The 115,343-nt window shown below is 56.2% G+C and carries 94 protein-coding genes, 1 tRNA gene and 1 pseudogene (1 of these 96 running past the window's edge); 69 read left to right on the top strand and 27 right to left on the bottom strand.

The window, feature by feature from the left end:
- Nucleotides 1-1,108, top strand: the 3' portion of a protein-coding gene (gene gltA, locus ERD84_RS13260; RefSeq protein ID WP_130040150.1) for a citrate synthase. It extends 197 nt beyond the left edge of the window; the window shows 1,108 of its 1,305 coding nt (coding positions 198-1,305); its start codon lies off the left edge, out of view; it ends in the stop codon at nucleotides 1,106-1,108.
- 92 nt (nucleotides 1,109-1,200) lie between these two features.
- On the opposite strand, the gene ERD84_RS13255 is transcribed toward gltA, so the two are convergent.
- On the bottom strand, nucleotides 1,201-2,088 hold the full coding sequence (locus ERD84_RS13255) for a LysR family transcriptional regulator (RefSeq protein WP_130040149.1): 888 nt from the start codon (nucleotides 2,086-2,088) through the stop codon (nucleotides 1,201-1,203).
- A gap of 147 nt (nucleotides 2,089-2,235) precedes the next feature.
- Here ERD84_RS13255 and ERD84_RS13250 point away from each other — a divergent pair, with 147 nt between their 5' ends.
- The gene (locus ERD84_RS13250; RefSeq protein ID WP_130040148.1) at nucleotides 2,236-3,003 is read left to right on the top strand and encodes a sulfite exporter TauE/SafE family protein; all 768 of its coding nucleotides are present in this window, start codon (nucleotides 2,236-2,238) and stop codon (nucleotides 3,001-3,003) included.
- Between the two features lie 116 nt (nucleotides 3,004-3,119).
- Here ERD84_RS13250 and ERD84_RS13245 read toward each other — a convergent pair whose 3' ends face one another.
- Entirely contained in the window at nucleotides 3,120-5,417 is a 2,298-nt protein-coding gene (locus ERD84_RS13245; RefSeq protein ID WP_130040147.1) for an NADP-dependent malic enzyme, read from the bottom strand.
- A 316-nt stretch (nucleotides 5,418-5,733) separates the two neighbouring features.
- On the opposite strand from ERD84_RS13245, the gene ERD84_RS13240 reads away from it, so the two are divergent.
- The 5 genes from ERD84_RS13240 to ERD84_RS13220 all read left to right on the top strand — a co-directional run bounded on the left by ERD84_RS13240 (nucleotide 5,734) and on the right by ERD84_RS13220 (nucleotide 14,067).
- Nucleotides 5,734-8,604: a 2-oxoglutarate dehydrogenase E1 component gene (locus ERD84_RS13240; protein ID WP_130040146.1), complete on the top strand. Its 2,871-nt coding sequence runs from the start codon at nucleotides 5,734-5,736 to the stop codon at nucleotides 8,602-8,604.
- Nucleotides 8,605-8,633: 29 nt separating this feature from the next.
- Nucleotides 8,634-9,830: a 2-oxoglutarate dehydrogenase complex dihydrolipoyllysine-residue succinyltransferase gene (gene odhB / locus ERD84_RS13235; RefSeq protein ID WP_130040145.1), complete on the top strand. Its 1,197-nt coding sequence runs from the start codon at nucleotides 8,634-8,636 to the stop codon at nucleotides 9,828-9,830.
- 183 nt (nucleotides 9,831-10,013) lie between these two features.
- Nucleotides 10,014-11,441, top strand: coding sequence for a dihydrolipoyl dehydrogenase (gene lpdA / locus ERD84_RS13230; RefSeq protein ID WP_130040144.1), 1,428 nt, complete (start codon nucleotides 10,014-10,016; stop codon nucleotides 11,439-11,441).
- 167 nt (nucleotides 11,442-11,608) lie between these two features.
- Nucleotides 11,609-12,700 carry a cell division protein ZapE gene (gene zapE, locus ERD84_RS13225; protein ID WP_130040143.1) on the top strand — a complete coding sequence of 364 codons (1,092 nt, stop codon included), beginning with the start codon at nucleotides 11,609-11,611 and terminating at the stop codon, nucleotides 12,698-12,700.
- A gap of 26 nt (nucleotides 12,701-12,726) precedes the next feature.
- Nucleotides 12,727-14,067: a tryptophan--tRNA ligase gene (locus ERD84_RS13220; protein WP_130040142.1), complete on the top strand. Its 1,341-nt coding sequence runs from the start codon at nucleotides 12,727-12,729 to the stop codon at nucleotides 14,065-14,067.
- 9 nt (nucleotides 14,068-14,076) lie between these two features.
- Here ERD84_RS13220 and ERD84_RS13215 read toward each other — a convergent pair whose 3' ends face one another.
- Entirely contained in the window at nucleotides 14,077-14,598 is a 522-nt protein-coding gene (locus ERD84_RS13215) for a hypothetical protein (protein WP_130040141.1), read from the bottom strand.
- Between the two features lie 6 nt (nucleotides 14,599-14,604).
- On the bottom strand, nucleotides 14,605-16,995 hold the full coding sequence (locus ERD84_RS13210; RefSeq protein ID WP_130040140.1) for a Tex family protein: 2,391 nt from the start codon (nucleotides 16,993-16,995) through the stop codon (nucleotides 14,605-14,607).
- 167 nt (nucleotides 16,996-17,162) lie between these two features.
- On the opposite strand from ERD84_RS13210, the gene yoaA reads away from it, so the two are divergent.
- Complete coding sequence (gene yoaA / locus ERD84_RS13205) at nucleotides 17,163-19,193, top strand: DNA repair helicase YoaA (RefSeq protein ID WP_130040139.1); 2,031 nt, start codon at nucleotides 17,163-17,165, stop codon at nucleotides 19,191-19,193.
- A 118-nt stretch (nucleotides 19,194-19,311) separates the two neighbouring features.
- On the opposite strand, the gene ERD84_RS13200 is transcribed toward yoaA, so the two are convergent.
- Entirely contained in the window at nucleotides 19,312-20,160 is an 849-nt protein-coding gene (locus ERD84_RS13200) for an outer membrane protein assembly factor BamD (protein ID WP_245150700.1), read from the bottom strand.
- Between the two features lie 49 nt (nucleotides 20,161-20,209).
- Between ERD84_RS13200 and ERD84_RS13195 the strand changes: the two genes are divergently transcribed.
- The 5 genes from ERD84_RS13195 to phaR all read left to right on the top strand — a co-directional run bounded on the left by ERD84_RS13195 (nucleotide 20,210) and on the right by phaR (nucleotide 25,042).
- On the top strand, nucleotides 20,210-21,169 hold the full coding sequence (locus ERD84_RS13195) for an RluA family pseudouridine synthase (RefSeq protein ID WP_130040138.1): 960 nt from the start codon (nucleotides 20,210-20,212) through the stop codon (nucleotides 21,167-21,169).
- The gene (gene pgeF, locus ERD84_RS13190; RefSeq protein ID WP_130040137.1) at nucleotides 21,157-21,927 is read left to right on the top strand and encodes a peptidoglycan editing factor PgeF; all 771 of its coding nucleotides are present in this window, start codon (nucleotides 21,157-21,159) and stop codon (nucleotides 21,925-21,927) included. The genes ERD84_RS13195 and pgeF overlap by 13 nt, the downstream gene beginning before the upstream one ends.
- Nucleotides 21,928-22,028: 101 nt before the next feature.
- Nucleotides 22,029-23,663 (top strand): PHA/PHB synthase family protein, encoded by a 1,635-nt coding sequence (locus ERD84_RS13185; protein WP_130040136.1) that lies wholly within the window; start codon nucleotides 22,029-22,031, stop codon nucleotides 23,661-23,663.
- A 22-nt stretch (nucleotides 23,664-23,685) separates the two neighbouring features.
- On the top strand, nucleotides 23,686-24,423 hold the full coding sequence (locus tag ERD84_RS13180) for a 3-ketoacyl-ACP reductase (RefSeq protein ID WP_130040135.1): 738 nt from the start codon (nucleotides 23,686-23,688) through the stop codon (nucleotides 24,421-24,423).
- 55 nt (nucleotides 24,424-24,478) lie between these two features.
- The gene (gene phaR, locus ERD84_RS13175) at nucleotides 24,479-25,042 is read left to right on the top strand and encodes a polyhydroxyalkanoate synthesis repressor PhaR (RefSeq protein ID WP_130040134.1); all 564 of its coding nucleotides are present in this window, start codon (nucleotides 24,479-24,481) and stop codon (nucleotides 25,040-25,042) included.
- 5 nt (nucleotides 25,043-25,047) lie between these two features.
- On the opposite strand, the gene ERD84_RS13170 is transcribed toward phaR, so the two are convergent.
- A complete protein-coding gene (locus ERD84_RS13170) occupies nucleotides 25,048-26,172 on the bottom strand; it encodes a GNAT family N-acetyltransferase (protein ID WP_371743181.1) in 1,125 nt (374 codons plus the stop codon).
- 36 nt (nucleotides 26,173-26,208) lie between these two features.
- Between ERD84_RS13170 and ERD84_RS13165 the strand changes: the two genes are divergently transcribed.
- Complete coding sequence (locus ERD84_RS13165) at nucleotides 26,209-27,321, top strand: CobW family GTP-binding protein (RefSeq protein ID WP_130040132.1); 1,113 nt, start codon at nucleotides 26,209-26,211, stop codon at nucleotides 27,319-27,321.
- A 562-nt stretch (nucleotides 27,322-27,883) separates the two neighbouring features.
- Here ERD84_RS13165 and ERD84_RS13160 read toward each other — a convergent pair.
- Nucleotides 27,884-27,960 (bottom strand) — tRNA-Met (locus ERD84_RS13160).
- A 67-nt stretch (nucleotides 27,961-28,027) separates the two neighbouring features.
- On the opposite strand from ERD84_RS13160, the pseudogene scpB reads away from it, so the two are divergent.
- The 8 genes and pseudogenes from scpB to typA all read left to right on the top strand — a co-directional run.
- Nucleotides 28,028-28,750: pseudogene (gene scpB, locus ERD84_RS13155) on the top strand (SMC-Scp complex subunit ScpB); the annotation flags it as partial.
- A gap of 34 nt (nucleotides 28,751-28,784) precedes the next feature.
- Nucleotides 28,785-30,593: a pseudouridine synthase gene (locus ERD84_RS13150; RefSeq protein ID WP_130040130.1), complete on the top strand. Its 1,809-nt coding sequence runs from the start codon at nucleotides 28,785-28,787 to the stop codon at nucleotides 30,591-30,593.
- A gap of 381 nt (nucleotides 30,594-30,974) precedes the next feature.
- Nucleotides 30,975-31,469 (top strand): ribosome maturation factor RimP, encoded by a 495-nt coding sequence (gene rimP, locus ERD84_RS13145; protein ID WP_130040129.1) that lies wholly within the window; start codon nucleotides 30,975-30,977, stop codon nucleotides 31,467-31,469.
- Nucleotides 31,466-32,950: a transcription termination factor NusA gene (nusA, locus tag ERD84_RS13140; protein ID WP_130040128.1), complete on the top strand. Its 1,485-nt coding sequence runs from the start codon at nucleotides 31,466-31,468 to the stop codon at nucleotides 32,948-32,950. Before rimP ends, nusA begins: the two co-directional genes overlap by 4 nt.
- 65 nt (nucleotides 32,951-33,015) lie before the next feature.
- On the top strand, nucleotides 33,016-36,003 hold the full coding sequence (infB, locus tag ERD84_RS13135) for a translation initiation factor IF-2 (RefSeq protein ID WP_130040127.1): 2,988 nt from the start codon (nucleotides 33,016-33,018) through the stop codon (nucleotides 36,001-36,003).
- Between the two features lie 5 nt (nucleotides 36,004-36,008).
- Nucleotides 36,009-36,419, top strand: a complete 411-nt coding sequence (gene rbfA / locus ERD84_RS13130) for a 30S ribosome-binding factor RbfA (RefSeq protein WP_130040126.1) — start codon at nucleotides 36,009-36,011, stop codon at nucleotides 36,417-36,419.
- Between the two features lie 31 nt (nucleotides 36,420-36,450).
- Entirely contained in the window at nucleotides 36,451-37,206 is a 756-nt protein-coding gene (gene truB / locus ERD84_RS13125; protein ID WP_130040125.1) for a tRNA pseudouridine(55) synthase TruB, read from the top strand.
- Nucleotides 37,203-39,023, top strand: coding sequence for a translational GTPase TypA (gene typA / locus ERD84_RS13120; RefSeq protein ID WP_130040124.1), 1,821 nt, complete (start codon nucleotides 37,203-37,205; stop codon nucleotides 39,021-39,023). The genes truB and typA overlap by 4 nt, the downstream gene beginning before the upstream one ends.
- An 8-nt stretch (nucleotides 39,024-39,031) precedes the next feature.
- Here typA and ERD84_RS13115 read toward each other — a convergent pair whose 3' ends face one another.
- Nucleotides 39,032-39,994, bottom strand: coding sequence for a LysR family transcriptional regulator (locus ERD84_RS13115; protein ID WP_130040123.1), 963 nt, complete (start codon nucleotides 39,992-39,994; stop codon nucleotides 39,032-39,034).
- A gap of 164 nt (nucleotides 39,995-40,158) precedes the next feature.
- On the opposite strand from ERD84_RS13115, the gene ERD84_RS13110 reads away from it, so the two are divergent.
- A complete protein-coding gene (locus ERD84_RS13110; protein ID WP_130040432.1) occupies nucleotides 40,159-41,115 on the top strand; it encodes a Bug family tripartite tricarboxylate transporter substrate binding protein in 957 nt (318 codons plus the stop codon).
- Between the two features lie 19 nt (nucleotides 41,116-41,134).
- Nucleotides 41,135-42,766, top strand: coding sequence for a gamma-glutamyltransferase (gene ggt / locus ERD84_RS13105; protein WP_130040122.1), 1,632 nt, complete (start codon nucleotides 41,135-41,137; stop codon nucleotides 42,764-42,766).
- A gap of 88 nt (nucleotides 42,767-42,854) precedes the next feature.
- Here the strand turns inward: ggt and ERD84_RS13100 are convergent, their stop codons facing one another.
- Both ERD84_RS13100 and ERD84_RS13095 read right to left on the bottom strand, forming a co-directional pair.
- A complete protein-coding gene (locus ERD84_RS13100; RefSeq protein ID WP_130040121.1) occupies nucleotides 42,855-44,336 on the bottom strand; it encodes an NAD-dependent succinate-semialdehyde dehydrogenase in 1,482 nt (493 codons plus the stop codon).
- 71 nt (nucleotides 44,337-44,407) lie between these two features.
- Nucleotides 44,408-45,088, bottom strand: coding sequence for an LOG family protein (locus tag ERD84_RS13095; protein ID WP_130040120.1), 681 nt, complete (start codon nucleotides 45,086-45,088; stop codon nucleotides 44,408-44,410).
- Here ERD84_RS13095 and polA point away from each other — a divergent pair.
- Both polA and ERD84_RS13085 read left to right on the top strand, forming a co-directional pair.
- Nucleotides 45,087-47,804, top strand: coding sequence for a DNA polymerase I (gene polA, locus ERD84_RS13090; protein WP_130040119.1), 2,718 nt, complete (start codon nucleotides 45,087-45,089; stop codon nucleotides 47,802-47,804). The two genes, ERD84_RS13095 and polA, sit on opposite strands and share 2 nt — an antisense overlap.
- Nucleotides 47,805-47,829: 25 nt before the next feature.
- Nucleotides 47,830-48,627, top strand: coding sequence for a dienelactone hydrolase family protein (locus ERD84_RS13085; RefSeq protein WP_130040118.1), 798 nt, complete (start codon nucleotides 47,830-47,832; stop codon nucleotides 48,625-48,627).
- 77 nt (nucleotides 48,628-48,704) lie between these two features.
- Here ERD84_RS13085 and htpX read toward each other — a convergent pair whose 3' ends face one another.
- Nucleotides 48,705-49,586, bottom strand: a complete 882-nt coding sequence (gene htpX / locus ERD84_RS13080) for a protease HtpX (protein WP_130040117.1) — start codon at nucleotides 49,584-49,586, stop codon at nucleotides 48,705-48,707.
- Between the two features lie 209 nt (nucleotides 49,587-49,795).
- Here htpX and ERD84_RS13075 point away from each other — a divergent pair, with 209 nt between their 5' ends.
- Together ERD84_RS13075 and ERD84_RS13070 are read left to right on the top strand one after the other, a co-directional pair.
- Nucleotides 49,796-50,719 (top strand): DMT family transporter, encoded by a 924-nt coding sequence (locus tag ERD84_RS13075; RefSeq protein ID WP_130040116.1) that lies wholly within the window; start codon nucleotides 49,796-49,798, stop codon nucleotides 50,717-50,719.
- On the top strand, nucleotides 50,712-51,581 hold the full coding sequence (locus tag ERD84_RS13070) for a sulfurtransferase (RefSeq protein WP_130040115.1): 870 nt from the start codon (nucleotides 50,712-50,714) through the stop codon (nucleotides 51,579-51,581). Before ERD84_RS13075 ends, ERD84_RS13070 begins: the two co-directional genes overlap by 8 nt.
- 42 nt (nucleotides 51,582-51,623) lie before the next feature.
- On the opposite strand, the gene ERD84_RS13065 is transcribed toward ERD84_RS13070, so the two are convergent.
- Entirely contained in the window at nucleotides 51,624-52,775 is a 1,152-nt protein-coding gene (locus ERD84_RS13065) for an aromatic ring-hydroxylating oxygenase subunit alpha (RefSeq protein WP_130040431.1), read from the bottom strand.
- 225 nt (nucleotides 52,776-53,000) lie between these two features.
- Here ERD84_RS13065 and ERD84_RS13060 point away from each other — a divergent pair, with 225 nt between their 5' ends.
- The 9 genes from ERD84_RS13060 to ERD84_RS13020 all read left to right on the top strand — a co-directional run bounded on the left by ERD84_RS13060 (nucleotide 53,001) and on the right by ERD84_RS13020 (nucleotide 60,318).
- Nucleotides 53,001-53,288, top strand: coding sequence for an exodeoxyribonuclease VII small subunit (locus ERD84_RS13060; RefSeq protein WP_130040114.1), 288 nt, complete (start codon nucleotides 53,001-53,003; stop codon nucleotides 53,286-53,288).
- 2 nt (nucleotides 53,289-53,290) lie between these two features.
- A complete protein-coding gene (locus ERD84_RS13055) occupies nucleotides 53,291-54,205 on the top strand; it encodes a polyprenyl synthetase family protein (protein ID WP_130040113.1) in 915 nt (304 codons plus the stop codon).
- Between the two features lie 118 nt (nucleotides 54,206-54,323).
- Nucleotides 54,324-56,195, top strand: a complete 1,872-nt coding sequence (dxs, locus tag ERD84_RS13050) for a 1-deoxy-D-xylulose-5-phosphate synthase (protein ID WP_130040112.1) — start codon at nucleotides 54,324-54,326, stop codon at nucleotides 56,193-56,195.
- An 84-nt stretch (nucleotides 56,196-56,279) separates the two neighbouring features.
- Nucleotides 56,280-57,101, top strand: a complete 822-nt coding sequence (gene folE2, locus ERD84_RS13045; protein ID WP_130040111.1) for a GTP cyclohydrolase FolE2 — start codon at nucleotides 56,280-56,282, stop codon at nucleotides 57,099-57,101.
- A 157-nt stretch (nucleotides 57,102-57,258) separates the two neighbouring features.
- On the top strand, nucleotides 57,259-57,639 hold the full coding sequence (gene rpsF / locus ERD84_RS13040; RefSeq protein ID WP_130040110.1) for a 30S ribosomal protein S6: 381 nt from the start codon (nucleotides 57,259-57,261) through the stop codon (nucleotides 57,637-57,639).
- A gap of 25 nt (nucleotides 57,640-57,664) precedes the next feature.
- Nucleotides 57,665-57,982, top strand: coding sequence for a primosomal replication protein N (priB, locus tag ERD84_RS13035; protein WP_130040109.1), 318 nt, complete (start codon nucleotides 57,665-57,667; stop codon nucleotides 57,980-57,982).
- A 92-nt stretch (nucleotides 57,983-58,074) separates the two neighbouring features.
- Nucleotides 58,075-58,347 carry a 30S ribosomal protein S18 gene (rpsR, locus tag ERD84_RS13030; RefSeq protein ID WP_013741556.1) on the top strand — a complete coding sequence of 91 codons (273 nt, stop codon included), beginning with the start codon at nucleotides 58,075-58,077 and terminating at the stop codon, nucleotides 58,345-58,347.
- 16 nt (nucleotides 58,348-58,363) lie between these two features.
- The gene (gene rplI / locus ERD84_RS13025) at nucleotides 58,364-58,819 is read left to right on the top strand and encodes a 50S ribosomal protein L9 (protein ID WP_130040108.1); all 456 of its coding nucleotides are present in this window, start codon (nucleotides 58,364-58,366) and stop codon (nucleotides 58,817-58,819) included.
- A gap of 116 nt (nucleotides 58,820-58,935) precedes the next feature.
- Complete coding sequence (locus ERD84_RS13020) at nucleotides 58,936-60,318, top strand: replicative DNA helicase (protein ID WP_245150699.1); 1,383 nt, start codon at nucleotides 58,936-58,938, stop codon at nucleotides 60,316-60,318.
- 121 nt (nucleotides 60,319-60,439) lie between these two features.
- On the opposite strand, the gene ERD84_RS13015 is transcribed toward ERD84_RS13020, so the two are convergent.
- The 5 genes from ERD84_RS13015 to ERD84_RS12995 are packed head-to-tail and all read right to left on the bottom strand — an operon-like array spanning nucleotide 60,440 to nucleotide 65,090.
- Nucleotides 60,440-61,435 (bottom strand): bile acid:sodium symporter family protein, encoded by a 996-nt coding sequence (locus tag ERD84_RS13015; RefSeq protein ID WP_130040106.1) that lies wholly within the window; start codon nucleotides 61,433-61,435, stop codon nucleotides 60,440-60,442.
- A gap of 29 nt (nucleotides 61,436-61,464) precedes the next feature.
- A complete protein-coding gene (gene pdxA, locus ERD84_RS13010) occupies nucleotides 61,465-62,454 on the bottom strand; it encodes a 4-hydroxythreonine-4-phosphate dehydrogenase PdxA (protein WP_130040105.1) in 990 nt (329 codons plus the stop codon).
- Nucleotides 62,455-62,487: 33 nt separating this feature from the next.
- On the bottom strand, nucleotides 62,488-64,122 hold the full coding sequence (locus ERD84_RS13005) for a PhoH family protein (protein ID WP_130040104.1): 1,635 nt from the start codon (nucleotides 64,120-64,122) through the stop codon (nucleotides 62,488-62,490).
- Between the two features lie 54 nt (nucleotides 64,123-64,176).
- Nucleotides 64,177-64,644, bottom strand: coding sequence for a peroxiredoxin (locus tag ERD84_RS13000; RefSeq protein ID WP_130040103.1), 468 nt, complete (start codon nucleotides 64,642-64,644; stop codon nucleotides 64,177-64,179).
- Nucleotides 64,641-65,090: an Mth938-like domain-containing protein gene (locus tag ERD84_RS12995; RefSeq protein WP_130040102.1), complete on the bottom strand. Its 450-nt coding sequence runs from the start codon at nucleotides 65,088-65,090 to the stop codon at nucleotides 64,641-64,643. Before ERD84_RS12995 ends, ERD84_RS13000 begins: the two co-directional genes overlap by 4 nt.
- 178 nt (nucleotides 65,091-65,268) lie before the next feature.
- On the opposite strand from ERD84_RS12995, the gene alaC reads away from it, so the two are divergent.
- Genes alaC through thrC form a run of 3 tightly spaced genes read left to right on the top strand, consistent with a single transcriptional unit; the run spans nucleotide 65,269 to nucleotide 69,163 of the window.
- Complete coding sequence (gene alaC, locus ERD84_RS12990) at nucleotides 65,269-66,456, top strand: alanine transaminase (protein WP_130040101.1); 1,188 nt, start codon at nucleotides 65,269-65,271, stop codon at nucleotides 66,454-66,456.
- On the top strand, nucleotides 66,453-67,757 hold the full coding sequence (locus ERD84_RS12985) for a homoserine dehydrogenase (protein ID WP_130040100.1): 1,305 nt from the start codon (nucleotides 66,453-66,455) through the stop codon (nucleotides 67,755-67,757). The genes alaC and ERD84_RS12985 overlap by 4 nt, the downstream gene beginning before the upstream one ends.
- On the top strand, nucleotides 67,754-69,163 hold the full coding sequence (thrC, locus tag ERD84_RS12980; RefSeq protein WP_130040099.1) for a threonine synthase: 1,410 nt from the start codon (nucleotides 67,754-67,756) through the stop codon (nucleotides 69,161-69,163). The genes ERD84_RS12985 and thrC overlap by 4 nt, the downstream gene beginning before the upstream one ends.
- 8 nt (nucleotides 69,164-69,171) lie before the next feature.
- Here the strand turns inward: thrC and hpnE are convergent, their stop codons facing one another.
- Genes hpnE through hpnC form a run of 3 tightly spaced genes read right to left on the bottom strand, consistent with a single transcriptional unit; the run spans nucleotide 69,172 to nucleotide 72,325 of the window.
- Nucleotides 69,172-70,548 carry a hydroxysqualene dehydroxylase HpnE gene (gene hpnE / locus ERD84_RS12975; protein WP_130040098.1) on the bottom strand — a complete coding sequence of 459 codons (1,377 nt, stop codon included), beginning with the start codon at nucleotides 70,546-70,548 and terminating at the stop codon, nucleotides 69,172-69,174.
- Entirely contained in the window at nucleotides 70,545-71,408 is an 864-nt protein-coding gene (gene hpnD / locus ERD84_RS12970; RefSeq protein WP_130040097.1) for a presqualene diphosphate synthase HpnD, read from the bottom strand. The genes hpnE and hpnD overlap by 4 nt, the downstream gene beginning before the upstream one ends.
- A 44-nt stretch (nucleotides 71,409-71,452) precedes the next feature.
- Nucleotides 71,453-72,325 carry a squalene synthase HpnC gene (hpnC, locus tag ERD84_RS12965; protein ID WP_130040096.1) on the bottom strand — a complete coding sequence of 291 codons (873 nt, stop codon included), beginning with the start codon at nucleotides 72,323-72,325 and terminating at the stop codon, nucleotides 71,453-71,455.
- An 88-nt stretch (nucleotides 72,326-72,413) separates the two neighbouring features.
- Between hpnC and alr the strand changes: the two genes are divergently transcribed.
- The 13 genes from alr to phoU all read left to right on the top strand — a co-directional run bounded on the left by alr (nucleotide 72,414) and on the right by phoU (nucleotide 85,824).
- Complete coding sequence (gene alr / locus ERD84_RS12960) at nucleotides 72,414-73,544, top strand: alanine racemase (protein WP_130040095.1); 1,131 nt, start codon at nucleotides 72,414-72,416, stop codon at nucleotides 73,542-73,544.
- A gap of 100 nt (nucleotides 73,545-73,644) precedes the next feature.
- Nucleotides 73,645-74,361 (top strand): SDR family oxidoreductase, encoded by a 717-nt coding sequence (locus ERD84_RS12955; RefSeq protein WP_130040094.1) that lies wholly within the window; start codon nucleotides 73,645-73,647, stop codon nucleotides 74,359-74,361.
- 26 nt (nucleotides 74,362-74,387) lie between these two features.
- The gene (gene radA, locus ERD84_RS12950) at nucleotides 74,388-75,749 is read left to right on the top strand and encodes a DNA repair protein RadA (RefSeq protein WP_130040093.1); all 1,362 of its coding nucleotides are present in this window, start codon (nucleotides 74,388-74,390) and stop codon (nucleotides 75,747-75,749) included.
- Nucleotides 75,750-75,755: 6 nt separating this feature from the next.
- Complete coding sequence (locus ERD84_RS12945; RefSeq protein ID WP_167667470.1) at nucleotides 75,756-76,535, top strand: sulfite exporter TauE/SafE family protein; 780 nt, start codon at nucleotides 75,756-75,758, stop codon at nucleotides 76,533-76,535.
- 5 nt (nucleotides 76,536-76,540) lie between these two features.
- Complete coding sequence (locus tag ERD84_RS12940) at nucleotides 76,541-79,042, top strand: ABC transporter permease (RefSeq protein ID WP_130040092.1); 2,502 nt, start codon at nucleotides 76,541-76,543, stop codon at nucleotides 79,040-79,042.
- Entirely contained in the window at nucleotides 79,039-79,758 is a 720-nt protein-coding gene (locus ERD84_RS12935; protein WP_130040091.1) for a 3-deoxy-D-manno-octulosonic acid kinase, read from the top strand. Before ERD84_RS12940 ends, ERD84_RS12935 begins: the two co-directional genes overlap by 4 nt.
- Before the next feature lie 109 nt (nucleotides 79,759-79,867).
- A complete protein-coding gene (locus tag ERD84_RS12930; RefSeq protein WP_130040090.1) occupies nucleotides 79,868-80,968 on the top strand; it encodes a polyamine ABC transporter substrate-binding protein in 1,101 nt (366 codons plus the stop codon).
- A gap of 44 nt (nucleotides 80,969-81,012) precedes the next feature.
- Nucleotides 81,013-82,143: an ABC transporter ATP-binding protein gene (locus ERD84_RS12925; RefSeq protein WP_130040089.1), complete on the top strand. Its 1,131-nt coding sequence runs from the start codon at nucleotides 81,013-81,015 to the stop codon at nucleotides 82,141-82,143.
- On the top strand, nucleotides 82,140-83,057 hold the full coding sequence (locus tag ERD84_RS12920) for an ABC transporter permease subunit (RefSeq protein ID WP_130040088.1): 918 nt from the start codon (nucleotides 82,140-82,142) through the stop codon (nucleotides 83,055-83,057). Before ERD84_RS12925 ends, ERD84_RS12920 begins: the two co-directional genes overlap by 4 nt.
- Entirely contained in the window at nucleotides 83,054-83,857 is an 804-nt protein-coding gene (locus ERD84_RS12915; RefSeq protein WP_130040087.1) for an ABC transporter permease subunit, read from the top strand. Before ERD84_RS12920 ends, ERD84_RS12915 begins: the two co-directional genes overlap by 4 nt.
- A gap of 12 nt (nucleotides 83,858-83,869) precedes the next feature.
- Nucleotides 83,870-84,226: a Spx/MgsR family RNA polymerase-binding regulatory protein gene (locus ERD84_RS12910; protein WP_130040086.1), complete on the top strand. Its 357-nt coding sequence runs from the start codon at nucleotides 83,870-83,872 to the stop codon at nucleotides 84,224-84,226.
- Between the two features lie 17 nt (nucleotides 84,227-84,243).
- Nucleotides 84,244-84,924: a ribose-5-phosphate isomerase RpiA gene (rpiA, locus tag ERD84_RS12905; RefSeq protein ID WP_130040085.1), complete on the top strand. Its 681-nt coding sequence runs from the start codon at nucleotides 84,244-84,246 to the stop codon at nucleotides 84,922-84,924.
- Nucleotides 84,925-85,047: 123 nt separating this feature from the next.
- Nucleotides 85,048-85,824: a phosphate signaling complex protein PhoU gene (gene phoU, locus ERD84_RS12900; protein WP_130040084.1), complete on the top strand. Its 777-nt coding sequence runs from the start codon at nucleotides 85,048-85,050 to the stop codon at nucleotides 85,822-85,824.
- Between the two features lie 89 nt (nucleotides 85,825-85,913).
- Here phoU and ERD84_RS12895 read toward each other — a convergent pair whose 3' ends face one another.
- Together ERD84_RS12895 and ERD84_RS12890 are read right to left on the bottom strand one after the other, a co-directional pair.
- Nucleotides 85,914-86,186 (bottom strand): oxidative damage protection protein, encoded by a 273-nt coding sequence (locus tag ERD84_RS12895; protein WP_130040083.1) that lies wholly within the window; start codon nucleotides 86,184-86,186, stop codon nucleotides 85,914-85,916.
- 88 nt (nucleotides 86,187-86,274) lie between these two features.
- Nucleotides 86,275-86,886, bottom strand: coding sequence for a LuxR C-terminal-related transcriptional regulator (locus tag ERD84_RS12890; RefSeq protein ID WP_130040082.1), 612 nt, complete (start codon nucleotides 86,884-86,886; stop codon nucleotides 86,275-86,277).
- A gap of 95 nt (nucleotides 86,887-86,981) precedes the next feature.
- Between ERD84_RS12890 and ERD84_RS12885 the strand changes: the two genes are divergently transcribed.
- The 6 genes from ERD84_RS12885 (at nucleotide 86,982) to ERD84_RS12860 (ending at nucleotide 93,759) form a co-directional block, all read left to right on the top strand.
- Nucleotides 86,982-88,160: an acetyl-CoA acetyltransferase gene (locus tag ERD84_RS12885; protein WP_130040081.1), complete on the top strand. Its 1,179-nt coding sequence runs from the start codon at nucleotides 86,982-86,984 to the stop codon at nucleotides 88,158-88,160.
- A gap of 1 nt (nucleotide 88,161) precedes the next feature.
- Nucleotides 88,162-89,712 carry a class I adenylate-forming enzyme family protein gene (locus ERD84_RS12880; protein ID WP_130040080.1) on the top strand — a complete coding sequence of 517 codons (1,551 nt, stop codon included), beginning with the start codon at nucleotides 88,162-88,164 and terminating at the stop codon, nucleotides 89,710-89,712.
- Between the two features lie 47 nt (nucleotides 89,713-89,759).
- On the top strand, nucleotides 89,760-90,851 hold the full coding sequence (dctP, locus tag ERD84_RS12875; RefSeq protein WP_130040079.1) for a TRAP transporter substrate-binding protein DctP: 1,092 nt from the start codon (nucleotides 89,760-89,762) through the stop codon (nucleotides 90,849-90,851).
- Between the two features lie 90 nt (nucleotides 90,852-90,941).
- Nucleotides 90,942-91,475 (top strand): TRAP transporter small permease, encoded by a 534-nt coding sequence (locus tag ERD84_RS12870; RefSeq protein WP_130040078.1) that lies wholly within the window; start codon nucleotides 90,942-90,944, stop codon nucleotides 91,473-91,475.
- A 79-nt stretch (nucleotides 91,476-91,554) separates the two neighbouring features.
- Nucleotides 91,555-92,871, top strand: a complete 1,317-nt coding sequence (locus ERD84_RS12865; RefSeq protein ID WP_130040077.1) for a TRAP transporter large permease — start codon at nucleotides 91,555-91,557, stop codon at nucleotides 92,869-92,871.
- Nucleotides 92,872-92,952: 81 nt separating this feature from the next.
- Nucleotides 92,953-93,759: an SDR family NAD(P)-dependent oxidoreductase gene (locus ERD84_RS12860; RefSeq protein WP_130040076.1), complete on the top strand. Its 807-nt coding sequence runs from the start codon at nucleotides 92,953-92,955 to the stop codon at nucleotides 93,757-93,759.
- 38 nt (nucleotides 93,760-93,797) lie between these two features.
- Here the strand turns inward: ERD84_RS12860 and argA are convergent, their stop codons facing one another.
- Nucleotides 93,798-95,156 (bottom strand): amino-acid N-acetyltransferase, encoded by a 1,359-nt coding sequence (gene argA, locus ERD84_RS12855; protein WP_130040075.1) that lies wholly within the window; start codon nucleotides 95,154-95,156, stop codon nucleotides 93,798-93,800.
- A gap of 81 nt (nucleotides 95,157-95,237) precedes the next feature.
- Between argA and hrpA the strand changes: the two genes are divergently transcribed.
- From hrpA to ERD84_RS12815, 8 genes are read left to right on the top strand one after another with little or no spacing between them, the layout of a single operon-like run.
- Nucleotides 95,238-99,110, top strand: a complete 3,873-nt coding sequence (gene hrpA, locus ERD84_RS12850; protein WP_130040074.1) for an ATP-dependent RNA helicase HrpA — start codon at nucleotides 95,238-95,240, stop codon at nucleotides 99,108-99,110.
- 55 nt (nucleotides 99,111-99,165) lie between these two features.
- Entirely contained in the window at nucleotides 99,166-102,657 is a 3,492-nt protein-coding gene (gene dnaE / locus ERD84_RS12845; protein ID WP_130040073.1) for a DNA polymerase III subunit alpha, read from the top strand.
- Nucleotides 102,654-103,754, top strand: coding sequence for a glycosyltransferase family 4 protein (locus ERD84_RS12840; RefSeq protein ID WP_130040072.1), 1,101 nt, complete (start codon nucleotides 102,654-102,656; stop codon nucleotides 103,752-103,754). The genes dnaE and ERD84_RS12840 overlap by 4 nt, the downstream gene beginning before the upstream one ends.
- Nucleotides 103,751-104,590 carry a polysaccharide deacetylase family protein gene (locus ERD84_RS12835; RefSeq protein WP_130040071.1) on the top strand — a complete coding sequence of 280 codons (840 nt, stop codon included), beginning with the start codon at nucleotides 103,751-103,753 and terminating at the stop codon, nucleotides 104,588-104,590. The genes ERD84_RS12840 and ERD84_RS12835 overlap by 4 nt, the downstream gene beginning before the upstream one ends.
- Nucleotides 104,587-105,336, top strand: a complete 750-nt coding sequence (locus ERD84_RS12830) for a glycosyltransferase family 2 protein (protein WP_130040070.1) — start codon at nucleotides 104,587-104,589, stop codon at nucleotides 105,334-105,336. Before ERD84_RS12835 ends, ERD84_RS12830 begins: the two co-directional genes overlap by 4 nt.
- Nucleotides 105,337-105,386: 50 nt before the next feature.
- Nucleotides 105,387-106,523, top strand: a complete 1,137-nt coding sequence (locus tag ERD84_RS12825) for a glycosyltransferase (RefSeq protein WP_130040069.1) — start codon at nucleotides 105,387-105,389, stop codon at nucleotides 106,521-106,523.
- Between the two features lie 23 nt (nucleotides 106,524-106,546).
- Nucleotides 106,547-107,254, top strand: coding sequence for a polysaccharide deacetylase family protein (locus ERD84_RS12820; RefSeq protein ID WP_130040068.1), 708 nt, complete (start codon nucleotides 106,547-106,549; stop codon nucleotides 107,252-107,254).
- Between the two features lie 8 nt (nucleotides 107,255-107,262).
- The gene (locus tag ERD84_RS12815; protein WP_130040067.1) at nucleotides 107,263-108,417 is read left to right on the top strand and encodes a glycosyltransferase family 4 protein; all 1,155 of its coding nucleotides are present in this window, start codon (nucleotides 107,263-107,265) and stop codon (nucleotides 108,415-108,417) included.
- 43 nt (nucleotides 108,418-108,460) lie between these two features.
- On the opposite strand, the gene ERD84_RS12810 is transcribed toward ERD84_RS12815, so the two are convergent.
- From ERD84_RS12810 to ERD84_RS12800, 3 genes are all read right to left on the bottom strand, one after another.
- Nucleotides 108,461-109,180: a tellurite resistance TerB family protein gene (locus ERD84_RS12810; protein WP_130040066.1), complete on the bottom strand. Its 720-nt coding sequence runs from the start codon at nucleotides 109,178-109,180 to the stop codon at nucleotides 108,461-108,463.
- Between the two features lie 100 nt (nucleotides 109,181-109,280).
- A complete protein-coding gene (locus ERD84_RS12805; RefSeq protein WP_130040065.1) occupies nucleotides 109,281-110,045 on the bottom strand; it encodes a YdcF family protein in 765 nt (254 codons plus the stop codon).
- Entirely contained in the window at nucleotides 110,042-111,022 is a 981-nt protein-coding gene (locus tag ERD84_RS12800) for a glycosyltransferase family 9 protein (protein WP_130040064.1), read from the bottom strand. The genes ERD84_RS12805 and ERD84_RS12800 overlap by 4 nt, the downstream gene beginning before the upstream one ends.
- A gap of 105 nt (nucleotides 111,023-111,127) precedes the next feature.
- Between ERD84_RS12800 and msbA the strand changes: the two genes are divergently transcribed.
- Both msbA and ERD84_RS12790 read left to right on the top strand, forming a co-directional pair.
- Nucleotides 111,128-112,903: a lipid A export permease/ATP-binding protein MsbA gene (msbA, locus tag ERD84_RS12795; RefSeq protein ID WP_130040063.1), complete on the top strand. Its 1,776-nt coding sequence runs from the start codon at nucleotides 111,128-111,130 to the stop codon at nucleotides 112,901-112,903.
- Between the two features lie 23 nt (nucleotides 112,904-112,926).
- Complete coding sequence (locus tag ERD84_RS12790) at nucleotides 112,927-113,421, top strand: hypothetical protein (RefSeq protein ID WP_130040062.1); 495 nt, start codon at nucleotides 112,927-112,929, stop codon at nucleotides 113,419-113,421.
- Between the two features lie 64 nt (nucleotides 113,422-113,485).
- Here ERD84_RS12790 and rng read toward each other — a convergent pair whose 3' ends face one another.
- Complete coding sequence (gene rng / locus ERD84_RS12785; protein WP_130040061.1) at nucleotides 113,486-114,949, bottom strand: ribonuclease G; 1,464 nt, start codon at nucleotides 114,947-114,949, stop codon at nucleotides 113,486-113,488.
- Nucleotides 114,950-115,343: the final 394 nt, after the last annotated feature.

Here is a 115,343-nt window from a genome sequence, read left to right as displayed (position 1 = left end):
TGACAAGGGCCAGCTGCTTTATCGCGGCTACCCTATCGATCAGCTGGCGCAGAATTGCGATTTTCTGGATATTTGTTATTTGATCCTGAACGGCGACTTGCCCGATGGTGCCCAGAAAACAGAGTTTGATTCTCTGGTCACCAACCATACGATGGTGCACGAGCAGATGCGCATCTTCATGCAAGGCTTTCGCCGCGATGCGCATCCCATGGCTGTATTGACGGGCCTGGTGGGCGCGCTGTCTGCTTTCTATCACGACTCTACCGACATCACCAATCCGCATCATCGCCATGTATCGGCTATTCGCCTCATTGCCAAGATGCCGACCCTGGTGGCCATGGCATACAAGCACTCTTTGGGCCAGCCTTACATCTATCCAAAGAACGACCTGTCGTACACCGGCAATTTCCTGCACATGATGTTCGCCACGCCTTGCGAAGACTATAAAGTCAACGAAGTCGTGGAACGCGCGCTTGATCGTATATTCATTCTGCACGCCGATCACGAACAAAATGCATCCACTTCTACCGTGCGTCTGTGCGGCTCGTCGGGCACCAATCCGTTTGCAGCTATTGCCGCAGGCGTAGGTTGCTTGTGGGGCCCGGCCCATGGCGGCGCCAACGAAGCTTGCCTGCAGATGCTCGAAGAGTTACAGGCCAATGGCGGTGTTGCCAAAGTCGGCGAGTTCATGGAAAAGGTCAAAGACAAAACTTCCGGCGTACGCCTGATGGGTTTTGGTCATCGCGTCTACAAGAACTATGACCCACGCGCCAAGCTCATGCAGGAAACCTGCAAAGAAGTGCTGTCGGCACTGGGTCTCGAGAATGATCCTTTGTTCAAGCTGGCCATGGAACTCGAACGCATCGCTCTCGAAGATCCGTATTTCGTCGAACGCAAACTGTATCCGAACGTTGACTTCTATTCGGGTATTGTTCAGCGTGCCATTGGCATCCCGACCTCATTGTTTACTGCCATCTTTGCCTTGGCGCGTACGGTGGGCTGGATCGCTCAATGGAGCGAAATGCTGTCCGACCCCGATTACAAGATCGGCCGTCCGCGTCAGCTATACACCGGCTCGCAGGTTCGCGACGTACCCACTCAGCGCTAATTCAGCCTGAGCAGGACAAGGGCGGGGCGCTTACAGGGCGCTCCGCCTTTTTTTATCTGAGAGGCCGGTTGGCAACGTAAAGCAGATCAGATTTAGTGTGCGCTCAGAATGAAGTTCATCATTTGGCGGACATAAACCGGCAGCTCATTGGCGGGGCGCACGCATAGCACTAGATCCCGGCGGGCCCAAGTATCGGCCAGGGGTATTTGTTTAATTCGTGCCGTTCTGGCCAGGCGTGTGGCGGTGGCCTTGGGGACTATGCCTATGCCGATACCCTGACCCACCATCCGGCACGTTGCATCCAGGCTACGCAGACGAATCCGATAGCCCAGATGCTTGCCAGCCTTGCGGGCATGATGCGCAATATGCTCTTGCAGTGCGCTGCCCTCGGTCAAGCCAATAAAGTCATGGTGGATCACTTCGGCAAAGCTGACAGATTTACGCTGCGCGAGCTCGTGATTCATGGGGACAATCAGTGTCAGGGGATCGGAAAGAAAAGTGTGGGTTTCCAGTCCTTGCAAATCGACCGAATCAGCCACAATACCAATGTCGGCAATGCCGCTGCGTATGGCATCGGCAATGTCGTAACTCATCCTTTCTTCCAGGTCGACTGAGATCTGTGGGTACTGGGCCAGAAAGCCGCCAAGAATGTCGGGTAAGTATTCGCTTAGTGCAGCGGTATTGCACAGCAGGCGCACATGCCCCTTCAGTCCCTGGCCGTACAGGTCGAGTTCACCCCGCATGCGGTCTACCTGTTGCAATACGGAACGAGCATGATGCAGTAGTGTCCGGCCGGCCGGCGTAAGTTGCACACCCCGGCGGCCGCGTAGCAGTAGCGCTACCCCTATAGCTTCTTCCATGCCTTTGACCCGCTCACTGGCAGAAGCCAGTGTTATGTGGGACCGCTGGGCGCCATCGGTAATGGTTCCCGCCTCGTGGATGTTCAAGAACAGGCGTAGGTCGGTGACGTCGAAGCGCATAAAAAAATCATAGCATGCAGCTCAAGAACAGGCTCAGGTTGATCCTGAGTCTGGCTTAGATAATGCCGTATTTTCCTTAGTCTGGTCAGGCGTCAGAATAGTCATAGTCCTTTTCCTATTGCCGCACAACCTCGTTTGGAGTTATGGATGCCGTTGATCGAAATGTTCGATGACTACACTTTGTGGTCGTTCTTGCTGGTGACTGCCGTGTTTGTCCTGGCAGGCCTGGTTAAAGGGATTGTGGGGCTCGGGCTTCCGACAATTTCGATGGCCTTACTGTCCATCTTCATGATCCCCGCCCAAGCTGCCGCCTTGCTGGTGATTCCCTCTTTGGTCACCAATGTGTGGCAAACCCGGCCATTTCATACGCTTGCTCATATGCTACGTCGTATAGGCGGCATGCAATGGGGCGTAGCCGCAGGCACGCTGGCTGGAGCGGTGTTATTGGGTGCGCCCGCCGGAGCATGGGCGGCGGTGTCGCTGGGTGTGGCCCTGATCGTCTATTCGGCGTGGGCGCTGTTTGGTAAGCCTTTTACCACTCCAGCACGCATCGAAAAATGGCTGGGCCCGCTCGTGGGTATTCTGACCGGTTTTATTACGGCGGCAACTGGGGTGTTTGTCGTGCCAGCCGTACCTTATCTGCAATCCTTGGGTCTGACTCGCGATGAGCTGATCCAGGCCATGGGGGTCTCGTTCACTGTGTCCACGGTGGCTCTGGCTACGGGCTTATGGTTGAACGATAGCTATTCGCTAGGTGCGGTGGGCACGTCGTTGGTCATGCTGGTGCCGGCGCTGATAGGCATGGGGGCCGGGCAACGGCTGCGTCAATCGCTGGCTCCGGCCGTCTTCCGGCGCTGTTTCCTGGTCAGCCTGGTTATTGTAGGGGTGTACCTAGCGCTTAAAGGGCTGTTATAGGGCAGGGGGGCATCAGCACCAATACCATTACCTCCCCTGCATTTCATTGGGCTGATGCAGGTGTCTGCCCAGGGCAGACACCTGCATCGGGCAAGAAACCCGTAAACGACAGCCGTTTACAGCTGAACCTGCCCAGCCTCCTGCTGTGCGTCCACCACCGCAAGCGCCGTCATGTTCACAATCCGGCGCACCGTGGAGCTGGTTGTCAGGATGTGTACAGGCCGCGCTGCGCCCAGCAATACCGGCCCCATCGCCACCCCATTGCTGCCTGTCATCTTCAGCATGTTGTAGGTGATATTGCCTGTATCCAGGTTAGGTGTAATCAGCAAATTCGCCGGTCCCTTCAAGGTTGAATCAGGAAACGCCTTAAGACGGGTTTTTTCTGACAGCGCCGAGTCGGCATGCATCTCGCCATCGACCTCAAGCTCGGGCGCGCGCTCGGCAATAATCCGGCGTGCCTCGGCCATCTTGCGAGACGAGGCCGTTGAGCGGCTGCCGAAGTTCGAGTGCGACAACAGCGCTACCTTGGGTACCACGCCAAAACGGTGTACCTCTTGAGCCGCTTGTATCGTCATGTCGGCGATCTGTTCGGCTGTCGGGTCTTCATTGACATGAGTATCGCAAATGAACAGTGTCTGGGTGGGCAGCATCAGTACATTCATGGCGGCATAGGTTTTAACGCCTTCTTTCAGGCCTATGACCTCATCTACATATCGTAGCTGGTTGTCGAAGCGGCTGGTGACCCCGCAAATCATGGCATCGGCATCGCCGCGCTGCAGCAGCATGACGCCAATCAGCGAGTTGTGCTTGCGTACCATTGCCTTGGCAATATCGGGAGTGACGCCATCACGCCCCTTCATCTTGTAGTAGGCCGACCAGGTTTCGTTGAAACGCGCGTCGTCTTCAGGGTCGACAACTTCAAAATCCGTCCCGGCGCTAAGGCGCAGGCCGAATTTTTTGATACGCATCTCGATGACTGAAGGACGGCCCACCAGGATGGGGTGGGCGAACTGTTCATCCACGACGGTCTGGGCTGCGCGCAATACGCGTTCGTCCTCGCCGTCGGCGTATATGACCCGCTTCGGAGCGCTCTTGGCTTGCATGAACAGGGGGCGCATCAGTTGCCCCGTGTGGTAGACCAGGCTCATCAACTTCTGGCGATAGGCTTCCAGGTCGGCAATGGGACGCCTGGCTACGCCGGATGCTGCGGCAGCTTCGGCCACAGCGGGGGCGATCTTGATGATCAGGCGTGGGTCGAATGGCTTGGGAATAATGTAGTCGGGGCCGAAGCTGAGCTCTTCACCGGCATAGGCTATGGCTACCTCGTCGTTTTGCTCGGCCTCGGCCAGTTCGGCTATGGCTTTTACGCAAGCCAGCTTCATTTCCTCGTTGATGACCGTGGCGCCCGCATCCATGGCGCCGCGGAAAATAAAAGGAAAACACAAAACGTTGTTGACCTGATTGGGGTAATCGGAGCGGCCGGTGGCAATCACACAGTCGGGCCGGGCCGCCTTGGCTACTTCGGGGCGAATTTCGGGTTCGGGATTGGCCAGCGCCAGAATGAGCGGGCTGGGCGCCATGCTTTTGACCATATCGGCCGACATGACGCCGGGCGCTGAACAACCCAGGAACACGTCGGCATCCTTGCACACATCAGCCAGTGTCCGCGCGGTGGTTTCCTGGGCATAGCGCGCTTTGTTCGCCTCCATGCCTTCGTCACGCCCTTTACTGATCACGCCGCGTGAGTCGACAACGTAGATGTTTTCGCGTTTTACCCCCAGGTGAACCAACAGATCAAGGCAAGCGATGGCGGCTGCGCCGGCACCGGAGCAGACAAGCTTCACTTCGTTGATATTCTTTCCGACCACTTTCAGGCCGTTCAGAATAGCGGCTGAAGAGATAATCGCAGTGCCATGCTGGTCGTCATGGAAAACGGGAATCTTCATGCGCTCGCGCAGTTTTTTCTCTATATAGAAGCATTCCGGTGCCTTGATGTCTTCAAGGTTGATGCCGCCCAGAGTAGGCTCCAGTGCGGCGATGATCTCGACCAGTTTCTCGGGGTCGGTTTCGGCCAGCTCGATATCGAAGACGTCGATACCGGCAAACTTTTTGAACAGGCAACCCTTGCCCTCCATGACCGGTTTGGCCGCCAGCGGGCCGATGTTTCCGAGTCCCAGCACTGCTGTTCCGTTGGTAATGACCCCCACAAGGTTGGAGCGCGAGGTATACATGGAAGCTGCGTCTTCGCCATTTTTATGGATATCCATGCATGCGAATGCAACACCGGGAGAATAAGCCAGTGACAGGTCATCCTGGTTGGCGAGGGGTTTGGTCGGCATGACCGATATTTTTCCGGGGACCGGATTGGCGTGGTAGTCGAGGGCCAGTTTGGCGAGGTCGGCGTTGGCGTCCATGGTGGCGTGCTCCTGCTAAAAATATACAAATAATCCAGGCAAAAAGTTAACTGCATAATGCGCGTCTGTGTGAAGAATATCCCGATTCATGAAAACGTGTTTGTTAATGCCAACGCTTTCCGTGAATTGTTCGTCATTTCCAGCCTTCAGGTTTATCCTTTGTAACTTCACAGGTATACTAATGCGAATACGGCTTATCAAGGCGTCGTACGTTGCCTTCTGCCCCCGCTATCCGCTAAACGGTCTGGCCGTGTCGCGGAAGGTTGTTCCCTGCATCAATAACGAGTGAAGCACTCGAATTAGGTGAAGCGCATATATGTCATCGGAAATAGAACTTTTATCCAATTCTTACCTGTTTGGTAGCAACGCCCCTTATGTCGAGGAACTCTACGAGTCCTACCTCGATAATCCCGGCTCCGTGCCCGACCAGTGGCGCGACTATTTCGATCAATTGCAACACCTGCCTGCCACTGATGGCAGCGAAGTTACGCGCGATCAAGCCCATGCACCGGTCGTCGAGTCTTTTGCCCAACGCGCCAAGGCCAATGCCTTTGTTTCTCATGTCAAGGCGCCCGACCTCACAGTTGCAGGCAAGCAGGTCTATGTCCAGTCCATCATCGCTGCCTATCGCTCGCTGGGTGCTCGCATTGCGGCACTAGATCCGCTCAAGCGCCAGGACCGCCCCAGCATACCCGAGCTCGACCCCGGTTTCTACGGTCTGGCCGAGGCCGACCTGGACCAGGTCTATTCGGCCACCAATACCTACTTTACCAAAGCCGACACCATGACCATGCGCGACATGCTCAAGGCTTTGCGCGACACATACTGTCGCAATGTGGGTGCCGAATTCATGCATATTTCCGATCCGGCTGCCAAGCGCTGGATCCAGGAACGCCTGGAGTCTACCGTTGGCGTGCCGTCTTTCTCGGCTGAGCAAAAGCGCCATATACTGCAGCAAGTTACTGAAGCAGAAGGCCTCGAGCGTTTTCTGCACACCAAGTATGTAGGTCAGAAGCGATTCTCCCTCGAAGGCGGCGAAAGCTTCATCGCCGCCATGGACGAGGTCGTCGGACATGCCGGCGAGAACGGCGTCCAGGAAATTGTAGTGGGCATGGCCCACCGTGGTCGTCTGAACATGTTGGTCAACATCATGGGCAAGATGCCCGGCGACCTGTTTGCCGAATTCGAAGGCAAGCACGCCGAAGGCCTGACCGACGGCGACGTCAAATATCACAATGGTTTCTCCAGCGATCTGTCCACGCGTGGTGGTCCTGTGCACTTGTCGCTCGCGTTCAACCCTTCACACCTTGAAATCGTCAATCCTGTGGTCGAAGGCAGCGTGCGTGCCCGCCAGGATCGTCGTGGCGACGAAGAAGGCTCACAGGTGCTGCCGGTTCTGGTGCACGGAGATGCCGCCTTTGCCGGGCAGGGCGTTGTTATGGAAACGCTCAACCTGGCGCAAACTCGTGGTTATGGCACAGGTGGCACGCTGCACATTGTCATCAATAACCAAATCGGCTTTACCACCTCTGATCCTCGCGACACGCGCTCTACGCTGTATTGCACAGACGTCGTAAAAATGATCGAGGCTCCGGTATTCCACGTCAATGGTGATGATCCTGAAGCAGTGGTATATGTTACGCAGCTGGCCCTTGACTACCGCATGCGATTCCACCACGACGTCGTAGTCGATATCGTCTGTTTCCGCAAATTGGGCCATAACGAGCAAGATACTCCCTCTCTGACGCAACCCTTGATGTACAAGAGCATAGGCAAGCACCCCGGTACGCGTAAAGTGTATGCCGACAAGCTTGTTGCTCAAGGCATCCTGGCCGAAGGCGAACCCGATCAGCTGGTTAAAGATTATCGGCAGCTCATGGAAGACGGCCAGCGCACCATCGAACCGGTCCTTACCGACTACAAGAACAAGTACTCTACCGACTGGTCTTCGTTTCTGGGCGCCAAATGGACCGATCAAGCCGATACCGGGGTTCCGGTAGCCGAGCTCACGCGCATAGGCGAAAAGCTCACCACCGTTCCGGCTGACTTTACCGTCCATTCTCTGGTCAACAAGCTGCTCAACGACCGTCGCAATATGGCTCGCGGCGAACAAAACCTCGATTGGGGCATGGGTGAGCATCTTGCCTTTGCAACCCTGGTGGCTTCGGGCTATGCCATTCGCATTACCGGGCAAGACTCCGGTCGCGGTACGTTTACACACCGCCATGCAGTGTTGCATGATCAAAAGCGCGAGCGCTGGAACGACGGTACCTATATTCCGCTGCAAAACGTTTCCGACAATCAAGCTCCGTTTACGGTCATCGACTCGGTCCTCTCGGAAGAAGCCGTGTTGGCCTTTGAGTATGGCTACGCTTCGGCCGAACCTAATACTCTCACCATCTGGGAAGCGCAATTCGGTGACTTCGTCAATGGCGCGCAGGTCGTCATCGATCAGTTCATTACCTCGGGTGAAGCAAAATGGGGTCGTCAGTGCGGCCTGACCATGATGCTGCCGCACGGCTACGAAGGGCAAGGCCCCGAGCACTCGTCGGCGCGTATCGAACGCTTCCTGCAACTGTGTGCCGACAACAACATACAAGTTGTGCAGCCTACCAACGGTGCCCAGATCTTCCACGTGTTGCGTCGTCAAATGATCCGGCCGTTCCGCAAGCCGCTGGTCATCCTGACCCCCAAATCCTTGCTGCGTAATAAAGATGCCACTTCGCCGCTGGCCGACCTGGCCAACAGTCAGTTTCTGCCTGTCATCGGCGAGCAAGACGAAAGCATTGTCCCAGCAGATGTCAAGCGAGTGCTGGTATGTTCGGGCAAGGTCTACTACGACATCGTCCACGCGCGCAAGGATGCCGGTCGCTCAGATGTCGCGATACTGCGTGTCGAACAGCTCTATCCCTTCGCGCACAAGGCTTTCCAGGCAGAGCTGCAAAAATATACCAACGCCAAGGAAATTGTCTGGGTCCAAGACGAGCCTCAAAACCAGGGTCCCTGGTTTTATGTTCAGCATCATCTATATGAAAACATTGCTGATGGTCAGCGTTTGGGTTATGCGGGCCGCTCTGCATCGGCTTCGCCTGCAGTTGGCTATTTGGCCAAACACCAAGAGCAGCAGCGTAATTTGCTCGAGCAGGCCCTGGCGCCCAAATTCAAAAGCTTTATGCTGACGAAATAACAAATACCTCACATAACGGAATACATACTATGGCTATTACTGACGTTCTCGTACCCCAGCTTTCCGAGTCGATCACCGAGGCTACTCTGCTCAACTGGAAGAAACAACCGGGGGAAGCGGTCGAAGCCGACGAGATACTGATCGAGGTAGAAACGGACAAGGTTGTTCTAGAAGTCCCCGCTCCTTCGTCAGGCGTCTTGAAGGAAATCGTCAAAGGTGACGGTAGCACGGTCGCAGCAGGTGAAGTCCTGGCCCGTATCGACTCTGAAGGCAAGGCTGCAGCGCCCGCCGCCGAAGAGCCCGCACCCGCCGCCGCTCCTGCGGCAGCAACTGCCGCGCCGAGTGCCGCAGCCATCGCATCACCCGCTGCTGGCAAGATTCTGGCTGAAAAAGGCGTTGATCCGGCCTCGGTCGAGGGTTCTGGCCGCGGTGGTCGTGTCACCAAGGGCGACGCTCTTCAGGCCGGCAGCGCGCCAGCTAAGAAAGCAGCTGCTCCGGCAGCGCCTGCTTCACTTTCGCTCGATGGTCGTCCCGAACAGCGCGTACCCATGAGCCGCCTGCGTGCCCGCGTGGCCGAGCGTCTGCTGCAATCGCAATCAGACAATGCCATTCTTACGACTTTCAACGAAGTCAACATGCAGGGTATTCTCGATCTGCGTAAAAAATACAAAGATCAGTTCGAAAAAGAGCACGGCGTCAAGCTGGGCTTCACCTCTTTCTTCGTAAAGGCCGCAGTAGCTGCCCTGAAGAAATACCCTGTCGTCAATGCATCGGTCGATGGCAAAGACATCATCTATCATGGCTACTTCGACATCGGTATCGCAGTGGGCAGCCCACGCGGACTGGTTGTACCCATCCTGCGTAATGCCGATCAGCTGTCCATTGCTGAAATCGAAAAGCAAATTGCCGATTTCGGTGCACGGGCACGCGATGGCAAGCTGGGCCTCGAAGAGTTGACTGGCGGTACGTTCTCCATCTCCAATGGCGGAGTGTTCGGCTCCATGCTGTCCACGCCCATCATCAATCCCCCACAGTCGGCAATTCTCGGCATTCATGCCACCAAAGAGCGCCCTGTGGTCGAAAACGGCCAGATCGTCATTCGACCCATCAACTTCCTTGCCTTGTCATACGATCACCGCATCATTGACGGCCGAGAGGCGGTGTTGGCCCTGGTCGCCATGAAAGAAGCCCTTGAAGACCCACAACGCCTGTTGCTGGATGTCTAAGTATGCTGGTTAAGGTGTAGAACAACCCCGGGCAAGCCTGTCCGCCAGTGGACCAAGGGCTTGCCCGGGGTTTTTTGATCGTCTTTTCTGTTGTCGCGGAAGCGTGTTGCAGGCTTTGCCGCTTCCTTCCGGGGCGCAGGCTCACAAGGCTTGCGTCAACACACTATTCAATCGAGAAAGAATATGGCTAAACAATTTGACGTGGTTGTTATTGGCGCCGGCCCTGGTGGCTACATTGCCGCCATCCGTGCGGCGCAGCTTGGCAAGAGCGTGGCATGTATTGATGCCTGGAGCACTGCCGATGGTAAACCAGCGCCTGGTGGCACTTGCACTAACGTGGGATGCATTCCGTCCAAGGCCTTGCTGCAGTCGTCCGAACATTTTGAGCAGGCCAACCACCATTTTGCCGAGCATGGCATAGAAGTCAAGGGCGTGAGCCTGAAGCTCGACACGCTGGTAGGTCGCAAAGACACCGTGGTGAAGCAAAACAACGACGGTATCCTGTATCTGTTCAAAAAGAACAAAGTAACGTTCTTTCACGGTACGGGTTCTTTTGTTTCTCAAAGTGATGGTGGCTGGACCATCAAGGTTTCAGGTAAGGCCGAAGACGAGCTTGTTGCCAAGCACGTCATTATCGCCACGGGCTCATCGCCACGCGAGCTGCCTGGCTTGCCTTTCGACGAGACACAAATTCTTTCCAACGATGGTGCTTTGCGTATCCCGGCAGTTCCCAAGAAATTGGGCGTGATCGGGGCCGGTGTCATCGGCCTCGAACTGGGTAGTGTATGGCGTCGCCTGGGTGCCGAGGTCACCATCCTGGAGGCAATGCCTGATTTCCTGGCTGTTGCCGACCAACAGGTTGCCAAAGAAGCACAGAAAGCGCTTGCCAAGCAAGGCCTCGTCATCCAGACCGGCGTCAAGATTGGCGAAGTGAAATCCACAGCAAAATCGGTCACGGTGCCTTACACCGATGCCGGCGGTGCCGAGCAGAAACTGGTGGTCGACAAGCTCATTGTTTCTATCGGCCGCGTGCCTAATGTCGACGGCCTCGGTCTCGATACCGTTGGACTCAAACGCGACGAGCGCGGTTTCATTGCTGTCGATGATGATTGCAAGACCAACCTGCCCAATGTCTGGGCAGTAGGTGATGTGGTGCGTGGCCCTATGCTGGCCCACAAGGCTGAAGAAGAAGGTGTGGCTGTTGCGGAGCGCATTGCCGGACAGCATGGCCATGTTAATTTCGCCACAATTCCTTCGGTCATTTATACCTCGCCCGAAATTGCGTGGGTCGGCAAGAATGAGCAGCAGCTCAAGACCGAAGGGCGTGATTACAAGGCAGGCAGCTTCCCCTTTATGGCAAATGGCCGGGCCAGGGCATTGGGCGATACCACCGGTTTCGTCAAAGTGCTGGCTGATGCCAAGTCGGATGAAGTCCTTGGGGTCCATATCATCGGGCCGATGGCTTCGGAACTGATCGCCGAAGCGGTCACCATCATGGAATTCCGTGGCGCAGCGGAAGACATTGCCCGTATTTGCCATGCACACCCGACTTTGTCGGAAGCCATGAAAGAAGCCGCGTTGGCTGTCGATAAACGCACGCTGAATTTCTAAAGCTTGCTTTTCTCATGAACCATCAAGACGGGCGGCAGAACGCCGCCCGTTCTTTTTTCCTGTTGATTGCCACCCGGAGAACCTTTCTTCCTCTGAAGGCAGCAAACAGGGCTGGGCCTGCGCAGCATGGGGGCAGGTATTTCTTTTAAGCCTCCCAAGAAAACATCATGAATGTTCAAGAGTATTATCAACATGCCCTGCAAGAGCGCGGCTATCAAGCCGACCAGGCACAGAAGGCGGCTATCGAGCGCCTGCAAGTGTATTTCGATGACTGGGTGAGCTTCAAGCAAGACCGTTCTTCCGCTTTGAGGAAAATCTTCAAACGTCCCGATGTGCCGCGTGGTGTGTACTTGTGGGGTGGCGTAGGCCGGGGTAAAAGCTTTCTGATGGATGCGTTTTACCTGACGGTGCCTGTAAAGCGCAAGACGCGCGTGCATTTTCATGAGTTCATGCGCGGCGTGCATCGCGAACTCGATGCGGTGCGTGGCCAGCAAGACCCGCTGGATGAGGTGGCGCGCCGCATTGCCAAGCGTTATCGCCTGATCTGCTTCGACGAATTCCATGTGTCGGATGTTGCCGATGCCATGATTCTGTATAGACTATTGCTTAAGCTGTTCGAGCATGGCACTTCTTTCATCATGACATCAAACTACGAGCCCAGCACCCTGTATCCCGATGGATTGCATCGGGATCGCATCCTGCCCGCCATCAAGTTGATCCAGGAGCGCATGGATATCATGAACGTGGATGTGGGCACTGACTATCGTCTACGCAGCATGGAGCAGGTTCGTTTGTATCTGACGCCGATCACGGACGGAACGAATAAAGAGTTGCAGGCCTATTTCGACAGGCTGCTCGACACGGCGCCGCTGAAGCCGGTCCTGATCGTTGAAAACCGCGAGCTGAGAGCCATTGCGCTGGGCGGCAGCATTGTCTGGTTTGATTTTGCCACCTTATGTGGCGGCCCACGTTCGCAGAACGACTACCTGGACTTGGCCAGCCGCTTCCAGACCGTGATATTGTCGGATGTGCCCCGCATGGAGGCTCGTCAGGCGTCGGAAGCGCGCCGCTTTACCTGGTTGATTGATGTATTTTACGATCACAAGATAAAACTCATCATGTCGGCTGAATGCGAACCCGATGAGCTCTACACCCAGGGGCCGATGTCCAACGAGTTTCATCGCACGGTATCACGCATCATGGAAATGCAGTCCCGTGAATACCTTGATTCCGAGCGACGTGCAGCCGTTACGCTCTAGACACCCTTACTGATACTGAAGCATATATGAACACCCGAGTACTGACCGGCATCACCACTTCAGGAACACCCCATCTGGGCAATTATGCCGGGGCTATTCGCCCTTCCATAGAGGCCAGCAAACTATCGAGTGTTGATGCCTTCTACTTCATGGCGGATTATCACGCACTGATCAAATGCGATGATCCACAACGTATCGCCCGCTCGCGCCTCGAGATCGCGGCAACCTGGATAGCTGCAGGGCTCGACCCTGATGTCGTCACCTTCTATCGCCAATCCGATATCCCGGAAATTCCCGAGTTGTCCTGGATGCTGACCTGCGTCACGGCCAAAGGCCTGATGAATCGCGCGCATGCCTATAAGGCAGCAGTAGACCAGAATGTAGCCAGACAGCAAGAGGCCGATGATGGCATTACCATGGGTTTGTTCTCGTACCCAGTGCTGATGGCGGCCGACATTCTGTTGTTCAATGCGAATAAAGTGCCGGTAGGCCGGGACCAAATCCAGCATCTTGAAATGGCTCGCGACATTGCCCAGCGTTTCAATCATCTGTATGGCCAGGGTGAAGACTTGTTCGTGCTGCCAGAGGTTCAGATTGACGACGAGGTGGCAACGCTCCCCGGGCTCGACGGGCGCAAGATGTCCAAAAGTTACGACAACACCATACCCTTGTTCGAGGGTGGAGCAAAAGGCTTGCGCGCGGCAGTCATGCGTATTGTGACCGACTCCCGCCAGCCTGGTGAGCCCAAAGACGCTGAAAGCTCGCATCTTTATACCCTGTACCGGGCGTTTGCCACGCCCAAGGCGTCTGCTCAGTTCCGCAAGGAGCTGGAAGAGGGTATGGGATGGGGTGAAGCAAAAGAGCAGCTATGCACCACCATAGAGGCCGAACTTGCACCCATGCGCGAACGTTATGCCGAGCTTATTTCGCGCCCCGACCGTATTGAAGACATTCTTCAGGCGGGTGCCATCAAGGCCCGTCGTCTGTCACAGCCCTTGATGGAGCGTTTGCGTGCAGCGGTTGGCTTGCGCTCCATGTCTGTTCCGGTATCCTCCGACAAGCAGCCCGCAGACAAGAAAGGCAAAGGGAAGTCCGCGCGTTTCGTCAGTTTCCGTGATGATGAGGGGCGCTTCCGTTTCCGTCTGCTCGGGTCTGATGGGCGGGAACTATTGTTGTCCGAAAGCTTTGCTGATCCGAAAGCGGCTGGGCAGGCCATGGGCAAGCTCAAGAGTCAGCCCCTGGATACCCTGTCCGGCGACGAACAGGGCCTGGTCAGTATCCGGATCGACGGGGTGCTGGTCAGCCAGTTTGATGCCGGTTTGTTGCCGCAGTTGCGTGATGCCTTCGCTCAGATGGCTCAGAACTGACGCAGTATCTTATTCACACAGCTCGGCCTGCAGGCCGAGCGTTTGGCACAATGAAAGCAGCTCTTCCGCCTGCTCGCGATACACCAGTATGAGCTGGAAGTCGTTGGTATAGCTTTCTCCGAAACTGACGAGCCGATATTTGTCGTGATGAGCCAGCAATTGGCTGTCCACCCATTGGTAAAAATCCGAGACAGTCTGGAAGCTGTTGTTATCGTATGGGTACTCAGGCAGGGCAGGCTGTTCAAATGCATCGACGATTTGCTCGTATAGCTCATCGACGGTATCGGCAACAGCAAAGTAATCTTCCAGTTCGATGAACAAAATAAACGCTATCACGCCCTGAGGGTCGTACTGTGCCACCTTGGCGGCATCGGCGCCGTAATGCGTGCGCAGGGTTTTCTCGGGCTCGGTCAGCGATTGCAGGCAAACACCCACTATACGGCTGCTTTCGTGCTCGTCCAGATCGTTGCAGGACAGCAGCCTGATCAGCTGTACAAGCTGTTCCTGAGTGGGTGTGTTTTCTGTGTTCATGAGGTTCTATTTTTTGAGTTTTGCAAAGGCAGCGGCCATGGCGCCCATGCCGTCGCCCTGGCTGGGACGTTGGCCGGGGCGTGCATCGTTGCGGCGCTGGTTGTCGCGGCGCTGGCTGCTATTTGGTGTCGAGGATTCGTTGCCACGGCGAGCAGGCGGTGCATCGTCATTCAAACGCATGGTCAATCCAATTCGCTTGCGGGCCGCATCGACCTCCTGGACCTTGACCTTGACCATTTGCCCTACGCGTACGACATCGCGGGGATCTTTGACAAATGTATCGGACAGAGCCGAAATATGCACCAGACCGTCCTGATGCACGCCTACATCGACGAATGCGCCGAAATTGGCCACGTTGGTGACCACACCCTCAAGTACCATGCCTGTGTGAAGATCGTTGATGGTGTTGACGCCTTCCTTGAATTGGGCTGTCTTGAACTCAGGACGGGGATCGCGGCCAGGTTTTTCCAGCTCCAGGAATATATCCTTGACGGTTGGCAGCCCGAAGCGTTCGTCGGTGAACTCAGTGGGGGAGACGCCTTTCAGTGCGCCGGATTGCCCCATGATTTGCCGTGCATCGGCATTGATCTTCTTGAGTATGCGTTCCACGACCGGGTAGGCTTCCGGGTGTACTGACGAAGCGTCCAGTGGGTTGTTGCCGTTGGGTATGCGTAAAAATCCCGCCGCCTGCTCGAAAGACTTGTCGCCAAAACGCGGTACTTTCATCAAGGCTTTGCGATTGGGGAATGCGCCGTTGTCGTCGCGCCAGGCCACTATGTTTTTGGCCAGTGTTGCGTTCAGACCCGAGACGCGGGTCAACAATGGGGCCGAAGCCGTGTTGACATCGACACCAACAGCGTTAACGCAATCTTCGATGACAGTATTGAGCGAGTGGGCCAGTTCACGCTGATTGACGTCGTGCTGGTACTGCCCCACGCCTATGGCCTTTGGCTCAATCTTGACCAGTTCGGCCAAAGGATCTTGCAGGCGTCTGGCAATGGAAACTGCCCCGCGCAGGCTCACGTCCATATCCGGAAATTCATGCGCGGCGAGCTCCGATGCCGAGTACACCGAGGCGCCAGCTTCGGACACCACCACGCGGGTAAGCTTCAACTCAGGGAATTTTTCCTGCGTGTCGGTCACGAGTTTTTCAGTTTCCCGCGAGGCAGTGCCGTTGCCTATGGCGACCAGTTCAATCTTGTGTTTGGCAATCAGTGCTGCCAGCGTGTTGATGCTTCCCTCACGGTCACGGCGTGGCTCAAAGGGATAGACAGTACTGGTAGCAAGCACCTTGCCGGTGGCATCTATGGCAGCAACCTTGACACCTGTGCGTATGCCTGGGTCCAGTCCCAATACTGCTTTGGGGCCGGCCGGCGCAGCCAGCAGCAGGTCTTTCAGGTTGGCGGCAAAGACCCGTATGGCTTCCTGTTCGGCTGTATCGCGCAGGCGTCCAATGAGCTCTGACTCAAAGGCCGTCAAAAGCTTGACACGCCAGGTCCAGCGGCATACCTCACCCAGCCAGCGAGCTCTTGGGCTAGCGTCGAGCGAAAAGTCGGCACCTATGCGCAGGAAGTCCGCGATGCGGCTGACGCAAGGATGAGGTGATTGTGCTTCAAGCTCGGGGTCCAGCCCCAGGCGGATATCCAGCACGCCTTGCTGGCGACCTCGCAACAAGGCCAGAATACGATGCGATGGCAGAGAACGCAAAGCTTCGCTGAAATCAAACCAATCGCGGAAATTGTCGCCATCGTTTTCCTTGCCTTCGATGACTTTGGAATACAGCAAACCGGTATTCCAGAGGTGTTCGCGCAGATTGGCCAGCAGATCGGCGTTCTCGGCATAACGTTCTGCCAGGATATCGCGGGCACCATCCAGTGCGCTCTTGGCATCGTTGATGGAGGCCTCGGGATTCAAGTAAGCCTGGGCCAGAATGGCTGGATCGACGGCAGCGTCATCCAGAATGGCATCGGCCAAGGGTTCCAGGCCCGCTTCGCGGGCAATCTGTGCCCGTGTGCGGCGTTTGGGCTTGTAGGGCGCATACAAATCTTCCAGACGCTGTTTGGTGTCTGCGCTGGTGATTTCCTGCTGCAGTTCGGCAGTTAGCTTCCCCTGCTGGCCAATGGACTCAAGAATGGTGATACGGCGACCTTCAAGTTCGCGAACGTACACCAGTCGCAGTTCCAGCGTCCGCAGCACGGTATCGTCCAGGCCTCCTGTGGCTTCTTTGCGGTAACGGGCAATAAAGGGCACCGTGGCACCGCCATCCAGCAGTTCGACCGTGGCTGCAACTTGCGTGGGTCGTACTCCAAGTTCGCTGGCCAGCAGCGTTACGATACGAGCGGGATCCACACTTGTCGTGGAGGGGCCTGGTAGTGAGGAAGCAGAAGTTGTAGTCATGGACACATCAAAAAAACTGGAAATACGCGGCGCATTTTGCCACATCGACCCCTAGTCCGAAAAATTGCCGGGTATTATCTTATCTGGATGCTTTCAGGGGAACGGCATACTTTACCCCGTTTGGCTGGCCGTTCAGGCGGCATGGCCTGCTTTCTTTTCTATTTTTAATGCTTTTGCAAGAACTTTCCGATATTTTTGCCCCCGATGGGCCTTTGGCGCAAGCTGTGCCGGGTTATCGCTCCAGAAAGGCACAGCTGGAGCTTGCCCAGGCGATCGAAGACACCTTGCGCAATCATTCCACGCTTATCGCCGAGGCTGGCACGGGTACCGGCAAGACGTGGGCATACCTTGTTCCCGCTTTTTTATGCGGTGGCAAGGTACTGGTTTCAACGGGTACCCGTACCCTGCAAGATCAGTTGTTCCAGCGCGATCTGCCACGTTTGCGCAATGCGCTGGCCCTGCCTGTTTCGATTGCCTTGCTGAAAGGGCGCGGCAACTATGTCTGTCATTACCACCTGGAGCGCCTGTCGGGCGATGAGCGCGCTCTCAAGTCCCGCTCCGAAATAGGCCAGTTGCGCCAAATACAGGTATTTGCCCAGCAGTCCAGGACGGGTGATCGCAGCGACTTGTCTGATGTTCCGGAAGACGCCGATATCTGGGGCCGGGTAACCTCCACGCGTGAAAACTGCCTGGGCCAGGAGTGTCCCCATGTGCGGGATTGCTTTGTACTCAAGGCGCGGCGCCAGGCCCAAGATGCTGATCTGGTGGTGGTGAACCATGCTTTGTTCATGGCTGATCTGGCCTTGCGCGAAGAGGGGATTACCGATTTGTTGCCCACGGTCGACATGGTGGTCTTCGACGAGGCGCATCAACTGCCCGATATCGCTACACGTTTTCTCGGCAGCAGCGTTTCATCACATCAGTTGCTCGATCTGGCTCGCGCAACCGAAGCCGCAGGCTTGGCCCATGCGCGCGAGTCCACCAACTGGACTGAAGCAGGCAAGCGTATTGAACATGCTGCGCGAGCATTACGCCTGGCCGCCGCTCCGATCGAAAAAATGCCGGGGCGCAAAGCCACGTTTCAGGCCATTCCCAATCCGGAAGAGTTTGATACCGCACTGGATGAGTTGCTAGGTGTGCTGGATCACAGCATCAAGCTCTTGGGTGTGGTCAGTGAGAAGCATCCAGATCTGGCAGCAGCGGCTAAAACCTGCCTGGATGTCCGGGCCAGGCTTTATCAATGGACCCAGCCCGACCGCCAGGGCCACAATGCGCTCAAGCCGGTACAAACTGATCCCGGCACGGGTCAGCAAGAGGGCCGGGGCAACGAGGATGGCGCGGCGGTACGTTGGGTAGAACACAGCCTCCATCACATGCGCTTGCATAGCGCGCCTTTGTCGGTAGCACAGATTTTTTCGCGCTATCGTAGTAAAGACCAGGCCTGGGTGCTGACCTCGGCCACGCTGTCGGTGAAGGGCGATTTTGGTCATTTCCTCAGGCAGCTGGGTTTGTGGGATGCACAAACGCTCAGCTGGGAGTCGCCATTCGACTATGCTGCGCAAGGCGTGTTGTATGCGCCAAAAATGTTGCCGCTACCCAGCGATAGAAACTTCAATGAACGGTTTGTCGATGCTTTGATGCCTTTGATCAAAGTATCCAAGGGTGGTGTGCTTGTGCTGTGCACGACCCTGCGGGCGGTCGACAGAATTACCGAAATTCTCGAGCAACGCTTCGAAGACGAAGACATAGAGCGTTTGCTGCTGCGCCAGGGTGAAAGTTCACGCAGGGCGCTGCTCGAACGTTTTCGCGCCGGCAGCAATGCGGTGCTGGTTGGCAGCGCCAGTTTCTGGGAAGGCATAGATGTACCTGGCGACGCACTGACTCTGGTGGCTATCGATAAATTGCCTTTTGCGCCGCCCGATGATCCCGTGCTTGAAGCGCGCCTGAATCTGTGTCGCAGCCAGGGGGGTAACCCCTTTATGGAATATCAGTTGCCTGAGGCGGCCATCGCGTTAAAGCAGGGTGCGGGACGGCTGATCAGATCGGAACAGGACTGGGGAGTATTGATGGTGGGCGACACGCGCATGATAGACAAGCCTTACGGTCGTCTGCTGTGGCGTGGCCTGCCACCGTTCGCGCGCACACGCGAGCCAGGGCAGGCAGTGGAGTTTTTGCTCAGGAAACAAGATGCAGACTGACTGCTCTTGGTAACCCCTTTTTTCAATCAAGCGCCTGGGCGATGCGTAGAAATTACTGACGCAAGGTAAGCGGCGCCGATAAGATACGTATCTGATTCAGCCTTTCATGCGAAAGAAGCTAGAACCAGTTGATTGGATTCCATGCGCTGCCACTCGGCTCTTCCAGGCCTTGCTCGTAGTACTTGCTGTTGGGGAAGTTTTGATCAAGCACTCGTTTGGCATCGTCGCGCAGATCAGGAAGCTGGAGCTTGTCGTAGGCCAAAACCATAATGTAGAGCGCCTTTTCGGATGCTGGCACACCCTGGAAATCGGTAATAACAGTCTGTGCGCGATTGACTGCTGCCACATAAGCGCCACGCTCATAGTAATAGGTGGCTACATGCACTTCGTTCTGGGCAATCGTATTCACTAGCCAGGCGACGCGTTTTTTTGCATCGGCAGTATAGCGGCTGTCGGGATAGCGGGCGATAAGTTCGTTGAATGAATCATACGATTCGCGTAAGCCTTTTGGGTCGCGCTCGCTCGGGTCTTGGCGGGTGATGTTCATGAACGAGGCGCTGGGCGGTGTGAAAGTGACCAGGCCCTTCAGGTAAAGCATGTAGTCTGTACCCGGATGGTTCGGGTATTGTTGCTGGAAGCGATCGATGGCAGCCAGCGCCTGTTCGGGTTCGCTGTCTTTCCAGTTGACATAAGCCTGGTCGATGAGCGCCTGCTGAGCGTACCCGCCAAACGGGTAGCGAGCTTCAATGGCCTCCAGGCGGGTGCGAGCGTCGCTCCAGTTTCCGGCACTGATTTCAGTGCGCGCATCCTCGTATAGGCGCTCGGCGCTCCAGCCGGTAGTGGGGTCTACCTCAACCTTGGTTGAGCTGCATCCGGCAATGAGGATGACGGCTATGAGGGCGACCGCGGTATGCCCCAGCCGGGTGAGGCTGGAAAATCGGGATTGATTCAGCTTGGTACGAGTCACAAAAGCGTCCTTGGTGTTAGCATGCAGGCTGATTATATGATTTGTCGCCATGACTGACACAGATATCAACAAAGAAAGTTTGGCGGCACCTGATCCGCTGGAGTTCCTGGTGCCGTACACGGCTATGCCCGAGCGGCTCGATAAGGTTATTGCGCGGCTGATTCCCGAGCATTCCCGCAGCAGGTTACAGGGCTGGATAGAAGGCGGGCATGTGCTGGTCAATGGCCAGCCAGGCCGTGTCAAGCAAATGGCCAATCCGGGCGACAGGCTGGTCGTCTGGGAGCAAAGTCCCCCCGAGGCGCTGGCATTTACTCCCGAAGACGTCGATTTTGAAGTGGTAGACCAAAGTGCCGACTGGATTGTCGTGAACAAGCCGGCAGGACTGGTCACCCACCCAGGCGCCGGAAACTGGCATGGCACCTTGCTAAATGGCCTGCTTTATCGCTTTCCCGAGCTCGCCACGGTTGCTCGCGCAGGTATTGTGCATCGGCTCGACAAAGACACCTCGGGCTTGCTGGTGGTGGCGCGTCACGAAAAAGCCCAGACGCATCTCATCCGTCAGCTGCAGGCCCACAGCGTAAATCGTGAATATATTGCTCTGGTGCATGGCCTGCTGACCCGGCCGGGTAGTGTCAGGCTGGCCATAGGTCGTGATACCCGGGTGCCTGTCCGGATGGCCGTGGAGCCCGCTATTGCGCCTAAAGCAGCCATAACGCATTACCATCCGGGGCGTACGGGAAATATCGATGATGCCAATGTCACAGAAGTAGTCTGCAAACTCGAGACCGGTCGTACACATCAGATACGTGTGCACATGATGAGCTTGCACCACCCCCTGGTGGCCGACACATTGTACGGAGGCAAGCCATTGGGGAGCGCCTCGCGGCAGTTGCTGCATGCCAGGGCGCTGAGCTTCGATGATTACGGCAGCGACCGGCGGGTCTCGTTTGCGGCGGCCTTGGCCGCTGACTTTCAGCACGTTCTGGATGGCGTCGCATGGAACACCTGATACCAGCCCTACCCACAGTAAGCGGCCAACCGTGGCCGGGCATCAACTATTTCTGCACTACCCGGCAGGGCGGGTCAAGCACCGGGCCCTGGGCATCATTCAATCTGGGGGCGCATGCGGGTGACGCCGCCGATACCGTCGATAATAACCGTCAGCGTTTACGTGCCATATTGCCTGGCAATCCGGTCTGGTTGAAGCAGGTGCACGGGGCACAGGTCTTCGATGCCGATGCCGTCGATGAGGGGGGGCAGGGGGGCGGAATACCGGTGGCCGATGCCGCCATCACCTTGCAAGCCAATCGTGTGCTGGCGATCATGACGGCCGATTGCTTGCCCGTCGTGCTGGCCAGCGTCGACGGCCAGGCTTTGGGGGTTGCACATGCGGGCTGGCGCGGGCTGGCAGCGGGGGTGCTCGAGAACACGCTGGACGCCTTGCGCAGTCGCCTGCCAGGTAATACGGCGTGGCGGGCCTGGATAGGGCCGGCCATAAGCCAGTCTTGTTTTGAAGTGGGGGCTGATGTGTACGACGCATTTGTCGGCGCCGATCCCGGTAGTGCCGTGTACTTTATTCCTCACAATACGGATGGCAAATGGTTGGCTGATTTGCCAGGCCTGGCGCGGCACCGCCTGCTCAAGGCAAATGTCAGTACGATAGAACTGAGTGATCAGTGCACTTTTAATCAGGCCGACATGTATTACTCGTACCGCCGCGATGCCGCGACGGGGCGCATGGCTACGCTGGCATGGAGAACCGGCTAGCGTGGCCTTGAGTCGCGATAGCGACTTACCCTGATTGACAGGTTTTCAAATGCCATCCACCATTCAAAGCAAGTGTGAGGATTTTGTAAGGTGCATGTATCGTGAGTAATCCGTCTCGTCCAGAATGGCCAGTTCCGGTAAGCATAGCGCCTGACATACTCGCAGAAATCCAGGCTGAATTTGCACGCGAATGGCTGCTCATGACCGAAAGTCTGCAGCAAGGCAACCTCGCTCCTCCGGCCGACCGACGCTTTGGGTCCAAAGCCTGGGCAGCCAGCCCGGCCTCGCTGCTTGCCGCCCATACCTATCTGTTGTCAGCCAAAGCCATGAGTCAAATGGTCGACGCCCTGCAGGTTAGCGAGCCCGTGCGTAATCGCTTGAGATTTTCCACCATGCAATGGATAGAAGCCGTTGCGCCGTCCAATTTCATGGCAAGCAACCCCGATGTCCAGCAGGCGTTGCTCGAAAGCGAGGGGCAGTCTTTGCGCAAAGGCCTGGACAATCTGTTTAAAGACCTGCAAAAAGGGCGGTTGAGTCAAACAGACGAGTCCAAGTTCGAACTCGGGAAAAACGTCGCCACGACGGCTGGCTCGGTGGTGTATCAAAACCAAGTCATGCAGCTTATCCAGTACGCGCCTGTTACCGACAAAGTACACAAGATTCCCTTGCTGCTTGTTCCGCCCAGCATCAACAAATACTACATTCTCGACCTTCAGCCTGAAAACTCGTTTGTCCGGCATGCGGTCGAGCAAGGCTTTACCGTATTTCTGGTTTCGTGGCGTAACCCGCTGGCTTCCGATATCGATGGCATTGACCAGGCAACCTGGGCTGACTACCTGCAACATGGCGTATTACAGGCTATCGATGCCGTTTGCTCTATTTCCCGACAAAAGCAGATCAATGCACTGGGGTTTTGCGTTGGTGGAACTTTGCTCGCTTCGGCACTTTCACTGGCACATGCTCAGGGTAAAGACCCTGTGTGTTCGCTCACATTGCTCACTACCTTGCTCGATTTCGAAGAAACCGGGGTGCTTGACGTTTTCGTAGACGAGTATCAGGTACAGGCGCGCGAGCATCAGCTTGGCACGGGCGGCCTGATGTCGGCCCGCGAATTGGCCACCACGTTTTCCTTCTTGCGTCCCAACGAACTGGTCTGGAATTATGTTGTCGCCAACTATCTTAAAGGCGAATCTCCGCCGGCTTTCGACCTTTTGCACTGGAATGCTGACGGCACCAATCTTCCCGGGCCGTTTTTCGCCTGGTATTTCCGAAATACCTATCTTGAGAATAATCTGAAAGTGCCAGGTCGCGTGCAGGTCGATGGCTATCAGCTCGACCTTAGCACGCTATCCATGCCTGCCTATATTTATAGCTCACGCGAAGACCATATCGTTCCCTGGCATTCAGCCTACGCCAGCAACAATATTTTGCGTGGACCCATACGCTTCATTCTGGGTGCTTCTGGCCATATAGCCGGCGTCATCAATCCACCGGCGAAAAAGCGTCGTTGCTATTGGGCGCAAGAGGCCTCTGCTGGGCATGACGAAATGCCGGGCAATCCCGAAAGCTGGCTAGCCAATGCCGATGAGCATGCCGGAAGCTGGTGGCCCGATTGGTGCAACTGGCTGGTTGCGCATTCCGGGTCTCTGGTTCGTGCTCCGGCCAAGCCTGGTAATGCGCGTTATACCCCTATCGAAGATGCGCCTGGAAGTTATGTAAAACAGCGGGCGCAATGAGTAAATTACCAAGGAGAACAAAATGAGCAAAAAACTGGCTTACGTGACCGGGGGTATGGGGGGCATAGGAACATCCATATGTCAAAGACTGGCCAAAGAAGGCTACATCGTAGTAGCCGGATGCGGGCCTAGCCGGAATTTCAAGCAGTGGATTGATGAGCAGGCCGCCTTGGGCTATAAGTTTCATGCCTCAGTGGGCAATGTGTCCGACTGGGACTCCACGGCAGCTGCATTTGCAAAGGTATCTGATGAGCTGGGGCCGGTTGATGTGCTGGTCAATAATGCAGGTATTACTCGCGACGGCCTGTTTCGAAAAATGAGCCAGGAAGACTGGCGTGCCGTCATCGACACCAATCTGAACAGTCTATTCAATGTAACCAAGCAGGTCATCGAAGGCATGGTAGATCGTCAGTGGGGGCGCATCATCAATATCAGTTCGGTAAATGGCCAGAAGGGGCAGTTTGGTCAAACCAACTACTCTACGGCCAAGGCAGGCATACATGGTTTTACCATGGCGCTTGCCCAAGAAGTCGCCAGCAAGGGGGTTACCGTCAACACTATTTCCCCGGGTTATATTGGTACTGACATGGTGCGTGCCATACGTCCCGATGTGCTCGAAAAAATTGTGGCCACTATTCCCGTCAAGCGCTTGGGTGCTCCCGAAGAAATCGGCTCCATCGTGGCATGGTTGGCGTCAGACGAATCGGGCTTTGCTACTGGGGCCGACTTTTCCCTGAATGGGGGCTTGCACATGGGATAACTGCATCTGGCTGTTCTCTCTCTTGTTTTCACCACTTGGTATCCGGCCTTAATTCATGACGCAATCTCAAGCTAACACTACAACCCGCCTGATTAAAAAATATCCAAACAGGCGCCTTTACGATACGCATACCAGCGCTTACGTGACCTTAGCCGACGTCAAGCAGTTAGTGCTTGATTGCGAGGAGTTCAAGGTTGTTGATGCCAAGTCGGGTGAAGACCTCACGCGCAGTATTTTGCTGCAGATCATTCTTGAAGAAGAAAGCGGTGGGGTCCCCATGTTCTCGCCCACCATGTTGTCGCAAATCATCCGTTTCTATGGCCATGCCATGCAGGGGGTCATGGGCTCCTATCTTGAAAAAAATATTCAGGCTTTCATGGATATCCAGGACCGCATGACCGAGCAGTCCAAGGGAATGTACGGGAACCAGTTTGGCCCCGAAGCGTGGGCTCAGTTCATGAGCGTGCAGTCGCCCATGTTGCAAAACATGATGAATAACTACGTTGATCAAAGTAAAAATCTCTTCGTGCAGATGCAAGATCAGATGCAGGATCAAACACGCAATATGTTCTCGGCGTTTCCGTTCAACCCGGTACCGCCCAAAGACAAAAAAGAATAAGTTCTTTACTTGTAGGGGCTATGCGCCTGCAGTTCATCCAGATAGGAATCGACTGCAGGGGTTTCATGGCTCAGGTAGTTATCCACGGCTTGCGTAAAGCGTTCATCCGCTAACCAGTGGGCCGAGCAGGTCCTGACCGGCAGCAGGCCGCGCGAGAGTTTATGTTCGCCTTGCGCTCCGCCTTCAAATACCGACAGGCCGTGCGCGATGCAAAATGCTATGCCTTGCATATAACAGGTCTCGAAATGCAGACCCGAAATAAAGCGCAAGCTGCCCCAGTAGCGGCCATAGAGCGTTTTTCCATCACGGATGTTTAGCGCGGCGGCGATGGCCTGTCCGTTCTGCTCAGCCACGATGATCACCATGCTATCGACCATGCTGGCGTGCAGTGTCTGAAAAAAGCTCAGGTTCAGATAAGGGGCGTTACCGTGTTCCAGATAGGTCTGGCTGTAGCATTGGTAGAAGAAGGCTAGCGTGGCGTCATCTATCTGCTTGCCTTGCAGCCATTTGAAGCGCACTCCCGCCTCGGCCGATTTTTTTCGGTCTTGCTTGAGTTTTTTCCTTTTTTGCTGGTTCAGGCTGTGCAGGAAAGCGTCCATGTCAGCATAGCCCTGATTATTCCAGTGAAACTGGACGTTATATCGAAACAGGAAGCCAGCCTCGGCCAGGGCGGCCTGCTCCACTTCCGTCGGGAACAGCACGTGTAGCGACGAGAATCCGTTTTGTTTACAGAGCCTGATGGCCTCTTTGGCCAGCAGTATGCGATCGTGATGTGTAGCCGCCAGCAGCCGAGGGCCGGATACTGGCGTAAATGGAATGGCTGCCAACAGTTTTGGATAATAGGCCAGGCCATGCTGTTCATAAGCATGGGCCCAGGCGTGATCAAAAACATATTCGCCGCGCGAATGCGATTTCAGATACAGCGGTAGCGCACCGGCCAGCACATCGTTACGATGCATCAGCAAATAGTGGGGAGCCCAGCCAGTTGCAGGTGTCGCACATCCGGTCTGGTCCAGAGCACGCAGGAAAGCATGCTGCACGAATGGCTGCGGGCCTGCGAGGCTGTCCCAGTGTTCGGGGTTAATATCCTCAAGGCGCTGGGCTAGGCTGAAGGTAACTGACAAGGCTATGGTCTGGATTGATTGATGTCATGGGGAGTGTAGTGCATGGCTGGGAAAATACCCGTAATGGTTGTGTCCGGTTTTCTGGGAAGTGGTAAAACGACCTTGCTGAATCACTTGCTTGCCCAGTCCCGGGAGGCCGGCGATGCATCCATTCATGGGCACACGGTGGTGCTGGTCAATGAACTGGGAGCGATCAGCCTGGATCATGATCGTTTTTTGCCGCTTGACGACCATATCGTGTTGCTGGAGTCCGGCTGTATTTGCTGTGGGGTTCGCGGAAACCTGGTGAATGCGTTGCGTCAATTGTTTCTGGATGCCTTGCACCGGAAAATCCCCCTGTTTTCAACCGTACTCATAGAAACCACGGGTATCGCCGATCCGGCACCGGTCATGTATACCCTGCAATATGAGCGCTTTCTGGCTGATCGCTATATATACGCCGGCTGCCTGACGCTGGTCGACGGTGAGCATGGTGTGCAGCAGTTACAGAGGCATCCTGAGGCGGTGCAGCAAGTTGCCCTGGCTGATTTGCTCGCCATCAGCAAGTCCGACAGGGTTGGGTCTGACCATATACTGGGTTTGCGGCAGGCATTGCAGCGGCTGAATCCGGTGGCCCCTGTGTTGTTGACCCAGGAGCTGCCTGGCTTGAAATTGTTGCTTAACAAGGTGGCTGAGCTGGGCAGGAACAGTTTGCCTCGTGATAAGGCTTCAATGTGGGCTGGTCAGGCTATGGTCAATCAGGCATCTGCGCATGCGGGAGTGGGTGTGCTGATGATGAAATGGGATCAACCCTGGAAACGCTCCGAAAGCATGCGGGCTCTACCTGAATTGCTTGCCTGTATGGATGAAGGCCTGTTGCGCCTGAAAGGCAGGATCCGTTTTCAGGGCGACGCTTATGCGAGTGCAGTGCATGCCGTGCATCAGCATTTGTATCCGATAGAGCCTATTGTGGAATCCCAACAAGAGGTGCCTGAAGCAGGTACAAGCAAAGCTGGATCTGTCCGGGGAAGTGAGAACCCGGAAATAGACAGTAGCGCTTCCGTGTTGCTATTCATCTATCGGAATCTGGACGAGACCCACCTGCTTGGGCGGGTGCACGCATTATTTCCGGGTGGGCAACAGGTATTGTCGCCTGAAGGCAACTTTATCCAGTGAATTGTTGCATTGCCTGCCTGCAGGTGGTGTAATGGCACCATTATCGCCGCTAGGCTGCTTGCAGTATAGACAACTGCAATGCCCATTGTATGTCCAGATCTGTTTAACAAGATCAGGTATCCAAATCGCCTGCCGGCCAGGCCCGCGATGATTCCGCTCTCTCCGGCCGCCGCACTATAAATTGAATAATCTTTAGGCTAGCGTCTTTTGCGTATGCCAGGTTGCCATTCTCCGAATGGCGGCTAGGCAAGCTGAAGCTGCTTGAATCATATATTTCACTGCTGTTTGCCGCATGTTTACGATCCGGCTTCGGGTCTTTTTGCAATAGTAGGCATCAGCCAGTTTCCTGAAATAGGAACAATGGTTTATATCTTGTATCCATCCTGTATGGACCAATCACGCGAAGTATCTCAATATTCGACGCAGCGTCGCAATGCGCGCCTTGTGCGCGGTACAGGCTTGCCTGCCGTGCGCAAACTGATCCGCATGCATGCTAATGAACAGGTAGTGAACCAAACAAAAATGGGTCAATTGCCTGTAGCAATTGACCCATTTGTAAATCTGGTTGCGGGGACAGGATTTGAACCTGTGACCTTCGGGTTATGAGCCCGACGAGCTGCCAGACTGCTCCACCCCGCGTCTGAAGAAAATGATAGTAACCCACATATATGTTTTATGCAAATTTTAAGACAAGTACACGACACTGATGACTGAAGCCGAGATCATCCGAGTGCTGGAAACCGCACTATTGTGCGCCGACCAGCCCATGCCATTGGGCGAGCTGCGTAAGCTCTTTGTAGTAGATGAGCTTTCATTGGACGATTTACGCCGGCACCTTGAGTTGCTGCAGCAGCAGTGGCACGACAGAGGTCTTGAGTTGCTTGCTTTGGCCAGCGGCTGGAGGTTTCAGAGCCGCCCTGAAATGCAGCGTTATCTCGCCAGGCTGAATCCCGAACGGCCGCCAAAATACTCAAGAGCGGTGCTTGAAACCCTGGCTATCATCGCCTGGAGGCAGCCGGTCACCCGGGGCGATATCGAGGACATACGTGGCGTGACGGTGTCTTCACAAATCATACGTACGCTCGAGGATCGTGGCTGGATAGAAGTCCTGGGCTATCGCGATGCGCCGGGCAGGCCGGCCTTGCTGGGTACGACGCGCCAGTTCCTGGACGACCTGGGACTGAAGGCCCTGGATGAATTACCCGAGCTTGAGTCGCAAGAGGCCGTAGTGGCTTTGGCCGGACTTGAGTTCGAAGAGATTCCCGCTGATGAGTCCGGGGCGGCCGATGCGCCGCCTGAGCATGCAGCACATGAATTAACCGAGTTGCCATTAACTGACGCAGAACGGCTTGGGCTGCAAGATACCGGACGGGAAGACAGCGAGTCTGAGCCCGTCCAGGATGACATCGATGTGCCTGAGCCGTTGGAAATAGAAAAGATTGAAACGGAGTACCTGAAAGAAAATGACTGAAATAAATAAAGATACAGGCTCGAATGTGAGCGATGCCGAGGCTGGTGCCGGCACTGAGCAGACCCATGGCGAGGGGAAAGCGACCGCGCCGCGTGGTCGCGGCCGCAAATTGCGCACACCATTCCGGCGGCGTCGCGGGGATGCGCAAGCCGATGCGCCGTCTGATGCCGTTCAGTCTGAAGGGCAGGCTGGGCCGGTAATGCAGGGGCAGGCGGCTGTGCCGGGTGATGCGCCAAAGCCGGCGCGTAGTCCGCGCCGCCGCAAGACATCAGCCGCCGCTGCGCCGACGGCTGACACGCCTGATGCTGGTCAGCAAGAAGCGGGCCGTTCACACACACGCAGCGCCCGCCGTACGGAAAGCCCCGAAGCCGAGAAAGAGGCAGAGCAGGCGCTGGCCTATCTGGACAGCGCGGCGAAGATCTCGCAGCGTCTGGACAAATACCTGAATAGTGATGCCCTGACACCCAAGCTGCACAAGGTTTTGGCTGATGCTGGGGTGGGTTCTCGCCGTGAAATGGAAGAGCTGATCGTTGCCGGTCGTGTTTCGGTCAATGGAGAGCCGGCTCACATAGGGCAGCGTGTTGGCGCCAATGATCAGGTGCGCGTGAACGGGCGTCCTATCGTTCGCCCAAATGCCAAAAAGCCGCCGCGTATTATTCTGTACCACAAGCCGGCAGGCGAAATCGTCAGCCACGATGACCCGGAAGGCCGCGCAACGGTGTTTGCGCGTTTGCCCAAAATCCGTGTGGGGAAATGGCTGTCGGTTGGGCGACTGGACCTTAATACCGAAGGTTTGCTTATCCTGACCACCTCCGGTGACCTGGCTAATCGACTGATGCATCCGCGCTATGGCGCCGAGCGCGAATATGCGGTCAGGGTGCTGGGTGAGCTGGGCGAAGCGCAGCAGGACGCGCTGCTTAAGGGCGTTCAGCTGGAAGACGGCCTGGCACAGTTTGGCTCTTTGGAATATCTTGGTGGCGAAGGTAGCAACCGCTGGTATCGCGTGACATTGAAAGAAGGCCGAAACCGAGAAGTGCGTCGCATGTTTGAGGCGGCCGGCGTCACGGTCAGCCGGCTGATCCGGACGCGGTTTGGTGAAGTCGTGTTGCCACGCAATCTGCGCCGGGGGCGCTGGGAAGAGCTCGACGGTTCGCTGGTGACTGCGCTGATGCTGCAGCTGGGCTTGTTGCGCGAGGACGATGCCGAAGGGCGTGGCGCAGGCTTCGGCCGAGGCGAACGTCAACCCGCGTCTCACGACAGCGCCTTGCCCCCTGGGTTCGGTACGATGGAGCGCAACGGTATGAATGGCGCCAAAGTCAGTCGGCGTGGCAAGTTGTCGGGCGGACGTCCGCAGCGCGCGGCTACAACAGAGGCCTATCCTTCTGACCCTTACGGTACTGGGCTTATGTTCAGCGGTGGCCTGCCCAACGGTCATCCGACGGCGGGTCGCGGCCGGCCTGGTGCCGGTAAGGCGAGTGGAAGCAAGACGAACGGAAACAAGGCGGGTGGACGCGGTAAAGCAGGTGGACGCAACCAGAAGCCCACTGGGCAAGCAAGGGGCGAGGGCGAAGCCAGGACGGCGGGGCCCGCTGGCGATGCCCGGCGTCGGGGAGCCGGCCCGCGGCCTGCCAAGGCAGCGGGCGCCAAGCCCGCCGCCCGTGCATCGCGTGGCGAAAACAAGGCAAAGTCAGCAGGATCCCGGGCCCGATCCGCAGCAACCCATGGCGACGATTGGCAGCCTCGTAGCGCCTCGGCCCATGAGTCCCATTTAGGCAAGTTGGGTGGCCGCCGCGGTCATTAAATGAGCTGGGCCTGACGCAGAATGGCCTCGGGTGTTGCTTTTTTTGTGTAAGGCCTAGACATCACAGGAATTTTTCTGATTTTCTGTTAGAATGTAGGGCTTTACAGCTATATTGTTTTTGCTACGCAGGCCGATATTTTTTGTGTGTTGGCAGCTGGCCGCCGGTTCTTTTATGTTCTGGCCCGTGTTGCCGATGGGCAGCAATAAGGCACAACCAGTTTGTGGTTGTGTTCAGGTTAACAATAGTAGCGGCACATTTTCGAATGCGCCTTGGGTTGGCAGGTGTGGCAAATTCCACATGGCGTGCGTAGTGGCCTGCACGGTTGCTTGCCGCAGGTGTGATTGCAGTGGGCTGGTTACAGCCCATTTTTTTTGGATTTTATGGCAGATATATTCGCATTGACACAAGAAGCTGTTGCAGGCATGGGTATTGAGCTTGTCGACGTTGAGCGTGCGCCGCTTGGGCTTCTGCGCGTCACCATCGATCGCCCCGACGGAGTGCAGATCGAGGACTGCGAACAGGTTTCAAAGCATTTGTCCCGCGTATTCGAAGTCGAGAATATCGACTATCAGCGTCTTGAAGTAGGTTCGCCAGGCATCGATCGTCCTTTGAAGCGGGTTGCCGACTTCATTCGATTTGCTAACGAGCGGATCGAAATCAAGTTGCGCGAGGCCATTGATAACCGCAAGGTTTATGCAGGCATACTGCGCGTGTCCGAAAATGTAGCTTCCGATCCGTCCGCGAATCCTGTGTTTGGCCTTGAGCTCGAGCCTGCTTCGCGTAAAGAGTCGGCGCAGGTGCTTGAGTTTGCTTTCGACGACGTTGATCGTGCAAAACTGGATCCCATTCTCGATTTCAAGGGTAAAAAGCGATGAGTCGCGAAATTCTTTTATTGGTTGACGCCTTAGCGCGTGAAAAAAACGTTGGCCGCGAGGTCGTTTTCGGTGCGCTTGAAAACGCTCTGGCATCCGCCATGAAAAAACGTTTCAAGGAAGACGCCGATATCCGTGTGACCATCGACCGTTTGTCTGGCGAGCACGAGGGTTATCGTCGCTGGCTGGTGGTGCCCGACGATGCAGGCCTGCAAGAGCCCGATCAGCAAGAGCTGTTTTCCGATGCGCAGGAAATCGTACCCGGCATTGAGGTGGGCGAATACATCGAAGAGCAACTCGAGCCAGAAGAGTTTGGCCGTATCGGTGCTCAGGCGGCCAAGCAGGCCATATTGCAAAAAATTCGCGACGCCGAGCGTGAGCAGGTGCTCAATGACTTCCTGGAGCGCGGCGAAAACATCATATCCGGCACGGTCAAGCGCATGGATAAGGGCGATGCCATCATCGAAACCGGCAAGATCGAAGCGCGTCTGCCGCGTTCTGAAACCATCCCCAAAGAGAATATCCGGGTAGGCGATCGCATACGCGCCTGGGTGCTCAAGGTTGACCATACGGCACGAGGACAGCAAGTCATTCTGTCGCGCACAGCCCCCGATTTCATTCGTCAACTGTTTGAAAACGAAGTCCCTGAAATCGAGCAAGGCCTGCTCGAAATCAAGGCGGCTGCCCGCGACCCCGGCGTACGGGCCAAAATTGCTGTCATTGCCTACGATAAACGCATTGATCCCATCGGAACATGCGTAGGTATGCGTGGATCACGCGTGACGGCAGTCCGCAACGAACTGGGCGGCGAGCAGGTCGATATCGTTCTGTGGGCCGAAGATCCTGCTGAATTCGTCATTGGTGCTTTGGCGCCTGCTCATGTCGAATCCATCGTGGTCGACGAAGACAAGCACGCCATGGATGTCGTGGTCGATGCCGAGAACTTGCCCAAGGCGATTGGCGCGCGTGGCCAGAACGTTCGCCTGGCGTCTGAACTCACCGGTTGGCAGATCAACATCATGACACCCGAAGAAAGTCAGAACCGTCAGGAAGAAGAGCGCACCGAGCTGCGCCAGGCCTTCATCACCAAGCTCGACGTTGATGAGGAAGTCGCCGATATCCTTATCGACGAGGGCTTTACAGGCCTCGAGGAAATCGCTTACGTTCCGTTGCAGGAACTGCTGGAAATCGAAGCCTTCGACGAAGACACGATCAACGAGTTGCGCACACGGGCACGTAATGCCTTGCTGACTGAAGCCATAGCCCAGGAAGAACGGGTTCAAACCGTTGCGCAGGATTTGCTCGAGATTGAAGGCATGAATTCCGAGTTGGTGGCCAAACTGGCCGAGAATGAGGTGCTTACCCTTGATGATCTGGCCGAGCTGGCCACTGACGAACTGGCGGAAATTTCCGGCCTGTCCGAAGACGAAGCCAGCCAAATGATCATGCGTGCCCGGGCTCATTGGTTCGATGAAGAGTCATGACAAACATGCCGGATCCGCTGAGTATGTTTATTGAAAAATAGTAGTAGCAAGCAAGAGAGAGTCGAATGCCGAGTAACACCGTCGCCCAGTTCGCTGTTGAACTGAAAATGCCTGCGAACGTACTGCTGGAGCAGTTGCGTTCCGCTGGCGTTGAACTCAAGTCGGTTGACGATGCCGTCACCGACGCGGATAAGGCGAAGCTCCTTGAGTCGTTGCGTCGTGCCCATGGTGGGAACGAGGGCAAGAAAATTACCCTGACTCGTCGCCAAACCTCCGAAATACGGCAGGCCGACGGCTCCGGACGCTCGCGCACAATTCAAGTAGAGGTGAGAAAGAAGCGCGTGTTCGTCAAGCGTGATCCCGCCGAGCTCATCAATGAGGCCGCGCAAGCCGAAGCGCTGGAAGTGGCCGAGGCTGCCGAGCAAGCAGTGGCCACTGATGCGCCCGAGACAACACCAGTCATCGAGCCAGCTGCTCAGCCAGCATCCGTTGTCGAGCCGCAAACACCCGTCACCGAGCCCGAGGCTGTCGTAGCTGAAGAAGCCGAGCCCGTGCCGGCACCGGTCGAGCCGGAGCCAAGTGCTGTGGCTCCTGCCGAAGACGCTCCAGCCGAAACGCCAAAATCCAATGCCGGGCAACCCGTAGCCGAGCCCGCCCAAGAGCCGGCTCAGGCTGCAGAGCCCGCAGCGGAGGCAGAAGAGCCCAAGGTGCAAGAGCCTGTGGTTCAAGAGCCCGCTAAAGAAGAAGCTCCGGCACAAGCCGAGCTTGCTGCGGAACAAGATGCCGGCGACAAGCCAAAAGCCAAGACTCCGGAAGCTGAAAGTCAGCCCAAGGCAGCCGCCAAGTCGGCGACTCGTCCTGGTAAAACCGCCGCCCGCCGTGCCCCTGCAGCTCAACCCGTGGTCGACGAAGATCGCGAGCGCGCCCGCCGTGCGGCCGAAGCAGAAGCCGCCGCCTTGCGTGAAATGCTCAGTCGTCCACGCAAAGTACTTAAAGCGCCCGAGCCCGATGCCGGCAACTTGTCCGGTACTTTGCATAAGCCTGCAGGTACCAAAGGCGCCAAGAAAGATGGCAAGGCAGGCGACGTCAAGAAGGTCATCAAGACTGCCGAGGTCTCTTCATCCTGGGCCGACGACAGTGGGCGCAAAAAACCTGCAGCCAAGGCCGATGCACCTCCCGCCAGTCCCAGCCGTGACGGTTGGCGCGCTGGTGGCAAGGCAGGCAAGGGCGGCAAGGGTAATGCCCGTGGCCGTGGCCGTAATGCGCAACCAGAACGCAAAGAAATACAGCCGGTCGAATTCATCGCCCGTGAAGTCCATGTGCCTGAAACCATTTCGGTGGCCGATCTGGCCCACAAGATGTCGATCAAGGCCGCTGAAGTCATCAAGCACCTGATGAAGCTTGGCCAAATGGTCACCATCAACCAGGTGCTTGATCAGGAAACGGCCATGATTGTGGTCGAAGAGCTCGGCCATACCGCCATAGCTGCCAAGCTTGACGACCCCGAGGCCTTCCTCGAGCTGGCTGAGGGCGTTGAGGCTGAACAAATGCCTCGCGCCCCGGTCGTGACCGTCATGGGTCACGTCGACCACGGCAAAACCTCGTTGCTCGACTATATCCGTCGCAGCAAAGTGGCATCAGGCGAAGCCGGTGGCATCACGCAGCACATTGGGGCCTACAACGTCAAAACCGAACGTGGCATGGTTACCTTCCTTGACACGCCCGGACACGAGGCGTTTACCGCCATGCGTGCACGAGGCGCTCAGGCCACCGACATCGTCATTCTCGTGGTGGCTTCCGACGACGGCGTAATGCCGCAAACCAAAGAAGCCATTCACCATGCCAAGGCGGCTGGTGTGCCCCTGGTGGTAGCCATAACCAAAATAGACAAACCCGACGGCAATCCTGAGCGGGTCAAGCAGGAATTGGTCGCCGAAGAAGTGGTGCCGGAAGAATACGGTGGCGACGTTCCCTTTGTGGGCGTGTCGGCAAAAACAGGCGAGGGCATTGACTCCCTGCTTGAAAACGTATTGCTTCAGGCCGAAATCCTTGAGCTGACAGCCGCTGTCGAGGCTCCGGCCAAGGGTATTGTGGTCGAAGCGCGCCTCGACAAGGGTCGTGGTCCGGTCGCAACCATACTGGTGCAAAGCGGTACGCTGAATCGCGGCGACGCGGTATTGGCCGGTGCGAGCTTTGGCCGTGTACGGGCCATGCTGAACGAAAATGGCAAGCCTGTGACCAGTGCCGGTCCTTCCATGCCGGTTGAAATTCAGGGCCTTACCGAGGTTCCGGCCGCCGGCGACGAAGTCATCGCGATGGCCGACGAGCGCAAGGCACGCGAAATCGCCTTGTTCCGCCAGGGCAAGTTCCGCGACGTCAAGCTGGCGCGCCAACAGGCTGCCAAGCTCGAGTCCATGTTCGACAACATCGGCGAAGGCGTTCAGACGCTTGCGCTGATCATCAAGACCGATGTGCAAGGTTCGCAAGAAGCCTTGGTGCAGTCTCTGGTCAAGCTGTCGACCGACGAAGTCCGGGTACAGGTTGTGCATGCGGCTGTAGGCGGTATCTCTGAAAGCGACGTCAACCTGGCCATTGCTTCGCACGCAGTAGTCATCGGATTTAACGTCCGGGCCGAGCAAAGTGCCAAGAAACTGGCCGAGCACAATGATATCGATTTGCGCTACTACAACATCATCTACGACGCCGTCGACGATGTACGTAACGCCTTGTCGGGCATGCTGGCCCCCGAGAAACGGGAAGAGATCATAGGCATGGTCGAGATCCGCGAGGTCTACAACGTTTCTCGCATTGGCAATATTGCAGGTTGTATGGTCACCGACGGTGTTGTACGCCGAGATTCCCAAGTACGCTTGCTGCGCAATCATGTGGTGCACTGGGCCGGCTGGATCGACTCCCTGCGTCGCTTCAAGGATGACGTCAAGGAAGTCAAGTCCGGCTTCGATTGCGGTATTACCCTCAAAGGCAATAACGATATCGAAGTCGGCGACCAGCTTGAAATCTTCGAAATCAAAGAAATTGCCCGGACGCTCTAATCACCATGGGTCGACACAAGTCCAAACCTAATCCGGGGCGTAATACCCGGCTTGCCGACCAGATCCAAAAGGATCTGGCCGGCTTGATTCAGCGCGAGCTCGATGTATCGCGCGCCGGACTAATCACCCTGACGTCAGTCGAGCTGTCGGCTGACTACGCGCATGCCAAGGTGTATTTCACCGTCATGGGCGCCGAGCCTGAGGCGGCCAGCGCCGCCCTGGCCGAGAAAGCCGGCTGGCTGCATTCGCTGCTGTTCAAGCTTTTGCATATTCATACCGTACCCACTTTGCGTTTTATTCACGACGATCAATTGGCGCGCGGTATCGAGCTATCACAACTGATTGACCGGGCGAACCGCCCGCAGGTTGAACCTTTCAAACCCTCGGAACCCGAGGACCCCGACGAACAGCCCTAGAGGCTGTCGTTTTTTCATGGATTTATAAACGATGGCTTCCCGACGCGGGCAGATGCTCGATGGTGTCCTGTTGCTGGACAAACCGGAAGGTTTGTCGAGTAATCACGCCTTGCAACGCGCCAAAAGAGCCCTGGATGCCCGCAAGGCCGGGCACACAGGCACACTGGATCCTTTTGCTACCGGCCTGCTGGTTTGCTGTCTGGGCCGTGCCACCAAGATTTCGGGGAAAATGCTGGAGGCCGACAAGGGCTATGTAGCTACCTTGCGCCTGGGCGAGGAAACCGACTCGGGTGACCTGACAGGTAATATCGTGGCGCAAGCGCCATCCGAATTCAAAGGCGTGACGCAGTCGGAGTTTGAAAAAGTCTTGCCACAATTTCGTGGTGAAATAGAACAGATCCCGCCCATGTACTCGGCGCTGAAGCGCGACGGCAAGCCCTTGTACGAGTATGCGCGTCAGGGTATTGAGCTTGAGCGCCCGGCGCGCAAGGTAACCATCCATGCGCTGGAACTTCTGCAGTTCAACGGTCTCGAAGCCGAGATCCTGGTTGAGTGCAGCAAGGGTACTTATATACGCACTCTGGCCCAGGACATTGGCCGACAGCTGGGTTGCGGTGGACACCTGAAGGCCTTGCGGCGCATCCGTGTAGGCCCTTTCAAGCTTGACGATGCCGTTGGGCTCGAAGCGCTGCAATCCATGGCGGCGCCTCAAACTACTTTAATTGCTCTCGATGCCTTGCCTGCCGGCCTGTCGCCATCAAGCACCTTACAAAAGGACGAACTATGAATCGCGCACTGCGCAATGTGGCTATTATTGCCCACGTGGACCACGGCAAAACGACGCTCGTCGATCAATTGCTGCGCCAATCCGGCACATTTCGCGATAACCAGCAGGTTTCCGAACGTGTCATGGATTCCGGTGATATCGAGAAAGAGCGCGGCATCACTATCCTGGCCAAGAACTGTGCCGTTCAGTACGAAGGTACGCACATCAATATTATCGACACTCCGGGACACGCTGACTTTGGCGGCGAGGTGGAGCGCGTGCTGTCCATGGTGGACGGCGTGGTGTTGTTGGTTGACGCTGTTGAAGGCCCAATGCCGCAAACCCGTTTCGTCACACGCAAGGCGTTGGCCCTGGGCCTGAAGCCCATTGTTGTGGTGAACAAGATCGACCGTCCGGGTGCACGCCCTGATTTTGTCATCAATGCCACTTTTGATTTGTTCGACAAGCTGGGCGCCACTGAAGAGCAGCTGGACTTTCCCATTATCTACGCTTCCGGCCTGTCCGGATACGCGGGTCTGACTGAAGAGGTACGCGAAGGTGATATGCGTCCGCTGTTCGATGCCATACTCAAGTATGTGCCTCAGCGCGAAGACGATCCCGATGCGCCTCTGCAGATGCAGGTCATTTCGCTGGACTACAGCACTTATGTCGGCAAGATCGGCGTAGGCCGTATCAACCGCGGACGCTTGCGCGCAGCGCAAGATGTCGTGGTCAAGTTCGGTCCCGAAGGCCAGCCCATCAAGGGCCGTGTCAATCAGGTGCTGAAATTCAAGGGTCTGGAGCGCGAGCAAGTTGAAGAAGCCCAGGCTGGCGATATTGTGCTGATCAACGGGATTGAAGAGATAGGCATAGGCTGCACCATTATGGATCCGGCCACGCCCGAAGCCTTGCCCATGCTGCGCATCGACGAGCCCACCCTGACCATGAACTTTATGGTCAATACTTCGCCGTTGGCAGGTCGTGAAGGTAAGTTTGTGACCAGCCGCCAACTGCGTGACCGCCTGGATCGCGAGCTGAAGTCCAATGTGGCCTTGCGTGTGAACGATACCGACGATGATACGGTTTTCGAGGTTTGCGGCCGTGGTGAGCTGCATCTGACTATTTTGCTGGAAAACATGCGTCGTGAAGGCTACGAGTTGGCGGTCTCTCGTCCGCGCGTCATGTTCAAGGAAGAGAACGGCGTCAAGCTGGAGCCTTATGAGCTGCTGACAGTGGACGTCGAAGACGGCCATCAGGGCGGCGTCATGGAAGAACTGGGCCGACGCAAGGGTGACTTGCAGGATATGCAGGCCGATGGTCGCGGCCGTACTCGCCTTGAGTACCGTATTCCCGCACGTGGTCTGATCGGATTCCAGAGCGAATTCATGACGCTGACTCGCGGCACGGGCCTGATGAGCCATATTTTCGATGACTATGCGCCCATGCGCGAAGGTGGCGTGGGCGAGCGCCGCAATGGTGTCCTGATCAGTCAGGACGAGGGTGGCGCCGTTGCCTACGCCTTATGGAAGCTGCAGGATCGTGGCCGCATGTTTGTGTCGCCCCAGGATCCACTTTACGAAGGTATGATTATTGGCATACATAGTCGTGATAACGATCTGGTGGTCAACCCCATTAAAGAGAAGAAGCTGACCAACGTGCGCTCGTCAGGCAAGGATGAGCATATTGATCTGGTGCCTCCGGTACAGTTGACGCTTGAATATGCTGTCGAGTTCATCAGCGATGACGAGCTGGTGGAAGTCACGCCAAAGTCGATACGTTTGCGTAAGCGCTATCTGCAGGAGCACGAACGCCGCCGTGCGTCGCGCGAAACCAGCTAAGAGACTGCTTATATCTCCTGGCCTGGAACGCTAAGATGTAAAGTGGACGCGCCATGCTCAAGACAGCCCACAAAATCCATCAATGTGGGTGTGGCGTGCTCGTCGTTCCACATCACAGTGATTGGACCAAAACGGATGTTTGAGTCACTGCTGATCTTGCGGAACAGGCCCAGTGAGGCCATGTAGGCGGCCATCGAATCTGAGCATACGCCTACATAGTCCCCCTTTTGCAGCAAAGTCTGCATCATAGCCAGCGAGGCGGTTTCGACGCGGGGGCGTAGCCAGGAGGCGCCTTGTTCGATCAGGAAGGCATCCATTTGGATACGGGTTAGTGTGCCGCTGGGCGGCATGATCCATTGCTCATGCAGCAAATTGCCAAAGGATGGAGTGCTGGAGTGCTGCCAGTACTTGCTGCCTTGTCCCATAACGATTGCTACGCGGTCTTCGAACAGTACGCGGTGCGCCAGTCCCGGGCGATGTGCACGGGCGTCAAGCACACCCACTACGGCATCCATGGCCCGGGTTTCCAGGCCTTTGAGCAGGTTATCGAACGGTCCGTCATGGATGGCAACGGCCACATCAGGATACTGCTGCTGGAACAAGCTGACCGCCTCGGGCAGACCACCGGCTATGCCGGCCCAGACACTGCCCACATTGAGCCGTGGTACACGGCCTGCAGCCACTGCGTGCATTTCGTGGCCTGCGCGAGCGATATCACCCAGAACGCCAAGTGCCAGGTGTTTTAGCAGTTGCCCAGCCGGCGTCAGTTGCAGGCGTCGACCGCGTATCACTAGGGTGGTGCCTGCTATGTTCTCCAGCTCCGCCAGCCAATGCGACATGGCCGATTGCGTCATATGCAGCTGCTCGGCTGCTCGAGTGAGGGTGCCGGCTTCTTCAAGTACGAGAAAGGATTCGAGGTGCCGCACCTTCAGGCGCCGCGCCCAGGTGAAACCGCCTAGGTGTTGAATCATGAGAAATCCTTCATGTGTCCATTGTACATTTTCACTAGACACATGCAGACATCCTCATGACAATGGTCTGACATTACAAAAAGCCACTGTCTTCGAGGAGTCCGTCCGTGTCCCAGTTTTTACTATCTCCATCCAAATTCGTTGGCGGGTTCGCAACTGCCGCCATGACCGTCGTTATGACTGCAGCCACTGTCGCTTTCTCTACTGCCCAGGCCCAAGGCGTCTATCCTAGCCGGCCAATCAAGCTGGTGGTCTCGCAGGCGCCGGGCGGTAGCTCTGATACCATTGCACGACTGTGGGCCGAGCATGCAGGCAAAGCCTTGGGCACCACTATAGTTGTAGAGAACAAACCAGGTGGCGGCGGTATTATTGCTGCACGGAGCGTAATCAATGCGCCTGCTGATGGCTATACGTTGTTGTATGGGAGCGTCTCACTGATGGTGCTCAACCAGTTCACCTACAAGCCCTTGCCCTATGATCCAGAAAAGGACTTTACCGGGGTGGCCATGCTCAGCACCAATTCGTTTGCTTTGGTGACCAACCCGGCTACCGGCATTGAGACGCTCAAGCAGTTGACCGACAAGGCCAAGGCTGCGCCAGGTAAGCTGAATTTTGCTTCTGCCGGTCTGGGCAATTCGACACATCTTGCCGTTGAACTGGTAGCCGATGCATTGGGCATTAGTATGATGCACATTCCCTATAGAGGCGAGGCCGATGGTGTTATTGCCACCGTGAGTGGTCAGACTGAGGTGATGGCTCCCGTGTACGGCACCGCACTACCACACATCAAGGCCAAGAGGCTCAATGCTCTGGCGGTACTTTCGCCTCGTCGCATGCCCGAACTGCCCGATGTCCCTACGCTCAGCGAGCTTGGGGTCAAGGGGTTCGACACTATGGGCTGGAGCGCAGTGGTGGCTCGTGCAGGCACGCCGCCCGAGATCGTAGAGAAGCTCAACAAGGCTACCGAAGCCTTTCACGAAAACCCGGATGTGCTGGCCAAGCTTGCCGCATTCGGTGTGATCCCGGTCGCAGGGCCAGCCTCCCTGGTTATGGAAACCACCGTACGCGATGCCGAGGCCTGGGGGCCAATGCTTAAGAAGCTCAACCTCAGTGTCAAGTGATGTGTAGGGCGTGACAAATATGAAAAAGCAAGCAATGGTCGTGTGTCCGCAGCCCGAGGCTGCTGAATCCGGCATCGAGATCCTGCGCGCCGGAGGTAATGCAGTTGATGCGGCAGTGGCCACCGCATTGGCACAAACCGTGGTCGACCCAATCATGTGCGGCATTGCTGGCTTTGGCACAGGCGCAGTCTATCTGCCCCACCAAGGCGTGCATGAGTATTTCGATTTTCATTCACCTGCGCCACTGGCTGCCCGCGAAGACATGTGGGAGCATTTGCTTGAAGGCGAAACCAAAGACGGCTTTGGCTTCATCCTGACCGGCAGAGTCAATGACATCGGCCCGCAGTCCATCGGTACTCCCGCCACGCTTAAAGGCCTGGAAGCCATGCACAAGGCGTATGGCCGCTTGCCGTGGAAAGAGGTGGTGGCACCGGCGATAGCCTGGGCTGATGACGGTTTTTTTGTGCGCCCGGGCATGCATGCCTTCTGGATAGATGAGCCTGCCATGGGCCGCGCGGGCAACCTCGAGCGCTTGCAGTACTGCGAAGAAAGCCGCCACTTGTATTGCCGTCCGGATGGCCGTCCCAAAGCGATTGGTACACCACTGCGTAACGAGGGCATGGCTACAGTACTCGGACAAGTGGCCGAGGAAGGCGCGGATCCGTTCTATTACGGAGACCTGGCGCATAAGATGGTGAATCACCTGCAGTCTATCGGCGCATTGATTACGCTCGAGGATTTGGCGCAGTATCAGGTCACTCGCAACAAGCCGCTGGTGGGCAGCTACCGGGACCGCAGCATCACTACCAATCAGCCTCCGGGCGGCGGCGCTATGTTGCTAGAGATGCTCAATATTTTGGAGAACTTCGACCTGCGCGATATGGAGCACAACAGCCCTGAGTACGTCCAGCTAGTGTGCGAGGTGATGAAGAAAGCCACTGCCGACAAGGATTGCTATATTGGCGATCCCAAGTTCTTTGATGTTCCTTTAGAGAAACTCCTCTCCAAGGACGTAGCGCGTGACATCGCCGACAGGATTCGCACCGGCGAGCGTTTTGGGGTAGAGCGGGTGAACCCCGGAGCTCCAGTACCGCGCGACACCACGCACCTGAGCGTGGTTGATGCCGAAGGTAATGCAGTATCGATGACGCACTCGCTAGCCATGCCATCGGGCATTATCACGCCAGGCATGGGCTTTCAGTACAACGGCTGCATGGGGGTGTTTGACCCGCGCCCGGGGCGTGCCGGTAGCATCAAACCAGGAAAAAGCCGCTTTACCGCTTCTTGCCCTACGATGACGTTCAAGGATGGCCAGCTCGATGTGGTGTTGGGTGCTCCAGGGGGGACTCAGATCGTCATGGGGGTATTGCATGTGCTGCTAAACGTGATCGATCATCAGATGGAAATGCAGGCTGCTGTTTCAGCACCACGGTTCTCGTCGACCAGCAACACTATTGATGTGTGCAACCGCATCCCGCGCTACACCACTCGTGCGTTGGAAGAGCAGGGTTATGTCATTGGTCGTAATCCCTATAACTACACCATCGCCTGGGTGCATGGCATACAGGTGCAGTCTGACGGCCTGCATGGTGGTGCAGATCCAGGTCGTGATGGTGTGGCTTACAGACTGGTCGCGCCAGAATCTTGCTGAAATGCAAACAAAATGGGCTCTCGATTGAGAGCCCATTTTGTTTTAACGGGTCAAGCCCCCTTGTCGTGGGGGATGCTCAATATAGGGCTTACATGCCGCCCAGGCAGACATATTTCATTTCCATGAAATCGTCCATACCGTAGACCGAGCCTTCCCGGCCCAGGCCTGACTGCTTGACTCCACCGAAGGGCGCGACCTCGTTGGATATCAACCCTGTATTGACGCCGACCATACCGTACTCCAAGGCCTCGGCCACGCGAAAAATGCGTGCAACATCGCGGCTGTAGAAATAGGCGGCCAAGCCGTACTCGGTGTTGTTGGCGAGCTCAATGACGTGGTCTTCGTTGCTGAACTTGACGACGGGAGCCAGCGGGCCAAAGGTTTCTTCACGCATGCAAAGCATGTCTTCGCTGATGTTGGAGATAACCGTAGGCTGGAAGAAGCGTCCACCCAACTGATGGGCCTGACCACCTGCATTGACCTTTGCACCCTTGCCCAGGGCGTCTTCGACGTGCTCGCGTACTTTTTGGATGGCAGCGTCGTCAATAAGAGGGCCCTGTGTGACCTTGTCAGTGAAGCCATCGCCGATTTGCAGGCTGTTGACCTTGGCAGAAAACTTTTCGATAAAGGCATCGTAGATGGCTTCATGTACATAAATACGGTTGGTGCATACGCAAGTCTGGCCTGCGTTACGGTACTTGGCCACCATAGCGCCTTCGACAGCGGCGTCGAGGTCGGCGTCGTCAAAGACAATGAAAGGTGCGTGACCCCCTAGCTCAAGAGACATTTTCTTGATGGTTGGCGCGCTCTGTTGCATGAGGATGCGTCCGACGGCGGTAGAGCCGGTAAACGTGACTTTTTTGACTACAGGGCTGTCGCACAGGACTTTGCCAATCGCAATGGAGCGGTCGCTGTCGGCGGCGATGATATTGAGTACGCCGGCCGGAATGCCGGCGCGTTCGGCCAGCTCGGCCAACGCCAGGGCTGACAAAGGAGTTTGTTCGGCGGGCTTGAGCACCACTGTACAACCGGCAGCCAGGGCTGGTGCCACTTTGCGGGTGATCATGGCGTTAGGGAAGTTCCAGGGCGTGATGGCAGCGCATACACCAATAGGCTCGCGCATGACCAGCATGCGGTTGGCCTTGTTGGGCGATGCCATGATGTCGCCGCTCACCCGCTTGGCCTGTTCTGCAAACCACTCGACGAATGAGCCGCCGTAGCCGATCTCACCACGGGCCTCGGCAAGTGGCTTGCCTTGCTCGAGCGTCATGAGTTTGGCCAGGTCTTCGGTGTTGGCGATGATCAGGTCGAACCATTTGCGCAGAATGCCGGCGCGTTCTTTGCCAGTGAGTGTGCGCCAGCTTTTGAAAGCCTTGTCAGCTGCCTTGATGGCTGCCTGGGCCTGATCGGCGTCCAGGTTGGATACTTGGGCAATGGTCTGGCCGTTGGCCGGGTTGTCGACCGGGAATGTGCTTTTGTCGGTGGCTTGGACCCATTTACCGTCTATATAAGAATCGGTTTTGAACAAAGAGGGATCGTCTAGCTGTATGGGTAGTTGCTGGAGTGTCATGTTCTGGGTGCTATGAAAATTGGTTGGACGAAAAGACCATTGTATGCCTGTTGCCGCGTCGTTGCTCGCCGCTATTCAGGCAAGGCGGGCGCTGCCTGGCGTTCGTCGATGAATTCGGCGCAGAAGGTTTCGATATTCTTCATCACCAGGTCCAGGTCGTCGGTCAGGGTCAGCAAGTTGATATCTTGCGGAGCGATAAGATGATTGGCGAGGGGGCCTTTTTTTACCCAGTCGATCAGGCCCGTCCAGAACTCGGTGCCGATCAGAATAATAGGCGCGGGCGGAACTTTACGAGTTTGCACCAGCGTCATGACCTCGAAGAGCTCATCCAGGGTGCCATAGCCACCAGGTAAGGCGATATAGGCCGCGCTATGCATGAAAAAAGTAGCTTTGCGTGAATAAAAGTAATCGAAAGTCAGGCTGTGCGTTTGATAGCGGTTGTTCTTGGCTTCGTGCGGCAGCTTGATATTAAGACCTATGCTGTTGCCGCCAGCCTCGAAGGCGCCTTTGTTCGCGGCCTCCATAATGCCGGGGCCTCCACCAGCAATGACGGTAAGGCCGGCTTTGGCCAGGCGTGAGCCCAGTGCTTCGGCCAAGGCATAATAGGGTGAGTCTGGCTGGATGCGTGCGCTTCCGAATACACTGACGCCCCAGTCAATTTCTTTTAGTGTCTCGGCGGCAGCCTGCAACTCTGCCATAATTCCAGGAATCTGATGCGCCGCAGGCGTACGAACTATCTTATTGTTTGACATGAAAAAAACCTTGTTGCTTGTTGATGGGTCCAGCTATTTGTATCGCGCGTATCACGCCATGCCCGACCTGCGAAACGCCAAAGGAGAGCCTACAGGCGCTCTTTATGGCGTCATCTCCATGTTAAGGAGACTGGTACAGGATTACAAGGCAGATTACGCCGCCTGTGTTTTTGATGCGCGCGGTAAAACTTTTCGCGATGACATTTACCCCTTGTACAAGGGGAACCGGCCATCCATGCCCGAAGAGCTGGCGACTCAGATCGAGCCCATACACAGGGCGGTAGTCGCCCTGGGCTGGCCGGTGCTGGCAGTGCCGGGAGTAGAGGCCGATGACATCATTGGTACTTTGGCGCTTCGCGCAGCACAAGAGGGCGTGCACACCGTGGTGTCGACCGGCGATAAAGACATGGCTCAGCTGGTAAATGAGCATGTGGAGTTGGTCAACACCATGAGCGGTGAGCGTCAGGATATTGATGGCGTCATCAAAAAATTTGGCGTGACACCAGACCAGATTGTAGACTTTTTGATGCTCACTGGCGACACCGCAGATAATATCCCGGGTGTCGAAAAGGTAGGTCCCAAAACCGCTGCCAAATGGCTGGCGCAATACAAGTCTCTGGACGCCCTGGTCGAAAACGCGGAGAGCGTGAAGGGCGTAGCCGGTAATAATTTGCGGGCTGCCATCCCCAATTTCGCCATGACGCGCCAGTTGGTGACCATCAAAACCGATTGCGATATTCCGGAGCTGGCCTCGGGCTTGTCGGCCTTGGCCCCCACGCCACTCGATCGCGACACCCTGATCAGCCTGTACAACGAGTACGGCTTCCGCAGCTGGCTGCGCGAGCTTACAGGCGATGCCGACCTGGTACCCGAGCAAGATAGCCGCCAGCCGCAGGAAACACCTCAGGCACCCGAGCAACTCGATTATCAAACCGTCAATAACTGGGCCGATTTTGATCGTTGGTTGAAAGCGATAGAATCCGCCGAGCTGGTGGCATTCGATACTGAAACCACCTCGCTTGATCCCATGCAGGCTCGGCTGGTTGGCTTGTCCATGTCGGTGCAGGCGGGGATTGCCTGTTATATACCGGTAGCTCATCGTGGTCCTGATCACACGCCGCAGCTGCCCAAGCAGGAAGTCCTTGAGCGCTTGCGCCCGTGGCTCGAGAATCCCAAAGCACACAAGCTCTTGCACAATGCCAAGTACGATACGCATGTGCTCATGAATGAAGGCGTTACGCTGGCGGGAGTCACCGAAGACACCATGTTGCAGGCTTATGTGCTGGAGTCGCACAAGCGCGTGAATATGCAGGAGTTGGCTGAACGCTGGTTGGGGCGGGTCGGTACCACTTATGAGGATTTGTGCGGCAAGGGCGCCAAACAGATAGGTTTTGACGAGATCGATGTCGATCAGGCTTCGCATTATGCCAGCGAAGATGCTGATTTCACCCTGCAATTGCATCAGGTATTGCGCCCGCAGGTGAAGGCCGATCCAGGCCTTGAACATATTTATCAGCTCGAGGTCCGGGCCTCGGCAACTTTGGCCATTATCGAGCGCAATGGGGTTGCCATCGACGGCAAGCTGCTGGCTGCGCAAAGCCATGAGCTGGGGCAGAAGCTTTTGGCGTTCGAGGCCCAGGCTTACGAGCTGGCGGGGCAGCCGTTCAATTTGAACTCGCCCAAGCAACTGGGTGAGATCCTGTTCCAGCGCATGCAGTTGCCGATTGTACGAAAGACGCCCAGTGGCGCGCCGTCTACCGATGAAGATGTGCTGACGAAGCTTGCACAAGACTATCCCTTGCCGGCCTTGTTGCTCGAGTATCGCGGCCTGGCCAAGCTCAAGTCCACATACACCGACAAACTACCGAAAATGATCGACCCGAATACCGGGCGTGTCCATACCCGTTATGCGCAAGCGGCAGTCATTACCGGCCGCTTGGCCTCGTCCGATCCCAACCTGCAAAACATTCCTGTGCGTACGGCTGAAGGGCGCAGGGTCAGGGCAGCATTTGTGGCCAGCGGCGGTCAAATCGTGTCCGCCGATTACTCTCAAATTGAACTGCGTGTCATGGCACATGTGTCAGACGATGAAAACCTCAAGCAAGCTTTTGAGCAGGGCGACGACATCCACCGGGCCACAGCCGCCGAGGTATTCGGCGTTACGCAGGCCGAGGTCTCGGCCGAGCAGCGCCGCGCGGCCAAGGCCATCAACTTTGGTTTGATTTACGGCATGGGAGAGTTCGGTCTGGCATCCAACCTGGGCATTACGCGTGATGCGGCCAGGGCGTATATCGATCGTTATTTTGCGCGCTACCCTGGCGTGGCTGCTTATATGGAACAAACCAAGCGCATGGCCAATGAGCTGGGCTATGTGGAAACGGTGTTTGGCCGGCGTTTGTGGCTGCCGGACTTGCGTGGTGCCAAGGGTCCGCGTCGTGCCGCCGCCGAACGTGCCGCCATCAATGCTCCCATGCAAGGCACTGCAGCCGATCTGATCAAAATGGCCATGGTTGCGGTACAAGACTGGATCGAGGCCGAGGGTTTGAAAACCCTGATGGTGATGCAGGTGCACGATGAGCTGGTGTTCGATGTGCCAGCCAGCGAAGTTGATCTCATCAAACAGAATTTGCCTGGTTTGATGTGCAATGTGGCCAAACTAAGCGTTCCACTGGTGGCCGAAGTAGGCGTGGGACCAAATTGGGAGCAGGCCCATTAAGGCCTGGAGCATTAAAGGAACTGATATGTCGTTTTCATCTATCACCGGAATGGAACCTACCGCAGTGCATACCGGCGCCGACGGCTTGCGCCATGGTCTGGTCGATATCCCCACGTTCGATGGCACTATTGCCGCCTACTACGCAGCCCCCGCCGATCAAGATCAGCCGCCGCTGATTCTGGTCATTCAGGAAATCTTTGGTGTGCACGAGCACATCAAAGATGTATGCAGACGTCTGGCACAGCAAGGCTATATGGCAGTGGCGGTCGAGCTGTATCAGCGTCAGGGCGATGCGGCCCAATATACCGATATGCAAGAGCTTATCAAGGATATCGTGGCCAAAGTCCCTGACGAGCAGGTACTGGCTGATCTGGATGCCAGTCTTGAATGGGCGGTTGCTCAGGGAGCAGATGCCACACGCCTGGGCGTTACGGGTTTTTGCTGGGGTGGACGCCTGACTTGGTTGTATGCGGCGCATCAGCCTCGCTGTAAAGCCGCTGCAGCCTGGTATGGCAGGCTCACAAGAGGGCATGGCCCTTTGCAGATACGTAATCCGGTTGATGTTGCCGCTGAGCTTCACGCGCCCGTACTGGGTTTGTATGGGGCGCAAGATGCCAGCATTCCATTGGAAGATGTGACGCGTATGGAAACGGCGTTGGCGCAAGGCAGCCTGGCTGCCCAGGCATCCCGATTTGTGGTCTATCAGGATTCTGGCCATGCTTTCTATGCCGATTACCGGCCCAGTTACAACGCTGCCGATGCCCAGGATGCCTGGGGCAAGATGTTGGACTGGTTTGGTCAGCATATGGACCAGGGCCTGTAATCAGGCCCTGGTAATGCCTTCCGCTTTTGTTCGCGCTCAGAAGGTTCGTAAATGGAGCTGAGCTGCGCAGCTGCTGCTTACAGCTGTTGTGCTGCTTGAAGGGCGTGGATGCGGGCTGCAATGGGCGGATGCGACGAGAACATGGCGCTGATTGCCTTGCCTCCGGAAATGCCGGAGGCCTGGAAGTTCTTGGGCAGTTCGCCAGCTTCGACACCACCCAGGCGGGCCAGGGCGCGTATCATGGGTTCACGCGAGCCCAGCAGGCTGGCTGACCCTGCATCGGCACGATATTCACGCTGACGCGAGAACCAGGCCACGATAATCGAGGCCAGCACGCCAAACACCAGCTCGCAAACCAGAACCGTAATGTAGTAACCCATGCCGACGCCACGTTCGTTCTTGAATACGACCTGATCGATAAAGTAGCCGGCGACGCGCGCCAGGAAAATCACGAATGTATTGACGACACCCTGTATCAGGGTCAGCGTGACCATGTCGCCGTTGGCGACGTGGGCCACTTCGTGGCCCAGGACGGCAGCGACTTCTTCTTCCGACATGCTTTCAAGCAGGCCGGTCGAGACGGCAACCAGGGAGTTGTTTTTGGAGGCGCCGGTGGCAAAGGCGTTGGGAGCACCTTGGTAGATGGCAACTTCGGGGCGGCCTATGCCGGCCCGATCGGCCAACTGGTGCACCGTGTCAAGCAACCAGGCTTCGCGAGGGTTGCCGGGGGCTTGGGGGTCGATCACCCGTGCTCCGGTCGACCGCTTGGCCATCCATTTGCTGATCAGCAGCGAGATGATGGAGCCAGTAAAACCGATGATGGCTGAAAAAATCAGCAGTTGGGTGAGGTCCAGGCCATTGGCAGTGAGGTAGCGGCCTACGCCCAGGATATTCATGGACGCACTGAGGACAATCATGACCGCCACGTTGGTCATGAGGAACAGGAAAATTCGCTTCATATTTTGATTATTCCAGTCAAGGCGAGCGTTGGAAAATGGTTGGTTTGTGGAGTTGGACTGTGTATATGGGGGTCAGTTCCCGGCAATCAAGGAGGTGCTGAACGACGCGAGGTGTTATCTGCTGTTTCATTCAGGCATCGTACCGATCTTTTCCCAGTACAAGAGTATAGTATCGGCTTCGTGTTTTGTTCTGAATTGCGGTCGGGTACATGCAGTCTCTGTGGATGTTACTGGCGAGTATGATGTTTGCTGGCATGGGGGCCTGTGTAAAGGTTGCCGCCGACTATGGGGCGTCTTTGCCTCATGTGGTCCTGTTTCGCGGCATTCCGTCTGTCTTGCTCTTGTTTGTGTGGACGCGGCTTACACATCGTAGTCTGGTCCCCAATAGCTGGAAACTGCATATTTGGCGCAACCTTTCGGGCGTCAGCTCCATGTGGCTGGGTTTCTTTGCCATCTCCCACCTCCCTTTGCCTACTGCCATTAGCCTGAATTACACGGCGCCCTTGTTTATTGCCTGCTGGATGCTGGGCTGGGGCGGTACGCAGCGTGATCCGGTGCGTATTGCAACCGTTGCATTGGGTTTTCTTGGGGTGCTGGCCGTATTGCGACCCAGTATCGGGCATGAGCATCTGCTGGCTGCCGGCCTGGGTCTGGGAGCGGGGGCTTTGTCGGCGATTGCCATGATGCAGATACGCAGCCTGGGGCGCTTGGGTGAGCCCGAGTGGCGGACGGTATTCATTTTTTCATGCTTCGTTTGCTTCACGGGCATTATCGGGCTGCTTGTCGATGGGTGGCGTGATATGAGTTTGCCGGCCTGGCTGGCACTGACCGGGGTAGGGGTGCTAGGTCTAGTGGGGCAATTGGCGATGACACGGGCCTTTGGCCTGGGTTCGGCACTGCTGACCGCAGCCTTGCAATACACCACCATTATCTTTGCGGCCCTGTTGGGCATTATCTTCTGGGGCGACGTGCCTGATCCCATCGCTTGGGCGGGAATGGGGCTTATCATAGTCTCTGGCTTGTTGTCGATCTGGCGTACCTATACCGAAGACCGCATTATGCGCGGGCAAACGGTCGTGCAAATGGAGGCAACATCCGTTGATACGGCAATAGAGGAGACCCGACGTGTTTAAGTTACTGATCAGTGCAGAAGAACTGCAAAAAAATATCTCCGCGCGCAACTGGCTTGTGTTCGACGTCAGGCACAATCTGGCGGACCATCAGGCCGGCCGGAAAGCCTACGAGCAGGGGCATATTCCCGGAGCACTCTATCTTGATCACGAAGAGCAGCTTTCTGCGCCAAAAACAGGCAGTAATGGCCGCCACCCCTTGCCCGATCGTAGTGATTTTGCGGCATTGATGCGTAGCCAGGGTTTGACGCAGCAGTCGCAAGTGGTGGTATACGACGGGGGCAACAGCATGTTTGCCGCGCATCTTTGGTGGATGTTGCGCTGGATTGGACATGAGCGGGTAGCAGTCCTCGATGGCGGCTGGCAGGCCTGGGAGGCAGCCGGTGGGGCCATGGAGACCGGCTCGAATTCGGCCAGACTGACTGAAGCTCAGGCCTTGCAAAGCCTGAATGCGCCAGCGAAAGCGGCCATGCCGACAGTGGATGCTCAGGTGGTACTCGAGAACCTGTCGAATCCAGTATTTATGGTGCTCGATGCCAGAGCTGCCGACCGCTATTCGGGCAAGTCCGAACCCATGGATCCGGTCGCTGGCCATATTCCACAGGCCCTGAATCGGCCTAATGCTCTGAATCTTCAGGAAAATGGTCTTTTCAAACCGGTCGAGGCGTTGCGGCAAGACTTTCAAACTCTGCTTCAGGGGCGAGCCCCACAGCAAATCGTCCATCAATGCGGATCGGGCATCACTGCTTGCCACAATCTGTTTGCCATGGAATTGGCAGGTCTGGAAGGGTCCGCCTTGTATCCGGGCTCCTGGAGCGAATGGTGCAGCGATCCCAGCCGGCCTGTCGCGCGTGCTGGTGAGTGATCGGCACCACTGATTGAATCTGGGCCAAGAGGGCAGCTGTTGTCAGCTGCCTGTGCGCTCCATCATGCGTCGATACCACTCATGAAAGTGCCGCATGCCATCCTCCATGGGTGACTGGTAGGGGCCTGATTCGCTGATGCCGCGTTTCATGAGCGCCCGGCGCCCGGCATCCATTCTTTCGGCAATTTCGTCGTCTTCAATGGCTGTTTCCATGTAGGCGGCTCGTTGGGCTTCGACGAACTCACGCTCGAAGGCAGCAATATCTTCGGGGTAATAGAACTCGACGATATTGATGGTTTCTTGCGGGCTGACCGGATGCAGTGTCGATAGCACCACGACGTGCGGATAAAGCTCGATCATGTGCGTGGGAAAATAAGTAACCCACACGGCGCCAAAATCAGGCGTAGTGCCGGTTCGGTAGTCAAGCAGGCGCTCGTGCCATTGCTGATATACCTCTGTGCCGGGTTGCGTCAGCGACTGGTGTACGCCTACGCGTTGCGAGCTGTACCACGCTGAAAATTCCCAGCTCAGGTCGTCGCAGGTCACGAACTTGCCCAGCCCCGGATGAAAAGGACCTACATGGTAGTCTTCGAGATAGACTTCGATAAAGGTTTTCCAGTTGTAGTTGCAGCGATGGACTTCGACATGATCCAGTACATAGTCTGAGAAATCGAACTCGGGCCGTTCAAATAAGGCAGCCATATCGTGCGCTGGATTGCGTGGACCCTCAAACAACAGGCCATGACAGTTTTTCAGTGCATAGCGTTGCAGGTTCAGGCAGGGCGTTTCAGGAAATTGCGGCGCGCCCAGCAGTTGCCCCTGCTTGCTGTAGGTCCAGCGATGCACCGGACAGACGATATTGCCGCCGGTATCGCGTAAATTGCCGTGCGAAGCCTGGGCGCTAGTCACATCGCCTGCCTGGCCGCCCAGCATAATGGCTTGTCGATGCCGGCACACATTCGAAAGTAGCTCAACGCCCTGAGGGTGACGGACCAGCACACGGCCGGCTTGCTCTTGAGGCAGGGTCCGCCAATCGCCTACTTCAGGTACGAGTTTTTCGTGCCCCACGTAAATTGCGGAGTTCTTGAAAATGAGCGCCTGTTCTTGCTCGAAGATGGTTTCGCTGAAATAACTGCTGGCTGAGAGTTGGGTGTGGGCCGGCGCGAAATGCGCTTCCCGACCGATGTCGGTCATGGTTCCCCCCGCAATGATGAAACCAGTAGGCTTGACAACCCCTGGTGCGAAGAAAAAAACGGACTGGCCGATGACTATGGAAAACCGACGATTGTACTTCAATTTCTCTTATGGAAAACAAGCGCTTGAAGACGTTTTCGGCGGATGTGGCTCGCTTCTCGTACAATTTAGGCAGTTTCATAAAGACGCAGCCCCAGCGGCGCGTCTGCTTACTGGAAAATGGTCATGAATAATGCGAAGGCGGGCGAGCAGCCCATAGCTGACGGGGATGGATTGAAGCAGGCTGCGCTGCCTCAAGATTTCGAAACAGCCCTGGCCCAGCTGGAGTCTCTGGTTGCTCAAATGGAAACCGGCACGCTGGCGCTCGATCAATCGTTGGCTGCTTACGAACAGGGTGTTGAGCTGGCCAAAATATGCCAGCGCCGCCTTGATCAGGCTGAACAACAGGTAAGGGTTTTGCAAGACAATCTGCTGAAACCTTTGGCTGATGCTCCCGACACTCAAGAGGATTGAGCATGGGGCGTAAAACCATAGATTTTCCGGTGTGGCTGGATGATCGCGTACAGCATATTGAAGCAGTGCTCGATCAGCTCCTGCCCCAAGAGACCGTCGTACCCGAAAGTCTGCACGAGGCTATGCGCTACGCGGTCCTGGGCGGGGGCAAACGGGTGCGGGCAGCGCTGGTCTATGCGGCGGGAGAGGCTGCTTTGCAATCCGGCACACCGGCATCGGCTCAGGAAATAGGTCTCGATCACGCCGCTGCGGCGGTTGAACTCATCCACGCATATTCATTAATACACGATGATCTGCCTTGCATGGACGATGATACGCTGCGTCGGGGGCGACCAACGGTACATGTCCAGTTTAACGAGGCTGCCGCCATGTTGGCGGGCGACGCCTTGCAACCGTTGGCTTTCGAGTTGTTGGGCATGATGCCTATTGCTCCAGCCCTGATCGTGCAGGCAACTCAGCTAATGGCCCGTTCAGCGGGCAGCCTGGGCATGGTCGGCGGGCAGGCCATCGACTGTGATAGCGTGGGCGTGGCGCTGTCCAAAGAACAGCTTCAGCAAATGCACAGTATGAAAACAGGTGCGATGCTGGAGGCCAGCGTGCTTTTGGGTGGAATCGTTGCAGGTGCGGGGTCAGCCGTGCGGCAGGGTCTGGAAGACTATGCCGCGGCCATAGGCCTGGCTTTCCAAGTAGTAGATGACATCCTGGACGTCACTGCCGATACGGCTACGCTGGGTAAGACTGCGGGCAAGGACGCGGCGGGGAATAAACCTACCTATGTCTCCATCATGGGGCTTGATGGCTCACGAGAGCTCTTGCATGCCCTGCACGCGCAGGCCCACGCCGCCTTGCTGCCACTAGGTCCTGCCGGCACGCATTTGGGAGGTATTGCCGACTATATTGTGGGCCGCGACCGCTGATATCCCGGCTTGTCACCCCGATCCGACAATAAGACGGGGTGTCGTCCGGTTTTCCATCTTTCCACTTGCTGTTATCGTGGACGGTTAAAATGCTGTTTGACCGAATTCTTTAATCTGTATGGCTATCGTCTCTTTAGAAAACATTCATTCGCCAGCTGATCTGCGATCGCTGGACCGATCCGGGCTCCACGAGATCGCCGCTCAGCTGCGAGAGTTCGTGCTGCAGTCCGTCTCTAAAACGGGTGGGCACCTGTCATCCAATCTGGGCACCGTCGAGCTCACTATTGCCCTGCATCATGTGTTCAATACGCCTTATGACCGTATTGTGTGGGATGTTGGCCATCAGTCTTACCCGCATAAAATCCTCACCGGACGGCGGGAGCAAATGGCTACATTGCGTCAGAAAGGGGGCATTTCCGGCTTTCCCAAGCGTAGCGAGTCCGAGTTCGACGCTTTCGGTACAGCGCACTCGTCCACGTCAATATCAGCGGTGCTTGGTATGGCAGTTGCCTCCCGCAATGCGGGGCTCGACCGCCAACATATCGCAGTGATCGGCGATGGCGCCATGACAGCCGGCATGGCGTTCGAAGCCCTGAATAACGCCGGAGTGACGTCAGGCGTGAATGTGCTGGTGATTCTCAATGACAACGATATGTCGATTTCACCGCCCGTGGGCGCGCTCAACCATTATTTTGCGCGTCTGCTGTCCGGCCGTTTCTATGCCACTGCCAAGAACGTCGGGCGTGCCGTGTTGCAGCATGTACCCCCCGTGCTTGAGTTTGCCCGCCGTATCGAAGGTCATGCCAAAGGTATTGTGTCACCCGCCACACTGTTCGAAGAGCTGGGCTTCAACTACGTAGGCCCTATCGATGGTCACGATCTTGACGCGCTTGTCCCTACGCTCGAAAACCTGAAGCAATTGGGCGGACTGCAATTCCTGCATGTCGTGACCAAAAAGGGTCAGGGCTACAAGCTGGCAGAAGCAGACCCTGTGCTGTATCACGGTCCTGGCAAGTTCGACCCGAGCGTAGGTATCCAGAAGCCCAAAGAGCCCCCCAAGCAAACCTTTACCAAGGTTTTCGGGAATTGGCTATGCGATATGGCTGAATCCGATCCGCGTCTGCTGGGCATCACGCCAGCCATGCGCGAAGGTAGCGGTATGGTGGAGTTCGAACGGCGCTTTCCCGCCCGCTACTTCGACGTAGGTATTGCCGAACAGCACGCAGTCACTTTCGCCGCGGGACTGGCATGCGAAGGACAAAAACCTGTCGTGGCTATTTACTCAACTTTCCTGCAGCGAGGCTATGACCAGCTCATTCATGACGTGGCCTTGCAGAACCTGGACGTCACCTTTGCTCTCGACCGGGCGGGTATCGTGGGCGCCGACGGTGCGACTCATGCGGGCAACTACGATATTGCCTACTTGCGTTGCGTGCCGAATATGGTCGTGGCAACGCCTTCCGACGAAAATGAGACTAGGCTGCTGCTGAGCACTTGTTATCAGCATCCTGGCCCTGCTTCCGTCCGCTATCCCCGAGGCGCCGGCTGTGGTGCCACGGTAAACGCAGGGCTGGATGTCGTACCCGTCGGCAAGGGGGTGGTACGGCGCGAAGGTCAACATATCGCCTTGCTGGTGTTTGGTACGTTGGCCAGTGCTGCAGTGCAGGCTGCGGAAAATCTTGGCGCCACCGTCGTCGACATGCGTTTTGTTAAGCCGCTTGACGAAACCCTGCTGCAAGACCTGGCTGGCACACATCAGGCCTTTGTCACGATTGAGGATGCAGCCATCATGGGGGGCGCGGGTAGCGCTGTTCTTGAATTTTTCAGCCAGAAGGGCATCGCTTGCCCGGTACTGCAATTGGGCTTGCCGGATATCTTTATCGATCATGGCGACCAGGCTGCCATTCTTGCCGAACTTGGGCTCAACGCGGCAGGCATTGAAGCTTCGATACGGGAACGTTTTCCCAACTTGCTGCCTCTTGTAGCATGAGAGCCAGATGTTTTGCGTTAAAGTTGCGCTGTAGTCAGCCAGTAATTGTCCGCCAGTAGCGGACGTGTCTGAGGTTTTTATTTAATGAATATTCTGATTGATCCTGCTGTAGTCATGCCCGACGTACAGAGTAGCGTCGATACACGCCGTATGGTCATCGAGCGCGTAGGAGTTCGAGGGGTACGCCATCCCATGCTGCTGGCTGTTGCCGATGGTACGGCCATGCCTACAGTAGGCAATTGGGAAATGACTGTTGCATTGCCCGCCGAAGAAAAAGGCACGCATATGTCACGGTTTGTCGCGCTGCTCGAGCAGTATCGCACCAAACCCATGACACCAAGCCTGTTTTGTAATATGGCTTTGGCCATGCTGCCCCTGCTTAACGCGCGCAAAGGTGATATCAGTGCATCTTTTCCTTATTTTTTGACCAAGCAGGCCCCTGTCTCGGGTGTGGCCAGCCTGATGGACTATGAGGTTACCTGGACGGCACGCGCGCAGGCCGACGAGCAGCCAGACGGCGACACGGCAGAGTTCGAGCTTTCTGTTTTGGTTCCCGTAACCAGTTTGTGCCCGTGCTCCAAGGCCATTTCCGAATATGGCGCACATAACCAGCGCTCGCATGTAACCGTTACCGCGGTATTCAAGGACCCCGCGCAGGTCGAGCTTGACGCCCTGATCCGTTCCGTCGAACAGCAGGCGTCCTGCGAGTTGTGGGGACTGCTCAAACGCTCCGATGAAAAGTATGTCACTGAGCGCGCCTACGAAAACCCCAAGTTCGTCGAAGATCTGGTGCGCGATGTAGCGGTTCAGTTGCAAAGTGTGCCTGCCATACAACGGTTCAGGGTGGTCGCAGAAAATTTCGAGTCCATACACAACCATTCGGCATATGCAGTTATAGAGGGCTGATCACCGGGTAGTTCCATTTGCCAGAAAAGCCAAAAAACTGCTAACATAGCTGGTTTCTTGCTCGATTTATAAGTTATTTTGAAGCTTATAGGCGGGCTGTCCCTTTTGACGAATCCAATTTCGGAGCGGCAAAAGATATCCTCAAGGAGTGTAGTTTATGCGTCACTACGAAGTAGTGTTTATTGTGCATCCCGATCAAAGCGAGCAAGTGCCTGCCATGATCGAGCGCTATCAGGGCGTTGTTACCAGCAATGGTGGCACGGTGCACCGTCTGGAAGACTGGGGCCGTCGTCAGTTGGCTTACCCCATCCAGAAACTCGTCAAGGCCCATTACGTTTGCCTTAACATCGAATGCGGCCAGGTTGCTCTCGACGAACTCGAGCATTCGTTCCGCTACAACGACGCCATTTTGCGGCACTTGGTCATCAAGACCAAAAAGCCCGTAACCGCGGCATCGCTGATGATGAAATCGGTCGAGCGTGAAGAGGCCCGCAAGGCCAGCACCGAAAGCACCGCGACCAGCCAATCGGAAGAATAAGGTCAATGTTTTCCCAGGTTACTGCGTGAACCAGTTTGTTCTAACCGCCATTGCCACCGAGGTCCAGCCTTTAAGGTACACCCCGGCCGGTTTGCCGGCAGTAGAAATAACACTGAATCACGAATCGGAAGTCCAGGAGGCTGGCGTTATGCGTCGCATAGAATTGGTTCTTTCGTCAGTTGCCCTCGGAGACATCGCCTTGCTGCTGGCCGACACGCCATTGGGCGCGTCCTTGTCGATAAAGGGGTTTATTGCCCCGGCACGCAAGGGCTCAAGCAAGTTGGTGTTGCACATACAGCAGGCTGACCGGATATTTGCCGGTGGCGCAAGCGCCGTTGTTTAGCAGGAATTCACAGCAAGAAGCTTGGGCGTCCTGAACGCCAGGCGCATCGAATTTACCGCTCGGAAGCACTCCGGGCACACAAGAGGCACATTATGGCTTACTTCAAAAAAAGCAAAGAGAAACGTAAATTTACGCAGCAAAACCCACTGTTCAAACGTCGCAAATTTTGCCGTTTTACAGCTGCCAACGTTGACGAAATCGATTACAAAGATCTCGACACCCTGCGTGATTTCATCCAGGAAAACGGCAAGATCATTCCTGCCCGCCTGACCGGCACCAAGGCACACTACCAGCGTCAGCTGGACACCGCCATCAAGCGCGCCCGCTTCCTGGCCTTGTTGCCTTACACCGATAACCACAACTAATCCGGGGCCTATCGTCATGCAAGTTATTCTGCTCGAAAAAGTTGTCAACCTGGGTAATCTTGGCGAAGTCGTTCGCGTACGCGACGGCTATGCCCGCAACTACCTGATCCCGCAAAAAATCGCACGTCGTGCGACGGATGCCGCTCTGAAAGAATTCGAAGCTCGCCGTGCCGAGCTCGAAAAAATTCAGGCTGAAAAATTGGCCGCTGCCCAGAAAGTCGGCGAAAAGCTGTCGGGTTCGACCGTTACCATTGCCCAGAAAGCGGGCGTGGATGGCCGTCTGTTCGGTTCCGTCACCACCATGGATATCGCTGCAGCGCTGGTCAGGGACGGCTACGAATCCGTCGAAAAATCGCAGGTTCGCCTGCCCGACGGCGCCCTCAAGGCTGTCGGCGAGTATCCCGTTCAGGTCGTGCTGCACGCTGATGTCGTTGTCGACATCACGGTTGTGGTACAGGGCGAAATGGCCTAAACCTGTGCGGTCCTGCGTGGTACATTCCCTAATCGGGGATGTACATCGCACAAATAAAAAAAGCCGGTGTATGCCGGCTTTTTTTCATCGTTACCCATCTTGTTCGGAGCATGGACTTGGACACCACGAAGACACACAGCGACCCGCAATTGGATTATCTGCGCGTGCCTCCGCATTCGGTCGAGGCCGAACAGTCGGTGCTGGGTGGCTTGTTGCTGGACAATGCCGCTTTCGATCGGGTTACCGACGTACTGAACGAAGACGATTTCTATCGATTCGACCATAAAATCATCTGGCAGCACATTACCCGGCTGATCGGCCTGGCCCGACCTGCCGATGTGGTCACCGTGCATGAATCGCTAAGCAGTGCGGGCAAGTCCGACGATGTGGGTGGACTTGCTTATTTGAATGCGTTGGCACACAACACACCGTCGGCTGCCAATATCCGCCGCTACGCAGAGATTGTCCGTGAACGCTCGATGCTGCGCAAGCTGGTTTCGGTAGCCGATGAAATTGCCGCCGGCGCCTTCAACCCGCAAGGAAAGGAAGCGCGCCAGTTGCTCGACGAAGCCGAGTCACGGGTGTTTCAGATCGCGCAGGAAGGCGCACGTGGTGCTGTGGGCTTTCAAGACATACAACCGCTGCTGACGCAGGTGGTGGAGCGCATCGACGAGCTATATCACCGCGAAGGCGATTCCGATGTAACGGGTGTGCCCACAGGATTTGCCGATCTCGACCGCATGACATCGGGCTTGCAGCCGGGCGACCTGGTCATCGTCGCCGGCCGTCCTTCCATGGGCAAGACCTCGTTCTCGATGAATATCGGCGAGCATGTTGCAATCGAGCAAGGCTTGCCTGTGGCCGTGTTTTCCATGGAAATGGGTGCCGTACAGCTGGCCATGCGCATGGTCGGTTCGGTAGGTATGCTCGACCAGCACCGCATGCGTACCGGCAAGCTGACGGCCGATGACTGGCCACGCCTGACACATGCAGTTCAGCAGGTCCAGGAAGCTCAAATCTATATCGACGAAACACCTGCCTTGACGTCTATGGAAGTCAGGGCACGGGCGCGCCGCCTGGCTCGTCAATGCGGTCAGCTGGGCATGATCATCATCGACTATATGCAGCTGATGTCGGGCAGTTCGTCTGGCGAAAACCGCGCGACTGAAATTTCTGAAATCAGCCGCTCCCTGAAGGGTTTGGCCAAAGAGCTCAACTGCCCGCTGATCGCTTTGTCGCAGTTGAATCGAAGTCTGGAGCAACGTCCGAATAAACGGCCTGTCATGAGTGACCTTCGTGAGTCGGGCGCTATCGAGCAAGATGCCGACTTGATCCTCTTTATTTATCGGGATGAGGTTTACAACCCTGACTCACCTGACAAGGGGACAGCCGAAATCATCATAGGCAAGCAGCGTAATGGCCCCATAGGTACCGTGCGTCTGACCTTCCAGGGCTCCAGTACACGCTTCCTGAACTATAGCGGCGGGCTGGGGCATTAGGCTTGTTGTGTGTGGCTTTTCCCCACCAGAATAACGCAGCGGCCACAAGAAACCTGATCCTTGCAAGGTAAAGCCGTAAATCCGAAAATCCGAAAACCAGAAAGCAGGAACCGGCCCGGCGTCAGACCCGTGACGGAGATGGCTCGGCTACCAGTGTGCGCCGGGCATACATGCCGGCAATAATCGCGCACACAATCAACTGGATCTGGTGGAAAATCATGAGGGGCAGCACGATGGCCCCTACGGCATGGCCTGCAAAGAGAATATTTGCAATGGGAATACCGGAACTCAGGCTTTTTTTCGCACCACAAAAGAGCAGGGCTATGCGGTCCTCAAGTCCAAAGTGCATAAAGCGGCCCAACAATTGCGTGGCACCCATGACTAGCCCCAGCAAGACGAGCGACACCGCCAGCAGGGCCAATAATGCCGAAGGTGGTGTGCTGGACCATAGTCCTCCAATCACTGCCGCCGAGAAAGCGCTATAGACTACAAGCAGAATAGATCCTTGATCCACATGCTTGAGCAGTCGGTTGCGCTTTACGACCCAGGTGCCTATCAAGGGCCGGGCAAGATGGCCCAGCACAAAGGGCAGCAAGAGCTGCAGCATGATTTTGCCCAGCGTATCGGTGCTCAGCGATGCACTGGCGGTGTTGGTGCCGGCCAGGACCAGACCTGTCAGCACGGGAGTCAGGAATACTCCCAGCAGGCTGGATGCCGAGGCGCTGCAGATTGCGGCCGGCACATTGCCGCGAGCAATGGCAGTGAACGCAATAGCCGACTGTACAGTGGCGGGCAGACAGCACAGAAACAGGACGCCAGTGTATAAGTCGGGTGTAAGGTAGCCGCCGAACACGGGTCCGATCAGCAGGCCCAGTATCGGGAATACCAGAAAAGTGATGGAAAAAATGCTGGCATGCAGTCGCCAATGTCCTGCACCCGCAATAATAGCCCCGCGGGAAAGTCGTGCGCCGTGTAGAAAGAAGAGCAATGCAATGGCCAGGCTGGCCGCCCACGAAAAAATTGTGGCGCCCACGCCGTGGGCTGGCAACAGACTGGCCAGCACGATGGCAATAAGCAATTTGATCAGAAAAGGGTCGATGGAGAAGCGTGAGGTCATCGGAGGGGGATGGGTTGCAGCAAAAGCGTTCAGGACATGGCCAGGGCCAGGTTGTAGGCGGCAAGTAGCGAGGACGGATCGGCAATGCCTTGTCCGGCAATATCGAAGGCGGTGCCATGGTCGACGCTTGTGCGTATGAAAGGCAAACCAATGGTGACATTGACACCCTGATCTATGCCCAGATATTTCACCGGAATCAGGCCCTGGTCGTGATATTGGGCCACCACGATGTCAAACTCACCTTGGCGTGCACGCATGAAAACGGTGTCGCCGGGCCAGGGGCCGCTGGCGTCGATGCCTTCGGCTTGCGCTTGCTCTATGGCCGGCTTGATGACTAGGCTTTCTTCTTGTCCGAAACGGCCATCTTCTCCGGCATGTGGGTTGAGGCCAGCTACGGCGACCCGGGGTGCGATAATGCCGGCCTGAAGGCAGGCTCGATGTGCCAGCCGTATGGTTGTCAGTTCGAGCTCTGGGGTGAGCAGGGTACTGACTTGGCCCAAAGGGACATGGATGGTGGCCAGAATGACACGTAGCTCCTGATTGGCCAGCATCATTGCATAGTGCGTCGTGGCACTGCGCTCAGCCAGAATTTCGGTATGGCCGGGATAGTCGGCGCCGCCCGCCTGCATGGCACGCTTGTTAAGGGGTGCCGTGACGATGGCCCGTAATTTGCCTGCCATGGCGTCGTCTATGGCGTGGCATAGGTATTCGTAGGCACCGCGGCCCGCGAGTGCGCTCAGTTGACCCGGAGCAAGGTCAGGGGGAAGCTCCTGCCAGCGGTTGAGCACAGGGATGCGGCCTGCTTGGCCTTGCGCCAGTCCTGCGTCGCTGATGAGCTCCACTTGCAGAGCATGGGCCAGTCCGAGTTGAGTGATGGTGCTGTCGAGAATGCTGGCATCACCATAGACCAGTGCAGGGTGGGGCAAGTCGGCAGCAAATAGCTTGACGATGATCTCCGGGCCTATGCCGGCAGCATCGCCCATGGTGAAACCGACCGGCAGGAGAGAGGATGTAGTCATGAAGTCGTATGACGATGTTTCATGCCGCTCATGTTAGAGCGCCTCGCTGGCGTAATCGGCAAGCCTGGAGCGCTCGCCTCGTTGCAGGGTGATGTGGCCGGAATGCGGCCAGCCCTTGAACCGGTCCACCACATAGGTAAGCCCCGAGCTACCCTCGGTCAGGTAAGGCGTGTCGATCTGGGCAATATTGCCCAGGCAAACGATTTTGGTGCCCGGGCCAGCCCGTGTAACCAGTGTCTTCATTTGTTTGGGCGTCAGATTTTGTGCCTCGTCTATGATCAGGAACTTGTTCAGAAAGGTTCGTCCTCGCATAAAGTTGAGTGACTTGACCTTGATGCGTGAACGTATCAGTTCCATGGTCGAGTTCTTGGACCAGTCCTGGCCACCGGTTCCACCCATCTCGTTATTGCCTGCGCCCAGGTGCAGGACTTCCAGGTTGTCCTCGAGTGCCCCCATCCATGGCAACATTTTTTCTTCTTCCGTGCCTGGCAGAAAACCGATGTCATCGCCCACCGGTACGGTGGCACGGGTGATGATGATTTCGTTATAACGCTTGGTTTCCAGCGTTTGGGTCAGGGCGCTGGCCAGAGCCAGCAAGGTTTTTCCGGTCCCGGCCTGACCGAGTAGTGACACGAAGTCGCAATCGGGATTCATGAGAAGGTTCAGGGCGAAGTTCTGCTCGCGATTGCGGGCGGTAATGCCCCACACATTATTCTTGCCATGGCTATAGTCGCGCAGAGTGGCCAGCACCGCACTGCGTCCGCTGACTTCCTTGACCTGCGCCTGCAGGGGCATTTCGCCGTCGAAATACACGAACTCATTGACAATGAACTCAGAGCACAGAGGGCCCTTGACGCGGTAGTAAGTGGTGCCACCTTGCTGCCAGGATTCGACATCTTTGCCGTGCTTGAGCCAGAAGTTTTCCGGCAGAGGCATGACACCGTCGTACAGTAGGTCGGAGTCGTCCAGTACATGGTCGTTCAGGTAATCTTCGGCAGGCAGGCTGAGCGATAAAGCCTTGAGCCGCATATTGATGTCCTTAGACACCAAAATGACTTCACGTTTGGGGTGAGCCAGCTGCAGTGCGTGGACCACATTCAGAATGGCGTTGTCGGCTTTGCCCAGCGGCAATTCGATAGGCAGCTTGGAGTGCATGGCCGATGTCTGGAAGTGCAGGTTACCCAGCGCTTCCTGGTTGCCCAGCGCATCGAGCAAAATCCCCTTGTCCAGCTTGTTTGCGCCGCCGACCAGACCATCGAGGAACCGGCTGACCTGACGTGCATTGCGTGCGACTTCAGACATACCCTTTTTTTGATGATCGAGCTCTTCGAGCACCATCATGGGCAGGAAGATGTCGTGTTCTTCAAACTTGAATAAAGAGTTGGAGTCGTGCAGCAAGACATTGGTATCCAGTACGAACAGCTTGCGCTTGGAGACCGGCAGTCGGGTCTTTTTTTCGGTACGTGTGGCCACGACAGACAGGACCGGTGGCTCGGCTACCGGAGGCGTCAGGGCTTTGGTACTGGTCTTGGCGGGAATCTGACGCTTGGCAGCGGGCTTGTCGGGACGAGTTGCCGGAGTCTTGATTTCAGGCGCTTCTGGTACGGCGACGTCGGAAGAGACGGAAACCATGGCGCCCATGCGGGTCGGCAACTTGGGTAGCGGCATATAGTGTGTGCTCCTGTGGCATTCAAAAATAGGCAAATGGGCTTGCCGCAGTGTTTATTCCTGGTCGCGAACGGTCTGCAAAACTTCGTCGACATGGCCCGGTACCCGCAGGCCACGCCATTCACGCAGCAGGACGCCGCCGGCATCGATCAGGAACGTACTGCGTTCAATACCCCGTACCTGTTTACCGTACATGTTTTTCATTTTCATGACGCCGAATAGCTCGCACAAGGCTTCATCCTGGTCGGTGATCAGGGGGAAGGGCAGTGTTTGCTTGTCGGTGAAATTGTTATGGGACTTGAGTGAATCGCGCGAGACGCCGACGATTTGGCAGCCTGCATCGACAAAGGCCTGGTAGTTGTCGCGGAAACCTTGTGCTTGGGTTGTGCAGCCCGGTGTGCTGTCTTTGGGGTAGAAATACAACACGGTGCGATGCCCCAGCAAACCCTTCAGGCTGATTTCGCCCTGTGTGCTGGTGGCAGTAAAGTCGGGAATAGGTTTGCCTACGGCAATCTGGCTCATGCAGCCTCCTCGTAAGGTAGCAGGGCGACGACGACACGCCGGCCCTCGGACATCAGGATATTGTAGGTGCGGGCAGCCGCTTGTGTGCTCATGGCTTCGACTCCGATGCCGACACTGAGCAAGGCTTGTGTGACATGGCTGGGCAGCAAGTGCTGCCTGAGTCCGGTGCCTATCAGTACGACCTCGGGTGCATCGGCGGGTTTTTGCGGCACAGCAGCATCATCGAGAAAAGCCATGGGATCGACCTTGGCATTGCTGAGCCCGGCGATCTCGCGCAAGCTGCCGGCGGAGATGTCGGCGGCGGTGGTCACGTGCCAGGGGTGTATTTCGCCTTCAGGCGCAAAATAGACGGGATGCGTATAGCTGACCTCGTTGATTTCAACGTAGTCGTGTCCGTAGGCCGTGACGGTATTGAGCGCGGGATTGGATTCGCTTTGTAATTGCACAGAAAACTCCGAAAATCATCTTGATCATAGCGCAAAGCCATCTTGGTACAAGGCGTTTTCCAGTTTTTTTAGGATGGATTACACTTGTCAGCTATCTTGCCGGAAGGTGCCGGCAGATGATTTTGTTGCATTGCACCCTTAAATAAACCCCTCTTTTCATTCCACGCCCTGGATCATCATGACGAATTTTCCTCGTATAGAACGTCTGCCACCTTATGTATTCAACATTACCAGTGAATTGAAAATGGCAGCGCGCCGGCGGGGCGAAGACATTATCGACATGTCCATGGGAAATCCCGACGGGCCAACGCCCAAGCATATTGTGGACAAACTGGTCGAGGCCGCCCAGCGGCCCGACACGCACGGCTACTCGGTGTCCAAAGGTATCCCGCGCTTGCGCAAGGCTATTTCAGGTTGGTACGAGCGCCGCTATGGCGTGCCGATCGATTCTGATTCCGAAGCCATTGTCACCATAGGCTCAAAAGAGGGGCTCGCCCATCTGATGCTGGCCACGCTCGATCGCGGCGACACTGTATTGGTGCCCAATCCCAGCTATCCCATTCACATCTATGGTGCGGTCATCGCCGGCGCGAATATTCGTTCAGTGCCCATGACCCCGGGGCTGGACTTCTTCGAGGAAATCGAACGGGCCGTACGGGAAAGCATCCCCAAGCCCAAAATGATGATACTGGGTTTTCCCAGCAACCCCACCGCACAATGCGTCGATCTGGCTTTCTTCGAGCGCATCATTGCCCTGGCCAAAGAACACAATATTCTGGTTGTGCACGATCTGGCCTACGCCGATATCACCTTTGATGGCTACCAGGCGCCATCCATCATGCAGGTCGAAGGCGCGCGCGATGTGGCGGTCGAGTTCTTTACCATGAGCAAAAGCTACAATATGGCAGGATGGCGCATAGGCTTTATGGTGGGCAATCAGGAGTTGGTCAATGCCCTGGCCCGCATCAAAAGCTATCACGACTACGGCACATTCACGCCCATACAGGTGGCTTCCATTGCCGCGCTCGAAGGACCTCAAGATTGTGTGGCCCAGGTTGTCGAGCAATACCGCAACCGTCGGGATGTGCTCTGCAAAGGGCTGCACGAAGCCGGCTGGATGGTCGATATTCCGAAGGCGTCGATGTACATCTGGGCCAAGATTCCCGAGTTCTACGAAAGTCTGGGCTCGCTCGAATTTGCCAAACGGGTGCTGGCGGATGCCAAAGTGGCCGTTTCGCCTGGCATAGGCTTTGGCGAATACGGCGATGGCTACGTGCGCTTTGCGCTGATTGAAAACGAGCAACGTACCCGCCAGGCGGTACGAGGCATTAAAGAGATGTTCCGTAAGGACGGATTAGGTAAATGAGTCCTATAAAAGTAGGTTTGCTGGGTCTGGGTGTGGTCGGAGGCGGTACCTGGAAGGTGTTGACGCGTAACGCCGAGGAAATCGCCCGTAGGGCGGGCCGGCATATCGAAGTCACCGCTGCGGCGGTGCGCGATCTTGACAAGGCAAAACGCCTGGTCGGCGATTCGGTGATGCTTACGCAAGATGGCTTTGATGTCGTGCGGCACCCCGATATCGATATCGTGGTCGAGCTCATTGGTGGCGATACCCTGGCGCGCGATTTGATCATGGAGGCCATTGCCCAGGGCAAGCACGTTGTTACAGCCAACAAGGCGCTGCTCGCCAAGCACGGCAACGAGATCTTTGCCGCAGCCCATGCGCAGGGCGTCATGGTGACCTTCGAGGCGGCCGTGGCAGGGGGCATCCCTATCATCAAGGCCATACGCGAAGGCCTGACCGCCAACCGCATCCAGTGGCTGGCGGGCATCATCAACGGTACGACTAATTTCATCTTGTCGGAAATGCGTTCTCAAGGGCTGCCGTTCGATCAGGTGCTGGCCGAGGCGCAGCGCCTGGGCTATGCCGAAGCAGATCCCACTTTCGACATCGAAGGCGTTGATGCCGCTCATAAGCTGACTTTACTGGCCTCACTGGCGTTTGGCATACCTGTTCAGTTCGACAAGGCCCACATCGAGGGCATATCGCAGTTGGCCGCCGAAGATATCGCCCATGCCGAAAGGTTGGGCTACCGCATCAAGCTGCTTGGCATTACACGCCGCTGCGACAAGGGCATAGAGCTGCGCGTACATCCTACTTTGGTGCCTATGTCATGTCTGCTGGCCAATGTTGAAGGCGCCATGAATGCGGTGCTGGTCAGCGGCGATGTCGTTGGTCCGACCATGTATTACGGTCAGGGCGCGGGAGAGCTGCCCACGGCGTCCGCTGTCGTGGCTGATCTGATTGATGTGACGCGGCTGGAGTCTGCTGATCCAGGGCATCGAGTGCCGCATCTGGCCTTCCAGCCCGATGCCATGGACGATACCCCCATACTGCCCGTGTCCGAAGTGACATCTTCCTATTACTTGCGTATGCGTGTACAGGACCGCCCAGGCGTATTGGCTGATATTGCCAGTATTCTGTCCGAAACGGATATTTCCATCGGCTCCATGTTCCAGCAGCCACATGGTGAAACCGAAGCCGACATCATTTTTCTGTTGCATCAAGCACGTGAAGGTTCAGTCGATACAGCATTGGACAAAATTCATGCGCTGTCCTTTGTGCACACCAAGGTGACTCGTCTGCGTGTGGAGAACCTGCTATGAAATATTTGTCTACCCGTGGCGGTATGGCGCCCCAGCCATTTTCGGATATCTTGCTGGAGGGTCTGGCGCCCGATGGCGGGCTGGCCCTGCCGGAAAGCCTGCCTGCAATTAGCGCAGACACACTCGAGGCCTGGCGCAAACTGAATTACGCTGAGCTGGCCACCGAAATTCTGGCCTTGTTCATCGACGACATCCCAAGAGCTGACCTTGCACGCCTCACCCATGCCGCCTATAGTGCCGACGTGTTTGGCAGCGAGCAAATTGTGCCACTCAAGCCACTCAATAAAGGAATGAGTTTGTTGGGCTTGTCGGAAGGGCCAACGCTTGCGTTTAAAGATATGGCCATGCAGTTTCTGGGCCAGGTATTTGAGTATGTACTGGACAAACGCCAGGCCACGCTGAATATATTGGGCGCTACCTCCGGTGATACGGGGTCGGCGGCCGAGCACGCCCTTAGAGGCAAGCGTGGCGTATCGGTGTTCATGCTTTCTCCTCATGGCCGCATGAGCGACTTCCAGCGGGCGCAAATGTACTCCTTGCAAGATCCGAATATTCACAATATTGCCCTTAAAGGCGTGTTCGATGAGTGTCAGGACATTGTCAAGGCATTGGCGGGCGATCTGGACTTCAAGGCCAAACATAGCCTGGGTGCAGTCAACTCCATCAACTGGGCGCGTATTGCTGCGCAGGTTGTGTATTATTTCTGGGGCTGGCTCCGCGCTACCACTGCCTCTGGTCAACAAGTTTCTTTTGCCGTGCCATCAGGCAATTTCGGCAATATCCTGGCTGGCCATATTGCTCGCCGCATGGGTTTGCCGGTGCGCCGCCTGGTTCTGGCCACCAACGAAAATAATGTGCTGGAAGAGTTCTTCCGTACGGGCATTTATCGCCCACGCCCGGCATCGGAAACTCATGCCACTACCAGCCCGTCCATGGACATCTCCCGTGCCTCCAACTTCGAGCGCTTTGTGTTCGACCTGCTGGGCGGTGATGCCGACAAGGTACGGGCATGCTGGAACGAACTGGCCGTTTCCGGTCAGTTCGACTTGAGTGACAAATTACCCGAGTTCGAAACCCGCTACGGCTTTGTGGCGGGTGTCAGCACGCATGCCGATCGCCTAAATACCATACGAAGTGTCCAGCAAGAAACCGGCGTTCTGATAGATCCGCATACTGCCGACGGCGTCAAGGTAGCGGCAAACTATGTCGAACCAGGCATTCCCATGATCGTGCTCGAAACGGCATTGCCCGCCAAATTCAGCGAAACCATCGAGGCAGCCACCGGCAAGCCCGCACCCGTTCCCGCTCATTTGCAGAACCTGGCATCGTTGCCGCAGCGTGTTGTGGTACTCGATTGTCAGGTCGAGCTGGTTCGGGATTACATCAGCCGGCACGCGCCTGCCTGATACGGGCTTTATGTGGGCTGTACCAGGCTCAGGTGCAGTGACCGTGCAGCGGCACGGCCGCTGCGTATGGCTCCCTCCAGTACACCCGGGTAGCCGGTGTCGGTCCAGTCGCCAGCCACCCACACGCGCGGCCAGGGCGTGGCGACGCCAGGCCTGGCCAGGCCAGGCCTGGCCGCAAACGTGGCACGTTTTTCAATAATCAGGTCGTGGCCGGTAACGCGGGGCATGGCGCCGAACCGCCTTGTTTGCGTCTGTACTTGACGGATAATGGCGTTGACGACATCGCTTTGTGGATGTGCTTGCAATGCTGTGGCATCGCTGATGACAATATGCAGCAGGCGAGTGGCATTGGCCGCTTCCACAAGAGAGGCTTCGTCCTGCTGAAGCTGAGGGTATGCGCTGCGGTCAAACAGCCATTGGCCAAACTGCAGCTGACGGGGGTTGTCGCGCAACAGCATCATGGGATGCGGCAGCTGCCAGGGTTGTTCCAGTTGCAGGGTAAGCGTTGCAATAGGCAAAAAGCTGAATGTCGACAGCATGTCCAGGTAAGGCTGGCTGTCGTTTGCGGTGTCCAGCTGTTTCAGCAGCCTGAGGGTAGAGGGCGTATTGCCTGCCACAATCACTGCATCAAATCCGTTGCCATCTATAGTGACACCGTTTGGGCACGCACGCAGGTGCCGGACGGTGTGGGCAAGATGTAGCGCTGTTTCGCTGCCGTTCTGCTCGCCCAGTTGGCGTGCCAGCTCGTCAGGCCATAGCTGCGATAAATCGACCCTCGGTATCAATACGTCAGTGGCCGTTTTAGTGCCACCCAGGCTATCTCGCAACACATGAGCGAACAATAAGGCGCAGGCCTCTGCTATGGGTGTGTTAAGGGCAGCCAGGCATAGTGGTTGCCAGAAGCTGCATATGGCGTGAGGCGATTGCCTGCCTTGTTCCAGCCATTCCAGGACGCTCAGTCCTGCGGCGGGTGTCCAGTCCTGCCCACGCAATCTGGCGACAAGCGTGATCAGACCCAGGCGCTCTTTTATGTTCAAGCCACTTGCTGTGAGTACGCCTGCCAGCAAATGCAAGGGGGCGGGCAACGGTAGGGTGCGCAGCTTGAATGTCCCGTCGGCGCTTTGCAGAGTCAGGCGTTCGCGATGAAACAGACGGTTGGGATCCAGCCCCAGCTCACGCATGAGCGCCTGGGTTTCGGTGTAGGCACCCAACAGGATGTGCTGTCCGTTGTCTATGGTTAATTTCAGTGAGCGCGACCGCACCCTGCGTGCACGGCCACCCAAATCACGGGCAGCCTCGAAGAGCGCAACGGCATGGCCCAGTCGGTGCAGCGTCCAGGCAGCGGTCAGCCCAGCCCAGCCGGCGCCTATGACCGCTACCTTCATTGGCTCAGGCGTTTGATCAAGCCTCGCCCACCGCCTACCCATACTTTCCAGGCCAGTCCGAACTTGCGTATGGGAGTCAGCGAAATGCGCTGATCGAGCACCTGCCAGTTATCGAGTTCTATTTCGCGGAGCAGGGCGTGGTAAATGGCCGCCATCATCAGTCCTGGCCGTTGTGCACGCCGGTCGGCTTCTGGCAGCGCCTGCACCGCCTCGCGATAGCATTGTCTGGCGCGTTCCGTCTGAAAGCGCATCAGGTCGACAAATCGGTCGGAATGGTGTCCGTCGATAATTTCGGCTGCCGTCACGTTGAACTTTTGCATGTCTTCCACTGGCAGGTAGATTCGGCCGCGTCGGGCGTCGTCGCCGACATCCCTGATGATGTTGGTCAGTTGAAAAGCCAGGCCAAGCTTTTCGGCATAGACCAGGGTTTCAGGCTGCGTATAACCAAAAATGCTGGCCGAAAGTTCACCCACTACGCCGGCGGCGTGCCAGCAGTATTTTTTCAGGCCCGCCCAATCAGAATAGCGAGTCTGGTCCAGATCCATTTCCATGCCGTCGACAATAGCGTACAGGCGGTCTGCGCTCAGATCATAGGCATGTACATGAGGTTCGAGAGCCTGAGTGACCGGGTGCTCGGCTTTGCCGGCATACATGCCTTCGATTTGGCTGCGCCACCAGGCCAATTTCATGCGGGCTACGGACGGATCTGTGCATTCGTCGACCACGTCGTCGACTTCGCGGCAAAAAGCGTAGAGCGCCGTGATAGCCTTGCGGCGCTCGGGCGGCAGGAACAGAAAGGCGTAATAGAAGCTGGAGCCGCTTTTGGCGGCCTTGTTCTGGCAGTATTCGTCAGGACTCATCGTGTACTTCAGGTAAGGCGTGTCTGGGATTCGGGCGTGGCCAGTCAACCCAGCGCACGCCACAGGAGCAAAGCCCAATCGCTTTTGGTAAGCGTGGGTCGTTGAAAGAACATGTCGTAGTGTAATTGCTCCAGACGTTCAAGGATACGCAAACCCCCATGCACGACGAGCTTTAATTCAAAGCCTATACGGCCTCCGAGACGGTGGGTCAGCGGCAGGCCGGATATCAGTAGTTCACGAGCCTGAGCCACCTGCTCGCTCATAAGCGTCTGCCAGCCTTCAGGTGACGGACGGAAGCTGCTTTCTGTCTGTTTGCCGCCCAGCAGGCTCAGCCGGGTCTGCCCGGCAATGAAGTCCTCAGCGACCCCATGGCGCTTCAGCTTGTCTTGTGGCAGATAAATGCGATTTTTTTGCCAGTCAATGGCAATATCCTGCCAGAAGTTGGTCAGTTGCAGGCCTGTGCAGATGGCGTCTGAAAATGCCAGGTTGTCGGCAGTGGCTTTGTCATACAGGTGCAGCATCAGCGTACCCACTGGATTGGCTGACCGGCGGCAATAATCGAACAGATCAGCGTCGCAGGCATAACGCGTGGTGTCCACATCCTGCTCGAAGGCAGACAGCAGATCGAAGAAAGGCGCCATGGGCAAGGTGTGCTGCCCTATGGTTTGCGCCAGTGGTTCGAATACTGCCAGCCGGGGATCGGTCGGCTCCAGGTTCAGCTTGCCGTCCGCAATGCGCTGCAAGGCGTCGCGATATAGCCCGAGTTGCTCGAGGCGCTGGGCAGACGTGGCCGTGCCTTCGTCGGCGATGTCGTCAGCATTGCGGGCATAGCGATATATATTCTGCACGGGTATACGCAGTCGCCGCGGCAGCAGCAGCGATGCAACAGGGAAATTTTCGTAATGATCCACGGCCATAGGCGATGAGTATAAGGCACGGTGCAGCCATATAACCTCGCGCGGTGCGGTCAAGTGGTTTAGACTTGCCTATTCTTTGGGAGTAGTCATGCCGCGTCCGATTTCAGCGACGATTTCCGTGTCGTCCTTGAGCCATAATCTGCAACGTGTCGCTAACGGTTTGCAGCAATCCTGTAATGCCGCCAAGTCTGTTCGACCCAATATTTGGGCGGTCATCAAGGCTAATGCCTATGGGCACGGAATAGAACAGGCCGTACATGGATTCGCCCAGGCCGATGGCTTGGCCATGCTGGACCTGGACGAGGCCGTACGTTGTCGCCAGTTGGGTTGGACCAAGCCGATCTTGCTGCTTGAAGGCTTCTTCGAGCCGGCTGATATTGCTGTGTTGGATGAATACCGCCTGACGATTTCCCTGCACTGTCAGGAGCAACTCGACATGTTGGATCAGGCAAGGCTCGCACGGCCGCTTGATGCCTTTGTCAAGCTTAACGTGGGCATGAATCGTCTGGGGTTCTCAGAACAGGCCTTTCCAGATGCGTACCGCCATGCGCGGCAACTGCAACAGCAAGGTATTCTGGCGTCGGCTGGAAAAATGAGCCATTTTGCCCGTGCCGATGATGATCCCGTCACTACCGCGGAGCAATTGCAAGTGTTCAACCGGCTGACGCAGAGCTTGCCTGGCCCGTCCAGTGTCTGCAACTCTGCAGCCAGCCTGACCCCAGGCTTGTGGACCAACGTGACATGCGATGGCGAACAATGGGTCAGGCCTGGCATTTGTCTGTACGGCAGTTCGCCCTTTGAAGATAGGCTGCCCGATGCATTGGGCTTGCGTCCGGCCATGACACTGGCTGCACAGCTCATCAGCGTACGCGACATTCCTCGGGGTGCGGGTGTGGGTTATGGCCACGTTTTTACGGCAAGCGATGCCATGCGTATCGGCATAGTTGCTTGCGGCTACGCCGACGGCTATCCCCGACATGCAGGTACGGGCACGCCAATATGCGTGGATGGCGTCCGTACCCGGCTAGTGGGGCGAGTATCCATGGATATGCTTGCTGTGGACCTTACTTCCGTGCCTCAGGCCAGGGTGGGCAGCTCCGTTGTATTGTGGGGCGATGGTGGCCCTTCCGTCGATGAGGTTGCCCAGGCTGCTGGAACCATAGGCTATGAGCTGCTGTGCGCCGTGGCGCCCCGTGTATCCAGAGCCACTGTGGCGTGAATGTCTCATTGACGGCTAGTCCTTACCGACGGTTTAATCCGTAAACCCTTCCATCATCGGGTGCACGCGGCATGTGGCCGCCCGCTCAAAAGGAGAACGCGTGAAGAATAAATGCATCTTGGTCACCGGGGCCACCAAAGGCATAGGCTGGGCCATCAGTCAGAGGCTGGCCGACTTGGGCTGTCATGTCGTGGGTCTGGCCCGCAATACGCAAGATATTGATTTTCCTGGCTACTTGTATTCCTGCGACCTGAACGATGCAGGTGCAACCGAAGAGATTTTGCGTGTCATACGCGAAAAATACCCCATTGATGCAGTGGTGAACAACGTCGGTCTGGTCAAACCCGAGCCCCTGGGCGAGGTTGACCTGGCGTCGCTCTATCAAGTTCTGGACGTCAATGTGAGGGTGGCGGTCCAGGTGACCCAGACCTTCATCCCCTCCATGAAGGCCCGCAAAGAAGGGCGCATCGTCAATATTTGCAGCCGTGTAACACAGGGCGGCATCAATCGCACCAGTTACTCGGCCGCAAAAAGCGCCTTGATAGGCTGTACCCGCACTTGGGCACTCGAGCTGGCACCCTACGGCATTACCGTCAATGCAGTGTCGCCAGGGCCGATCGAAACCGAGTTGTTTCGTGCGGGACACCCCGAGGGTAGCGAGTCCGAAAAGAAAGCGCTTGCTTCGATTCCCCTGGGACGTCTCGGTTCACCCGCCGATGTGGCAGCAGCCGTCACTTTTTTGCTGGGCGACGATGCCGGCTATATCACTGGTCAGGTACTGGGTGTCGATGGTGGGGGCAGCCTGGCAGGCCGGTAAGCGCTACGGCCGGTTAAACTCTTTCGATGGCCAAATCAAAAACCTTGTTTGTGTGTAGTGAGTGCGGTGGAAGCTGTCCCAAGTGGGAAGGCAAATGCCCGCATTGCGGATCCTGGAATACGCTTCAGGAATCGCGCGATTCCGGTGTGCCCGCACACCGCTTTGCCCCCTTGGCGGGTGCCAGCCCGGTACGCAGCTTGGCTGAAATCGAAGCGCGCGAGCTTCCCCGTCAACCATCAGGCATTGCCGAGTTCGACCGCGTGCTGGGTGGTGGTCTGGTGTCGGGCGCAGTCGTTCTGATCGGCGGCGACCCGGGCATAGGCAAGTCGACTTTGCTCTTGCAGGCCCTGGTTTCCCTGTCCCGGGCGGTCAAGGTGCTGTATGTGACGGGCGAAGAGTCAGCCGAGCAGGTGGCCTTGCGTGCCAGGCGGCTGGAGCTGGTAACCGGAGAGGTCGATCTGCTGGCGGAAATTCGCCTCGAAGCCGTCATGGCTGCGCTGGCCGAGCAACAGCCTAGTGTCGCAGTCATTGACTCTATTCAAACGCTTTATTCCAGCGAGCTTAGCGCGGCGCCCGGTTCGGTGTCCCAGGTGCGCGAGTGCGCCGCCCAGCTTACACGGCTGGCCAAGCAGACGGGCATTACCATTGTTCTGATTGGGCATGTCACCAAAGACGGCACGCTGGCCGGGCCGCGGGTGCTGGAGCATATCGTAGACACCGTCCTGTATTTCGAAGGCGATACCCACTCGTCGTTCCGTCTGATCAGGGCGTTCAAGAATCGCTTTGGCGCCGTCAATGAGTTGGGTGTCTTTGCCATGACCGACCGAGGTTTGCGCGGTGTGGCCAATCCTTCCGCACTGTTTTTATCGCAGCATGAACAGAACGTTCCCGGTTCCTGTGTCATGGCGACGCAAGAAGGAACACGCCCCCTGCTGGTCGAGATCCAGGCTCTGGTCGATACCGCGCATGTGCCCAATCCGCGACGCCTGTCGGTGGGGCTTGAAGGCACGCGGCTGGCTATGCTGCTGGCAGTGTTGCATCGGCATGCGGGTGTAGTCACCTTCGATCAGGATGTCTTTGTCAATGCCGTGGGCGGAGTCAAAATTACCGAGCCTGCAGCCGATCTGGCCGTCTTGCTGGCCATTATGTCTTCTCTGGGAAACAAGCCCTTGCCCAAGGGGCTGGTCGTGTTTGGTGAAGTGGGTTTGGCCGGAGAAATTCGACCGGCTCCACGAGGCCAGGAACGGCTGCGTGAGGCGGCCAAGCTGGGTTTCAGTGTCGCGCTCATTCCCAAGGCGAATGCGCCCAAGCAGGCTATTGAAGGGTTGGATATCTGGGCGGTGGATCGTGTAGATGCGGCCATCGCGCGTGTGCGCGAAGCGTCCTAGGAGACAATGTTGGAATGGTATGTCGTAGTGCCAATCTGCTTGCTGACGGGAGCATTAATCGGCTATGTGGGTGGAATCCTTGGTATAGGTGGCGGCTTGCTGGCCATACCTTTGCTGGGCCTGGTTGCCGGTATGGATCAGCAAGAGGCGCAGGGTACGGCTTTGGTCATGGTGTTGCCCGCCGTTCTGGTCACTGTGCGCAAGTACAACCAGAATGCCAAAATTGATTTAGGCGCGGCGGCTGCGGGTGCTTTGGCGGCAATCGCCTTTACCTGGCTCGGTGCGCGCCTGGCCCTGGGCATGGATCCGCACCTGATGCGACGCATCTATGCCATGTTTGTATTGTTCATCGCCGTGTTCTACATGTACCAGAGCTTGCGTGGAACGCGGGCAGGTAGCCGATTACCAGCAAGGCGCAGTACCCAGGAGTTCCATAAAGGCTGGTTTGCCCTGGTAGGCGTGGGCGCAGGCCTGATCGGTGGTTTTTTTGGTGTGGGCGGCTCGGTCATGGCCGTACCCGTATTGACGACGGTGTTTCGCTTGTCGCAGACTGGGGCACAGGCGCTTGCACTGACCATGATCATACCCGGCACTACGGTTGCGTTGCTGACTTACACGGCGCATGGCCAGGCCGACTGGCTGATTGGGCTGCCCCTGGCGCTGGGCAGTATTTTCATGGTGCCATACGGTGTGAAGCTGGCCTATGCATTGCCTGAGCCCAGGCTCAAGCTCATTTTTGCCTGCTTGCTTCTTGTTATCATGATTTTGTTGCTTATAAAGGCCTGATTCGAATGCATTCTGGACTGGTTTCATATATGCGACTGGGGGTCAAGGCCTTGAGGCGCGACTGGCGCTCAGGTGAGCTGCGCCTGCTGCTGCTCGCCTTGTTGATCGCCGTTGCCGCAGTCACCAGCGTTGGCTTTCTGGCTGATCGGGTAGGGCGTGCGCTTGAGCGTGATTCAGCCCAGATGCTGGGAGGCGATCTTGCCCTGCGTGCCGATGAACCCATCCCCGCAGACTTCATTACCCAGGCCAGCGATCACGCCTTGAGCACCGCCCAGACCTTGCAGTTTCCATCTATGGCCAGTGGTGGTGATCGGGCCCAACTGGTTTCGCTCAAGGCAGTGTCTCCCACTTATCCCTTGCGTGGCGCATTGCGTCTTGCCGAGATGCCGGGCGGACCTGCCGTCGATGTGGCCCAGGCTCCCGAGCCGGGCACGGTTTGGGTTGATCCTCAGGTACTTGGTCTGCTGGGTATGACGGTGGGCGATGACTTGCAGGTGGGCGACAGCGCCCTGAAGATTGTGCGTGTTATCGCTTACGAGCCGGATCGCGGCATGCAGTTCGTGAATGTGGCGCCGCGCGTGATGATGAATCTTGAAGACCTTCCGGAGACCGGCCTGGTGGCGCCCGGCAGCCGGATCAGCTATCACCTGTTGGTCGCAGGAGATATCGAATCCGTCGCCGATTACCAGCGCTGGCTGGAACAAAACATGCAGCGTGGACAAAGGCTAAGCACGCTGGAAACCAACCGGCCCGAGGTTCAGCGCGCTTTGGCACGAGCTCATCAGTTCCTGATGCTTGTGGCCTTGCTGACGGTCATGATAGCCGCCGTGGCCATTGCTTTGGCCGCGCGCCGTTTTGGTTTGAGGCACCAGGATGGCATCGCCGTATTGCGCTGCCTGGGTGCCAGCAAGGTGCAGTTGGGCTGGATGCTTTGGGTGGAGTTTCTTTTATTGGCCGTGGGCGCCTCCTTGCTGGGTTGTGCGGCCGGTTACGCCGTTCATCTTGGCCTGGTTTCTGTTGTCGATGCCTGGCTGCAAACGGCTTTGCCGCCTATCAGCCTACGACCAGCCTTGCAAGGCATAGCTACCGGTTTCCTGTTGTTACTGGGTTTTGCGTTGCCACCGCTGGCGGCCTTGCGCAAGGTTGCACCGGCTCGGGTACTACGGCGGGAAACGGGCTCGGTCGCCCGCCACTGGCCGGCCTATTTGTTGGGTGGAGCCGCCTTTTTCCTGTTGATCGTCTGGATGTCCGGAGACATTTGGCTCAGCACGGTGGTCGCAGGTGGTTTTGCTTTGGCGCTATTGGTTTTTATCGGTCTGGCTTATGCCTTGGTTGGCGTGCTGGGTTTGTTTCGTCAACGCAGTATGGGGCATCCGGCACTGCGCTTTGCGCTAGCGGGTATGGCACGTCGCAAAAACCTGACAGTGGCCCAGCTATGTTCCTTATCCATGGGTCTGACCATATTATTGTTGCTGGCCATTACCAGAACTGATTTGCTGCAGGGCTGGCAGCGCACGCTGCCGGCCGATGCGCCCAATACTTTTCTGATCAACATTCAGCCCGATCAGCGTGAAGCTGTTGCGCAGCGTTTGAGGTCGGCGGGTGTCGAGACCGTCGTGATGTCACCCATGGTGCGGGGGCGTTTGTTGGCCATCAATCAACAAGCGGTCGATAGCAGTAACTACGATAATCCGCGCGCCAAACGCATGGCTGACCGGGAGTTCAACCTTTCGTATGCCGAGACGATGCCATCGAGCAATGTCATCATCGCGGGGCGCTGGCTGCACACGGACAGCCTTGAGGTGTCTCTTGAAACAGGTCTGGCCGAAACACTGGGCATCAAGTTGAACGACAGCCTCACCTTTGATGTCGCGGGTCGTCCCATTAAGGTCCGGGTAAGCAGTCTGCGCGAGGTGGACTGGGATTCCTTCCAGGCCAATTTTTTTGCCATGATGAGTCCCGCAGCGCTGGCCGATGCGCCAACCACCTTTATCACTTCCTTGTATGTGGCGCCCACCATGCAGCCCTTTGTTCAGAACTTGATCAAGGAGTTTCCCAATCTGACCGTATTCGACGTCGGTTCCATACTGGGGCAAATTCAGCATGTGCTCGATCAAGTGATTCAGGCGGTACAACTGTTGTTTCTGTTTACCGTTGCGGCGGGGGGGTTGGTTCTGGGGGCGGCGCTGTTTTCCACGCGCGATGAGCGCATGCACGAGGTAGCTGTGCTCAGGGCATTAGGGGCGAGCGGTCGGCAGCTGGCCGACGCCTTGCGGCTAGAATTACTGGTGCTTGGCGGCCTCGCGGGTTTGCTGGCGGCTTTTGCCGCCGTGGCAATAGCCTGGTTGCTGGCTAGGCAGGTGTTTGAGTTTTCCCTGGATCTGTCCTTGTGGCCATGGCTTGCCGGTGTGCTGGCGGGGGCATTGACTGCACTCGTAGGTGGAAAATTCGCACTGGCCGGCGTCTTGAAGACGCCGCCGCTGGTTTCTTTGCGGGAGCTGGCATGACGACTCCCATCCGACCACAAGATCTCTCGCTGCCGCCCGATGGCGCCATGCGTTTCGATGCGGCCATGGTGTCCGACCCCGGCTCAGCCCTGTTTGACCCGGCCTCGTATGAGTTGAACGCCGTTTCCGTGGAGCAAGGGGGGCGGCAAGCTGCCTGGTTTGTCCAGGGGAAGTTTGGTCGGGGTGTCTTGCGTCATTACCGGCGTGGGGGCCTGATCGCCCGATTGAGCCGTAATTCCTATATCTGGACGGGTGCCTCTTCCACACGGTCTTTTGCCGAGTTCGAGTTGCTGGGCTTTATGCATGCTGAGGGTTTGCCTGTTCCCCGGCCCCTGGCCGCGGCCTATTGGCGTAAAGGACTGGCTTATCGCGCCGCTATCCTGGTCGAACGTATCGATGGGGTCAAGCCTCTGGCGGTGCAATGGCCATCTTCCGACGCCGCTGCCGTGGCCGCTGCCATTTTTGCCATGCACGAAATCGGTGTATGGCATGCAGACCTCAATGCCTACAATATTCTGCTGGACGTGCAGGGCAAGGCCTGGCTGATTGATTTCGACAAGGGTCGCAGGCAGCGCTTGCATCGCAAGCTGCGGCAAGACAACTTGCAGCGCTTGCGTCGTTCGCTGCTGAAGGTGGCAGGCCCGCAAGCGTTGCCCTGGTGGGATGAGCTGGACCGAATCTATTGGCGGCTTGCAGCCGACCAAGGCCACGTCTAGTGTTCAGTCTGCTTGGCGTCGTCAGCGAATCGGACAAACAGCACATCAGCCGGAAAAAGCTTTATGATCACGCCTTTTGGCTTTTTTGTATTTTCTGGGGAAGCTTGTCATGACGTTCATCACAGCGAAAACTTGGATTCTGGGTGCTGCCCTGGCGGCCACCATGACGTCGGCCTGGAGCCAGGAGCGAGTCGTCAATGTCTACAACTGGGCAGAATACACTGCGCCAGATACGATCTCGGGTTTTGAACAGGCAACCGGCATCAAGGCACGCTACGACGTTTTCGACAGCAATGATATCTTGCAAGCCAAGCTCTTGACCGGTAAGTCGGGTTACGACGTCGTCGTGCCTTCCACGCACTATGCGGCCCGCCAAATCAAAGGAGGGCTGTTCCAAAAGCTGGACAAGTCCAAGATACCCAACTGGAAGTATCTGGATCAGGACATCATGGACATCGTGGCAACGGTGGATCCCGGCAATGAGTACCTGGTGCCCTGGGGCTATGGCACCAATGGGCTAGGCTATAACGTGACCAAAGTGCATGAAATCCTGGGCGAGGAAGCACCGCTCAATAGCTGGGACATGCTGTTCAAGCCTGAAAACGCAGAAAAGCTCAAAGCTTGTGGTATTTCCGTATTGGATGAAGCGGCCCAAGTCTTTCCTGCCGTCCTGCATTATCTGGGCAAAGACCCCAACAGCAGCGAGCCCGAAGATTACAAGCAAGCCCTGGCATTGCTGAAAACCATCCGTCCTTATATCAGGCAGTTCAGCTCATCGGGTTACATCGATGAACTGGCCGCGGGTGACCTGTGCATGGTGTATGGTTTTTCTGGCGATGTCATGATCGCTGCCCATCGTGCGCGCGAGGCGGGTAAAAATTACAAAATCGACTATGTCATTCCCGACGGAGGTGCTCCTGTCTGGTTCGATACCATGGCCATACCCAAGGGCGCGGCCAACGTTGACGAAGCGCATGACTTCATCAACTATATCGAAACGCCACAGGTGCATGCCGCCATCACCAATACCATGTTTTATCCCAATGCCAACAAAGAGGCGCGCAAGTACGTCGTGCAAGAGGTGGCTGACGATCCTATGATCTACCCGCCGCCCGAAGTCTCCAAGACTCTGTATGTCATCCAGCCGCAGCCTTTACCGATCTTGCGCTTGCAAACCAGTCTGTGGGCTGAGCTCAAGTCAGGGCGCTAGGGCCTGGCTACGTACCTGTCAATACTGTTCAAGGAGGCCCTGGCATGCAGGATAGCCGTTCCGCTGCATCCCCCTGGTCCGGCGACGCCGATGAATTTGTCCGGCTTGAAGACGTCGTCAAGATTTACGATGATACGGTAGCTGTTCAGTCGGTCAGCCTTTCCGTGCCTCGGCACGAGCTTTTCGCCTTGCTGGGCAGCTCCGGTTCTGGCAAGTCGACCTTGCTGCGCATGCTTGCCGGCTTCGAAGAAGTGACTTCAGGACGCATTTATCTCGATAATGAAGACATTACTGACCTGCCGCCGTACCGGCGTCCGGTCAATATGATGTTCCAGTCTTACGCTTTGTTTCCCCACATGAGTGTCGAGGCCAATGTGGCCTTCGGCCTCAAGCAGGAAGGGGTGGCTCGGAACGAAATTCACGAGCGTGTGTTCGAAGCGCTCGATCTGGTCCAGATGGCGGGTTTTGCCCGCCGCAAGCCGCATCAATTGTCAGGAGGACAGCAGCAACGCGTCGCCCTGGCCCGCAGCCTGGTAAAACGTCCCAAGCTCTTGTTGCTCGATGAACCCATGTCGGCGCTCGATAAAAAAATACGCCAGAAAACACAGGTAGAGCTGGTCAAGATTCTTGAGCAAGTGGGGGTAACCTGCATTATGGTGACCCACGACCAGGAAGAGGCCATGACCATGGCTGACCGCCTGGCCGTCATGAGCGAAGGCCAGATTGTCCAGTGCGGTACACCGCAAGAGGTCTATACGTTCCCGAACTCCCGTTTCGTGGCCGGCTTTATCGGCTCAACCAATCTGTTCACGGGAACCATCGTTGTGGATGAAGCAGATCACGTGCTGATAGAGAGCGCTGACTTGACCCGCCCCTTGTACGTCAATCATGGTGTGAGCGAACCGCTGGGTATGGAAGTGCATGTGTCCGTAAGGCCCGAATATATCCGTGTCTTGCGTGAGCAGCCCGAATCAGAGCATAACTGGGCGCACGGCATGGTTAGCCACGTAGCCTGGATGGGCAGCTACGCTCGTTACCAGATTCGTCTGGACAGCGGCCAGGCTGTCGAAGCAACGGTGCCCAGCCTGGTGCTTGGGCAGGCCGATGCGCCGGTGCTGGACGACGAGGTGTATGTTGCCTGGTCCAATGACAGTGCCACTGTGCTGCCATCATGACGAGTCTGTTCTGGCATTCTGCTCGCTTGCGCCGGTTGCTGGCGATTGTTCCGCCATTCCTGTGGCTTGGTCTGTTTCTGCTGCTACCGTTTCTATTGGTGCTTAAAATCAGCTTTTCAGAGCTGCGCTTTGGCATTCCACCGTACACACCGTTGGCCGAGCTCAAGGAACAAACGCTCACGTTGGCGCTCAGCTTGCGGGGCTACGCATTACTGTTCAGCGACAGTCTGTATATCGCCACTTACTTGAATTCGGTAAAAATGGCGGCGGTGACCACGCTGTGCTGCATGGCCATAGGCTATCCCATGGCTTATTACATTGCGCGCTCGAATCCGGCCACGCGCAACTTGTTGCTGCTGGGCGTGATCCTGCCGTTCTGGACATCATTGCTGCTGCGCGTCTATGCCTGGGTGGGCATCTTGCGCAATGACGGCTTGCTGAATAATTTGTTGCAGTGGCTGGGTCTGATCGATACGCCGCTGGAAATCTACCGTACCGATCTGGCGGTATATATAGGCTTGGTATATGCCTACCTGCCTTTTTTTATCCTGCCGCTCTATGCCACTTTGGTCAAACTCGACCTGCGCTTGCTCGAAGCGGCCTATGATCTGGGGGCAAGGCCTTGGCGTGTCTTTGTGCATGTCACCTTGCCTTTGTCCATGCCCGGCGTGGTTGCTGGGGCCATGCTGGTATTCATCCCGTCGATTGGCGAGTACGTGATTCCTGAAATGCTGGGTGGTGCCAATACGCTCATGATGGGGCGCGTCATGTGGAATGAGTTCTTTAATAACGCCGACTGGCCCATGGCGGCGGCAGTCACTTGCGTGATGGTGTTGTTGTTGCTTATTCCACTGGTCATCTTCCAGCGCAACCAGGCCAGGCAGATGGCAGCTCAGAGCATGAGGCTGACATGATACGACCTCATCCCGTGCTTCGTGCGCTCGTGCTGACGGTGGGTTTTTCCTTCCTGTACCTGCCCATACTGTGCCTGATGGTGTTTTCCTTCAACGATTCGTCCATGATGACCTCATGGACGGGCTTTTCGCTGAAGTGGTATATCGAGCTCTTCAAGGACCAGGCCTTGCTCGACGCCGCGCGCTTGTCGCTATTAATAGCGGCCCTGACCGCGACGGCAGCGGTGGTGATCGGCACCTGGGCCGCCTATGTCCTGGCGCGCATGGGGCGCTTTCGCGGAGTTTCCCTTTATATAGGCATGGTCAGCGCCCCTCTGGTGGTTCCGGAGGTCGTGCTGGGTATTTCACTATTGCTCATGTTTGTTGAAGTCGGTAACTTGCTGGGATGGCCAGACGGTAATGGTGTCTTCACTATCTGGGTGGGTCATGTCACCCTGTGCATGGCTTACGTGGCCGTGATCATACAAGCCCGCATACGCGACCTGGACCGCTCTCTCGAAGAGGCTGCGCTTGATCTGGGTGCCACGCCCCTGAAGGTGTTTTTTGTCGTGACCTTGCCCTTGATTTTCCCGGCCCTGCTGGCCGCCTGGCTGCTGGCCTTCACCTTGTCGCTGGACGATGTGGTGATAGCATCCTTTTTGTCGGGACCAGGTTATACCACCTTGCCGCTTGAGGTTTTTTCGCGAGTCCGGCTAGGTTTGAAACCCGAAATCAATGCACTGGCCACGCTGTTCATTTTCGCGGTTGGCCTGCTTGTCGTAGTGGCCAATCGCGTGCAGTGGCGCAGGCGAGCTCAATAAAGGATCATCAGTATGAAAGCCGTCACACTTTACGGGCTGAAGAAATGCAGCACATGTGTCAAAGCCATTAAATGGTTGGAACAAAGCGGAATTGGATTCAGCTTCATCGACTACCGTGACCATCCCGTCCTGCCCAAGCAACTCAAGGCCTGGGCCGAGGAGCTCGGCGGCTGGGAAAAACTGGTCAACCGGGCTTCCATGACTTGGCGTAATTTGCCTGATGAACGCAAGACCCCAGACACTGACGCATTATGGCTGGCCCTGATCGCCGAGTACCCCACATTGGTCAGGCGCCCGGTCACCGTAACTGGCGATGGCTGTGTTCATGTCGGTTTTTCAGAAAAGAAGTACAGCGAACTGTTCGTCTGATAGATAAAGGTCAAGACATGCTTACCCAAACAGAACTCAAACAGAATGTGGCTGATGCGGCGGTGCAGTTTGCGCTGCCTTTTCTGGCGCCCGACGTCATACTGGGCGTCGGAACAGGATCGACGGTAGACCTATTCATTGATGCCCTGGCTCCCTACAAAGATCGTTTTCGGGCTGCGGCATCCAGCTCCGAACGTAGCTCGGCACGCATGGCGTCGCTGGGCATCGAGGTACTCGACCTGAATCAGGTTGCCACCATGCCCTTGTATATCGATGGTGCTGACGAAGTCGATCATGCGCTGAATATGATCAAGGGCGGTGGTGGAGCCCTGACTCGGGAAAAAATCGTTGCTTCGGTGGCGGAGCGCTTTATATGTATTGTTGACGAAACCAAACGGGTGCAGACGCTGGGTCGCTTCCCTTTGCCGGTGGAGGTCATACCGATGGCACGTGAAGTCGTGGCTCGGCGACTTGTCGAGCTGGGTGGCACGCCCAAATTAAGAGAGGGTTTCCTCACTGATAACGGTTGCCAGATCCTGGATGTGTCCGGGCTGAGCATTACCGCGCCGGCCGAGTTCGAAGCCTTGGTCAATAATATTCCAGGCGTGGTTTGCTGTGGGCTATTCGCCCTGGCGGGTGCCGATATCGTGTTAATGTCCACCCAGGAAGGGGTGCGCCAATTCGTCAAAAACACATAAACGAAATGTCATAATCACGTCATAATTGACGGGTAACCTTGCCGGGCGAGCATAGGCTACACATTCGCCAACGATAGTGCTACGCTACTTTATTACCTATTCTTGCGTTGACCAAAGGCTGACATGATCGAGCATACCAACAAGCAATTCCACACTGACCTTGAAACGACTCGTTCCATGTTCCTGCAAATGGGCGGGCTGGTCGAAGCAATGGTCAAGGACGGCATGGATGCCCTGTCTACGGGCGACATGAGCCTGGTCGATCAAGTACGTGAGCGCGAAAAAGAAGTCAACGGGCTGGAAGTCGACATCGACGAGCGTATCAACCTGCTGATTGCACGCAACCAGCCTACGGCCATCGACCTGCGCCTGCTGCTTTCCGTCTCCAAAATGCTCACCGACATGGAGCGTTGTGGGGACGAAGCCGAGAAAATTGCCAAGATGGCACGGCGTTTGCACGAAAACAACTCCAACTATGAGCCTGTGGTCGAATTACGCCATATGGCCACTTTTGTCACGTCCATGATCCGCGATGCACTCGACGCGTTCGCCCGTATGGATCCCATCCATGCGGCCCAGGTCGTGCGCAACGACAAAGAAGTCGATAAAGAATGGAAGGGGTCGCTGCGCCACGTCATTACCTACATGATCGAAGATCCACGCACCATTTCGCGCTCTATCGATTTGATTTTCATTGCACGCGCACTGGAGCGTATTGGCGATCATGCCAAGAACATGGCCGAGCGGGTCATCTATATGGTTCACGGCGACGACGTGCGCCATATGGGCCTGAAAAATACCGAAAGACTGGCACGTGGCGAAGCATTGCCGCAGGACGATAATGACAAGCCGGCCGAATCTGACAGCAAGCGATCCAAATCGGATGAGCAGCAGGCTTGAGTAAAAACTGAAGGCACTACAAGAAAACGGCGGACACCCTATGGGTTGTCCGCCGTTTTGATGTGTCTGCCGGAAATTGTCTGGCTGGATCAGGCCGGCGGCGGTACGTACCCCTGGGCCTCGACGTTGGCGTCTTCAAATAGAAAGCTCTGCATTTGTTCGGCCAGATACTTGCGGGCACGCGCGTCAGCCAGATTCAGACGATTTTCGTTGACGAGACGGGTTTGGGTATCCATCCATTGCGCCCAGGCTTCTTTCGAAATGCTTTGCCAGATACGTACTCCCAGTTCACCCGGATAGGGTGGGTAATCCAGGCCTTCGGCTTCGCGTTTGAGTTTTGCACATTGCACCATGCGTGCCATAAGAATCTTACCTTCAGAACGAGTTGGCTAATGACATCATTGTACCGGCTTGGGCGTCTTGCGCAGTACTGCGGTTTTCAAGGCTGGTTCAGTGTCCGGTATGCGTGATCATCACGATTTTTGAAACCAGTTCGGCCGTATTTTTTGCTCCCAGTTTTTTCATCACGCGGGCCCGGTGAACCTCTACAGTGCGATGCGAGATACCCAAGGCGACAGCGGTCTCCTTGCACGTCAGCCCATTGACGATAAAGCCCGAAACCTCTTGTTCACGCGGGGTGAGCTCAGTCGTTTTGGTTTCATTATGCCGAATTCGGTCGAAGCTCCAGATCATGAGTTCGAATGGTTGATTCGGAGTCAATGTGACTCCCCGGGCGCGTGTCCAGAATATCTGCCCATTTCGGTGTTGCATGAAACGTTCGTCTTCATAGCTGGTGGTATGTTGCAGTGCCTTCAGACAACGGTCACCGATTTCGTGATAGTCGGCCCGATTGGGATAAAGCCGCAGGATCAATTCATTTTCAAGTTCTGCGGTACTGAATCCAAACAAGGCTGCAAAAGCTTTGTTGCACTGCAAAATTCGCCGGTTTTGAGTAATGATCTGGGGTGCCGGCGACTCTTTGAAAGCCAGCCCATGCAAGATGTGGGGAGCATGCTCTCCGGCCTGAAAAAAGGGTGATTCCGAACGTTTTTCTAAATTCATGGATTCTGTAAACTACTTATTTATGTACGTATCTGCCCGTATAGACATACGTATAGGTGTTTGCCAATATAGCCGAAATTGGACAGGAGATGAAAATGCAGAATCAATCAGTATCCATAGTGGGTAGTGGCCATACCAAATTTGGCCGGCTCGATGCCCTCTCGCTAGAGGACCTTATTGTTTCAGCGGCCCAAGAGGCGCTCGAAGAGGCCCAAATTGACGCCGCCGAGATTGATGCGGTGTATTTAGGGCATTTCAATTCCGGCCTCGTGCCCGATGGCTTTGCCTCATCGCTGATCCATCAGGCGTCTCCCGGCCTGCGCTTCAAGCCGGCAACGCGTTGTGAAAATGCCTGCGCGTCAGGTGCTGCTGCGATTTTTTCCGCCATCAATGCCATCAACGCAGGCGAGGCCGATCTCGTTTTGGTTGTGGGTGCCGAAAAAATGACATCCCGCAGCACTCCCGAAGTAACGACCGCACTGGCAGGGGCGGGCTATCAAAACGATCCCCAAGAAGCCGGCCTGAGCTTCCCGGGGTTGTTCGGCATCGCTGCTACCCAATACACCGAGCGTTACCAAAGTCCTCTAGAGGCCATGGCACGCATCGCCGCCAAGAATCATCACAATGCAATGTCCAATCCTTTGGCGCAAATGCATCGCGAAATGAGTTTTGAGGCTTGCAACACGGTCTCCGAAAAAAATCCGCTTATTGCAGATCCTTTGCGCTTGACCGACTGCTCTCTGATTACTGACGGGGCGGCGGCTATTGTGCTGGCCAGCCCTGAGCGTGCCAAATCCTTCAAGCGTGAGGTCGCCATACGGGGTAAGGCGCAGATCAATGATTTCCTGCCCTTGTCCAAGCGCGATTTCCTGGCATTTGAAGGGCCCGAAAAAGCACTGGGTGCAGCCATGAAGAAAGCAGGCGTATCCTTGAACGATATCAGCTTCGCTGAAGTGCATGATTGCTTCACCATTGCCGAGTTGCTCATTTACGAAGCCATGGGGCTGGCGCCTAAAGGGCAAGGCTACCGGGCGCTCGAAGAGGGCACAGTAATGCGCGGAGGCGCATTGCCCGTCAATTTATCGGGCGGCCTCAAGGCCAAGGGGCACCCCGTCGGCGCTACTGGTGTTTCGATGCATGCTATTTCTTATCGGCAGCTTACCGGGCAAGCCGGTGATTTACAGCTCGAAGGTGCCAACCTTGGTTTAGTGTTCAATATGGGCGGTGCGGCGGTAGCGAACTATGCCTCGGTGCTGGAAGCTAAGCGAGCCTAGTATGAACTTGGCTCAATGGCTTTATTCCCGCGCACTGGTCAATCCGCAAGCTCCTGCCTTGTTCACGGGTACGCGTCAGTGTGCCAATTACCGGCAGTTTGCCGCTCAGGCATCGGCCGTAAGCGCCTATCTGCAGCAACAGTACGGCATAAAAGCAGGCGATCGTATTGCCCTCTACATGGCCAACCGTATCGAGTATCTGGTTTTGCTTTACGCGTGCTGGTGGATTGGTGCAGTTGTTGTGCCGGTGAACTACAAGCTTCATCCCAAAGAGGCTGCCTGGATCGCGCAAAACGCTCAGACCTCACTCTTGTTTACCGACAAGGGCAACATCTTTTCAGCGAATGATCTGCATGATGCCTGCCCTGAAGTTGGCGTCGACACCGAAATCTCATCCTTCTTCAAGGCCGACGACGCGACCCCGCAGCCACCGCTGACACTGGAGCCGCATGTGCTGGCCTGGCTTTTTTATACGTCGGGCACCACCGGCAGGCCAAAAGGCGTGATGCTCACGCATGAGAATCTGATGGCTATGTCCATGTGTTATCCGCTGGATGTGGACGATGTCAGCGCAGATGATGCCAGTTTTTATGCGGCGCCCATGTCGCATGGCGCTGGCTTGTACAACCTGGTTTTTGTACGCATTGGTGCGCGCCACGTGGTACCGGAGTCTCGCGGCTTTGATGGGGCCGAGATTCTCGATCTGGCAAAAAAATTGGGCAACCTGACTATGTTTGCTGCACCCACGATGGTCAAGCGACTGGTTACCGAGGCCAGAAAGACTGGATCGGCAGGCGAAGGCATCAAGTCTATTGTTTTTGGTGGTGGGCCTATGTATGCCGCCGACCTTATCGACGCGATCGATGTGCTGGGGTCCAAGTTCATCCAGATCTATGGCCAGGGTGAAAGCCCCATGACCATCTCATCTGTGCCCCGTGCCATCATCAATGATCGCGATCACCCTGATTGGGCCATGCGACTGGCTTCGGCGGGTTTCGCGCAATCGTGTATTGAGCTCCGGGTTGTAGATGCTGATCTGAATGATGTCCCGGTTGGTATTTGTGGCGAAGTCATTGCTCGCGGGCCTGCCGTTACACAGGGTTATTGGAGTAATCCCAAAGCTACAGCAGAAACGATCGTCGACGGATGGTTGCGTACCGGCGATATTGGCCACCTCAGTGCCGACGGTTTTCTTACGCTTACCGATCGCTCCAAAGATGTCATTATTTCGGGTGGTACCAATATTTATCCACGGGAAGTCGAAGAGGTGCTGGCCCGGCACCCCAAGGTTTTCGAGGTTGCGGTTGTTGGTGCGCCACACGCCGAATGGGGCGAAGAGGTGGTTGCCTTTATTGTCAGCCAGGATGGCCAGCAAATCGACGCCGCCGAACTCGACGCTTGGTGCAAGTCGGAGATCGCCTCATTCAAGAAGCCAAAACGTTATGTGTTTCGAGCTGAAATGCCCAAAAACAGTTACGGGAAAATTCCCAAGACCGGCCTGCGCGAAGAGGCCAAAGCGTTGTCAGGTGGTGCGGGAGCGCCTGATAAGTAGTTTTGTTCAACAGTATATATGGTCATTACTAGAACCAAGGAGGATACATGCAACGACGTCACTTTCTCAAGACTGCCGGCGCATTGGCCGGTGTGGGTGCTTTCGGTGGCTTGCCACTCAACGCACTGGCCCAGAAGAAGATTTCATTCAAATTCGATAGCTACGTTTCAGAAACAGCTGGCCCTTCCGGGCTTGATCAATGGTTTCTGTCCGAGCTTGAAAAGCGCTCTGGTGGCCGTGTCAATGTTCGACGCTATTGGGCGGGCTCGCTAAATAAGGTGGGCGAACACCTGTCCGCTGTGCGTGACAACACCTCTGAAATGTCGCTGATTTCACCGGGATACTATCAGGCCGACCTGCCGGTTACACGAGGCCTCGAGTGGTACTACCGCATGGAGCGGGCCGATGCTTTATTGCTGGTATGTCGTGATGTATATCAGGAGTTCCAGCCTTTGCGCGATGAATGGGAAAAGCGCCACAAGTCCAAAGTCATGTACTGGACCAACTGGAACTATGCGCCTTTGATTACACGCACGCCTATTAATTCGCTCGAAGACTTCAAGGGCAAGCGTATTCGTGGCTACGGTGTCGCCACCGACGTCATTGAAGCCATGGGTGGTACCGCTGTACCCATGGCTGCCCCAGAGGTGTATACGGCGCTTGAGCGCGGCGTGCTCGATGGTGTGTATGGTTTTGATTTCATTACGGCTATTGCCTATAACCTGCATGAAATCGCACCACACTTTACCGATATTGGCGACGGCCCGCATGCACCTTCCGCAACCATCATGAATCTCGATTACTGGAATTCTTTGCCTGAAGATATTCAGAAAATAAGCAATGAAATTGTCGATGAGATTTATGCAGGGCAATACACCACTATCTACGACCAAAGCAACCGCAAGTATGTAGAACGCGCGTTGGCCGAAGGAGTGAAGTTCAATATCTGGCCCGATGACTTGAAGCAGGCTGCCAAAAAGGCAGTGCAGCCCGCCCAGGTCAATAAATGGATTGAAACGGTGGCTAAACCTGCCGGCGTAGACGGCGAGCAAATGCAGAAGCTGATCGACGCCGCCATTGCCAAGCACGGCCCTGCCGGCAAGCTCTTGCGCCCAGAAGAAATTGCACTGAAAGCATAAGCAAGCTACCCCGCCTACCGTGCTGCGCCGTGCTGATTGCCCGGCGCAGCACGGGTCGGGCGAGCCCCCATCTCCTTGGTAGGAGTACATATGAAGTCTCTCGATACTGTATTTAGCAAGCTTTCGAATGTTTTCGGCCTGATCGCCTTACTGTGTCTGGCTTTTCTGATGTTAGGCACGACGATCGATGTTACCGTCCGAGCCCTGACGGGCAGGCCCATTTCCGGTGTTTTTGAAATGGCGGAAACCAGCATGGTTTTGCTGGTGTTCATGGGCTTGGGCTGGACTAAAATTGATAACGCCCACATTCGGGTCAATATGCTTCTAGAGAAAGTTCCGCACTCCGTACGTGTCGTGCTCGAAGCCATTGCCTGGAGTATGGCAGCGCTCATGCTGCTGTTGCTGGCCATTCCATCCACCGAAGACGCCATTGCTTCCACGGCAATACGCGAGTTCCGGTGGGGGTATGTGCAGTTCCCAATCTGGTGGGCCAAAATCATATTGGCCATAGGTCTTTGGTTCGGTTGCCTGCAAATGGCTTTTGAAGCCTTGCGTATTCTCGTCAGCAAAGAAGTGCCACAAGAGAAAGTCAGTGGCGATATTGCCGCAAGCCAGTTGCATTAAATCTGCGCTTTGCCGTTGCCAGTATGCGTGAATAATAGCCTGCACAACTATCGATGCAGGCACGCCTAACGAGACAAATATGGACTACACAACAGCCACCATTGTGGCAACAAGCTTGATTTTCGTACTGATGATCATCGGTACGCCGGTCTTCGCGGCGCTGGGCCTTGCCGGCGTTGTAGGGATCGTCATGATCGAAAACCTGGACTTTGTCCTGAATCGCCTGAAGTCGTTTTCATACCATCAGACGGCTTCTTATTTGCTCACTGTAGTCCCCTTGTTTATCTTGATGGGTGCGTTTGCGCACCATGCAGGGGTCGGTCAAAAATTATTTGGCGTGGCTCGTAAATGGGTAGGGCACTGGCCTGGCGGACTGGCCATGGCCAGTGTGCTGACCAGTGCCGGATTTGCCGCAACCTCTGGTTCCAGTGTGGCTACCGCCGCAACCGTTGGCTCGGTTGCCATTCCTGAAATGAAAAAGGCGGGGTATGACCCCAGGTTGTCAGCCGGTGCCGTAGCGGCAGGTGGCGTGCTGGGTGTCTTGATTCCACCCAGTGTATTGCTGATTTTTTACGCCGCCCTGACAGAAGTGTCCGCAGGCAAGATGTTGGTGGCAGGTGTGATTCCCGGTCTTTTGACTACCCTAGTATTCATGGCCGGTATCTGGGTCGTCAGTGTACGTCTCGAGCATAAACAGGCGCCCGTGGCCAAATCGCCTTGGGGCGAGCGATTGCTTTCCTTGGGCGGCGCATGGCAGGTATTTGTATTGTTTTTTGTCGTATTGGGTGGTATTTACCTGGGGTTTGTAACGCCTACAGAGGCGGGAGCCATCGGGGCTTTTGTTGCCTTCCTGATGCTTTGTTTTTCGCATACTGCCCGGCCCAGCCTGGGTCGCAGCCTATACCAAAGCTTTCGCTCGTCCGCCACCACAACCGTCATGATCATGATGACGATAGTTGGTGCAGGGGTTTTCAGCTATTTTCTGAGCCTGGCTCAAGTTCCCCAGGCGATTGCCAGTGCTGTGGTCGAAGCGCCGTTGCACCCTATGCTGATCATAGGGTTGCTGCTCCTTATCTATTTTCCGCTCGGCATGTTTTTGGACGCGTTTTCGATGCTGGTGATTACGCTGCCCATTATGTTCCCCACTGTCGTGTCGCTAGGCTTCGATCCTATTTGGTTCGGTATTCTTGCGGTCAAAATGTGTGAGATCGGTCTCATCACTCCGCCGGTAGGTTTGAACGTTTATGTGATTGCCGGTATTGACCGCAGCACCCCTTTGTCACAAATTTTTCGCGGAGCCTGGTGGTTTGTGATCATGGAGATCATCACCACGCTTATCCTGTTCTTTTTTCCAGTTCTGGTTACATGGTTGCCTGAAAATATGCTGGGTAAATAAGTCTGATATGGGGCGTAGCCTCAGGCTCTGATGGCCTCCATCGCTCCAAAGAAAAACCACCTCATATGCAAAGGAATAGAAATGGCTAATCGCTTGCAAGGTAAAGTGGCTGTTGTCATGGGGGCTGGCTCTATTGGCGCCGGTTGGGGTAATGGCAAGGCCACCGCCGTTGTCTTTGCGCGCGAAGGCGCTCAAGTCGTTTGTGTGGATGTCAACGAATCAGCAGCCAACGAGACGGTTGATATCATCAGGGGTGAAGGTTTTGACGCTACTGCCCTGTATGCAGATGTCACCAGGTCAGATGATATCAAGGCGGTCGTGGATGCCACTTTGGCCAAATACGGCCGCATTGACGTCCTGGACAACAATGTAGGCATCGTCAGCACGGGTGGTGTGGTCGAAACGACTGAAGCAGAATGGGATAGAGTCTTCGACATCAACCTGAAAAGTTGCTTTCTGGCCATGAAGCACGTGGTTCCCGTCATGCAGCGGCAAGGGGGCGGCTCTATCATCAATATTTCGTCCATCGCGTCGATCCGCGACAGCGGCGTTGCTTACGTTACCTATTCTGCCAGCAAGGCCGCCATGAATCACATGACCCGCACGACGGCTGCACAGTACGCGCAGGATAATATCCGTGTTAACGCGGTTCTCCCCGGTTTGATGAAAACCCCCATGGTTGAGCGTACTGCGGGTATGGCTGCCGAATATGCCGGCGGCGATGTCGAAGCGATGTGGCGCAAGCGCGATAGCCAGGTTCCCATGGGCCATATGGGTGAGGCCTGGGATGTTGCCTATGCGGCCTTGTTTCTTGCCTCTGACGAATCCCGCTACGTCACTGGCATCGAGTTGCTGGTTGATGGCGGGATTGCCCTGAAATTCGCCTGATGCCAGTTGCAGCAACCCAGCCTGAGCCGGCTCGAAGCCTATAGTTTCTTGATGAACACCAGGCTGTTACGCGAACGGTTGTAGTGCGTCTGGCGCTCTTTGGGCAAGTCAGATATACCGCCTTGGACAAAACCACGCTTCATGAACCAGTGCGAGGTGCGAGTGGTCAGCACGAACAGACGCTTGGCGCCCATAGAGCGAGCACGGTGCTCGGCATGACGCAGCAGCATCTCGCCTTCGCCCGTGCCTTGCCATTCCTGGTGCACAATCAGACAGGCCATTTCGGCCATGTTTTCAGATAGATAGGGAATAATCGCCACGCAGCCATAGATCACGCCATCGTGCTCCAGGACAGTGAACTTTTCCACATCGCGTTCAATGACCGACCGGCCTCGAGGCACCAAGGTGCCGTCGGCTTCAAGCGGCTCGATGAGCTGGACGATGGCGCCTACATCGTCGACTGAAGCGGGGCGCAGGTCGTCCAGCGTATCTTCCACCACCATGGTGCCTACGCCATCGTGTGTGAAAATTTCCAGCAGCACGCTGCCGTCAAGCGTGTACGGTACCAGATGGGCGCGAGCGACACCGCGCTTGACCGCACGCGAGGCATGGGTCAGAAAAAATGCGGTGTCTTCGTCCAGCGAGCCTTCTGCCAATAGCTTGTCGGCATCTTCGCGGGCCAGTTCGGTATCGACCGACCCATCTTCATCGCGTACGGTGCGATCCTGCGTCAGGAAGATGAGTTTCTCGGCACGCAGGGCAATGGCTGCACTGGTGGCCAGGTCTTCCATGGCCAGGTTGAATGCTTCGCCTGTGGGTGAAAAGCCCAGGGGTGACAGCAGAACGATGGCACCCTGATTAATAACGCTTTTCATGGCGTCGGTATCCAGCTTTCGGACGGCACCAGCATGCTTGTAGTCGACGCCATCGATGACACCCACCGGGCGGGCTGTAACGAAGTTGCCTGAAATGACGCGTACCTGAGCGTGCGACATGGGCGTGTTGGGTAGCCCCTGGCTGAATGCTGCTTCGATATCCAGGCGAATTTCACCTGCCGCCTCTTTGGCGCACTCGAGCGCTTCTGCCCCGGTAGGCTCGGTGCCGCGCCCAAACTGAATCTGGTAACCTTTCAGTTTGAGTTGCTCATTGACTTGGGGGCGCGAGCCATGCACCAGAATCAGCTTTACGCCCAGCGCCGACAACAGCGATAAGTCCTGTATTAGCGTATTCAGTGCGCCGTCGCTGACCAGTTCGCCGCCGAACGCCACAACAAAGGTTTTGCCCCGAAAGTCGTGCACATAGGGCGCCACCTCGCGAAACCATCGCACAAACTGGGCCGGAGCAAATTCTGGAGCGTCTTGTGCAGATAGCGTGGTGTCGGTCTCGATAGTGCTCATGTCGTTGTTCAAGCCTCGGCAAAAAATGGGTTGCATCCAGCCAAAATTATAATGATGCACAGCACATACTAAAGAAGTTTCATGCAAGCGCCAGTTAATTTGTCGGAAAACACACACACAAACAGCGCCCCTGAGGGTCGCAAAGGCCGGAACCGGGGTGGCCAGGGCAGGGCGGCACCTCGTCCTGACAGGCCTCTGCCGTCGCTGCATTATCCGGAAGACTTGCCGGTCAGCTCGCGGCGCGCTGATATTGCCGAGGCCATACAGCACCATCAGGTGGTGATTGTTTGTGGTGAGACCGGGTCGGGCAAAACGACGCAACTGCCGAAAATCTGCCTTGAGCTGGGACGTGGCCGGGAGAAGATGATAGGGCATACACAGCCGCGCCGGTTGGCTGCCACGTCGGTGGCCAAACGCATTGCTCAGGAGTTGAATACCGAGCTGGGCGATTGGGTGGGCTACCAGATTCGCTTCAATGACCGTACGGGTCCTCATGCCGCCGTCAAACTGATGACTGATGGCATTTTGCTTGCCGAATCGCAGCGTGATCCGCTATTGCGTCGATACGATACGATTATTATTGATGAGGCTCACGAGCGCAGCCTGAATATTGATTTTCTGCTGGGCTTCCTGTTGCAGCTGCTTCCCCGGCGCCGCGACCTTAAGCTCATCATCACTTCAGCCACAATAGACGCTGACCGTTTCGCTCAGCATTTTGCCCAGCATGGCCGGCCGGCGCCCGTCATCGAAGTATCAGGCCGTTTGTATCCCGTCGATATTCTGTACCGACCCATCATGCGCGACGGCGCAGGCCCGGGCGAGGAGGCAGGGGGCCGCCGCCAGGCTGCGGATGAAGAGCGTGACCTGATCGACGCGGTGGTGGATGGTGTCGCAGAGTGCGCTCATCACGGCCCAGGCGATGTCCTGGTCTTTCTGCCGGGAGAGCGCGAAATACGAGAAACAGTCGAAGCTCTGCGTAAGAATCATCCTCCCGCAACCGAAGTGCTCCCCTTGTATGCCCGGCTGTCGCAGGCTGAGCAGGAACGTATTTTTCGCCCTCAGGGCAATGCACGACGTATTGTGCTGGCCACCAATGTGGCCGAAACTTCCTTGACTGTGCCAGGCATACGTTATGTGGTCGATAGCGGTCTGGCGCGTGTCAAGCGCTATTCCTGGCGCAATAAGGTTGAGCAACTGCGTATCGAGTCCATCAGTCAGGCATCGGCCAACCAGCGGGCTGGTCGATGTGGGCGTATTGGGCCGGGTGTGTGTGTGCGTCTTTACGACGAAACTGATTTCAAGCAACGTGCCTCTTTCACAGATCCGGAAGTGTTGCGGTCCTCGCTGGCCTCGGTGATTTTGCGTATGAAGGCGCTGAAGCTGGACGACATAGAAACCTTTCCCTTTGTGGATCGTCCGCCCGGGCGGGCGATTGCTGATGGCTATCACTTGCTTCAGGAGCTGGGTGCCATCGACGAGCACAATCAATTGACTGATGTGGGCCAGACACTGTCGCGTCTTCCGGTGGATCCACGTCTGGCGCGTATGATACTGGCGGCAAAAGATCAACAATGTTTAAACGAAATCTTGATAATTGCGTCGGCCCTGTCAGTCCAGGACCCGCGTGATCGCCCCATGCAGGAGCGTGAGGCTTCAGAAGCGGCTCATGCCAAGTTTGGCGATGACAAGTCGGAGTTCATTTCATATCTGAAGCTGTGGCGCTGGTATGGCGAGCAAGTTGAACACAAGGCATCACAGCGCAAGTTGGTCGCCTTGTTGCGTCAGAACTTTCTGTCACCCTTGCGGCTGCGCGAATGGCGAGATGTACATAGCCAACTGACTGCCTTGGTTGGAGAGCAAGGTTGGCGTCTGAACACGCTGGATGCGACCTATGAGCAGACTCACTTGGCTCTGCTGGCTGGCTTGCTGGGCAATATAGGCTTGAAAAGCGATGATGGGTCGGTTTATCAGGGAGCGCGCGATATACGCTTTCATATACATCCCGGTTCCCGTCTGGTAAAGAAAGCCGGCCGGTGGCTGGTTGCGGCCGAGCTTGTCGAGACCACCCGCTTGTATGCTCGCTGCGTGGCGCGTATAGATCCCGTCTGGCTGGAAAAAGCCGGTGCGCATTTGGTACGGCGCAGCTGGTCTGATCCCCGCTGGGAGAAGAAAGCGGGGCAAGTCGTGGCCAACGAGCGAGCAACTTTGTATGGTTTGCCCATTTACACCGGCAGACGTGTGCACTTTGGCAAGATTGATCCGGCCCAGGCACGGGAGCTGTTTATTCGACAAGCATTGGTCCCCGGTGAGATCGACTCGTCATTGCCTTTCCTGAAGCACAATCGGCAGCTTATTGCTTCGATCGAAAAACTGGAGCATCAGACCCGGCGGCCCGACATTCTGGTCGACGATACGCTGATATATGCTTTCTACGATGAGCACATCCCGACCGAAGTTTGCCAGACGGCAAGTCTGGAAAAATGGCATAAAGGCCTGAGTAAAGAGCAGGCACAGTCCTTGCTGCTGACACGTGATGCCCTGATGCGTCACGATGCAGCTGGCATCACCACTGATGTCTTTCCAAAGACGGTGGACTGGCAGGGCGTGACGATGGCGCTTGATTATCATTTTGAGCCCGGCTCCGTACGCGATGGCGTAACACTGACTGTTCCCTTGTTTGCTTTGAACCAGATTGATCCTTCGCGCTGCGAATGGCTGGTGCCAGGCATGCTCAAGGAAAAAACGCATCTGCTGTTGAAGTCTTTGCCTCAAAAGTTACGTCGTCACTGTGTGCCTTTACCGGACTATGCTGCTGGTTTTGTCGATCGCTGGTTCGAGCGTGCTGTGCAACCCGACCGAGGCCTGCTGGAAGCCATAGGCTCTGACATGTGGGAACAGGTCAAAGTTCGGCCTTTGCGCAGCGATTTCAAACCAGAAAACCTTCCCGCACATTTGTTCATGAACTTCAAAGTGGTGGATGAGCATGGGCGCATGCTGTCAGGCGGACGTAATCTTGATCAGCTCAAGGCCGAGCACGGTCGGCAGGCGCAGGTCTCGTTCCAGAAGGTGGCTGCGCGTGACGACCAGATTGCCCAGGCACTGGCGCACGAGAAGCTCACCGACTGGACCTTCGGCCCTTTGCCCGAAATCATGGAGATCCAGCGCAAGGGACAATCTTTTATCGGATATCCTGCGCTGGTGGACAAGCTAACGCATTGCGATCTGGATGTGTTTGATGATCCGGAGCAGGCACGCCAGCAGCATCATGCGGGTTTGCTGCGTCTTTTTCGCCTCGCTCTGCGTGAGCAAGTTAAATTCCAGGAAAAAAACATTGCGGATCTGACGCGCATGAGTATGTTGTATATGAGTCTGGGTACCCAGGAAGAACTACGACAGCAAATCATGGACTGCGCGCTGGACCAGGCTTGTCTGGCTGACCCCTGGCCTACCGATCAACAGGGCTTTGAACAGCGGCGCAACGAAGGTAAGGCACGATTGGGCTTGCTGGTGCAGGAGATAGCCAGACTGGCGGGTCAGGTGCTGGCCGAGTGGTCTTCCCTGCAAAAGAAGCTGCCCCAGGCAAAGCCACATGCTGCGGCGTACACGGACCTGCAAAAACAGCAGTCGGGTCTGATGGGAAAATGGTTTTTGCGTAATACACCGTATAGTCAGCTCAAACATTACCCGCGCTATCTGAAAGCTGCTCAGGTGCGTATCGATAAGCTCCGGATTGATCCTGAGCGCGACGCACGTCTGATGGCTGAAATGGCGCCTATGCTGACGCAATATCAGCGTGCGGTATCGGGGCTGAAGGGTGCTCGCGATACCCAGCTCGAAGCGTTCCGATGGTTGATCGAGGAGCTGCGCGTGGCACTTTTCGCGCAAGAGCTGCGTACACCCATGCCAGTGTCCGTCAAGCGTCTGCAAAAAGCATGGTCCGCCATGCAGCGCTAATGCAGGCCGTCCGGTTCCGTCACGCAAATTCATGGGTCCTGAGTACAATCCAGCAATGACTGCAGCAATATCTTCACCTTCTTTCGTTCATTTGCGTATTCACTCCGAATTCTCGGTGGTGGATGGCATCGCCCGTATTCCGGATCTGGTCAAAAAGGCCGCTGAGTATGGCCAGCCAGCCATGGCTCTGACCGACCTGTCCAATCTGTTCGGTTTCATCAAGTTTTACAAAGCGGCGCGTAATGCGGGTGTCAAGCCGATTGCTGGCAGCGATGTCTGGCTGCAAAACGAGCAAGATCGCGACAAGCCCTTTCGCTTGCTGTTGCTGGCCAGCAATCAGCAGGGTTATCTGGCCTTGTGCGAGCTGCTCAGCCGCGCATGGCTCGACAATCAGTATCGTGGCCGGGCTGAGATTCGCCGCGAGTGGCTGCAGGGCAAGACGGGTCTGATTATCCTTTCGGGAGGCCGGGCCGGAGATATCGGCCAGTTGTTGGAATCCGGTAACCCTGAAGAAGCTGCTGTCGTAGCCGCATCGTGGGCCAGGGAGTTTCCCGATAGCTATTTCGTCGAGCTGCAGCGTAGCGGGCACGAAGGCGATGAGGCTTATGTCCAGGCTGCCATCAGGTTGGCCGGACAGGCAGGTTTGCCTGTGGTGGCCACACACCCGGTACAGTTTTTGAGTGCCGATGACTTTCGGGCACACGAAGCACGGGTTTGCATCGCCGAGGGTGAACAACTGGGTAATGCAAAGCGTGTACGCAAATACACCACCGAGCAATATCTGCTTGATTCGGCTGATATGGAGCAGCGGTTTGCAGATGTACCGTCGGCCCTGGCCAACACCCTCGAAATCGCCAAGCGCTGCAATCTGACGCTGGTGCTGGGCAAGCCTCGCTTGCCTGACTTTCCTACTCCCGATGGCATAGCGCTGGATGACTACCTGGTGCAGCTGGCCGAGGAAGGCCTGGCCGTACGCATGGCACAGTTATTTCCCGATGAAGCCGAGCGCCAGGCAAAGTACCCGCAATATCTCGAGCGCCTGCAGTGGGAATGCAAAACCATTGTCGGCATGGGCTTTCCGGGCTATTTCCTGATCGTGGCTGACTTCATCAACTGGGGCAAGAGCAACGGCGTGCCGGTTGGGCCCGGGCGTGGGTCGGGCGCCGGTTCATTGGTGGCGTACTCGCTGGGTATTACCGATCTCGACCCCATACGCTATGACTTGCTGTTTGAACGATTCCTGAATCCTGAACGGGTCTCGATGCCCGACTTCGATATCGACTTCTGCCAGGATAACCGCGAGCGCGTCATCGACTACGTGAAGCAGAAGTACGGCAAGAATGCGGTCAGCCAGATTGCCACCTTCGGTACCTTGGGTGCCAAGGCTGTTGTGCGTGATGTAGGGCGTGTCCTCGAGATGCCCTATATGCTGTGCGATGGGCTGTCCAAACTGATCCCCTTCAATCCGGCTGACCCCTGGACCTTGCAGCGCGCCCTGGACGATGAACCGGCGTTCAAGGAGCGCTACGATCAAGACGAAGAAGTGCGTGCCCTGATCGACCTGGCCCGTCCTTTGGAAGGCCTGACGCGCAATATCGGCATGCATGCTGGGGGCGTGTTGATTGCGCCCGGAAAGCTGACCGATTTCTGCCCTTTGTACTGTCAGCCTGGCGTCGATACCAGTGCGGTATCGCAGTTTGATAAGGACGACGTTGAAGCGGCAGGCCTGGTCAAGTTCGACTTCCTGGGCCTGCGTAACCTGACGATTCTCGATTGGGCCGTGCGCTATGTACGCCAGTTCAACGAAGACAAGCGTGATTTCGATGTCATGGCCTTGCCGCTGGATGATGTTAATGCTTACAAGCTGCTCAGCGACGGCAATACTACGGCCGTGTTCCAGCTTGAATCACGCGGCATGAAAGAGCTGTTGAAAAATTTGCGCCCCAACACTTTTGAAGATGTTATCGCTATGCTGGCGCTCTATCGGCCGGGGCCGCTGGAGTCAGGCATGGTGGTTGATTTCGTCAACCGCAAGCATGGGCGGGCCGAAGTCGATTATTTCCATCCCGACCTTGAGGCTGTGCTTCAAAGCACTTATGGCGTGATCGTGTATCAAGAGCAGGTGATGCTGATTTCGCAGATCATCGGCGGATATACCCTGGGAGGCGCCGATTTGCTGCGTCGTGCCATGGGTAAAAAGAAGGCCGAGGAAATGGCCAAGCATCGCGCCATTTTCGAAAAAGGCGCCGTCGAGAAGGGCTATGACGCCGATCTGGCCGTCAAGCTTTTCGACTTGATGGAAAAATTTGCAGGCTATGGTTTCAACAAGAGTCACTCGGCCGCTTATGCCCTGATTGCTTACCAGACAGCCTGGCTCAAGTTCTACCATCCGGCCGAATTCCTGGCTGCGACCTTATCGTCCGATATGGACGATACCGACAAGGTCCAGATATTCTGGAAAGATTGCCTGGCCAACAACGTGGCGGTATTGCCGCCCGACGTAAATGCATCGGCCTATCGCTTTGAGCCTGTTGCCGATGAGTTCATGGCAAAAGCACAGCCGCCGCGCACCATACGTTACGGATTGGGTGCGGTGAAAGGCACAGGGCAGGCCGCCATCGAAGAAATTATTCGGGCCAGGACCGAAGACGGACCCTATGCAAGCCTGTTTGACTTCTGTCGTCGGGTCGATCGGCACACCGTCAATCGCCGCAGCATCGAAGCCTTGATACGCGCAGGTGCATTCGATTCCATCGAAGAGAACCGGGCCGCCTTGCTGGCGACCGTGGCCAATGCCATCGAAGCCGCCGAGCAGGCCGAGCGCAGTGCCAACCAAGTTTCTTTATTCGCCGACGACGCCAATGATATTGTTGAAGGCGAAGTAGCCAAAGTAGCGGCTTGGGACCTGCAGACCCGGCTGAGGCAAGAAAAAGCGGCTCTGGGCTTCTACTTCAGCGGCCACCTGTTTGATGCTTGGCGCGATGAGGTCAGGCGCTTTGCCCCCAAGCCACTGGCCCGACTTGAGCCTTCACGCAGCCTGCAGTGGTTTGCCGGCGTTTTGTCGTCACTGCGTCCCAAAATGACGCGGCGCGGAAAAATGCTTTATGCCTTGGTAGATGATGGCTCGTCCCAGGTTGAGGTCGCCATCTTCAATGAGTTATACGAGCAGCACCGCAACCGTTTGAAAGAAGACCAACTGATCATTATTCATGGCAAGGTCAGCAACGATGATTACTCGGGCGGCTTGCGTGTTTCGGCCGACGAGATATTCGATCTGCAGCTGGCGCGTGAAGCCCGGGCGCATAGTCTGCGTATTACGCTCAATGGCAACGCCGATGCCCAAAAATTGCGCCAACTACTCAACCCCTTCCGGGCGGAGCCCGAGAATGGTGTGGCCGGCGTGCCGGTCGAAGTCCAGCTTATGCGTGATCAATATCTATGCACCGTGCGGCTCGGAGAAGACTGGCGCGTGCGCATGGCCGATGCCTTGCTGGAGCAACTGGAAGGTTGGGTCGAGTCCGACTGTTTGGAGATCAACTATTCATGACGCCCTTGCGCATCTTGCACTCAGAGGCAGCGACCAGTTTTGGCGGGCAGGAGCAGTATATCTATCGCATGATGCTGGCCATGCGTGAGCGTGGACATCATCTCGAGGCTGTCTGTCAGCCGCATGCAGTCCTGACCGAGCGTTTGCGTGAACAGGGTTTTACGGTGCACACCACCCTGATGGATGGCCCGGTTAATTTTGTAAGGGGCGTGGCCACCATACGCCGTGTGCTGCGCAATGGCCGGTTCGATGTGCTCAATACGCACAGCCGGCGTGACACCATTGTGGCTGGCTGTGCCGGCCGCTTGGCCGGTACGCCGCTGATTGTCCGTACCCGGCATTTGGCCAAGCGTGTGGGGTCGCTGCTGTCCTACACGATCATTCCGCATCGTGTCACGACAGCCAGTGATTTTGTCCGCAACCACCTGATAGAACGCGGAGTCAAGCCAGGGGATGTTGCCACCGTTTATCCTGCGGTGGCGCTGGGCGAACCTCCCGCTGAATCAAGCCTGCGCCAGGAACTGCACCTGGCCCAGAACGATATCGTCATCGGTTGCGTGGCAGTCATGCGACCTCAGAAGGGCCATAAGGATTTGATTGATGCAGTGGCACCCCTGATCAAGGAGCGGCCCAACATACATCTGGTGTTGGTCGGCGGAGGCTCTCCGGTATTTGAGCAGTTGCAAGACTACATTACAGAGAAGAAACTGGACAAACGCGTGCACTTGTTAGGTGTGCGCCGTGATGTCCCCAATCTGCTGGCGGGCTTTGATCTGTTTGCTCTGGCCACGCGGCAGGAAGCATCAGGCACGGTGTTCGTCGAGGCCGGCGCAGCCGGCTTGCCGGTGGTGGGCACTAATGTGGACGGCGTACCTGAAATGATGCAGGCGGGCGTCAGCGGCTTACTTGTGCCTTTAGACGATCCAGGAGCGCTGACGGATGCGATTCGGCGTCTGATTGACGATCCGGACTTGCGCCGCCAAATGGGCCAGGCAGGCCTGGCGTTCTGCCGTACACAAGGTCGATTCAGCCTTGATGCTATGGTCGAACGCATAGAGTCGTGCTATACACGTTGGCTTGCGGAGCGAAAATCATGAAAGCTGCACAGACTGTTCCTGTACTGATGTATCACCATATCTCGCCTGTCGAAGGAATGATCACGACTTCGCCGAGCAACTTCGAAGATCAGCTGTTGTGGCTCAAGCGGCGCGGCTATCGTTCTCTAAGCAGCGATGAATTCGCCGGCCATTTGAACGGAATACCGGTGCCGGCAAAGTCCGTCCTGATCACCTTTGATGACGGCTATCTGGATAACTGGGTCTATGCCTATCCCTTGCTCAAGAAATATGGCTTTACGGCTTTGGTTTTTCTGGTGACTTCGTGGATGCACGAAGGGCCGGTGCGCAATATTCTGGGGCAGGGGGAACTGCCCGAAACGCCATCCCATAAAGAATGCGAAGATCGTATCGAGCAGGGCCGCAGTGACGAGGTTGCTTTACGCTGGAGCGAAATCGAAGCCATGCGGAAAGACGGTGTCATGGAGTTTCATAGCCACACGCACACTCATACCCGTTGGGACCTTATCGACCCATCAAGCAAGAATACCCATATTGTCGAAGAGTTGGACTTATCCAGAGCGGCCCTGCAGGCTCAGCTTGGCTCTGTGTCGGAACATTTCTGCTGGCCTCAAGGCTATTTCGACCCTGACTATGTCCGCTTGGCACAAGAGGCTGGTTTTCGCTATTTGTACACTACGCAGGCCTTTGGCCAGAATCGTGCGGGTACCGACCCAGCTCATATTTGCCGGTTTGCGGTGCGTAATACCTCGGGCCATTCAGTTGGACGCCGCATACAGGTCGCAGTGCATCCCGTCATAGGGCCTTTGTTCAACAAGTGGAAGCTCTGGAAGCGCAGCCGCAGGAACCGTGGATGAAACTTTCGGTCATCATTATCACCAAGAATGAAGCTGCGCATATTGGCGACTGCATTGATTCGGTAGCCTTTGCTGATGAAGTCATCGTCGTCGATTCGGGCAGTACAGATGAGACACGGGAAATCGCCGCGGGCAAGGGTGCCAAGGTCAGCCTGACGGCTGATTGGCCGGGTTTTGGCCTTCAAAAAAACCGGGCGCTGGACTTGGCAACTGGTGATTGGGTGCTGTCCATCGATGCTGACGAGCGTGTTACTCCCGAACTGGCTACCGAAATCAAAAAAGAGCTCGAGCATCCGCGCGCCGATGCTTACAAAATCCCGCGCCTGTCCAATTACGCAGGACGTTGGATACGACATAGCGGCTGGTGGCCCGACCATGTATTGCGCTTGTTCAAGCGCGGCACGGCTCGATTCAGCGATGCCGCCGTGCACGAGAGCGTCCAGACCGCATCGCCGGTGGCCGTGCTGAGCGCCCACTTTTTGCATTATCCCTATGCCGATCTGGAATCCCATATCGCCAAGCTTAATCATTATTCAAGCGCCGCTGCCGCCATGCTGCATGCGCGCGGTAAGAAAACTAGCACGCTGGGTGCCGTTGGCCATGCTTTCTGGACTTTCGTCCGCCACTATCTCATACGGCGTGGGTTCCTGGATGGTAAAGAGGGCTTCATGCTCGCAGTCATGGCTAGCGCGGGTAGCTTTTTTCGTTACAGTAAATTACTATTGTTAAACAAACAGAATAAATAAGGTGCGAGTCTTAAGCGTATGTCGCTGACGGCTTATGCCGACTCGCGACAATGAAAATACTTCTTACCGATATTCACCATGGCAATGGTGGAGGCCATGTTACCTACATCGTCAACCTGCTGAATGGTCTGAAGAACCGTCACTCCGTCGTGTTGGCGGCCCCTGAATGCAGCCGTCTGTACAGGTATGCCAGCAAAATACAGGGCGTGCGGTTGTTTCCCGCCGTATATACCAATCGTGTTCCCTCGCTGCTCAAAGAGGTGTCGCGTCTCAAACAGTATCTGGCCAACGAGCGCTTTGATATTGTGCACGTCAATGCCTCGGCCGATCATAGACACATCATGCTGGCCTGCCTGGGGTTGGCACGGCGCCCTAAGATCATCTGGACCAAGCATAATTTGAACAGTGTCAACAGTGCGGGGCATCAGTTGCGCGCGCGTTGTGGGACAGACGCAGTGGTCGCAGTCAGCGGCTATGTAGGCCATATGCTGGCAAAAAGCGCCTATCGGAATAAGCCAGTCCACGTCATAAGGCACGGTATTGACACGGCTCATTTTCATCCGCCCGCACCCGAACTAAAGCAAAGCTTGCGCCGTAAACTACTTGGGAACGTTACCGACGATACGGTGGTGTTGGGCAGTGCCGGTGGTACCGACTTTGAAAAAGGTTGGCTGGATCTGGCTGCTGCAGTGTCATCGCTCCCGCCAGCCGTACAAGCTCGTATTGTGCTGGTCGTAGCGGGATCCATGCCAAGTCCGAGACTCCGCGCGAAGCTGGATGCCTACGCACTGAAAGCCAGAGTGGTATTTCCGGGGCTGGTAGATGATGTCTGCGCTGTATTGGGTGCCTGTGATGTCGGTTTTGTATTGTCGCATCGCGAATCGCTTTCTTATGCCTGCCGCGAGTCTCTGGCCATGGGGTTGCCCACATTGATCTCCGATGCAGGCGGTCTTCCCGAGAACATTACCGACGGGAGAGAAGGGTGGATAGTACCAGTGCACGACACCTGTGCTATTTCGGGGGTGCTGCGCCATATACTTGCAAGCCCCCAGAGTCTTCCTGCCATGAGCGCTGCGGCCCGCCTGCATAGCGTGCAAAATTTCAGTCTTGATGGCTTTATGTTTGCTACGCAAGCTGTCTACCAAAGCGTCATTCCAGCGCCATCACCGCAGGCGATACCGATATAATCTTCGGCATGATACCGATACTCATGTACCACCAGATAGGTCAGCCGGGTCCCAAAGGGACCCCCTATCGCGGACTGACCGTGCATCCGGCCGATTTTCGGCGGCAAATGGCCTGGCTGCGCCGCTTTGGCTACCGCGGCCTGTCCATGCGCGACTTGTTGCCTTACGTGCGCGGAGAGCGTCTCGGCAAGGTCGTGGGCATTACTTTCGACGACGGTTACCGCAACGTGTATCAGAATGCCTTGCCGGTGCTGAACGAGCAGAACTTTACCGCCACGAATTATTTTGTGGTCCGTCAACTCGATGGCGGCAATGTCTGGGATTATCAAAAGGGCGTTGCCCATTCAGATCTGATGTCTGCCGACGAGATGCGCGCCTGGGCGGCGGCGGGCATGGAGGTGGGTTCGCATACGCTTGACCACCCCTTCCTGCCCAAGTTGTCGCCCGATATTGCCGCCTTTCAGATCAGGCAGTCCAAGCAGGAGCTGGAAGATATTCTGGGTGTTGATGTGACGGCATTCTGCTATCCCTATGGTGGCCAATCGCCTGAGATTCGTGCCATGGTGCAAGACGCCGGATACACCAACGCCACGACCACCGAGCGGGGTCTGGTCCGAACCAGCGATGATGTGTACGGACTGCCGCGTGTTACGGTGGCCCGGTCAACCAATATCATTCGCTTCCTGCAAAAATGCATGACGCGTCTGGAAGACAGGCGCCGCAAGGCGTAAATGCATATATGCCCCGTCCCCGCCTGAAAATTGCGTTTGTCGTCGACCGGTTCGGACACAGGTTTGGTGGAGCGGAGGCCTATGGTGTCGAGTTGATGCGTGAACTGGCCATTGATCACGACATTACTGTTTTTGCCCGCGACTACGATCCGGCTTGCGATGTGCAACTACCGTTTGTGCCCGTGCGGGCCTGGTCGATCCTGCCCAGTTGGTTGCGAGTCCTGCTATTTGCCTGCCGCGTTCGACGTTTGACCCGTAAAGGCTACGATGTCGTGCACTCTCATACTAATGGCTGGTCGGGCGACATCGAGGTCGTGCATGTCACACCTGTGCGCTATAACTGGCGTGTCAGGCCTTTGTCGCTATTGAAGCGCTTGTCGTCTTATATCAGCCCAAGAGTGCACACTTATCTGTGGCTCGAAAAGCGCAGGGTGCGGCAGCGTCCGGCGCATCGTACCGTTGCGGTGTCGGGTCTGATCGCAGATCAACTCCGCCAGGCTTATGGCAACAATCGCGATTTTCCGATTATTCCGCCCGGTGTCACGAGGCCGGTACCGCCGGCAGAGGGTGAGGCTCTGCGCATGCGTGTGAGTTTGGGGTTAGCCCCTGATGATTATGTTTGCCTGCTGGTGGCCCGCAACCCACTGCGCAAAGGGTTGCCGACGGTGGTGAAGGCTTTGGCCCGTCTGCCGGCTCATTACAAGTTGTTGGTGGTGGGCAGTAATGCCGCCACGCGCAACTTTGTACATGGCTCCCCCGACTATGCGAGTTTGTCAGATCGCATCCGGCTTATAGATGAAACGTCTGATGTGGCACCGTATTATCTGACGGCCGACCTCTATGTGCATCCAACACTGAACGACAGTTTTGGCATGGCACCGCTCGAAGCCATGTCTTTTGGACTGCCTGTGATTCTTAGTCCCGCACCCTGGTGCGGTTTTGCACAATACGTGGAAGACGGGCAAGACGTCATGATGCTGGACCATCCGGAAAATAATAGGCAGTTGGCGCAATTCATCCAGCGTATGAGCGAAGACGTACAGTGGCGTCGGCGCCTGGTTCAGGGCGGCAGCCAAGTAGTAGACCGGCATGCCTGGAGCGCAGTGGCCGAGTCGTACCTGGAGCTGTATGGCCAGGTGCTTGAGGAGCGCCGTCAGGGTTAAGTGTGGCCAATCGATAATTGGCCAGCTCGCGGCATCAGGAAAATCAGGCCAGGCTGCGCACCTTGGCTTCCAGATCTGTTTTTAAGCTTGCAGGCAAGGGTAATTGCCGCGCGAGTTCGTCCAGATAGGCTCGCTCCATATAGCTTTGTTCATCGATGACCAGCAGGCTGGCCAAATACACTTCGGCGGCTTGTTCGGGGGTGGTTGCCAGTGACGCCGCAACAGCGGGGTCGGCCGGTTTGGCCAGTTCCGCTTCGAACCAGGCGAGATCGGCAGAGCGGCCAGCCAGCTTGGCAACTTCTTCATCCAGCAATTGCTGCTCTTCGGCTCCGATATGGCCGTCTGCCTTGGCAGCTGAAATCATTGCGGCAAGAATAATACGGCTCTGTGCTTCCAGCGCACTATCGGGAACGGTAGGGGCGGCCAAAGTCGCTTGCGTGGATCTCGGAGCTTGCTCTGCGCCGTGGGTTTGTGCCGGCGAGGTGTTACCGTTGGCCGAACTCTGCTGCCAGTCCTGGTAGGTTTTCAGGGCCAGCGCGCCCAAGGCCGCAGCTCCGCCGTAGGCTGCGAATTTACCGCCCATCTTGCGAAACTTTTTGTTGCCAAGCAAGAGGCCCAATGCTCCTCCTGCCAAGGCCCCACCACCAAACCCACCGAGTTTGGATGTGACTCCTGGTGCCGCCTGATTGACCCGGGAGCCGGCGTCCTGAGCGAGGCTTTGGCCAGACTGAAGCACTTGTTGCAAGAGTTGCTGGATAGACATGTGAAAGCATTCCTGTGGAGAAGAGACAAGGTACAGACCATCGGATGCACAGATCGTTCCCGAGAGCCATACAACAGAATTTGTTGCGGCAGGAGCGTATTCAGATCCAGCCGCGCAGCCAATACACCAGCAAACCAACATATTCCTTGACGATGGACCGGCTGGCCGTCAGGGAGCGCATGTCAGGCTGCCAGAATGAAAATCCGGGATCGTCAGGTACAACGATTTGTGGTGCCAGGGGAGTGGCAATGGCCGAAATGCCTTGCTTGGCAAACACGGCCATGGCTCTTGGCATGTGTAGCGCCGAGGTGACCAGTAAAATATGCTGGATGTGATGCTGTTTTAATGTTTCAGCCGTATAAATTGCGTTTTCGTGGGTGGTGAAGCTGCGACTTTCCATGATGATGGCACTTCTGGGAATGCTGTGCTGCTCCAAGGCATGTGCCATGATTTGGGCCTCGCTGACATTGCCTTCCAGGGCGGCGCCCGATACAACGATCAGTGGCGCCCGTCCCGCCTTGTACAAGGCGGCGGCCTTGTCGATTCTGGCAATGGCTGTCTCTTTGTCGTAAGGTTCGAACCAGTTTCGGCGCCCATTGGCGGTGTGCCCGCCCAACACGACGATGGCTTGGGCAGTGGGGGCGCTGGATGCCTCTGTGTAAGGATGCAACTGCTCCAGACGGCCTCCAGCCCACAAGGATGAGGCGGGTAGTGACCAAAAGATCGCCCAGCATAGTCCTGCGACAGCGATGGCAAAGGCTGTTTTGCGCAGACGCACCATGAACACAATGGCGGCCACCAGCAAAAGGGCTATGCACAAGTTCAGTGGGATGACTAGGTTGGTCAGAAAACTCGAAAGTGTCATGCGCTGCTGTGTACCTGCTGCAGGGTTAATAGGGCGTGAACGCGGTCGACTGCTTGTTCCAGTGTGGGCCAGGCCTGGGCGGATCCGAGGCATGAGGCCTTGTCTGACCATGGCCCTGTTCTTTCGGGCTGGGTGACGCCAAACAGAGTCAGCTGTCTGGCATCAGCAGCGGCGGCAAGATGTGATACGCCTGAATCATTACAAATTACCAATGTTGCGAGCTGGGCTAGTGTAGCAAATGCACCCAGCTTCAAGGGCGGTAGACACAGCGCATCCGGGGCATTTTTTTTAGCCTCGTCGGCTTCCGCAGCGGGCGGGCACATGACGACGGTGTATCCAAGCGATTGCAGGCGTTGAGTCAGTTCTTTGTAGTAGGGCCAGACTTTGACTTTTCCGTGGTGCAGCCCTGTGGCGGTAGGTGCAATCAGGATGTAGCTGCCAGGTTCCAGCCCTGCCTGCAATAGGGCCTGCTGACCCTCGGCATCGTGCCGGTCGGCCAAGTGCAAGCCTAATCGGCGGGCCACTGGTAGTCCGCTGCAGGGCAGACTCCAGCGTTTCAGGGCCTGGCTGGTAATGTAATGCCACGACTCGACGGCGTGCAGGCTGGCTGCAGGTTTGTTTACCGGCCAGCGTAAGATCAGGCTGCGGCCGTCGTCCCGGTAACCGGCGCTGGGTATGCCTCCGAATTTGAAGACCATGGCGCTGGAGAGGGAATCGGGCAGCAAAATGCCCCGGGCGTGGGGATGCTGTGCTTTCTTCCGAAAGGCATGCACGGCAGCCCGGTCTTCGCGCCACCGGCCTTTCATTTCGATGAACCCAGCCAGGTCATAGGCGGCCAGCAAGTCCCTGGCCCAGGGGCGTGCGCACACCACGATGGGTATCTGCGTATCAAGCAGCGCGTGCAGGCTTGGGAGACTCATGCAGACATCGCCTATCCAGTTGGGAAGACGCAGGTAAATGGCGGAAATGTTCGGCATGAGTGCGGGTGTTTTGTGGAGGGCTGTATGATGAGCCTGGTTCGTAACCAAGATGAATGGGTTGAACGTTAAAATAATCCATCCAATAGTATATAAGCGAGTTTATTGTTGAAGTCAGCTACTAACGCCTCATCGCCCCAGACCGAGCCTGTCAAGCTAGAGCTGTGGCGTCGGATCTACAGTCGCTTGGGTAAGTACTGGAAGGTCGTAGTACTGGCTGTTTTATTAGTCAGCGTAGCCGCAGCCACGCAGCCCACGCTGGCTCTCATCATGAAACCCTTGCTCGACGAGGGCTTCTCGGGGGCCAAACCCTCGTATATGTGGTCGATTCCGTTGGCGGTGATCGGATTGATGCTGCTGCGCGGCATAGCCAGTTTTGCCAGTAATTACCTCCTGGCCTGGGTGGCCAACAATATGCTGCTCGGTCTGCGTAAAGACATGTTTGAAAGACTGTTGGGCTTGCCCGATGAAGACTTCAAACGTGGCGATACGGGCAGACTGATGAATCGCTTCACCATAGACGCAGGCACCGTAACAGGACTGGCTGCTGAAGTGGTAACCGTTATTGTGCGCGAAACCCTGGTGGTTGTGGCTTTGTTGTGCGTGCTGCTTTATATGTCGTGGCAACTGACCCTAATCGTGCTCGTCATGCTGCCGGTCTCCAGTTTGATTATCCGCATATTCGTCAAAAGACTGCGGCGCATCAATCGTGAAACCATAGGCATGAATGCCGAACTGACTCGTGTGGTGCGTGAAGGCATAGACGGCCAGCGGGTCATCAAGTTGTTCGATGGCTATAAGCGCGAAAGTACGCGCTTTGAATATGTAAACACACGGTTGCGGCGTTTTGCCATGCGGGCGGCCAGTGCCGATGCCGCCATGTCGCCGTTGTCGCAGTTTTCCATTGCTATTTCCATTGCGGCCGTGATTGCGGTGGCCCTGTACCAAGCCAATATGCATGGTCTGACCGTGGGTAGCTTTGCTGCTTTTATGGCGGCTCTGGGACAGATATTCGACCCGATGAAGCGATTAACCAAAATTGCCAGCTCCATGCAGCGCATGGTGATTTCCGCCGAGAGTGTATTTACGCTGATCGACCAGACACCGGAAAGCGATACCAGTACCAAATCGCTAAAGACCCCAGTCAAGGGCCGGGTTGAGTTCAAGAATATCCATCACCGTTTTCCGAGTGCTCATCGCGACACCTTAAGTAATGTTTCTTTTGTGGCCGAGCCAGGAACCACCGTTGCGTTGGTAGGCCGCTCGGGTAGCGGTAAAACCACGTTGGTCAATATGCTTCCGCGCTTCGTGCGTCCTGACGGCGGCGATATTCTTATCGATGGCCAGAACATCACTGACGTCAGTTTGCGCAGTTTGCGGTCACAACTTTCCCTGGTCAGCCAGGATGTGGTTTTGTTCGAAGGAACGATCGCCGACAACGTGGGTTATGGCGCCTTGCACGACGCCAGCCGTGAAGAAATCAACAGCGCCCTTGAGGCGGCCAATCTGCTTGATTTCGTGAATGGGCTGCCCCAGGGTATGGATACACCGGTGGGTGAAAATGCTGGTCAGTTGTCGGGCGGGCAGCGCCAGCGCCTGGCGATCGCCAGGGCACTCATCAAGAATGCACCTATCCTCATTCTCGATGAAGCAACCTCTGCACTCGATAATGAGTCGGAGCGGCAGGTTCAGGCCTCGCTCGAGCGTCTGATGGCCGGGCGCACCACACTGGTTATTGCTCATAGATTGTCCACTGTTCAGAAAGCTGATCGTATTGTGGTGCTCGAGGAAGGCCGGATTGTCGAACAGGGGCGTCACGAAGAACTGCTGCAGCAAGACGGACGATATGCATCGCTGTATCGCATGCAATTTCAGGATTGAATTTGAATAAGGAAACTCAAGCCATGAAAAATGGAGTGGCACTATTGGCGCTGCTGACACTGGCAGGATGCGCCAATAACACCAATGGAATAAGGGCAGCAGATTTGCGCAGCGACGCTTACTTTCGTACCGAGCGTGTCTTACCCATGACATTTCCACAAATACAGATGGCTTTGTTCAAGCACGAAGCCGCTTGCGGATCAGCGCCGAAGTTTGCGCTTGAGCCAGGTCAAACAGCTTTGGCAAGACTGAGCGATGAGCCCTTGGGCAGTACTGATCGCCGGGAAATCATTGTTGCCGACCTGATGCATTTTCGTAGCAGCGACGTGGGTGGCTGGATGGCGCCCGACGAGGATCGCAACTACCGTACCCGAGCCAAGGTATATAGCTACTACGCAGGCAGTGAGATCGATACCCGTATCGAACAGCTTTTCCGGGCTATAACACATCCACAGGCGTGTCCCGGAGACCCTATTGAGCCGGATGGCTCCGACGAATCCACGTCTGCGCAGGACTAGAGTGCTCCCGAAAGCCCCGCACTACACCGATGAGGCCGGGGCATGAGGAAGATTCAGCACGGCTTTATATCAGAACGATATCGTATTGTTCTTGCGTATATTGGCTTTCCACTTCGAGTGAAATCGGCTTGCCTATAAAGTCTCCCAGCATGGCAAGGTGGGCGCTTTCTTCCTCCAGGAATAAGTCCACAATGTCCTGCGAGGCCAGAATGCGAAACTCCTTGGGATTGAATTGGCGGGACTCGCGCAGAATTTCGCGCAATATTTCATAGCAAAGTGTGCGGGGTGTACGCACGTTGCCGCGTGATTGGCAGGTCGGGCACGGCTCGCATAGCTGGTGAGCCAATGAGTCACGGGTGCGCTTGCGCGTCATTTCGACCAGGCCTAACTGGCTGAAACCACTAACTGTCATGCGCGTCCGGTCTTTGCCTAGTGCCTTGTTCAGCTCAGCCAGCACCGAGTTCCGGTGCTCGATATCGTCCATATCGATAAAGTCCAGAATAATGATGCCGCCCAGATTGCGCAGCCGCAACTGGCGCGCCAGTGCGAGTGCCGCTTCGAGGTTGGTCTTGAAAATGGTGTCGTCAAAGTTGCGGCCGCCTACGAAACCGCCGGTGTTGACGTCAACGGTAGTCAAGGCCTCGGTCTGGTCGATGATCAGGTAGCCGCCTGACTTGAGATCGACACGCCGCGACAGGGCTCGTGCGATTTCCTCATCGACATTGGCTGTGTCGAACAGAGGACGCTCACCACTATAGTGTTTGATTCTGTCTTGCACGGAGGGTGTATAGATGGCGGCCCAGTCGAGCAGGTTCTGTGTGGTGCTGCGCGAATCGACCATAATGGTGCCGGTATGGGGGCCCACCATATCGCGCAGCACACGTTGCGCCAGCGTCAGGTCGTTATAGAGCAGCGATGGGGTAGGCTGGCTTCTGGCCTTGTCTTGTATGGAGCTCCATAAAGTACGTAGATAAGATTGGTCGGCCTGCAGCTCATCGTCGGTAGCGCCTTCCGCCTGCGTTCGTACGATAAAACCACCCTTTTCATCGGGGGCACTGAAACGCAATACCCGTTCGCGTAGCGAGATCCTGTCTTCTTCAGATTCGATTTTTTGCGAGATGCCGACATGCGGATCATGAGGCAGGTAGACCAGCATGCGTCCCGCAATGCTGATTTGAGTGGATAAGCGCGCTCCTTTTGTGCCCAGCGGGTCCTTGATTACCTGAACCATCAGGGACTGGCCCTCGAACAGCAGCTTCTCTATTGGGGTAGGGGCTGTGCCGTTGCTGCGTTCCTTGCGGTTCTGTCTAAGGTCGCCTACATGAATAAAGGCAGCACGTTCCAGGCCTATATCCACAAAGGCGCTTTGCATGCCGGGTAACACACGTACGACTTTACCCAGATAAAGATTGCCGACATGGCCGCGCTGAATACTGCGTTCTATATGTATTTCCTGGACAGCACCTTGTTCTACCAGTGCTACGCGGGTTTCAAAAGGTGTAATGTTGATGAGAATGTCTTCGGTCATGGATGCGCGAGAGGGGGAGGGTTTGTTGTATTGGGAACAAGTGTAGAGTCAATTGCCGTACTACTGTGCTTTTAGTGGTGAAGCGGGGATCGCCGCTCAGTGTCTTTATAACGGGTCAAGACATGGTGTACCACGGCGAAGAAGGGCGATTACTTCTATATTCAAGAGGGGTTTCCTGTGCCGTCAGAGATTTCCCCCAACTATTTCACTTAAGTTAAAAAAATATTTCTATGGTATTTCAAAGGCTTAAGTTGGGTGGTGTAAAAAAAGGGTTGAATTGGGTGGTTTGGGCGGGTTTTTCAGTTGCACGGGTTAAAAAAGCTATGCTATAGTTCTGTTCTTTCGCAGCCAGCACATCAGGGTTTTCCCGGATGAGCAAGGCGAATCAAGTTGG

It is taken from the genome of Pollutimonas harenae, from assembly GCF_004153685.1.
GTDB classification, from domain to species: Bacteria; Pseudomonadota; Gammaproteobacteria; order Burkholderiales; family Burkholderiaceae_B; genus Pusillimonas_C; species Pusillimonas_C harenae.
This window is presented reverse-complemented; position numbering and strand designations above follow the sequence as displayed.

Excerpts from the sequence above, each read along its gene's own strand:
- ERD84_RS13255 (WP_130040149.1), bottom strand. The coding sequence starts at position 2,088 with ATGCGCTTCGACGTCACCGACCTACGCCTGTTCTTGAACATCCACGAG.
- ERD84_RS13250 (WP_130040148.1), top strand. The coding sequence starts at position 2,236 with ATGCCGTTGATCGAAATGTTCGATGACTACACTTTGTGGTCGTTCTTG.
- ERD84_RS13245 (WP_130040147.1), bottom strand. The coding sequence starts at position 5,417 with ATGGACGCCAACGCCGACCTCGCCAAACTGGCCCTCGACTACCACGCC.
- ERD84_RS13240 (WP_130040146.1), top strand. The coding sequence starts at position 5,734 with ATGTCATCGGAAATAGAACTTTTATCCAATTCTTACCTGTTTGGTAGC.
- odhB (WP_130040145.1), top strand. The coding sequence starts at position 8,634 with ATGGCTATTACTGACGTTCTCGTACCCCAGCTTTCCGAGTCGATCACC.
- lpdA (WP_130040144.1), top strand. The coding sequence starts at position 10,014 with ATGGCTAAACAATTTGACGTGGTTGTTATTGGCGCCGGCCCTGGTGGC.
- zapE (WP_130040143.1), top strand. The coding sequence starts at position 11,609 with ATGAATGTTCAAGAGTATTATCAACATGCCCTGCAAGAGCGCGGCTAT.
- ERD84_RS13220 (WP_130040142.1), top strand. The coding sequence starts at position 12,727 with ATGAACACCCGAGTACTGACCGGCATCACCACTTCAGGAACACCCCAT.
- ERD84_RS13215 (WP_130040141.1), bottom strand. The coding sequence starts at position 14,598 with ATGAACACAGAAAACACACCCACTCAGGAACAGCTTGTACAGCTGATC.
- ERD84_RS13210 (WP_130040140.1), bottom strand. The coding sequence starts at position 16,995 with ATGACTACAACTTCTGCTTCCTCACTACCAGGCCCCTCCACGACAAGT.
- yoaA (WP_130040139.1), top strand. The coding sequence starts at position 17,163 with ATGCTTTTGCAAGAACTTTCCGATATTTTTGCCCCCGATGGGCCTTTG.
- ERD84_RS13195 (WP_130040138.1), top strand. The coding sequence starts at position 20,210 with ATGACTGACACAGATATCAACAAAGAAAGTTTGGCGGCACCTGATCCG.
- pgeF (WP_130040137.1), top strand. The coding sequence starts at position 21,157 with ATGGAACACCTGATACCAGCCCTACCCACAGTAAGCGGCCAACCGTGG.
- ERD84_RS13180 (WP_130040135.1), top strand. The coding sequence starts at position 23,686 with ATGAGCAAAAAACTGGCTTACGTGACCGGGGGTATGGGGGGCATAGGA.
- phaR (WP_130040134.1), top strand. The coding sequence starts at position 24,479 with ATGACGCAATCTCAAGCTAACACTACAACCCGCCTGATTAAAAAATAT.
- ERD84_RS13165 (WP_130040132.1), top strand. The coding sequence starts at position 26,209 with ATGGCTGGGAAAATACCCGTAATGGTTGTGTCCGGTTTTCTGGGAAGT.
- ERD84_RS13150 (WP_130040130.1), top strand. The coding sequence starts at position 28,785 with ATGACTGAAATAAATAAAGATACAGGCTCGAATGTGAGCGATGCCGAG.
- rimP (WP_130040129.1), top strand. The coding sequence starts at position 30,975 with ATGGCAGATATATTCGCATTGACACAAGAAGCTGTTGCAGGCATGGGT.
- nusA (WP_130040128.1), top strand. The coding sequence starts at position 31,466 with ATGAGTCGCGAAATTCTTTTATTGGTTGACGCCTTAGCGCGTGAAAAA.
- infB (WP_130040127.1), top strand. The coding sequence starts at position 33,016 with ATGCCGAGTAACACCGTCGCCCAGTTCGCTGTTGAACTGAAAATGCCT.
- rbfA (WP_130040126.1), top strand. The coding sequence starts at position 36,009 with ATGGGTCGACACAAGTCCAAACCTAATCCGGGGCGTAATACCCGGCTT.
- truB (WP_130040125.1), top strand. The coding sequence starts at position 36,451 with ATGGCTTCCCGACGCGGGCAGATGCTCGATGGTGTCCTGTTGCTGGAC.
- typA (WP_130040124.1), top strand. The coding sequence starts at position 37,203 with ATGAATCGCGCACTGCGCAATGTGGCTATTATTGCCCACGTGGACCAC.
- ERD84_RS13115 (WP_130040123.1), bottom strand. The coding sequence starts at position 39,994 with ATGATTCAACACCTAGGCGGTTTCACCTGGGCGCGGCGCCTGAAGGTG.
- ERD84_RS13110 (WP_130040432.1), top strand. The coding sequence starts at position 40,159 with ATGACCGTCGTTATGACTGCAGCCACTGTCGCTTTCTCTACTGCCCAG.
- ggt (WP_130040122.1), top strand. The coding sequence starts at position 41,135 with ATGAAAAAGCAAGCAATGGTCGTGTGTCCGCAGCCCGAGGCTGCTGAA.
- ERD84_RS13100 (WP_130040121.1), bottom strand. The coding sequence starts at position 44,336 with ATGACACTCCAGCAACTACCCATACAGCTAGACGATCCCTCTTTGTTC.
- polA (WP_130040119.1), top strand. The coding sequence starts at position 45,087 with ATGAAAAAAACCTTGTTGCTTGTTGATGGGTCCAGCTATTTGTATCGC.
- ERD84_RS13095 (WP_130040120.1), bottom strand. The coding sequence starts at position 45,088 with ATGTCAAACAATAAGATAGTTCGTACGCCTGCGGCGCATCAGATTCCT.
- ERD84_RS13085 (WP_130040118.1), top strand. The coding sequence starts at position 47,830 with ATGTCGTTTTCATCTATCACCGGAATGGAACCTACCGCAGTGCATACC.
- htpX (WP_130040117.1), bottom strand. The coding sequence starts at position 49,586 with ATGAAGCGAATTTTCCTGTTCCTCATGACCAACGTGGCGGTCATGATT.
- ERD84_RS13075 (WP_130040116.1), top strand. The coding sequence starts at position 49,796 with ATGCAGTCTCTGTGGATGTTACTGGCGAGTATGATGTTTGCTGGCATG.
- ERD84_RS13065 (WP_130040431.1), bottom strand. The coding sequence starts at position 52,775 with ATGACCGACATCGGTCGGGAAGCGCATTTCGCGCCGGCCCACACCCAA.
- ERD84_RS13060 (WP_130040114.1), top strand. The coding sequence starts at position 53,001 with ATGAATAATGCGAAGGCGGGCGAGCAGCCCATAGCTGACGGGGATGGA.
- ERD84_RS13055 (WP_130040113.1), top strand. The coding sequence starts at position 53,291 with ATGGGGCGTAAAACCATAGATTTTCCGGTGTGGCTGGATGATCGCGTA.
- dxs (WP_130040112.1), top strand. The coding sequence starts at position 54,324 with ATGGCTATCGTCTCTTTAGAAAACATTCATTCGCCAGCTGATCTGCGA.
- folE2 (WP_130040111.1), top strand. The coding sequence starts at position 56,280 with ATGAATATTCTGATTGATCCTGCTGTAGTCATGCCCGACGTACAGAGT.
- rpsF (WP_130040110.1), top strand. The coding sequence starts at position 57,259 with ATGCGTCACTACGAAGTAGTGTTTATTGTGCATCCCGATCAAAGCGAG.
- rpsR (WP_013741556.1), top strand. The coding sequence starts at position 58,075 with ATGGCTTACTTCAAAAAAAGCAAAGAGAAACGTAAATTTACGCAGCAA.
- rplI (WP_130040108.1), top strand. The coding sequence starts at position 58,364 with ATGCAAGTTATTCTGCTCGAAAAAGTTGTCAACCTGGGTAATCTTGGC.
- ERD84_RS13015 (WP_130040106.1), bottom strand. The coding sequence starts at position 61,435 with ATGACCTCACGCTTCTCCATCGACCCTTTTCTGATCAAATTGCTTATT.
- pdxA (WP_130040105.1), bottom strand. The coding sequence starts at position 62,454 with ATGACTACATCCTCTCTCCTGCCGGTCGGTTTCACCATGGGCGATGCT.
- ERD84_RS13005 (WP_130040104.1), bottom strand. The coding sequence starts at position 64,122 with ATGCCGCTACCCAAGTTGCCGACCCGCATGGGCGCCATGGTTTCCGTC.
- ERD84_RS13000 (WP_130040103.1), bottom strand. The coding sequence starts at position 64,644 with ATGAGCCAGATTGCCGTAGGCAAACCTATTCCCGACTTTACTGCCACC.
- alaC (WP_130040101.1), top strand. The coding sequence starts at position 65,269 with ATGACGAATTTTCCTCGTATAGAACGTCTGCCACCTTATGTATTCAAC.
- ERD84_RS12985 (WP_130040100.1), top strand. The coding sequence starts at position 66,453 with ATGAGTCCTATAAAAGTAGGTTTGCTGGGTCTGGGTGTGGTCGGAGGC.
- thrC (WP_130040099.1), top strand. The coding sequence starts at position 67,754 with ATGAAATATTTGTCTACCCGTGGCGGTATGGCGCCCCAGCCATTTTCG.
- hpnE (WP_130040098.1), bottom strand. The coding sequence starts at position 70,548 with ATGAAGGTAGCGGTCATAGGCGCCGGCTGGGCTGGGCTGACCGCTGCC.
- hpnD (WP_130040097.1), bottom strand. The coding sequence starts at position 71,408 with ATGAGTCCTGACGAATACTGCCAGAACAAGGCCGCCAAAAGCGGCTCC.
- hpnC (WP_130040096.1), bottom strand. The coding sequence starts at position 72,325 with ATGGCCGTGGATCATTACGAAAATTTCCCTGTTGCATCGCTGCTGCTG.
- alr (WP_130040095.1), top strand. The coding sequence starts at position 72,414 with ATGCCGCGTCCGATTTCAGCGACGATTTCCGTGTCGTCCTTGAGCCAT.
- radA (WP_130040093.1), top strand. The coding sequence starts at position 74,388 with ATGGCCAAATCAAAAACCTTGTTTGTGTGTAGTGAGTGCGGTGGAAGC.
- ERD84_RS12945 (WP_167667470.1), top strand. The coding sequence starts at position 75,756 with ATGTTGGAATGGTATGTCGTAGTGCCAATCTGCTTGCTGACGGGAGCA.
- ERD84_RS12940 (WP_130040092.1), top strand. The coding sequence starts at position 76,541 with ATGCATTCTGGACTGGTTTCATATATGCGACTGGGGGTCAAGGCCTTG.
- ERD84_RS12935 (WP_130040091.1), top strand. The coding sequence starts at position 79,039 with ATGACGACTCCCATCCGACCACAAGATCTCTCGCTGCCGCCCGATGGC.
- ERD84_RS12930 (WP_130040090.1), top strand. The coding sequence starts at position 79,868 with ATGACGTTCATCACAGCGAAAACTTGGATTCTGGGTGCTGCCCTGGCG.
- ERD84_RS12925 (WP_130040089.1), top strand. The coding sequence starts at position 81,013 with ATGCAGGATAGCCGTTCCGCTGCATCCCCCTGGTCCGGCGACGCCGAT.
- ERD84_RS12920 (WP_130040088.1), top strand. The coding sequence starts at position 82,140 with ATGACGAGTCTGTTCTGGCATTCTGCTCGCTTGCGCCGGTTGCTGGCG.
- ERD84_RS12915 (WP_130040087.1), top strand. The coding sequence starts at position 83,054 with ATGATACGACCTCATCCCGTGCTTCGTGCGCTCGTGCTGACGGTGGGT.
- ERD84_RS12910 (WP_130040086.1), top strand. The coding sequence starts at position 83,870 with ATGAAAGCCGTCACACTTTACGGGCTGAAGAAATGCAGCACATGTGTC.
- rpiA (WP_130040085.1), top strand. The coding sequence starts at position 84,244 with ATGCTTACCCAAACAGAACTCAAACAGAATGTGGCTGATGCGGCGGTG.
- phoU (WP_130040084.1), top strand. The coding sequence starts at position 85,048 with ATGATCGAGCATACCAACAAGCAATTCCACACTGACCTTGAAACGACT.
- ERD84_RS12895 (WP_130040083.1), bottom strand. The coding sequence starts at position 86,186 with ATGGCACGCATGGTGCAATGTGCAAAACTCAAACGCGAAGCCGAAGGC.
- ERD84_RS12890 (WP_130040082.1), bottom strand. The coding sequence starts at position 86,886 with ATGAATTTAGAAAAACGTTCGGAATCACCCTTTTTTCAGGCCGGAGAG.
- ERD84_RS12885 (WP_130040081.1), top strand. The coding sequence starts at position 86,982 with ATGCAGAATCAATCAGTATCCATAGTGGGTAGTGGCCATACCAAATTT.
- ERD84_RS12880 (WP_130040080.1), top strand. The coding sequence starts at position 88,162 with ATGAACTTGGCTCAATGGCTTTATTCCCGCGCACTGGTCAATCCGCAA.
- dctP (WP_130040079.1), top strand. The coding sequence starts at position 89,760 with ATGCAACGACGTCACTTTCTCAAGACTGCCGGCGCATTGGCCGGTGTG.
- ERD84_RS12870 (WP_130040078.1), top strand. The coding sequence starts at position 90,942 with ATGAAGTCTCTCGATACTGTATTTAGCAAGCTTTCGAATGTTTTCGGC.
- ERD84_RS12865 (WP_130040077.1), top strand. The coding sequence starts at position 91,555 with ATGGACTACACAACAGCCACCATTGTGGCAACAAGCTTGATTTTCGTA.
- ERD84_RS12860 (WP_130040076.1), top strand. The coding sequence starts at position 92,953 with ATGGCTAATCGCTTGCAAGGTAAAGTGGCTGTTGTCATGGGGGCTGGC.
- argA (WP_130040075.1), bottom strand. The coding sequence starts at position 95,156 with ATGAGCACTATCGAGACCGACACCACGCTATCTGCACAAGACGCTCCA.
- hrpA (WP_130040074.1), top strand. The coding sequence starts at position 95,238 with ATGCAAGCGCCAGTTAATTTGTCGGAAAACACACACACAAACAGCGCC.
- dnaE (WP_130040073.1), top strand. The coding sequence starts at position 99,166 with ATGACTGCAGCAATATCTTCACCTTCTTTCGTTCATTTGCGTATTCAC.
- ERD84_RS12840 (WP_130040072.1), top strand. The coding sequence starts at position 102,654 with ATGACGCCCTTGCGCATCTTGCACTCAGAGGCAGCGACCAGTTTTGGC.
- ERD84_RS12835 (WP_130040071.1), top strand. The coding sequence starts at position 103,751 with ATGAAAGCTGCACAGACTGTTCCTGTACTGATGTATCACCATATCTCG.
- ERD84_RS12830 (WP_130040070.1), top strand. The coding sequence starts at position 104,587 with ATGAAACTTTCGGTCATCATTATCACCAAGAATGAAGCTGCGCATATT.
- ERD84_RS12825 (WP_130040069.1), top strand. The coding sequence starts at position 105,387 with ATGAAAATACTTCTTACCGATATTCACCATGGCAATGGTGGAGGCCAT.
- ERD84_RS12820 (WP_130040068.1), top strand. The coding sequence starts at position 106,547 with ATGTACCACCAGATAGGTCAGCCGGGTCCCAAAGGGACCCCCTATCGC.
- ERD84_RS12815 (WP_130040067.1), top strand. The coding sequence starts at position 107,263 with ATGCCCCGTCCCCGCCTGAAAATTGCGTTTGTCGTCGACCGGTTCGGA.
- ERD84_RS12810 (WP_130040066.1), bottom strand. The coding sequence starts at position 109,180 with ATGTCTATCCAGCAACTCTTGCAACAAGTGCTTCAGTCTGGCCAAAGC.
- ERD84_RS12805 (WP_130040065.1), bottom strand. The coding sequence starts at position 110,045 with ATGACACTTTCGAGTTTTCTGACCAACCTAGTCATCCCACTGAACTTG.
- ERD84_RS12800 (WP_130040064.1), bottom strand. The coding sequence starts at position 111,022 with ATGCCGAACATTTCCGCCATTTACCTGCGTCTTCCCAACTGGATAGGC.
- ERD84_RS12790 (WP_130040062.1), top strand. The coding sequence starts at position 112,927 with ATGAAAAATGGAGTGGCACTATTGGCGCTGCTGACACTGGCAGGATGC.
- rng (WP_130040061.1), bottom strand. The coding sequence starts at position 114,949 with ATGACCGAAGACATTCTCATCAACATTACACCTTTTGAAACCCGCGTA.